Source organism: Hyphomicrobium sp. DY-1 (assembly GCF_047497105.1).
GTDB lineage: Bacteria > Pseudomonadota > Alphaproteobacteria > Rhizobiales > Hyphomicrobiaceae > Hyphomicrobium_B.
This window is the reverse complement of record NZ_CP134870.1, coordinates 1951180-2062156: the sequence shown is the minus strand read 5'-3', so window position 1 is coordinate 2062156 and position 110977 is coordinate 1951180. Positions and strand designations below refer to the sequence as shown.

Sequence of the window (110977 nt, the reverse complement as noted above, 5' to 3'; positions counted from 1 at the left end):
CGATGAAATGGGCCGACGCGTGCGTGCTTGTCTTGCCGTGCGGGCGGTCAGCCCACCTAGAGCTAGGGTGGATGGCGGGCGCCGGAAAGCGCACGGTTATACTAACCCGGAACGGCGAGGAACCCGAGCTTATGAACCTGCTCGCCGACGAGATTTGCATATCGTTCGCGGAAGTGCTCGACGCACTACCTGTCTAGCGTCACGGTCCCTTTCACCTCAACGGTGCAAGGGTTCAACCACGACCCGCAGCCGCCCTCGGGAAAAGCCTTCGCAGGCTCGACGAACCCGCGTAGCGCGATAGCCGACAGCGCCACCGCGATAACCGTAAGAACGGCCTTAGTGTAAGCGTCCACTTTCATTCTGTCCCCACCACACAGGAGCTACCACCATGCACCTTTATCGTACCCGGCCCGTGACGGTCGAGGCCAAACAATTCCGCGCTACCGTGGCGTCCGCGTCTGAAATTTGGGCTTGGCTCGCGGAGCACGGGCTCCGTGACGCCTTGGCGCCCTACGAATACCCCGGCGTTTCGTCAATTACTATCCCGACGCCCGAGGGGCCTGCGCTCGCCCGCCCCGGCGACTACATCGTGCGCGACGCGGCCGGCAACTTTTTCCCTATGTCGCAGCTCGCTTTCGAAGCCAAATACGAGAGCGTAAACGCCGAGCCGCAGCCGTTGACGAAATAGCTTGCAAATCGCAAATCGTTGACGTATGGTCCACAAGTATCGAGCTTGGTAGCCCAAGCGGACCGGGTGGCCACATCGACCCCAAGCGGTGTGCCGGTCCGATACCAAACTCCCTCCGTTGACACTACCTCATTCCCTGACGATCCCGACAAAACTAAAGCCCTAGCACCGACAAGGTTCTAGGGCTCTTTTCTTTTGAAGCTTTGCGGCCTGCTATGGCCGGAACCAGTACCACGCCTTCACCGCGCCGAACGCCACGACATGCAGCGCGACGACGAGCAGAACGAAATCTATAAGCGCCCCAACAGTTTCAAACATCAGTGCACCCATTTCCTAATCTGCTTTTGCTGCCGCTCCAAATGACGAGCGCGAGCAGCGATCAGCACGTCAAGCTTAGCCCATACTTTGTGCGAGGGCTTTGGGGCTTTGCGGCTCCACGCCCTAACGGTTCGATCGCTCACACCGAGCATGATGGACAAATCGCGTTTCCACCGCGAACCATACAGCGTTTCGCCGATATCCGCAAAAATGAGTTCTGGCGTCACGACAGCATGTCCTCTATCTGCGCAGGCGACATTTCTAGCATGGAAGCAATCAAGTCGTCCTCGTCGCTTCCAAGGTCTAGCAGCGCGTCGACGTCGATTGCTGCTTTCCATGCTTATCCGGTTGACACCCAAGGCCACCAGTGATAGTCTGTGAACATCGGATAACTGTGGAGGCTTCTAAGATGACGGCAAACCAAAGGAAAAAGACAAATCCCGACCACAAGGCAAGCTTTTCCATCGGCGTTACAGCTAGGTGTTCATGCGGCTGGACCGGCACTGGTTGGATGGGCCAAGGGGCCAAGCACAACGCTTCTGCGGAGTGGCGCAGCCACCGAGAGAAATGTGAACAAGGGGCGCCCAAATGAGTAAATGGGACATGCGGATTGAGCGCGATACTCAAGAGCGCGAGGCAATCAAAGCAAAGAACAAGCAGCCGCCGGATATTGTAATGGATTTTGAACAGGCGATGGTGGCCTGGACGCGCTTCCGGCGCTTTGAGGGCTTGGCAAGTAGCGCCTACGGCCAATACATGCGGTCCGGCATGGGAACGGAAACAGCGCGGCAACACCGCATTAGATTTGAAGCCTATAGCGATCTTGCCGATGGCTGGGAAGACGTTCTGTACCGTTGGATCAGAGACAATGCCCAAATTGCGAGAGACGGTAGAAAGCAGGAGGCGTTTCGTCATTTGAGAAAGCCGGAAAGGTTGTAAGCCGTGGTTCGCGATCTTCCTTTCCCGCGATCTCTCCCAGAGTTTCAGCGGCTTTTTCCCGACGACGGAGCTTGCGCCGCCTATCTTGAAAAGATCAGATGGCCGCGCGGCTTCATTTGCCCGAAGTGCGGCGATTCTCAAGAGCCTTACCGGTTCGCCAATCGGCCACACGTCCTTAGGTGCCGCGTCTGCAAAGAGGACACCGCACTGACGGCAGATACCGTCATGGCTAGGACACGCACGCCGCTCTCTACATGGTTCTGGGGCGCTTACCTTATTAGCTCTTTGACGCCCGGCATGTCGGCTGTTCAATTTCAGCGCCAGCTTGGCATTTCGCGCTACGAGACGGCTTTCCAACTCCTTCATAAGCTCCGCGCGGGCATGGTGCGGCCGGAGCGGGATCGCATCGGCAATGTCGGCGACCACGTTGAAATTGATGAGACGTGGGTGGGAGGTAAAACGCGCGGGAAGGGACGCGGCGTCCACAGCCAGACGCTTGTAATTGGTGCGGTCGAAGTTCGGCATAAGGAGCCCAAAGAAGGCGGCAAAGCCAAGGTCCGTAGGGGCGGCCGATACGCGGGCAGACTTCGCTTGGAAGTTGTTCCCTCCCGCACGGCGGAGGTTCTGTGCGGTTTTATCGAAAGCGCCGTTGTGCCTGGGACTTTCGTTGTTACGGACGACTGGGGAGCATACGGCAAGCTGGCCAGCAGCTTCGACCATCTGCCGGTTGTCGAGGGCGGAGACCCCCAAGTCGCGGAAGATTATTTGCCGATCATCCACCTTGTTTTCTCCAATCTTAAGGCTTGGCTCACTGGCGTCCACCACGGGGTCAGACCGCAGCACCTACAGGCGTACCTTAACGAGTTCACGTTCCGCTTTAACCGACGTTTCTACCCGTTCAATTCGTTCCGTTCGTTGCTCGGTATCGGAGGAGCAGTCGATGCTCCGACTTATGATCAACTCTATTCTGGCGAATGGGAGCATCCCACTATATCTAGTCGTCATGGGTAGGAACCGGATAAGCATGCTGCTTTCTTCTCGGGCCACGGCGTCACCTTATCCGGATCGACGTCTAGCCATTTCGTTTCGCCGCCCGGCCGGTGCTTACCGACTTGGCACCATCCACCATGCGGATAGCTTGCCCCGTGCGCAAACGAGACGCCGACACGCGTAGCGCATGCTTCACAGCACCACGCAAAATATAGCATGCCGAGGCGCTTGCATTCATGCCCGTGGTCGTAGCTCATGCCAAGCCTTTCTGCTCGGCGAGCCAATCGGGCACCATGAGCTGAATTTCTTCCCCAACTTTCCCGGTGCCGCCGACGCGCGAGCACGCCGATTTTGGCAGCCAAATGGTTGCGAGGTTGCGTCCTACGACGCCCCACGCTTTGGCCGTCTCGGCGCACAGCGTTAGCTCGTATTCCTGCCCGGCTTCGTCCGACGTGCTGTCATAGAAATCTGTGTAGTTCGAAAAAAAGCCCGCCATCAAACCCTCCACTCGCAATATAGCCCCTTGAACCATGCGAGAGCTTTTGCGCGCTCGTCGCCAAGTTCTTCGGTGACGTACTCGCCTTCGCCTTTCGGGCCGGGCATGTACTTTTTTGCGCTGTAGTCGCCCGTGGATTTCGAGAACGAAACGACGTAATAGCCGCCGTCCGGCCAATCGAGTATCCAATATGCGCCGAGGTTTGTTTCCTCGTGCGGGGCTTGCAATCGCGAGCCCGGCTGCGCGAGCACTTCGCTCAACTTTTTCTTGGGCGCGCTGTTCATTCGTCGCCCTCGCTGATTTCCTTCGTAGTGACGACGAGCCAACCCATAATCCCGCACGGAATGCCGAGGATCACGAGCACGTCGATCGCGCCACTGTTCAAAAACGCCTGCATAGTTTCGCCCTCTCCAACTCTGCACATATCTGCCCCCGCGGCTGATCGCAGGGGCAGAAAAGCGCAGAGTTTAGAATGCGAAGTCCGGGAAAAACTTCAGGCATTCCTGCACCTCACCGATGGGCACAAATTCGGTGCGGGCCTCGCGCCCTGTAAGCTTGGCGACCATCTTTCGAGCGGCGTTGAAATCGTCGATAGCGTCGTCAATCAAACGGCATTGCTCCGGCGTCGCGTAGTAGCGCGCGAGCCGCAAGCCGATAATGGATTGCGCTAGGTTGTCGCCTAGCGCAATCAGGTCTGCGTTGTCCTTAAAAACGTGCATCGTGGTAGCTCCGTTTGCGTCATTCCTGGCGGTGGTGCGCCGGTTATTCGATGTAGTCCCAAATGTGCGCTGCTACTTCGCTTTCGAACCGTTCGTGCTCATTGTCCGAAAGTGCAATACGGGGCGCTTGCGCGTTATCGCGATCTTTAAACAGCCACGCGTCTGTGACGTTGAGTTCGAAATCGGACCATGAGAAGTGCCGTATTTCAAAATCAACCTCGGCAATGGCGCCGTTGTCGAGAGTGAAGCGCCGGTTTCGTGTGACAGGCATGGCAGCCCTCAGATTAAAGGCGTTGCGTCTCGCCGACGCGGCTGCTGAATGGCAACGATGATCTTGCGATGCTCGTTAATTTCGCGCATCAGCTCTGCGACTTTCTTCTCTGCGGCCTCGCGCTGCGGCGACAAAATGCGCCCGTTGCCGGCGATTTCCGCCTGCTTAGAAATGCGCGTGTAGAGCGAGCGAATGTGCGCCTGCTCGGCGGTTATTTGCTCGTTAATCTGGAAACGTATTCCCATTGTGGTAGCTCCGTTTGGTTAGCCGGTGGTGCGGCTAGTTGCTTTAGCGGCAACTGCATTGGCCCCCGGCTGATCGAGGGCCAACACGGCTAACGCTACGCGGCTTTGGCTTCACAAGCTTGATACCCGCGGTATCTGACGTCGCTCTGTTCCGCGACGGCAGCGATTGACCATCCACGGCTGAGACGAACCGCGTAGCAGCACGGCGCTTTTAACTTCCGTGTTATCGAGACGGTTTTCGAACGGCCGTCGGGCAGTGTCACTTGGTAGGCGTATTGGCGTTTCATGTCTGGGCCATTCCTGCTTATGAATGGAGGATCGCGCGGCAGAGCGCGCTAGCCTCGTCACGGTCGATTGCGGTCTTTATTGCTTCGATCCATTCCGCGGCTTGCGGGCCGACAAGCTGCCGCCCTTGGCTGCCGTTGTTTTTGCGCTTGTGGCAAACGACAAGGTTGCCGCTGCGAAGCTCGCAAGCTTGGTAGTGCTGATTTTCGAAAATGACTTGGAGGGCCGGCTTTGCGGCTTTTCGGGCAGCGACGAATGCCGCGGCCTGATGCGCGTCATAGCGCGCGATAGCCTCGCCAGTGGCAAGGTCGAAAACTTCGTGCTTTCCGGTGTTGCGGGTGTTGGCATAGTGGCGGTGGCCGTATCCAACGGCGGCCAAGCTTTGCTCAATGTTCATGGTGGTAGCTCCTGTTTGGTTTTCACGGCGGTGGCGCGCCGTTGTGTATTGACCATTCCTGCTTAGCAAAATACGGCGCCGACTAGGCGCCCGATCCGCTTGCGGCTGCTCGCTGTTACGCTATCGGGCATATGCAGGGAGACGTTCGTAAAGTCGCCGTCTGCATGGTGCCTGCCGCCTAACCAAGTAAACCAGCGCGCGGAACCTACGTCGCTGTCCGACGGCTCGATTACTTCGGTGTCGCCGCGCAAGCTCTGCTCAACGAAGTGCACAGCGTCGCGGAGGGAACAACCCTCGGCGACAAAGCCGGAGCCCTCTACGTCGCCGATTTCGGCGCTTTCATCCGTTATGCGTTCAAAAGTGACGTTGAATTTTGGCACGGTGGTAGCTCCTGTTTGGTTTTCACGGCGGTGGCGCGCCGTTGTGCTGCGAAGGCTGCACACCATTGAGCCCGCTCGGGGAAGCGGGCTCAACAGAGTGAAGCCTAAGCGGCTAGGACTTCCCCGCGGATAGCGTCGCGGGCTCGCATGCAATTTTCGTAGTTGTCGCCGTCTTCAATGACCGATGCGGCCGGCCAAGGTGCGAAGACGCGGGTTTTGCGCGACACCCAACGCGCCCAAGCATCATAGGCGCCGGACTTCTTATAGTTGGCGGGCTTGCGCATCACGCCGCACATAAATTCGTAAATGGTCATTGTGGTAGCTCCTAAGTTAAATGCCCGGTGGCGCGGGCGGGTTAATGCGTAAGTAGGTAGTTCAATGCAGACAATATTCGGCTCGGGTCATCCCCGAACATGCCGAGACCCGTGTTGCAGTGGTAGCAAATCAGGCCCCGCACTACGCCGGTTCCGTGCTCGTGGTCGACGACGAGGCTGCGCTTTTCAGGCTTTCGGCCGCAAATTGCACAACACCCGTTTTGACGCTTATGCAAAGCCTCGTATTCAGGCTTGTAAACCGCGACACGCGAGTTGCCGCGACCGTGAGTGTGAACCAGAACTTTAGCCGCCTTGCCGCGCAAAAGGCCCGCGAGCATTTCAGCTTCTAATTCTTTGCCCGCAACGCGCTTGACCGGCTTGGCCGGTAGAGCCTTGCGCTTTGCGGACATCCACTCACGTTTCCGTTTGCGGGTGTCGGCAGCGTGTTCCTCGGGCGTGCGCAAATCGACTTTCCGGCTCGTAAATCGCTCGCCGCGTTTTTCTGCGGCGCGCTTCGCCCTAGTCCATTCGCGTTTTTTAGCCTTCCGGTCCATGTATGCCGAACTTCCGCTTTGTCGGATGTCCAACAAATCTCATAGTATGGACGTGACGTCAACACTTTTTATTTCAGGCTCGGAAAATCCATTTCGGCGCCGACGAAATATGCCCCGGCCCCGAGCCTATCCATGTCGACATCTAGCCTGCGCCGCGCCCGCTCTTTATCCGCGCAATTTCCAACCTTAAACGCCCGACGTGCAACGACGGTTAGCTGGCCGTCAGCGCCCAAGCGCTCGACCAACAGCCATTTAAATTCTGTATTTTCCATTGTGGTAGCTCCATTTAAATGCCCCGTGGCGTGGGCATTTAAACATCATAACCGAAATGTGTTGACAGATTATCAACGCGCAGTTAGGGCGCGCAACTAGCTCAAGTGGTAGTCGGAGCAAGTACCATGCCTAATATTATATATAGCAATAAGGTGCCGTCGCGCGGCGCTTCGCTGCGCTCCGCTTTGCGCGCCCCACTCGCTTACGCTCGGGGCAAGCGTCACTCATTGCTTTTTCCAACGAACTTTTAAAGGCTATTTCAGGCCATGACTGATGAACCTAAAAAGCCTCGGTATGCTCGAAGCAGGATGAAGCCGAATAGCCGTCGGAGCTTAGCGGCTTTGCGGACTTTGGAGCTTGAGATAACGCGCGCCGCGCGCCGGGCTGCCGTTGAGGGAAAGAAAAAAGCCATAGAGGCTAAGCGCCAAGCCGCTAAAGAGCGAAAAGGCGTTGCGGCTTTGCGGCGTAAGAATAGATTTATCGAGGCGCGGCGCGCGGCCGTCGATGCTTCCCCGACAGAAGAAATAAAACAGGCCAAATGGCGCCGATTTAAAAAAGCACGAGACTTTTATCGAGAGCGGCTAGCGTCGGGCCTGCCGCAGCCAATTTGGGGCTCGCATAAGGCGGCGCGCCAGCATAACGAGGCGTTGTATGAAAGCGACGGTTGGCGCAAGCGCATGGAAATAATAATCGTGCGATGCGCGGCAGGAGACAGCTTTGATAGCGCGGCGCGCAGGCCCGACGTCGCGTGCCACCCGCTAACCGCAGGGAAATGGTTTCACAAGCGACCAAAATTCAGCGCACTGCTCGCCTGCGCGCATCCGTATGAGCACGAGTTGCCCACGGAAAAGAAACAGCGGCCAAAGCGTGAGTGGCGCAAGCCCGAGCACACAACGAAAAAAGCCCGAGCAGCAGCACGTGGGCGCAAGCTGCATTTCAAGAGTGAAGCCCAAGCGAAAAAAGACCGTGCACGAGATAGACGCGACAAGCTCGCATTGATACGGGACGCTACAGCATGAGCGATATCGACGATTTGCTAGCCCTGCCATCGGATGGTCACACCGCTGATATGCTTGCGCTGCCCGAGCCGCCAACGGAAGCCGAGCAAATCGAGCGTATAAAGCGCCACGTGTGCGATATGCTGAATGATGGCCTGTTGACGCCTACCGAGATAAATAAGTCTCTGAAAATAACCAAGAAACGCTTGGATCAATTAGCGGCAGATGATGCTAAATTCAAGGATGAATTGACACGGGCGCGCGAAAATAACAACGCTATGCTCGAAGACTTGCTGTTAAATGTGCACAATGAGCATCTTAACCCCGCAATGGCAAAAGTCCGAAGCGAAAATATCAAGTGGGTTCTAGGTGTTAGGGATCGCAGCCGGTATGGCACAAAGATTGATGTGACCGACACGAACAGCGGCCAGCTTGTGGACGTGTTGCGCATGGCAATCGCCCGTATTCCTAGGTCTGATACGGCCAATGAGCGACCAATCGAATTGATTGAAGCGCAAGCCATTGAGCATAAAGAATAATCCGCATCACAATTTATAATTACTAATTAGAAAGCAGCGCGCTTCTGCACGCCCAGGCCATTCCTGGCGGAATTATTCTAGTTTCATCCACAACACGCCGTTTTGCCCGTGAGGCGGGGGCGGGGGCGAATGCGGCCGCGCGTCTTTTGCGCATGATGGCGGACAAAAATTTTTAGAATTTTCTATATAGACGATTATTTTTCGTGATTTGAGGGCCGAGTTCCTTGCCGAAGTAAAACGCCGCAACACCCCAACACCGCAAAGCTTTAATACCGGCAACCCAATGGCGACACGCCGAAAAGCGTATTAGCCGGCGCGCCTCTTATCCGCCCCGCCTATTCGCCCTCCGATATTTATTTCGCAGCACCTATTGACGGCCGAACCGACATGCTGTTAGGGCGCAAAAAGTAGCCGAGGCCGACCCTGCCGTCCCCGCGGTTACCCTCAAAGGTGACGTTCCCCTCTCCCCCGAAGCCGCTGCGGTTAGCCCCCGCAGCGGCTAAAGGTGTTGACGCGTCGTCCACATTCGGCTATAGCGTGGATTATCGAGGCCGAAGCCCCGCAAGCCGGATAGCCCCACCGCCCTCGTAAATCACCGAGCAGATGCAGAGCGAACACCTTTCGGGATGGTCCACCACCCTAACCGGAAGCCGCACACAAATTCGAGCCCGGAGCTACCACCATGTGGAACGAACAAACCGTTGAGGCACTAAAAACCAAATGGGGCGACGATAGCCTTTCGGCTGAAGCCATTGCCGCCCAACTGTCGACGATCGCAGAGCGCCCCGTGACTAAAAATATGGTCATCGGCAAAGCTAGGCGATTGAAGTTGCGGCCGAGGGCGCGGGGTATCCCGCACCTTTACGGTCGCTTGTCCGACGAGGACAGGCGCGCACGCCAGGCGCGTGGAATGGAAGCCTTTAAGCGCAAGCGGCATGCGGTGAGAAACCCGCATTATGCTTTCGGCAAAGGCCATGAAAACTACACGCCTGTCGACCCAACTCCGGAAGTGTATGACCCCCAAGACGTAGTGAGGGTGTCGTTTATCGACCGTGAGGACGGGCAGTGCGCTTGGCCAATTGGCGATCCTAGGTCGCCAGGGTTTGGCTGTTGTGGCGACGTGACTGTGCCGGGGGAAACGTACTGCCCTCGTCACAAGGGGCGGGCTTTCGAGCCCCGGAGCGATCGGCCCCGCCGCATCACGTATGAGCGCATGCTGTTCGATCGGCATATCACCGCAAGCAAGTCGGCTGATGAAACGCAGCCCGACTTGGTGCAGGTATTGTGCGACGAGGCGGTGCCGGCGTGAACCGCAACACCGTCCTTAGGGCGGTTGGCTACGGTCTAGGCGGGGTTTTTGCTTGCGCCTCGATCGTAGCCAATGCGCGTTATTCATCGGGGCAAGGCGCCGAGCTGATAGACCGCGCGCTTTACGTCGTGTCTTCGGTAGGGAGCGACGGTCTCAAGATCGTTCTTCCGCTGTTCGGCGTTATGCTGTGGCGGAACAACAAGGGCCTCGCAAGCGGGGCGTTTATCTTTTGGCTTTGCTGCGCGTTCTGGTCGGGCTTTTCGGCTTTGGGGTGGGCGTCTACCTCAACCGGCGTTGTCGTAAGCGAGAAGGACAACGCGCAGGCGCTTTATGACCGCGCCGTCAAGCGCGTGAGCGATGCCGAGGCCGCGGTTAAGCGTGTCGGAGCGCACCGACCTTTAGACGTGGTTGTTGAGCTGATGAATGCCGCGCAAGGCGCTGTGCCTGCCGTGCGTTGGCGGCTCTCTAAAGAATGCACCGACGTTACGACCGATGCATCGCGCGAGGCGTGCGCAGAATATCAGGCGTTGAAGATTGAGGAAGCGACGGCGCGCGAGGGCGAGCGCTTGACGTCGGAGCTGCGTGACGCTCGGGCACGGCTTGATGAAACCGCAATGCCCGTCGGCTCCGCGGACCCACAGGCTGAAACGCTTCAAAAGGTTTTAGGTTTTATCGGCATTGATGTGACGCGTAAGACGGCGCGCACCCTGCTCAATGTCGGAGTGGTGCTGCTGATCGACGTGGCGGCGTCGACCATGTTTACGCTGACGTTTGTGGCCACGGGTGGCAGCGACGACGGCGCGAAGGGTGGCGCGACGAGGCGTGGCGGCGAAAAATCCTTGCGTGACGAGGAATTAACGCCGGATAATTCCACATCACAAAAAATAACTGTCACCCGTCAGCGCATACCCCGAGCCGGCGAGGCGGTGGGGGTTGTGTCGCTTTGGGCTGCCGCGCGGCTTTCTGCTGTGCCGGGCGCATCGGTGACGTGTGGCGATACCTTTAAAGATTTCGAGGCGTGGGCCGAAGCGAATGGGCAGCCGCGCATTGACCCGGTGAAATTCGGAGTAGCCGCCGCGGCTATCGTAAGCGGGCTCGGCGGTGAGAAAGTCAAACGTCGCGACGCTCGATACTTCGACGGGATCGCGATTATTGAGGGAACGGTTCAATGAGACTGCCGCTCAAAGGTGAAACGCTGCGCGCTTGGAAGCGCAGAAACGAGCCCGACCTGACCATGCTCGGCTTCGTGCTGCTGTGGGTCGCGCTGGCGATCTACATTTGCGTCGAGGTGTCGAGGTGACGCCGGCACAGTTTGACAAAGAGCTAGCCGAGCACATCGGCTCATTCTACGCGGACCCCTACGGCTTCGTCATGTTCGCGTTTCCGTGGGGCGAAGCGGGCGGGCCTTTGGCCGACAAGACCGGCCCCGACAAGTGGCAGAAAGATTTGCTGCTCGAATTGGGCGAGCACATCAAAGCGAACATGCTTCGCCGCGATTGCAAGCTCGATTTGGAAGCGTGGCAGAACGCCGTCGCTTCTGGCCACGGCGTCGGCAAGTCTACACTGGTCGGATGGCTGATTATTTTTCTGATGGCAACGCGCATTGATTGCCGCGGCGTCGTCACAGCCAACACAGAAAACCAGCTCGAAACGAAGACATGGCCGGAGCTTGCGAAGTGGCACGGCATGTTCATTGCGCGCCACTGGTTTAAGTGGACGTCGACGCAGTACTATTATGCGCTGTACCCCGAAGAAAAGCGAAAGAACTATTGCATCAACGCTATCGCGTGGAGCGAAGAACGCACCGAGGGCTTTGCCGGTTTGCACAACGAGCACTCGGCAATTCTGTTTATCTTCGACGAAGCGTCCGCCATCCCCGCGAAGTTGTGGGAAGTCGCCGAGGGCGGCATGACCGACGGCGAGTGCTTCTGGTTTGCGTTCGGCAACCCGACCCGTAAAGATGGTCGTTTTTTCGATTGCTTCGGAAAGTTCCGCAAGTTCTGGAAAACGCGACACGTCGACAGCCGCGAAGTCAAGATCACAAACAAGATACGCATTGCGCGCCTTATCGAGCAGTACGGCGAGGACAGCGACCAAGTGCGCGTCCGTGTCAAAGGGCAATTTCCGCGCGGCGGCTCCAACGGCTACATCCCGATAGAGTATGTGCAGGACGCGCAGCAGCGCACGCTGCCGACCGAGAACCACGCCGGGCTTATCATGGCCTGTGACGTCGCCCGCTTCGGCGACGACGCATCTGTTATTCGGTTCCGGCAGGGTTGGGACGCCCGCAGCATTCCGCCGTTGAAATTCTACGGGCTCGACACGCAGCAATTCGCTGCAAAAATTGCTCAGGCGCAAGACGAATACGACCCCGACGTTACCGTGGTCGAAGGTTCGGGCGTCGGCGGTGGGGTCTGCGACGCGCTCAAAACAATGGGGCGCCGCGTCGTCGAAGTGAACCCCGGCACATCGGCGACGAACCGCACCGACTACTACAATATCCGCGCCGAAATGCACGGCGAGTGCCGAGAGTGGTTGCGAAAGGGTGGCTGCATCGACGCAAGCGAAGCGCTCGAAAGCGATCTCACAAACCCGACGTTTCGCTACAACGACAAAAATCAGCTTATCATCGAAAGCAAAAAGGACATGAAAGACCGGGGGCTGCCGTCTCCCGATGACGGCGACGCGTTGTGCCTTACGTTCACCGTCAAAGCACCTAAGCGAATGTCGCGCGTCGCGCGTTTGCGCAACAGCCAACGAAAATTACCGAAGGGGGTAGACTACGATATTTTCGAGTGATAGGGCGCAAAAATCATAAATTCGGAAGGACAGGCCACCACATGTCTTTTCTTGCGCCACGGCAGCCAAAAACCGTTACGCAGCCCGTGACGGCTGCGGCAGCCCCGGCAGCGGCCCCCGCAGCACAGATACCCGTTGCGCCATCATACAACAGCCCCGAGGGCGAGGCGAGCGTCGCCGAGACGCGAAGGCGCATCAACAAAACGCAGGGCGGCCGAGCGCTCACCCTGCTTACTGGCATCAACACTCGCGACAGCTTTTCAACCGGCAGCGCGCAATTGCTCGGCCAAACCTCGGCGGCTTAAATGTCAGATTATAACGATGGCGCATTTGATATTCGCCGTTTTGAAATGGCGAAGACGGCGCGAGCGCCCTACGAGGCGCGATGGCAAGAGATTGCAGAGCGCATTTTCCCTAGGCAATCCAATACTTTTTTTGGGAACACGCTCGGCGCAAACGGCGGCAATCGCAACCGTAAAATGGTCGACGTGACCGGCGCTAAGGCGATCGAAAAATTTGTCGCCATTTGCGAAAGTATTTCTACGCCGCGCATGCAGCGGTGGCACCGGCTGAAAGCCACGAACCGCGACGTGCAGAAAGATCGCAGCGCGCGGCTGTGGTTTGACGAAGCCACGGAGGTTTTGTTTCAGAAGCGGTATGATAACTATTCAGGTTTCACCGACGCGCAGTACCAAAGCAACGCATCCGTAGGCGCCTTTGGCACCGGGTATAAATTCGTCGAGCCATCGCGCGAAAAGCACCGTAAGGGCTTGCGCTATCGCTGCGTTCCGCTCGGGCAGGGGTATATCGCGCTCAACTACCACGGCAGGCCCGATACGTTCTTTTGGCCGCGCGAGTTGAATGCGCGCCAGTTTCAGCAGCAGTTTAACAAAGATAGCGATTTCACGCCGCAAGCTATCATCAACGAGCTGACGAAAGTAGGCGGCCCCGACGAGAACAAGACATTCACGATCGTGCACGTCGTTAGCCCGCGATCCGATTTCAATCCGGACCGTATCGACATGAAAGGGATGGAGTGGCGCGGGCGATATATCTTTCATCAGACGAAAGAAATAATCCGAGAGGAAGGCTTTCATACATGGCCGTTTCCGATCGGACGCTATTTCTCGGCGCCCGGCGAGCTTTACAGCCGCGGACCCGGCGATATGGCGCTCGGCTCCATCAAGCTGCTCAACGAAGAAAAGTACACCACCGTCAAGGCCGGGCAGCGCGCGGTCGACCCCATTTACATTGCGCACGATGACGGTGTTGCTGACGCGTTCAACGCGACGCCGGGGTTCGTAAATCCGGGCGGCGTTACGTCGGATGGAAAGCCACTTATTCAGGCTTTGCAGACGGGGCGCTATGACGTCGCTAAAGACATGATGGAAATGGAGCAAAAGAACATTGAGGATATTTTCCTTAACACCTTGTTCCAAATCCTCGTAGATAACCCCGAAATGACGGCCGAGCAGTTTATCGGCCTGATGCAAGAGAAGGGGCAACTGCTCGCGCCCGTTGCCGGCCGCATGTTCGATTACGACCTCGGGCCAATGATCGACCGCGAGTTAGATTGCTTAGGGCAACAAGGCTTGTTGCCCCCTATGCCCGGCATCCTGAAAGAAGCTCAGGGCGAGTATTCTATCGCGTATGACAGCCCGCTATCGCGGCTGCAAAAGGCCGAAGAAACATCGGGCTTTATGCGCGTGACGTCGTGGGCGCTCAACATCGCCGCGCAGACCAAAGACCCGAGCAAGCTAGACCGCTTCAACTTCGACGCCGCCATACCGGAAATCGCCGACCAGCAGGCGGTGCCGGAGCGGTGGATTAGAAGCGACGAAGAACTTGCCGACCTACGACAGCAGCAGCAGGACGCGAACGACACGCAAACCGCGATCCAAGCCGCGCCGGCCGCAGCTCAAGTGGTCAAAGCTGTGACTGCGGCACAAGGCGGCGCCCGTGGAGCTTGACGAAGGCGAGAACCCGCGCGACGCGGCGACTAAGCAATTTTTGCAGCAGCGCCGCGTCGCCTACGCACGGTTGTTCGGCATGGGCGAGCCGACCGACAAAGATATCGAAGTTGTCATGGATGACTTGGCTAAATTCTGCCGGGCATTCGAAACGACGTTCCACGCGGACCCGCGTATGCATGCTGTGCTTGAGGGCCGCCGCGAGGTGTTTTTGCGCATCTTAGAGCACAGCATGATCCCATTCGAAGAATTGTTTAACCGCTACCACAGGCGAGGCCGATAATGCTTTACGGAAATGAAAGATGGTTTGTCCGCTATTTTGAGGGCGAGGGCGGCGCGGGGGGCGCAGGCAGTGCGGGTGGCAGCGCCGAAGCCCTTGGCGGCGCGGGCGGCGCTGGCGGTAATGATACGCCCCCGCCGTTCTTCGAAACATTCACAGACCCCGCTGTAAAAGAGCTGATGAAGGCGAAGAACTACGCCGACGTCAACGCTCTCGGTATGGCGTACCACAACCTTAACAAGTTGCAGAATGGCGCTCGCGACGTCATCGGGTTGCCGAAAGACGCGAACGACGCCGAGGGGTGGAATAAAGTGCATATGGCGCTCGGCCGCCCGGAGAAATCCGACGAGTACACGTTCAAGTTCGGCGAGAACGCGGAAATTCACCCGAAGATGGAGGCTTTTGCAAAAGAACTTTTCTTTGGTGTTGGCGCGTCCCCCGCTGCTGCGCAAGCCGGCGTTGAGAAGTGGCAAGCGCTCGTCGGCGAAATCGCGCAAGAGCAGCAAGACGCAGCTAAGGCCGAGAACGACGCGGCTGTCGAAGCGCTCAAAACGAAATGGGGCTCCGGTTGGGAACAGAACATTGCGTCGGGCCAAGCTGCCGTCAAGGCAATGGGCATCGAAGACGCAACGCTGCAAGCGCTCGATAAGTCTGTCGGCATGGCGGCGGTGCTCCAACTGTTCGCGACGATCGGCAAAAAGTTAGGCGTTGAGACGCCGACGATCGACGCGCCGGGCGCAGCAGGCGGCAGCCTCGCGTCGATGACGAAAGAGCAAGCCGGCGCGGAAATCCAAAAGCTGTCTAACGACAAGAGTTTCCAAGACAGCATGCTCGATATGCGCAACCCGGAGCGAGCGGCGAACGTGCAGAAGTGGACGAAATTGCACGAAATCGCGTACCCGCCTCGCAAGTAAACACGCGTAGAAACCAGCATAAATAAAGGATTTTCGAATGACACCCGACGAGAACGGCGGAAACATCGACGACATGCTTTCGAACGACCCGGCAGCGCCGACGCCGGATGAAGTGAACGCGGAGGCCGGCACAAAGCCGACGTTACCTCCGGAAGCTCTGCCGCCCGCGCAGCAAGACCCGAAAGCGAAACCAAAGGCCCCGCTCGCGAGCATCGGCCGCATCGTGCATTTCTACAGCGACACGACTGTAGATGGTCACAAAGGCCCGTTTGCTGCGATCGTTACCGGCGTCGACGATACCGACAACGGGCTTATCTCGATCAAGGTTTTCGCAAAGCGCAACTCGTTTGACCAAGAGCGCGTGGCGCCCAATATCGGCAACGAAAATCAGTCGCGTTATTGGGAATTTCCGCCGCGCGTGTAATTTATTTTCTGCAAAGGTTTGCAGAGTTCCGCAAATCTTTGCAGACTTTTCTCACATTCGGTTTGCATCAGTGTTCCGCGTAGTCCGAACACCTCGCGCATAGCGAGCCGGTACAAACTGAGGGCTAGGCGACAAGCCTAAATACCCCTCCGACCGAAGCGACCACCACCGTTTCAACAGGGGGCCTCAATGGCTGATACTCTCGCAACCTATCAAGTTCCCGAGCACCACGTTAAGTCGTTCACGTCCAACGTGCTGCTCGCCGTGCAGCGTAAAGGCGGCGTGTTCCGCCCGTATGCGACGCAAGGTTCTTACGTCGGTGAAGACGCGCAGGCTGTCGACTTCGTTGGCCCGGCCGAGTTCAACGAGCGAACCGTGCGCCTTGCGGACACGCAGCTTTCAGAGTTCGAGCACAAACAGCGTTGGATCGCGCCGAAAGACTACGATTTCGCAACGATGGTCGATCGTCTCGACCGGCTGCGCATGCTTTACGATCCTATGTCGCCCTACGTCGAAAGTGCTCGCATGGGCGCCGCCCGCAAAGAGGACGACGCATTTATTGCGGCGTTCTTCGCGAACGCCCGCACGGGTAAGCTCGGTGCTACGAGCACGCCGTACCGCACGGCTAATACCGTCGCCGTTGGCTCTACGGGCCTCTCGGTCGCGAAGCTCCGCGCTATGCGCAAGATGATGAAACAGGCCAACATCGACCTTAAGGCCGAACAGCCGTACATCGCTTGCTCCGCGCAGCAGATCGACGATTTGCTAGGCGAAACGCAGGTTACGAACAGCGACTACGCGGCGATCAAAGCCCTAGTTGACGGCGAAGTCACGCGCTTTATGGGCTTTGAGTTCGTGCAGAATGAAGCGCTTTTATCGTCTGGCGTGTCTCCCGCCGCGACGATGAAGTGCCCGGTTTGGGTGAAGTCCGGCATGCATTGGGGCGACTGGCAATCGCTGGTTACGACCATCAGCCCTCGGCCGGATAAGAACAACCTGCCGCAGCTCCACATGAGCATGACATTCGGCGTCACGCGCATCGACGAAAGCAAAGTCTTCGAAATCGACTGCCTGTACTAACGGGCCACGCGTTGGCGCGCGGCGCGTAATAGCGCCCCGCACCTCCCCGCATTTCGACGAAACTCAACAAGGATTTTCTAACATGGCTGTTACAAACCAGCTTTCGACGCAAAAGGCGAACGCCGCTGCGTCTCCGAAAGTCATGAACCCCGCGGGCGATGAAGGCGGGAAGCTCCGCATTGCTCGTTTCAACTTCGTGCAGGCCGGCGCGGGCGACGCTACGTCGACCGTCGATCTGGTCGACTTGCCCCGCGGGCGCGTTAACATCGTCACGGCGTTGAGCAAGGTTGCGTGGTCTGCGTTCGGTTCCGCGCGAACGCTCGATATCGGTCTTCGTGCCTATACGAAAATCGACAACAGCGTGAACGCCGAAGCCCCGGCCGAGCTTGACGACGATATCGACGTTTCGAGCGCGGGCACTGCCGCCCCCGGCTCCGATCTGTCATCGAAGGACAAAATCCGCACGGTGACGTCGCAGCAGGGCGTGACGGTGTTTGCGTCTGTCGCGGGCGGCACGATCCCCGACGGCGCAACACTCGACGGATATATCGTCTACACGACCGACTAAGTAGCCGGCGAGCGACGAGCAGCCCGAAGCGAGAAGCGGAGCCCCCGAAATGGCATCGACAGAAACCCGAGAAAGCATTTGCAACATGGCTATGTTGATGCTCGGGGGCTCTTTTGTTTCGTCTCTCGCTGCGCCGAGCACGCCTCTACAGCGGCAGCTCGCGCTTGTTTATAACGCGACGCTGAAAGCCGAGCTACGAAAGCACCGGTGGGTGTTCGCAAAGGGCTGGCGGCAGCTATCGCAAGACCCGACTTGGAGCGGCACCGAGCCCCGCGCGTGCCGGTACGCGATACCGCCCGCCGTCGAGCGCACGATACTGCCCAAAGGCCGGGATTGGACGATAGAAGGCAACCATATCTATACCGACGAAGACGCCGCGCTGCTTACGGTCCAGTGCATAAGCAGCGACGTTCCAATCGCGAATTTCGACGCGCTTTTCGTGCCCGTGCTAGCCGCCGCCATCGCCCTAAAGATGGTCGAAGCTGTGACACAGTCCAACACGAAAAAAGCTGACGTCGGACAGATGTATAAAGACGCCATCGCCGAGGCTCGAAAGGCCAACGCCTTTGAAGCCGGTTCCGACGAAGTGCCCGCGGGTTCGTGGGCCGAACAGCTCGGGGGCTAGCCGTGGCGAAAGTTTCCCCCATCCAAAGCGTCTTTTCGGCCGGTGAGTGGTCGCAGCTTATGGCGGGCCGGGTCGATAATGACCATTACGGCGCGTCCGTTCGATCCGCGTTCAACTGCGCTCCGATCGCGCAGGGTCCGATTATGCGGCGCTCAGGCACCAAATATATTGCGCCTGTTCGTGACCATACGAAGAAATCCCGGCTTATACCGTTTGAAAATAGCGTCGACGACGCGTTCATGCTCGGATTTTCCGACGGAAAAATGCGCGTTCTCGACGAGACGGGCGCCGTTCTGCGCGCGTCGGTCGCTGTCACAGCCGTTTCATTTTCGGGCGCCGCAGTTGTTACGGCGCCGGGGCACGGCGCATCCGTTGGCGACTATGTGTTCTGCTCGGGCTTCGCTGCGACGTCCGCGTTAAATGGCGCCTTCGCCAAAGTCACGGGCATTGCAGGAGATAACCTGACGCTTGAAGCGATAGCCGGAGTAACGGGCGCCCCCACGCTCACCGGCAACGAAAGGGTCGCGCGTGTTTACGAGATCGACGCGCCATACAGCGACGTGGCCTTGCAGACCTTGCGCACGGTGCAGAGCGCCGACGTGCTTTTTACTTTCCAGGGTTCCGTGTCTATGCGGGCGCTAGCCCGGTATGGCGCGCTCGACTGGCGGTCGGCTGCGTTGGAGCTTCGCGACGGGCCGTATATGTCCCCGAACAACACGGGCACGCGCCTAACACCGAGCGCAACGGGCGACGCGATACCCGACACAGTTTCAGCGGGCAACGTGACGTCATCGGGCGACGATGGAACCAACCTAGACGAGTACGCTTTTGGCATCGACGCATCGACATTTTGGGACAACGGCACCGCGCAAACGGGGTGGGTGGCGTACCAATTCCCGACGGCTAAAATAATCACGGGGTACACGCTCTATCTTGCCAAAGCGCAACCGTCATCGACTATCGGGTATAAGGATTATGCCCCGCTGACGTGGACGTTCGAAGGGTGGGACGGGTCCGCGTGGGTCGTCCTCGATCGGCAAGCGGATTATATCCTCTACGATGGCGGGCGGTCGCAGTTTTTCCAAATCGACAACGACACCGCATACATAAAATACCGTATCAACGTCGAAATGGTCGCCCTCGCCGGCACAAACGGCGTGCGCCTCGCGCGTATCGCTATGGCTGAAAAAGTCGGCAACGCCCCGAGCGTCACGTTTACTGCATCTAGCACTGTCGGCATAAACCGCGATCAAGGTTTCTTGTCTACGGACGTCGGCCGCGTGCTCCGCTTCAAAGGCGTTGACGGGCCGTGGCGGTGGTATCGCATCGTCGAGCGCACATCTTCCACGGTCATAAAGTGCCAAGCGCAGAGCGACCCGCTTTACAATAAGCAAGGCAGTACGGAGTGGCGCCTCGGTCTTTGGTCCGACACGACGGGCTACCCGACGTGCGGGCATTTCTTCGGCGACCGGCTGTGGATGGGCGGGTCGTTCGGGGCGCCCGATACGCTTGTCGGAACTAAAGTCGGCGGATACTCGCCCGCATTCTTGGAGCTGTCGCCGAGCGATCCCGACGGCGTGGTCAATCCGGACAACAGCATCGTTGCCGTTCTTACCGCCCGAAAGGTGGGGGCTATTCGATGGATAACTTCCGATGATCGCGGGCTGTTGGTCGGAACACTCAACGGCAACTGGACCCTGCGCGCGGCGGATCAAAACAGCCCTATGAGCGCGACCAATGTGGAAGCTCGGCCGACGTCCGCGCGGGGCTCGCAAGACGTCGAGGCGGTGAGCATCGACGAGCAAGTGCTTTACGTGCAGCGCGGCGGCCGAGCGGTACGCGAACTTGCGTATAGCGCCGACGTCGACGGGTACAAAGCGCCGTCCATGTCGCTCTACTCGTCGCATATCGGCACGTCCCCGCTCATGCGGCTAGCGTTCGCTAGTGAGCCCCACAGTATTTTGTGGTGCCAGAAAGAAGACGGAACCTACGCGGGGTTCACATATAATCGCGAGGAAGGCGTTTTAGGCTGGCACCGGCACGGGCTCGGCGGCGACAGCGTGGTCGTCGAGGACGTGGCAGTTTTGCCGTCGATAGACGGCGTTACGGACGCTACTTGGTTCATAGTCAAGCGCACGATAAACGGCGAAACGCGCCGATATTACGAAGTGTTGCAGCCCTTCTACGATTTTGGCGACACATTCGAAGACGACGCCTTTTATTTTGATTGCGGGCAAGCATACGAGGGGGCGCCCGTCGATACGGTGTCGGGCGCGTGGCACCTTGAAGGGCAGCAAGTCGGCGTTCTCGCGGACGGATCGCCTGTCGCTCCCGTGACCATAGAAAACGGCTCATTCTCTATTCAGTTTCCCGCCAAGCGCATCGTTTTTGGTCTGATGTATGACGCGCTAATCGAAACTGTCCGACCTAACTCCGGCGCCGCCGACGGAACAGCGCAGGGAAAAACGAAGCGCGCGAACAACGTCACTGTGCGGCTTTGGGAAACGGGCGGCGGCCAGTACGGACGCGCGAACCCGAACATAGATGGCGGCATGGAATGGGTGGATTTTGTCTTTGCATCGCCAGACGACGTAACCGACGAGCGCGTGCCACCGTTCACAGGCGACTACGGCCCCTTCGAATGGCCTCTCGGCTACGACAGCGACGGTACTTTTTTCTTTCGTCAGCCCGGAAGTATCGGGCTCCCGTTCAACGTGGTCGCGATCATGCCGCAGCTCGTAACGCAGGATAGATAGATATGCGCATACTCCCTTTTACCCGCGCGCATTTAGAGAATTTCGAGCCGCTGATACCGGGCCTGTTTGATGTGCCCGAGTACCACATCTTGTCGCTCGAAAATGCATACTCGTTTTCGCTCTTTCATGACGACGGCCGAATAATCGCTATTGGCGGCCTCGCGGACAATTGGCCCGGCCGGCGCACCGCTTGGTTCGCCATGTCGAAGCACTCCGGCAGGCACATGACGGCGATAACGCGCGCTACGCGCAACGTCCTGGCGCGGGTGCCCTCGGGCGAGCGCGTCGAGGCGACGACGTGCAAGGGCTTCGCCGCAGGGTACAGATGGCTCGAAATGCTCGGCTTTGAAAAAGAGGCCGAGTGCATGAAAGCCTACACGCCGGGGCAGGACCACGCACTATTCGCGATGGTGGCGCCATGATCGACGCAAACACAGGGCTGCGCATACCGTCGTTTTTGCAGGGGGTGGCCTTCGACCCCGTAACCCTGACGGTGCTTGCTGTCGGCGGCGCGCTGCTCGGCGGCGCCGTGCAAGCTGTCGGCGCTATTCAGCAGGGGCAGGCGCAGGCGAAGGCTGACAATTACAACGCAGCGGTCGCCGACCAGAACGCCGAAATTGCACGCAGGAACGCAAGCGCGGTCCGCGATCAGACCAATTCCGACGTGGTCACACAGGCTCGTGAGCAGCGTAAGCAGCTCGGTCTTGTGCGCGCGACTTACGGCGCTAACGGCCTTGATTTCTCCGGCACCGCGCTTGACGTGTTCGAAGAACAATCGCTCTCGGCGAATTACGATCTGCACCTCACGCAGTACAAGGGCAACCTGCGCGCGATCGACTACGAGCAGCAGGCCGTCGGCTTCAATGACAGCGCGAACTTATCCCGCATGTCGGCGAGCGCCGCGACAAGCGCCGGGTATATCGGCGCAGCGTCGGCTGCGATAGGTGGCGTCACGTCTGCCGCAACAACTCGTCTTCGTTTATCGGGGCTATAAATGCCGAAGATCAGGGACTATTCGGTTAGTCAGTCTGCGCAGTCAAATCTGCCGGGGTATAATAACGCCCGCGCAAATGCTGACGATTTCGGAGCGCAGATCGGTGGCGCTTTGCAAGGGCTCGGCGGAAGCGTGCAAAAAGCAGCCTCGCTCGCCGCCGACCAAGCGGCGCGGGCTAACGGCGTAGACACCGACCTGCGACTAGCGAAGCTGCACCAAGCCGCGACGCTAGATTATTTCGATGCGCAGACAAAGGCCGCACCGGGCGCGGATGGATTTACGAGCACGGTAAGCCGGCGTTTCGACGACACCGCCGACAAGATTTTCGCCGATGCAGACCCCGCTGTCCGTGAAGCTGCGCGGGGCAAAATCGCTGCATTGAAAACGCAATTCTTCGATCAAGCGGCCGGGTTCGAAGCATCGTCGCGGGCGAAGAAAGTTCGCACCGATGCGCAGCAGACGCTTGACACGTTGCAGAACACCGTTGCGCTCGATCCGAAGACATACGAAAGCGCCGTGCAGAACGGGGTGTCGCTTATCGACAAGCTGGCGCCCGTCGGGTCTGCGCCGGGGTTGCCGTCCGACATTCGCGACGAATTCAAGCGCGAGTTCGTGCAGAAGACGACCAATGATTATTTTGAGGGGCGTATCCGCGCTTCAAAGACGGCGGCGGACGTCGACGGCGTACTAACCGAAATGGCCGGCGATAAGTTCAAATCTCGCATAGACCCTAAAGACCTCGACACGCTTATGAGCCGAGCGCGCACCACGAAAAGCGCGATAGGTGAGCAGGCCAACGCCGCCGCACGATCGACGGTAGACAGCTTAAAATCGCGCTTGGAAGCGGGCGACCGTATCGACCCCGCAGAGCTATCGAACGCCGACAAGGTGGTAGAAGGGGCTGCAAACCCGACTATTCAAAACGAATGGCGCTCGCTCCGCGCTAGGCAGAAGGCGCTTACGACAGCGCGTGCTCTGCCGAAAGGCGCCGTGGATGACGCGCTTGCGCAAGAGGCCGGTTTGCCCGGCCGTAGCGGTTCGCCGAATTATCCCGGTCTGCCCGCGGAGTTGAACCAATCCGTCAACCTCGTGACGCAGGCGACGGGCGGCGCTATCTCGCCCGACTATGCTGCGCGCACGATGATACGTGAGAGCGGCGGCGAAATCGCGAAGCTGCGCCGAGGTAAGCCTGAGTTTACGCCCGAGCTGCCCGACACGCGCCCGGCCGTGCGCGACGCGGCTGCGGTGGCAGGCGAGATATTCGGTGCGAAGCTCGCGGCCAAGTCGGCGGCCGGCGATGCGCTCGATATCGACGTTTCGAATATGAAGCCCGAGGACAAAGGCCGTCTCGCTGACGCGCTCGTGCAGGCGGGCTTTACCGGCTTCGCAGAGTATGACGACCATCTGCACGTCGATTTCCGCAAAGCGGTTCCGGGGTCGTTTAACTCCACGGATCAATTCGGCGGGTGGACGCGCCTAAGCCCCGAAGTCATGAATACGCTTTTGAAGCGCGGTTTCAAGGCGGGGCAGGCATCGGAACGCATCGACCGGAACGGCGCCGACGGAAAGCCCGCGAAGACTGGCGGCTTGAATTTCGATTTCGCCAACCCGACGTCGACGGCACGCGGACCGTACCAATTCACCGAGCAAACGTGGTTGGATACGCTAGCGGGCACGGCGAAAAAGTACGGCATCGACATAGCAGGACAGAACCGCCAAGCGCTGCTCGCCATGCGCTCCGACCCGAAAGTTGCAGCGCTCGTGTTCGCCGATTTCACGATGGCGAACAAAAAGTCTTTGACCGCAGCGCTTGGCCGCGAGCCTAACGACGCCGAGCTTTACATGGCGCACTTTCTCGGCTCGGGCGGCGCTATCGGTTTCATTCGAGCCTTTCAGCAGCAGCCGAACGCAGCCGCCGCGGACGTGGTCACGCCGCAAGCGCTGGCGTCCAATAAGTCCGTTTTCTTCAACAAAGACGGCTCGCCAAAAACCGTGTCCGACGTTTATTACGACATAACCGGCAGCTTCAACAATGGCGTCGATCAGCTCGCCCGCGAGCGCGTAAAGGCGCTCCATACCGTGTCTGACGAAATGGCGGGGCTCGCGAAAGAGCACGGCGACCCGATGACATACGCTGCGAACAATGGCGCGTTGCAGCCTGCGGCGCTCAATGACGCGCAGGGCTTCGCAGCGCGCGGGCAGCAAGCCCTCGGGCTCGAAGACTATTACAAACTGCCGTACCCGAAGCCGCTCACAAACGACGAAGTGGCGAGCTACAAAAAGCGCATTGAGGAAGGCTCGGTAGACGACGCTGTTGCTGCGCTCAAAGAGCTTGGGCAGTTTGGCGGCCGAGCAACCGAGGGCGCAGCGCGTCAGATTGGTGAGCAAAGCGAGCTTTCCGCGCACCTCGCCGGGCTGTTCTCGCAAGGCGGCGCCGAGGCGCAAGTTGCCGAGGACATTATCCGCGGGCAGCGGCGGATTACGCAGGATAGAGGCGCAAAGGATTGGCTCGGAAGCAACGAAAGCGGCGGCACGCAGCGCGTATTCGATAACGCGGTGGGCTCCGCTCTCGACGGCGCCGACCCGAAAACCCGCGCAGCAATGAAGGCCGCAGCCGACGCGTATTACGTGCAGAAGTTTTCGACGCGCGACGGCACCCGCGACGATACGAAATACGCCGAGGCCGTCAACGCCACACTCGGCGGGCGCTTAGGCGTGGTCAATAACGCCCCGACGGTTTTGCCGAAAGGCGTTACGTCTGCTCAGATGGATGACGCAATTGACGGCTTGACGCAAACCGACCTTGTCGGGCTGTCGGTGTCGGGCGACGCACCCGTTGACGCTTTCGACCGTCAAGTTTCCCCACATGCTATCTCGGTCGAGGGAAAATTCGTGCATGTCGGCGGCAACCAATACGAGGTGATGCTTTCCGACAATAAGTTCCTCGGCATCGAACGCGTGGACGGCAACGGCTTGCCGCTGCGCTACCGCATCAAGCTCGACGCGAAGGCCGTTGCCGAACTTGCTTCGCGCGGCGCAGCGTTGACACGAGCCCCGCAACGGTTCGCGCCGAGGGGGAACCCGACGCCATGAGCGGTTTTGTAGACGCGACACCGCAGAACGGCGACGGCGATCTGTCGGGCGGGGAAAGCCGGGGCTTCGCTGAAAGCTTTAGCGATGCGTATAACGCGACATATAAGGCCGCATCGCAGCTCGGCCTAGACGCAGAATACGACCGCGTGTCTGGCGACCAAGAGCGCCGCGTTTTCGAGCGCACGGGCAAGTATCTGCCGGAGTTGCCGCTAGAAAGTTTTGCGGGCAACAGCGGAACAAACATCGCGCGATTTTACTCCGATGGCGGCACGCAAGAGCAAGCCGACGCGCTGACGAAGTATGACGGCGAAATCGACAAGGTGCGCAAAGAGCACCCGGATTTAAACCTAAAAAACTCCCGCGAAATGTGGGATCAGATTAGGGATGAAGCGCGGGCCGCAGAAGAAAAAGACGCGCAACCGCGTTCCTTCGGCGGCGCCGTTGGCGGATTTCTTGGCGGTGCCGCCGCGCAGTTTAACCCCATAGTGAACCCCGTCAACGCCGTCACGGCAGGGCTCGGCGGCGTAGGCAAAACCATCGTCGGCCGGGTCGCGTCCGAGGCAGGTTTGCAAGGCGGCATTCAGGCCGTCGACGAATTGACAGGCGTAGCAGAAACACGTCGCCTGCTCGGTCTTGAGGATGGTCTATCGGGTTCGCTCGGCCGTATCGCGTCGGCGGCTGGCGGTGGCGCGTTGTTGCGTGGCGCCACCGAAGCATTGGGCGCAGGTTTCCGCCGTCTTCTCGGCTCGCCCGCCGACGATGTGCCAAGCGCGCCCGGAACGCCCGAGGCACCGACGCCAGACGCCGCAGCGCAGACCGCTGACGCACTCGGCACAAATGGCGCTTTATTTAAAGATTACGCCGATTTCGAAGCGCAGTTAAGCGCCTCCGTAAAAGAGGACGCGCAGCGGCTTAACGGCATCGTTTCGGATGCTGCGCCGTTCGGCCGTTCTCGTTTGGCGACGGCGCGGCACGCAAGCGATTTAGATAATATCGAGCGGCAGCTAAACGACTTCAACCACGATGGGCCGTGGACGCTCAACAACACCGCGGCGCATTTCGAAGACCCGGTAAATTCCGAGATAGTTCTGCCGCATTGGGCTCGGCCCGCCGAGGAAGCTATCCCGATGCTCGCCCGGCAGGTCGACCCGGAGCTTTACGCGCAGATCGACAAGCTCGACGCGATGGTGGCCGAAGAACGCGCGAAGCTGGGCGAGACGCAGAAGGCGCGGAGCGCGTTGCCAATCGCGGACGTCGACGCAGCATTGGCGAAAGCTGATGATTTAGAGGTGAAGATCGCGGACCAACAGGCGCGTCTCGCGACAATGACGAACCCGAAAGCACGTAAGCTCGCGCAGAAGACCATCGCCGACTTAGAGCGCCAGCAGCGGGAAATCATCAAGGGGCTCGGGCCGCATGCGGATACGGTCATTGACGTTGAAGCTCGGGCGAGCAGCGCGTCTAATAAGCTGTTGGAATTGGAGCACGACCGCCGAGCCCTTATCCCGCTACAGAAGCGCGCCGAAGATATCGCCGTTGAGAGATACCTTACAGAGCGGCCCGCCCGCGAAAATTTCAACGCGATGGTCAAGCTACTCCGCTCGGATTTGCGCTTGCCGGAGCGACAAGAAATCCCCGAACTTTCGCAAACGCGCCGCCCGAGCGAAAAGGCTACGAAAGCGGAAGGCGGGGGCGATGATACGCCGCCAGGAAAACCGCAGCGGCCGGCCACAACATCGGGGCCGAAAGGCAAAGAAACCGCAGGCGAGGCGAAGGACCAAGCCGACGAGTTTTTGCAAGACCTGACACGGCAGAACGCCACGAACGACAAAGAGGTGCAAGGCGCCTTTGACGCCGTGCGCGCAGTGCGCGAAGCCGAGACGCCACCAAAAGAAGGCGAGCAGCCGCCGAAGCCAATAACCGAAATATATCTCGGCGATAGGCGTTACGGCCTCGACGACGAAATACCCGTCGACGTCATACGCAACGAGGCCGGCGAAGTCACCGGCACGAAGACGATGACCGTTCGGCAAATCCTAGAAGAAATGGGCGACGATGCCGACATGCTCGCCGCGATGCGGAGTTGTTCGTTATGAGCTTTACCGCCTGCATAGACCGCGCGCTAAAGGCCAAGAAAATTACGGGCCAGAAGGCGAAGGAAGTCAAAGAGCGTTTCGACAATCTGTACGCCGAATACACCAAGGGAGGCATGTCCGGACCCGACGCCGAGGTGCGCGCCAGCCGACAAGCCATAATCATCGCCGACGCCGAAGTCACGTATCGCACGCGCGGCAAAATGAAAGATATGGAGTTGGCGTTAAACTATCAGGATGGTCTTAGATCATTCAACGGTGGCAAGGGCCAAAAGTTCGGCATCGCAGCGCAGTCGTTTATCGAGAAAGATGCGCGCGGCTCCACGGGCAACTACGTCGCGCGGCGGGATAAGTATCGCGGCATGTTCCATGCGATTATGGACGAAGCGATAGAGAAGTATTCGCCGAAAATCGCAGGCATCTATCGCCCGGTTAAGGGCCTCGAAAATATCATTCGCGAGTTGTTCGGCGAAGATACTAAGGACATGTCCGCGAAGGCAATTGCCGCCGCTTGGACTAAGGCAACAGATACCGGCGTCGAGCTATGGAACCATCACGGCGGCGCGCTTCTGCGCCGTCTCGATTGGCGAGTGCCGCAGCAGCAGTCACGCGTGAAGCTCGCCAAGATCGGCGAGGACGCGTGGGTTAAAGATCATATGTCTTGGATGGATTGGAGCAAGGTGCGCCGGTCCGACGCGTCTCTTGTGCCGGAAGCCGATCGCGAGAAAGTGCTACGTGACGTTTATAAAACCTTGAAGACCGACGGCAAATGGAAAGCGCCGGGTACGGTTGGCGCAACGGCCACCGGCAATCTGTTAGAGGCGAGCCGCTTTCTCGTTTTTAAAGACGCTGCGTCGTGGCTTGCGATGCATGAGAAGTACGGCGACGGCAATGTTTTTGAGGTAATGACGGGCCACCTCGACGAACGCGCGCACCAGCTCGCCTTGCTCGAAACCTTTGGACGTAGTCCGGAACGCATGGCGGAAATGTTGAAGGCACAGGCGAAGAACTACGCCGCCGTTGTCGATGCCAACCACACAGGCCCCGCGAAAAATAGCGTGCTCGACAAGACTGTCGAAGACCTAAAACACTTCGACGCTATGTTCGATATCATCACGCGTAAGAACACGGTAGGCGCAGAAAACAAAGTTGCGCACGTCATGTCGGGGCTGCGAAACGTCATCACCGCGAACGTGCTCGGTTCTGCCTCTCTCGCCGCGATCCCCGGCGATTTGATGACTTCGGCGTTGGCCCGGCACGCAGAAGGATTGCCATATATCCGCGCGCTCGGCACATACTTGAAACTTCTTAACCCGCTCGACCATTCTACGCAGCGGCTAGCCCGGCAAGCGGGTTTGGTCGACGACGCAGCGACGACTATGGCTTACGCGTCGCAGCGATTTTCAGCCATCAACACATATGGCCCGGCGTGGACGAAGCGATTGAGCGACGTAACGCTAAGGCTTTCGCTCCTGACGCCGCACACGCAGGCGGCCCGGTGGGCGCACGGCTTAGAGCTTATGGGTTTCCTCCACGAGCTGCGCGGCACGAAGTTTGATGATTTGCCTATACTCGGCACGTTCCGAAAGTATGGTATCGACGCGCAAGACTGGACGGAATTTTCGCAACTCGCCCCGTGGGAACCGCAGCCCGGGTGGTCGATGCTCCGGCCCGCAGATTTGCTTGATGGCAAGATAACGCCAGCAAAACTGCGGCTCCACGACAAGTTCATGAGCATGATTGTCGACGAGGGCAAAGTTGCCGTACCCGACGCCACGGTAGGCGCGGCGGCTACCCTGAAAGGCGGCGCGGTTCCCGGCACCTTGCGCGGTGAGCTTTTGGCGTCGGGTGCGATGTTCAAGAATTTCCCCGTTACGGTTTGCCGGATGTATTCCCGCGAAGCGATGATACGCGCGACGTGGCAAGGGCGAGCCGCGTTTGTCGCCGCGCTCGGAATTGGCTTCACAATGAGCGGCGCGCTTGCAATGCAACTCGGCGAGCTTGCGAACGGGCGCGAGCCTATCGCGATGACGCGGCCGGACTTTTGGGCACGAGCAGTGCTCAAAGGCGGGGCGCTCGGCGTCTACGGCGATTTTCTATTCTCCAACGTCAACACGTTTGGCCGCGGCCTCGGCGAGCAGCTTGCGGGGCCGCTGTGGACGATCATGGACGACGTCAAAAACCTGACTATTGGGAACGTGCAAGACGCGCTCAACGACAAGCAAACGCACATCGGCGCGGACGCTTTGAAGCTCGGAGCCGAGCTAGCCCCCGGCAAATCGCTTTGGTACGCGCGGCTCGCATTCGAAAGAATGGTTGTCGAGCAGATACAGCGTAGCGTCGACCCAAAGGCTGCTTCGAAATGGCAGCGGCGGCAGACGCAACAATTTCAAAATTCGGGCAACCGCTATTGGTGGCCGCCCGGTCATACCAGCCCATAAAGAGGGCCGTTGCTTTAAGCGAATGACGATGATAGGGCGCGAATTATGACGATATCCACCACAGAGAACACGATCCCATTCGTCTTGAGCGGAACAACTGCGCCGCTCGTTTTTCCGTATCGCATTTTCAGCCTCGATCATCTTTTTGTTGAAGTGCTGAATGAAGACGGGTCTTACACACCGGCCACCGTCAACGCCGACTATACGGCGGTGCTCGCCGAAGATTTTTCTTCCGCGACGGTGACGCCACAGACGGCGTGGGCAACAGCCAACGCAGGAAAAACGGTGAGGCTTCGGCGCACAGTTCCGTTGGAGCAAACGGTAAGTCTTGTCGTCAACCAAAAGCTCGACGCGAAGAACGTCGAGCGTGCACTCGACCTCAACGTCATGCAAATGCAGCAGATGGATGAGCGGGTGAACGAAGCCGAGGCCATTACGGAAGGTCTGCGAGACGACGTTGCCGACGCGCTGTCGGTGTCAACTTCGAATGCTGCCGCGGCTGCTGCGTCTGCGGCCACCGCGGTCAACGCTGCAAACTCGGCCGCCGAAGACGCAGCCACGGTCGAGGCTTCGTTAGATGCTGCGGCGGCATCCGCCACAGCAGCAGCGGATAGTGCCGCGAGCGCGGCGGAAAGCGCGGAGAATGCCGCTGCTGCGGCGGGCGGCGGCGTCATAACTTTTAACACACGCTACGGCCTCGTCACCGCGCAGTCGGGCGACTATGACGACAGCATGATACCGAACACGAGCAGCTTGTCGGGCGCCACGGTTAAAGACGTCTTCAACGGCATCGCCAATATCGTAAACACAGCCTTGCAATATAAAGGCGGTTGGGACGCGTCATCGGGGGCATTCCCCGGCACGGCGGACGTTAAGCCGGGGTGGCAATTTAAAGTCACGGTCGACGGTGTCGTAGACGGCGTATCCTTCTCTGTTGGGGACAGCATTTACGCCGAGATTGAAGACCCATCGACGACGACATACGCGGGGAATTGGAACCGCGTTGAAGGCGAGTTAACGACCGAGGAAGTCGCGGCGGTTGAGCCTGAGTTATCGGGAGCAATTCAAAAGCCGCAGGGCGCGCAGACGACCACGTCTATCGTAGACTTAGTTATGTATATCGGGGACGGCGTTCTCGTCATAGACCCGTCAGATAATGCGGGACGGTGGACCGAACCACTAGGCTTTGATTTCGATATACTCGGCTGGTCGGTCATCGGTAAGCAGACCGGCTCAATTCAAATGCAAATCATGAAATGCGCGTTCGCTGACTTTGACGGCGGCGTTACGCACCCGAAAGACCCGGCCGACACAATTACCGCCACCGGAATTGGCTTCACGTCTGACATTAAGGCAACTTCCGCGGACCCGGCGGACTGGACCGTAACGTCCGGAACGGCTGGCGACATGCTTGCCGTGTCCGTCGATAGCGTTACGTCGATCACGCAGTGCATAGTCTCTCTTAAATTGCGAAAGAAAAGCTGATGGCAGTTGTTGTTTTAAACGCTGCCGGTACGCACAATTGGACGGTCCCCGCCGACTTCAACCCGTCTGCAAACACAATTGAGCTTATAGGCGGCGGGGGCGGCGGTGCAGGTTCAAGCGCGAACGGCGTTGCGAAATATAATGGCGGCGGGGGCGGCGGCTCGTACCGAAAGCTCGTCAACGCGAACCTTACGCCCGGCAGCGTCGTCTCATACACGGTTGGTGCAGGCGGCGCTAGCAACGCGGGCGGCGTAGGCAACGCGGGGGGCACAACGTCATTTGCGGGCCTCGTGTCCGCAGCAGGCGGCGCTGGCGGCAATAAGTATATCAATGACAGCACCCCCGGAGGGGCCGGCGGCTCGGGTGGTTCCGGAGGTAGCGTCGCATACAATGGTGGGGCCGCATCGCCGAACGCCTTCAATTCGGGCGGCGGTGGCGCGGCGGGTCCGTATGGAAACGGGGGGCAAGGCACAACAACCTCCGCGGGGCCGGGCCTTCGTTCCGGGGGCCAAGGCGACGCTGGGCACGGCGGCTTAGGCGGTGTCACAAACGGAAGTCCGAACAACGGCGCCCCCGGTAATAACGGCACTGAAATGAACGGCGGTGTCGGCGCTGGCGGCGGCGGCGCGGGAAGCAATTTGCACGCATTCTCAGGTACGGGCGGGCTATATGGTGGCGGCGGCGCGGGCGGATACGCGGGGGCCACAAACCAAGTCGGCGGCGCGGGCGCTCGTGGCGTCATTGTCATCACATACACGCCTATTCCGCCGCCCACTATCACAAAGATAACTCCGGCAAACGGCGTCCTCGCGGGGAACACGCCGGTTACCATCACTGGTACAAATTTCAATATTCTGACGTCGGTGAAGTTTGACGGCGTCGCGGCCACTAATGTCGTAAAAGTTAGCTCCACGACCATTACTTGCAAGACGCCTGCGCACGTTGCGGGCGTCGTCAACTGCACAGTCGTTACTTCGGCCGGGTCCGCGTCGAAGTCTTTCACTTACGTCAATGCTATAGGGACGCCACCGACCGTCGCCCCGGCAAAAGGTACAACGGCAGGCGGAACTTGGGTGAAGCTAACGGGCGTTGGCTTTACAGGCGTTAGTGCGGTTTCTTTTGGCGGCGTTGCCGCGGTGATATTTAATTTTGTAAGCGACACCGTTATCTGGGCGCAGACGCCAGCCGGTTCCGTCGGCCCCGTTGACGTGGCAATAACAATCCCAAGTGGGACTATTATCGGCAGCGGCATCTTTACTTACGCGCCAACGCTTGCGCGCAAGACCATCCTTCTTACCAGCACCGCGCTTACTACATGGCAAGTCCCTGCCGATTGGAACCCCAACGATAACGCGGTGCACTGCATCGGCGCGGGCGCGAGCGGCGTTTCGCGGCACGGCAACGCATCTATAGCCGTGAACGCGGCGGGTGGGGGCGCGGGCGCCTACAGCCGAAAGGCCAATCTCGCTCTTACCCCCGGCGCCACGTTACCCGTTCGAATAGGGACAGGTGGTGCGTCCCCCGTTTTGACCGGCGCATCGAATACGGGTCTGTCCGGCAATCCGGGCGGCGCGACGTGGTTTAATGGTTCTGCGCTTTCCTCGGCAGCATGTTCGGCAGATGGGGGCCTTGGCAACGTGGCGACGGCGGGGGGCCTAGGCGGGAAGTTTGCAAACTCGATTGGTGACTTCGGCCGAGATGGCGGCGACGGCGGCTCATCAACTGCAGCAAGCGGAGTTGCGGCTTGTGGCGGCGGCGGTGCCGGTGGACCTAACGCGGCGGGCGCGGCAGCAGCGAGCACGGCGACCGCCAACTCTAGGACAGACGGCGGCACATCTGACGGGACCGTACCGGGCGGCGCAAGCATAAGCAACAGTACAACGCCTGCCGGTACTGGCGCGTCGGGCTCGCAGTGGACGTCTACCGTTGGCGGCAGCACGGCAGGGTCTGGCGCGGGCGGTGGTGCAGCCATCACTGGCGTCGACACTGCGTCTATTAAGGGCGGAGACGGCGGCGCGGGCGGCGGTGGCGGCGGTGGCGCGTGCTATTGGCCAGCATCGTCATCGACGGTCACGGGGGGCAAAGGCGGCGACGGCCTAATCGTCATCAGCTACGTTCCGATACCGATAACAACGCGATTTAGGAGCTACATCTTAGGCTAGACTGCAACCCCCTCACCACAGGGAGCTACCACACATGAGCTTACCGACCACCTTTGCCGGTGCTCGCCCGTCGTTGACCGATAAGTGGTCGGCGATGGTCGTAACCGGCTTGCAAGACGAAACCGATCGGCTTGCGCGCAAGATCGTCGCGAACAAAGCGCGCTACCTCGCGGTCCAGAAAGCTACCGGCGTGCCGTGGTTTTTTATTGGCGCGTTGCACGCTCGCGAAAGTAGCTGCAATTTCAAAACGCATCTGCACAACGGCGACCCGCTCACCGGCAAGACCTTTCATGTACCCGCAGGCCGGCCGCTCGGCCGCGTTCCGAAAGGCGGCTTTACTTGGGAAGCTAGCGCGATCGACGCGCTGAAAATGAAAAAACTACAAAACGTAGTTGTGTGGTCTGTGGAGCGCATGGCGTGGCAAGGCGAAAACTATAATGGCCCCGGCTACCGCAACAAGGGCTTGCCGAGCCCCTATGTGTGGGCGGGCACCAACGCTTACGTTTCTGGCAAGTTCGTCGCCGACCATGTTTACGACGCCGACCACGTCGACACGCAGCCCGGCATTATGGTCGTCATCAAGCGCGTGAGCGAGCTAGACGCTTCGTTCGTTCTCGCGTCGGAGGGCGAAAAGAAGACGGTCGTGCAGACATTCACCTCGACGCCCGAGGTACGCGCGCAGACGCACGGTGTTATCGCGTCGCTGCTCGCGATCTTCTACGCGATCTGGAACGCAATTCTTTACGCGTTCGGTTGGCTCGGCCACGCAGCCGGCGTCCTTCCTGACGCAACGAACAGTGCACAGCAAGCCGTGTCGCAAGCCGAAACGGTCGGCTCGCTGCTACGCGTTCCGGTACCCGTCTTCGTGCTTATGCTGCTCGGGACCGGCGCCCTGATCTTCGGCCTTATCCGACTAACCCGCAAAGCACAGGTGCACGGATGATTTGGACAGCTCTTTATACCGCGTGGTCGTGGTTGCCCTGGCTTGCTGGCGGGAGCACCACGCTTCTTATTATCCTCGGTATCGCTGCGGCTGCGGGGCTCGCCCCCGCCCTCAGCATCGTCAACAAGCTGCTCGATATGGTGCAGCCCCTTGGCGTTGGCGCGAGCAACCTAATCGTCTGGTTGTTTCAGACGCTAGGTAAAGCATGCAAGGTGGCTTTCGCGAACCCGTCGGTGTTTCTGCTCTTTCTCGTTTTCGGGTTCGGCGGCGCGGTGTTCCTGCCGGAAGCGAGCCCGAAGATGATAAAGGCGAAGGCGCAAAACGAGCAGTGCAAAAAGGAAAACGCAGCACTCCGGAAGTCGTCCCGAGCTTCGCCGAAAAAGGCCCCCGTTCAAACGCGTGACGACTGGTCTTTGCCGGGATGGTTACAATGGTAGACACTCTATCGCACGGGACGCCCCGCTATGTCGCAGACGCACACCTCCGCGAGTTCGCCCGGCGTCGGCGACCGGCTGACGACGTTGGAAGCCCACGACCGCTTTCGGGCGAGAGACATTGCGGCTTTGCGGAAGGGCGCCGACACACTGCACCGCCGCATGTCGAAGCTCGAAACCCGATGGAGGAAAATGCTGACGATCCTCGCGCTGCTAGCCATGTCGGTAGTGACACACGCGACACCGATGCAGCGCCACAACATTCTGCAATTGATCGGTGCCGCGCTCGAATAGCTGCGCGGCTCCAAACTGTCGACTTGCTCGATATCGTTATCGTGGCGCTCGCGGCGTTTTGTGTGTACCCGCTGCTCGGCCCCGCACTCGGGCTAGTGATAACGCCCGCGGTCGCTGCGGTAGCTGCCGCGGTTCTCCGTTAGGCGCCGGCAGCATCAGCATAGATATTACGTCGGCGGTGGCATTCACCGCCGATTTTGCTTTGTCCTCCAACAACCATGCGTAGCCGCGCGTCGTCTTCGTGTCCGTGTGGCCGAGCAATTGCCCAAGCTGGTCTAGCGTCGTGCCGTTCGAAAGCCCGTATGATGCGAACGTGCGGCGCGCGTCTCGCAATTGTAAGTCGTCGGCGCCAATTTCCCGGCGCAGCATACGCCAGAAATCGCCGACGTTCGCCTTGCCGAAGATGCGGCCCGACGGATCGCGGGGGAGCCCGCGCAGGATATCGAGCGCGCATGCCGGCAGGAACACGACCTTATCGTCGTCAAGATATTCGTCGGTCTTATGCTCCTGTAGAACCAGCTTGTCGCCGACGAGCGCGGAGCCTTTCGCGTTGGCTACCTCGTTGACGCGGGCGCCGCAGAAAAAGAGCGTCCACACGCACGCCGCCTGCCGCTTGTATCTGTCGTCGAGGCCGTAGCGCAGCAGCAGGCGCCCGATATCGCCAAGCTCCGCTGCGCTCGCGAGCCTGCGGCGCTTTCGACGCCGATAGCGCTTCGCGCCCTTTACGGGATGGTTGGCGGGGTCTATGAACTTCCATCGCTCCGCGGCGAGCGTAAACATTTTCGAGAGGCAAGCCCGCGTGACCATCGCCATAACGGGCGCCGTGGCTTGCCCCGAACGCGCGTCTTTGCGGCCGGCCTTGCGGAATGCGGGGTCGCGGTGGAACACGCGTTCGACCAAAGCCTCGACGTCGTCAAGCGTCACGTCGAGCACCGATTTTTTGCCCAAGGCGGGCTTAATGACATTTTCCACCACCCACCGGTACTGCTTTTGTGATGACGCCTTATTGCGGACGTCGACCCACTTACTTAAATACAGGTCCGCAAGCTCGGCGACTGACGGGGCTTCCCGGTCCGATCGCCACTTAGCCTTTGGGTCGCCGCCCTGCGCGACGGTTTCGGCTAGCGCCTTGGCAGCTCTGCGGGCGCCCTCGATCGTCAATGCGGGGAACTTTCCCAAAGCGGGGCGCCGCTCGCGCCCTGACTTGGTTCTGTAGTAGAAATACCACCCGGCGCTGCCGGGGAAGCCTCGGAGGTGAAGGCCTTTAACTACGTCGTCCCACAACGTCTGCCCCGGCTTAATGTCGCGGGCAGCGGCGAGCGTCAAAATAAGAGTAGCCATGTTGGTAGCTCCGGGCGTGGTCGCAACGTGGTCGAAAGAGCGGTGGTGGTCGCGCTTTGGACGTGGATGAAATGTCAACAGCAGTGATGCAAAGTGACGCGGTTATTGGGCAAGTGCAAGTTCTGATGACAAGTTATTAACTATCGTGGACGGTATGCCACTAACCGTCGGTCACACAATTGAAATCCTGGGGACCGGTGCCTCTGACCTCTCGTTGGGGAGCACGTTGGATGCCAATAGAGGGTCCACCCGGTCTGCCGCAACTGAGAAGGATTGATGCGAATGGCAAAAGTAATCGGTATTGACCTCGGCACGACCAACTCGTGCGTCGCCGTCATGGATGGCGGCAAACCGAAAGTCCTTGAGAACTCCGAAGGCGCCAATACCACCCCGTCCATTGTTGCATTTACTGCCGACGACGAACGTCTCGTCGGTCTGCCAGCCAAGCGCCAGGCAGTCACGAACCCCACCAACACCTTTTTCGCGATCAAGCGCCTGATCGGCCGCCGCTACGACGATCCCGAGGTCACGAAGGACCAAAAGCTCGTTCCGTACAAAATCGTGAAGGGCACCAACGGCGACGCCTGGGTCGAAAGCCACGGCAAGCAGTATTCCCCGCAGCAGATCTCGGCTTTCATCCTTCAGAAGATGAAAGAAACCGCCGAAGCCAAGCTCGGCGAGAAGGTCACGCAGGCGGTCATCACCGTTCCCGCTTACTTCAACGACGCCCAGCGCCAGGCAACGAAAGACGCCGGCAAGATCGCGGGCCTTGAAGTTCTGCGCATCATCAACGAGCCGACGGCAGCCGCGCTCGCCTACGGCCTCGACAAAAAGACGGACGCCAAGACGATCGCGGTCTACGACCTCGGCGGCGGCACCTTCGACGTGTCCATTCTCGAAATCGGCGACGGTGTCTTTGAAGTGAAGTCGACGAACGGCGACACGCACTTGGGCGGCGAAGACTTCGACATGGTGCTCGTCACCTATCTCGCCGACGAGTTCAAGAAAGAGCAGGGCATTGACCTGCGCTCCGATAAGCTCGCCCTTCAGCGTCTGAAGGAAGCCGCGGAAAAGGCCAAGATCGAGCTGTCGAGCGCACCTTCGACGGAAGTCAACCTGCCGTTCATCACGGCCGACGCGACCGGTCCGAAGCATCTCACGATGAAGCTGACGCGCGCCAAGCTCGAAAGCCTCGTCGATGGCCTCATCAACCGGACCAAGGGTCCGTGCGAAAAGGCTCTGAAGGATGCTGGCCTCAAGGCTGCCGAGATCGACGAAGTCGTTCTCGTCGGCGGCATGACGCGTATGCCGAAGGTCCAGGAAGTCGTGAAACAGCTCTTCGGCAAGGAGCCGCACAAGGGCGTCAACCCGGATGAAGTCGTCGCCGTCGGCGCCGCGATCCAGGGTGGCGTTCTGCAGGGCGAGGTCAAGGACGTCCTGCTGCTCGACGTCACGCCGCTGTCGCTCGGCATCGAAACGCTGGGTGGCGTCTTTACCCGTCTGATCGACCGCAACACGACGATCCCGACGAAGAAGAGCCAGACTTTCTCGACCGCCGAAGATAGCCAGAACGCTGTCACCATCCGCGTCTTCCAGGGCGAGCGTGAAATGGCGGCCGACAACAAGATGCTCGGCCAGTTCGACCTCGTCGGCATCCCGCCGGCGCCGCGCGGCGTCCCGCAGATCGAAGTCACTTTCGATATCGACGCCAACGGCATCGTCCACGTTTCGGCGAAGGACAAGGCGACCGGCAAGGAACAGTCGATCCGCATCCAGGCCTCCGGTGGCCTCTCGGACGCCGACATCGACAAGATGGTCAAGGACGCCGAAGTCCACGCGGCCGAAGACAAGAAGCGTCGCGAGGTCGTCGAGCTTCGCAACCAGACCGAAGCCCTCGTCCACGGCACCGAGAAATCGCTCGCCGAGAACGAGTCGATCCCGGCCGTCGCCGCGATCAAGGGCGAAGTCGAAGCTGCGATCACGGCCGCCAAGGAAGCCATCGCCGGCGAAGATGCCGATGCGATCCGCTCGGCTTCAACCGCGTTGACCCAGGTCGCCATGAAGATCGGCGAAGCTGTTTACACGGCCAAGGGCGGCGCTGAAGGCATGGAAGGCGGCGCCGAAGCGTCGGCTGAAAAATCTGCCAGCGGCGACGACGTCGTCGATGCGGATTTTGAAGAAGTCAAAGACGACAAGAAGAAATCGGCTTAAAAGTCGAACTTAGATTCGCCCTTGGGTTGTCGCGGCGTTCTCGATTTTGGAACGCCGCGCCCGGCCTGAGGGCGAAAAGTTGATATAACCGCTTGTTATTGCTGCGACTTCATCGACCAGCAACTTGCCAATCAATAGGTCATAGAACAGCGCACCATGGCTAAGCGCGATTATTACGAAGTTCTGACCGTCAAGCGGTCCGCTACCGAAATCGAGATCAAGTCCGCATATCGGTCTCTCGCCAAGGAATATCACCCCGATCGCAATGCGGGCGACAAAGAAGCTGAGCGCCGCTTCAAGGAAGTCAACGAAGCCTACGAAGTTCTGAAAGACCCGCAGAAGCGCGCCGCTTATGACCAGTTCGGCCACGCCGCTTTCGAGGGCGGCATGGGTGGCCGCGGCGGCCCCGGCTTCGGACCGGATTTCGCCTCTTCGATGTCCGACATCTTCGACGATCTGTTCGGCGAATTCATGGGTGGACGACGCGGCACTCAGGGCCGCTCGCGCACAGCTCGCGAGGCAGGCGCTGACCTCCGCTACAATCTCGAAATCACGCTGTCCGAAGCCTACACCGGTAAGACCGCGCAAATTCGGGTGCCGGCCAGCGTCAAATGCGAAACGTGCTCCGGCACCGGCGCCAAACCCGGCACCAAGGCGAAGACCTGCACCACCTGCGGCGGCATGGGCAAAGTCCGCGCCAGCCAGGGCTTCTTCACGATTGAGCGCACCTGCCCACATTGCCAAGGCCGCGGCGAGATGATCGACGATCCGTGCGTTGACTGCGCCGGTTCCGGCCGCGTCCAGAAGGAACGCACGCTCTCGGTCAACATCCCGGCCGGTGTCGAAGACGGCACGCGCATTCGGCTCGCGGGCGAAGGCGAAGCCGGCCTGCGCGGCGGCGCGCCCGGCGACCTTTACATCTTCCTCTCGATCAAGCCGCACGAATTCTTCCAGCGCGACGGCGCCGACATTTTCTGCAAGGTGCCGATCTCGATGACGACGGCGGCGCTCGGCGGCCAGATCGACGTTCCGACGCTTGAAGGCACCACGACGCGGGTGAAAATCCCCGAGGGCACCGAAAGCCGCAAGCAGTTCCGTCTGCGCGGCAAGGGCATGCCCGTACTCCGCGCCAAGGTCTCGGGCGATATGTACATCGAGGTCGATGTGGAAACGCCCAAGAACCTCACGCGCAAGCAGCGCGAGCTGCTTGAAGAATTTGAGCGCGCGAGCCACAAGGAAACGAGCCCGGAAAGCGCCGGCTTCTTCTCGCGCGTGAAAGAATTCTTCGAAGGCAAGAGCGGCTGATCCTCCCTCGCTCCTGCTCGCGTTCAAGCCTTCTGCGCAGCCTTGCCAACGGTCCGAAAGCCGCTAGGGTCCGGCTCACAAAGCGCTCTCATGATCCGGACCTTCGACCCAGATGACTGACGCCCCCGCGCCTGATCCGCGCCTTCTGTTCTTCGCAGGCAGCGCCCGCCAAGCTTCGTTCAACAAGCGCGTCGCCAGACTTGGCGCCGTGATCGCCGAAGCCAACAGCATCCCGGCGACGTTCGTCGATCTCTCCGACTACCCGATGCCGCTTTACGACGGCGATCTTGAAGCCGCATCCGGCCAGCCCGAGAACGCGCACAAGCTCAAGAATCTGATGATGGCCCACACCGGCGTTTTCATCATGAGCCCAGAATACAACGCGTCCTTCACGCCGCTCTTGAAAAATACGCTCGACTGGATCAGCCACGTCCGCGACGACGGCGAGAGCCCACTCGAAGTGTTCCGCACACGCGTTTTCGCGCTTGGAGCGGCCTCGAACGGCGGCACCGGCGGTTTGCGCGGCCTCTCACAACTCCGCCTGATGCTGGAATTGGGAACCGGCGCGCTCGTTCTACCGAACCAGTTTCTACTACCCCGCGCCGCCGATGCCTTCGACGAGCACGGCCACCTGAAAAACAAAGAGCAGACCGAGCAGTTCAAGACTGTCATTCAGCGGCTCGCACGCGCCGCCCGCGTGCTGCACGGCTAGAGGAACGATACCGCGATGATCGACGCCGCCACACGAGACAAGCTCATCGTCGCCCTTGACCTGTCGTCTTACGATCAAGCGCGCGCGCTTGTTGATCGCCTCGACGATACTGTCAGCTTCTACAAGATCGGCTTGGAACTTCTGTTCGCGGGCGGCCTTGATCTAGCTCAGGAACTGAAGCGCGAGGGAAAACGCGTTTTCCTCGATCTGAAATTCCTCGATATCGCTAACACCGTCGAGCGCGCGGTCGCGTCAGCGGCCGGGCTGGGCGTCGATTTCGTTACCGTCCACGGCCACGACACCAAGACGCTGACAGCCGCCGTCAAAGGCCGTGCCTCCTCGAACCTGAAGCTGCTCGCCGTCACGGTGCTGACGAGCCTCGATCAGTCCGACCTCGAAGAACAGGGCATTACCGACATAACGCCGGCGGGCCTCGTGGTCGGCCGCGCCCGCATGTCGGAGCTCGCGGGCTTCGACGGCGTCATCGCCTCTGGCCAGGAAGCCGCCGCCATTCGCGCCGAAACCGGGCCGGATTTCCTCATCATCACGCCAGGCATCCGGCTGCCCGGCGCCGAAGCCGGCGACCAGACCCGCGTCACGACGCCCGAAGAGGCTATCGGCTTCGGCGCCAACCACATCGTCGTCGGCCGCCCGATCAACGCCGCCAAGGACCCCAAAGCCGCCGCTGAAGCGTTCCTGCAGCACATCGCCCAGGCTTAGCGGCGAAGGCACTTACGCGCGATAAGTCGCTGGCCGATCATGGCCTTGCCACATCCGCGCCCAGCTCTCACCACGCCCTGCGCACACTCGCCGTTTACCTCCCCTTAACCGTCTTTGGCCATGAACTGGACGGTCCATGATGGTTAAGCGTTTGCGTAAGCGGGGTTCACGGACAGCATGCGTTGGCTTTGGCACTTGACCCAGCAGGTGCGTCTGCTGGCTGCGGCAATCGCCGTTGCCGTCCAGGTTTTTGCGCCCGTGGCGCTTGCGGACGAGCGGTCCGCCGAAAAGCCGCTTCCTTCCGCCGTGGAAGCCGCCCTGATCCTCAAGGACATCGACCAGAATTCCCCTGTCTATCTTCGTATCTTCAAGGAAGAATCCGAGCTTGAGGTCTGGAAGGCCCGCCCGAACGGCCGTTACGCGCTGATCAAGACGTTCCCTGTCTGCAATTGGGGCGGCACGCTCGGACCGAAGCGCACCCAGGGCGATCTGATGTCGCCCGAAGGCTTCTACCGGATCACGCCCGGTGCCATGAACCCGAACAGCAAATATCATCTGGCGCTCAACGTCGGCTATCCGAACGCTCTCGATCGTTCGCTCGGCCGCACCGGCAGCTACATCATGGTCCACGGCGACTGCAAAAGCGTCGGCTGCTTCGCCATGACCGACAATCAGATCGAAGAAATCTACGCTTTCGTGCGCGATGCGCTCGCTGGCGGCGAAACATCCGTGCCGATCCACATTTTCCCGTTCCGCATGACCGCCGCCAACATGAAGCGCCATGCCGACAATCTGGCACGAGATACGTGGGAGCCGTTGAAAGAAGCCTACGACGATTTCACCCGAACGCGCGAGCCGCCGCGGATCGGCATGTGCGGCAAGCGCTACATCGTCAATCCGCTGACCTCGGTCGGCGACGATCCGAATGCCGCCTGCCCGGTTCTTATCGGCAAGCGCTTGGCGCCGCTGTCGCCGCGCTTCCGGAAGCGATTGGTTAAGGCCGATCCTGACCTTGAAGGGAACGGCAAGAAGCTCAAGGGCGTGATGATCGCGAGCCAGAGTTGGGAAACCTATCTGCTGGGCACCTCCGTCGCGACGGCATCCAATCCGCCGCGCCCTGCGCCGCACCGGCAGTCGTACGCGACCAGCAGCGACACCGCTCTCGGCGCTCTTCAGTCGATCGTGAAATAACGCCTGCTCCGCCGCCATTGACGTCGCATGGGTTGCCGAAGCGCCGCCGCACCGGCTATGGCTCCTCGTCCAAAAATCCACGCTCTGCGTCGAAGGAAAGAACAAGCCAATGCCCAAGGGATACGTTATCGCCCGCTCCATCGTCACCGACCCCGACAAGTGGGCTCAGTACGCTGCCAAGACAAAGGCTGCGCTCGACAAGTTCGAAGGCAAGCCCATCGCACGCGGCGGCAAGAGCGAGACCCTGGAAGGCGAGGGCGTCGCCCGCAACGTCATCCTCGAATTTCCGAGCTACGAACACGCCATCGGATATGCCAAGTCGCCCGAATATGCCGAAGCCAAAGCGCTGCGCCAGGGCGCCGGCACGATGCACATGACCATTGTCGAAGGCGTGTAATCGGACGCTCAACGGTGTCATCCTCGGGCTTGTCCCGAGGACCCATCGGTCATCGTCCCGCTGCAAAATGGATCCTCGGCGTGCAGCCGAGGATGACAACATAAATGGCCCACTTCCCAACGAGCGACGGACGCGCCCCGTGGCGAGCGCAGGTCCTGACCCTCTTCCCCGAGATGTTTCCGGGACCGCTCGGCATCTCGCTGCTGGGACAGGCGCTCGACGCCGACCTCTGGTCGCTCGACGCTCTGCAGATCCGTGACTTCGGCTTGGGCCGTCACCGTCAGGTCGATGATACGCCCGCGGGCGGCGGCGCAGGCATGGTGCTGCGTGCCGACGTGCTCGGCCCAGCACTCGATCACGCCCAAAAACGTTCGCCCGATGCACCGCTGATCTATCTCTCGCCGCGCGGCACCCCCCTGACGCAGCAACTCGCCCGCGATCTCTCCGAAGGACCGGGCGTCACGCTGCTCGCGGGCCGCTTCGAAGGCATCGACCAGCGTGTCATCGAAGCCAGGGGGCTACGCGAAATTTCGATTGGCGATTATGTGCTGGCGGGCGGCGAGTTGGCCGCCATGGTTCTGATCGAGGCCTGCGTCCGCCTCATCCCGGGCGTCCTGGGCGCCGCCGACAGCCTAACCAGTGAAAGCTTCGAGACCGGCCTGCTCGAATACCCGCAGTACACCAAGCCCCGCGAGTGGGAAGGTCGCGCCATTCCCGAAATTCTGCTCTCCGGCGATCATAAGAAAATTGAAGACTGGCGCCGCCGCCAATCAGAAGAACTGACGGCCGCCCGCCGCCCGGATCTTATTCGTCCCACCCGCGCCCCAAAGTGAGGCGTCACAGCCGCTTCGCCTTTGCATGGCCAGGATTTCTTGAGCAAATGACGCGGGGGAAGATTCGCGAAACGGTTCTTTAGACCGCGCGCATGAAGCTCTCGGCACGGACGCGTGACCAATCGAGAGATGGCGATGGGACATTACAAAAATCTGCTTCTCGGCATAGCGGCTATGGTGCTGCTGACGTCTCCCGCAATCGCCGATCCGCTCCCCGCCGCGCCCGATCCGGTGCCCGTTCAAACCAATACGCCCAATCCAAAAGCCGCAGCCGAAACCCCGGCCGCTCCGGCAGCAACGCCGGCCGCGACCGCGCCCCCATCCTCTGAAGCGGCTTCTGCCGCTCCGCAACAAACGCAAGACGATCCGGTTCTGGCTGCCGCTCGCGCCAAGCTCGCCGCCGAACCAGCGGCAGACGACGAACACGACCGCGACGATCAAAAGGCGCTCGTCGAATTCTACAACAGTCGCCACGGCGACGGCTTGTGGGTGACGGCCTCGGGCCTCAAACCCGAAGCCAAGGCGCTTGCCGCCGAGATCGCCAACGCCGATCACTACGCGCTCGATGTCCGGCGTTTCAAGGTCCCCAAACTCGCCAACGGCGCGCTGACGGTAACGGACACAGATTCTCTGGCCGACGCCGAGATCATGTATTCGAAGGCCGCGCTGCTCTATGCCCGCGACGCCCGGGGCGGCCGGATCCCCGACCCGTCGGCGCAGCTGACGACCAACCTCGATCGCCGCCCGCAATGGATCGAGCCGAAAATCGTCATCGACGCGCTCGCCGCCACGCATGAGCCCGACGCCTATCTACGCAGCCTCGAACCGCAGCATCCGCAGTTCGAAAAGCTGCGCCAGATCTACATCACGATGCTGCCGAAGGACGGTAAAGGCAAACTGAGCCCGGCCGCCAAGCGCATTCGCGCCAACATGGAAGAGTGGCGCTGGATGTGGCTCGATATGGGCAATTTCTACGTCCTGAACAACGTCCCCGAGTTCATGCAGTACGTCTATAAGGACGGAAAGATCATCCGCTCCGAAAAGATCGTGGCTGGCCTCGTCGACAAGCAGACGACGATCTTCTCGCGCCCGCTCAAATACGTCGTGCTGCGCCCTGCCTGGCGCGTGCCCGAAAGCATCATGGTCAACGAGCTGTGGCCGAACCTGATCCGTGGCGGCGGCATGATGACCAAATACGGACTGCAAATCCGCTCGAAGGACGGCAGCCGTAATATCGACTATCGCAAGGTCGACTGGGCCTCGACGGACATCCGCAATTTCGAGGTCATCCAGCCGCCGGGACGCAGGAGCGTGCTGGGCCACGTCAAATTTTCGTTCCCGAGCCAACACACGATCTTCATGCACGACACGCCCGACAAGTGGATGTTCAAGCCCGCAGTCCGCACGTTGAGCCACGGTTGCCTACGCGTCTGGAAACCGATGGACCTCGCCAAGATGATCTTGAAGGAAGACAAGGGCTGGGACGCCGCCAAAGTCGATGAGCTTGACCGGACGGGACCGCTCAACAACGAAATCCCGATCACCAAGGAAATACCGATCCACATCGTCTACTTCACCGCCTGGGTGACGGACGATGGCAAGCTGAAGACTTTCCCCGACGTCTACGGCCACGAGCGCCGCATCACGCAAGCTCTCGATGGTCAGTGGAGCAAGATCAACAAGGGTCACGACCACCTCGCACCCGTCGAGCCCGACTTCAACCCGGAAGCGCTCGCCGCCCGCACCCGCGATAACGACGTGGATGACGAACAATATCCGGCCCGCCAAAACGCGACGCTCGGCAATATGATCGGCAACGCGCTCGGACTAAGTAATTGATTTTATAACAATATATATCAAAAATCGAACGCGCGTTCGGGTTCGCCGCACCGCCCATTAAATTAACAGCGTATACGAACTAATCGGTGGATAACTCGCCGCCGACTAAGGACTTTCGCACTGCAACGTGATCAGTTGCCTGCGCAAGTGAGTTGGTTCCTCAATTTTGAGAAAGTGAGTAAATCGTCATGGCTCAGAATGAGAAAACGTCTGCGCGCGTGAGTTCGATCGCCTCAAGGGCCCTATCGAACCCACAGTCCCTGAACTCTGAAGAGATCAAAGAGCTTGCAGCGTCCGTGTTGTCGCAATCTCAAGATCCTCAGAGATCGCAGCAAAATGCCCAGAACCAGCAATACCAGCAGAACCAGGGGCAGCAAAAGCGTTAGTACCGCGTTCTACCTCCGTCAGCCTTTCAACCGAAAGGACGCAGCGAGTGGGTATCGTCATGATCCCGCTCGCTTGTGCTTTATCGGGGGTCTCGAGATCGCCGACGTTCTGGCAGATGACCATCGCCTCCGCAGTATCCCGCAGCAGCCAACCGACGCTCGCCACTTCGACGGGCCGCGCCTCCGGCAAATCCGCAAGATAACGCCATTGCCCTGACGGTTGCCGGCTATCGAGCCACCGAATGATGACGAGCGGGCAATCGGCCATTCCGCACCTCCAATGTGATTCGAAGGAAATCATAACAGACTGAGGCGCCTGACGGCGTGGCCGCCGCTTTTGGCTGTGGTAACGTGGCTCACCGGAACCACGCCGGTTTTCGCTCGCCCTCTCGCGCGACGCCCTCGACAAAACCAGGCGCTTCGGTTATCAACCGCCCCAACAATATTCCCCCTCAAACGGGTTGCCCTTCGGGGTTGCATGAACGGCTCGGGCGCCAACGCTGCTTAGCCGATCCTCTGCGTCATCAAAAAACTATATGGAATCAACAAGATGAACCTTATCCAGCAGCTCGAACGCGAGCAGATGGACGCCATTCTTTCCAAGCGCGGCGTCCCCGAATTCGGCCCCGGCGATACCGTCAAAGTGATGGTAAAAGTCATTGAGGCGGCCGAAGCCGATCCTAAGGACAAGAAAAAGAAGGTCGAGAAAGAACCGACCGTTCGCTTCCAGGCCTATGAAGGCGTCGTGATTGCCCGTTCGGGTGCAGGTCTCAACGAGAACTTCACGGTCCGCAAGATTTCCTACGGTGAAGGCGTCGAGCGCGTTTTCCCGATCTACTCGCCCTTCATCGCCGAAATCGAAGTCCTGCGTCGCGGTAAAGTCCGCCGCGCGAAGCTTTACTATCTTCGTGGCCGCCGCGGTAAGGCCGCCCGCATCTTCGAACGTACGGACGCTCGCGCGCGCCGCCTGAACGCCGCCTGGAAGGGCTTCAAGAAGCCAAAGGGTGAGGCCGAAGATCTGACGCAGATCAAGGGCATCGACATCGACCTGCAGAACCGTCTGAAGCAAGTCAACGCCTACAAGATCGAGCAGATCGCGAACCTCTCGGATGAGGATATCGCCAACCTCGATGAGACGCTGAAGCTCAAGGGCGCCATTGAGAAGCAGGATTGGGTCGGCCAGGCTCAGCGTCTTCTCGCCGAGCTGACAGCTGCCGAAGTTCCGGCTGAAGAAGCCAAGGAATAAGCGCCTCGTGCAGGCCGCTTCTGAAATTTTAAAAAGCGCCGGGATCTCCTGGCGCTTTTTGCGTTAATGCCGCCGCGACGATGCCATGTATTTTGTTGGCCGCGGTTTCGCACTAAATATACTGACGAACGATTGCCCCGCCGTGGAGTCCCATGTCCAACATTGAAGTGAGCAAAACAGCAAGCCGCGACGGTAAGATCCCGTTGCACGGCCCCGACGCCTTCGCCGCCATGCGCAAGGCCGGCCAATTGGCAGCCGCCGCGCTCGACATGCTGGTTCCGGTCGTGCAACCGGGCGTCACGACGGCCGAAATTGACGAGCTTGTGCTCTCATTCGCCCTCGATCACGGCGCCATCCCGGCAACACTGAACTATCGCGGCTATCGCTACGCGACGTGCACCTCGATCAATCACGTCGTCTGCCATGGCATGCCGAACGACAAACCGCTGCGGCCGGGCGACATCGTCAACATCGACGTGACGTTGATCGTCGACGGCTGGCACGGCGACACCAGCCGCATGTATCCGGTGGGAGACGTGTCGCGACGCGCCGAACGGCTGATGGACGTCACCTATGAATCTCTGATGCGCGGCATCGCCGTTGTGAAGCCCGGCGCGACGACCGGCGACATCGGCGCCGCCATCCAGCGCTTTGCCGAAGCTGAGCGTTGCAGCGTCGTCCGCGATTTCTGCGGTCACGGCCTCGGCCGCGTCTTCCATGACCGCCCGAACATCCTGCACTATGGCGAACCGGGCGAAGGCACCGTGCTCGAACCGGGCATGCTCTTCACGATTGAGCCGATGATCAACCTCGGTAAGCCGCACGTAAAAATTCTCGCTGACGGCTGGACGGCGGTCACGCGCGACCGCGAGCTATCCGCGCAATTCGAGCATACCGTCGGCGTCACCGAGACCGGCTGCGAGATCTTCACGGAATCGCCCGCCGGTTATCATTACCCGCCCTACAACGTCCGCGCCGCGGCGTAATGGAGTAAGGCATGTCGCGCTCCGGGGGGTCTCGCGACAAGGCAAGCGCCGAAGAACAGGCGGCGTTTTTCGCCGCCGCGCCTGAGAAGCCGAAACCCGAGCCGGATGATCGACACGGCCACCGCAAGCGCCTTCGCGACCGCTTCCAGAACGGCGGCGCCGAAGCGATCCCCGACTACGAGCTTCTCGAAATGATCCTGTTCCGCGCCTTCCCGCGGATCGACACCAAGCCCATCGCCAAACGATTGCTCGCCAAGTTCGGCTCGTTCGCCGACGTCGTCTCCGCAGCACCCCAACGCTTGAAAGAAGTTGAAGGCGTCGGCGACCGTGCTGTCGAAGAGCTGAAGCTCATCAAGGCCGCTGCCGAGCGTTTGACGAAAGGCGAGATCAAGTCCCGCTCGGCGCTTACTTCGTGGAGCGGCGTCATTGATTATCTGCGCTTGGCGCAAGGCTTCGAGACGCGCGAGCAATTCCGCATTCTTTTCCTCGACAAGAAGAACCAGATCATCGCCGATGAAGTGCAAGGCCACGGCACTGTCGACCACACACCTGTCTATGTGCGCGAAGTGGTGAAGCGCGCGCTCGAGCTGTCAGCGACAGCGATCATTCTCGTCCACAATCATCCCTCCGGCGATCCGACGCCGTCGCGCGCCGACATCGACATGACGAAGCAGATCATCGAGGCCTCGCGGCCCTTCGGCGTCACCGTGCACGATCACGTCATCGTCGGCCGCAATGGCCACGCGAGCCTCAAAGGGCTGCGATTGATTTGAACCACATCCGTCAAACATGATGTCTCAATCAATCTCCGAGCGATCTCGCGTATCACGCATCGTCGCATAAACGATGAGAGAGAGCGCGATGCAGCCTGTGACGTACCAATAGAAATAGGTTTCATGTCCGGCTTGCTTGAGCCATAGCGCCACCCATTCCGCCGTGCCACCAAACAGCGCGACCGTCAGCGCATAGGGCAATCCCACGCCCAGCGCGCGCACCGACGTTGGAAACAATTCCGCCTTAACCACCGCATTGATCGCCGTGTAACACGACACGATCGCGAGCCCCGCGACGATCAAGAGAAAAGCCTCCCACGGATCGCGCACGTTTCCGATGGCACTTAAAAGCGGCACCGTACACAGCGTGCCGAGAACACCGAACGTGACGAGCACCGGCCGCCGCCCGACCTTGTCCGATATCGCGCCGACGATAGGCTGCAACAGCATGTAGACGAACAGCGCGGATGCCGACACGAGCGTTGCGGTGTCCTTCGAAAATCCCGCCGTGTTGGCGAGAAATTTCTGCATGTACGTGGTGTAAGTGTAGAACGCCAGCGTACCGCCCATCGTCAGCCCGATGACGATCGCAACCTCGCGCGGATGACGCATGAGTGCAGCAAGCGAACCCTCGCGCCGCGTCTCACGCGCAAACGAATCCGTCTCGACGAGATCGCGCCGCATCACAAACGCGATCAGCGCAAGCAGCGCCCCGATGACGAACGGAATGCGCCAACCCCAGGCTTCAAGCTGAGTAGCCGTCAGCACGAACGTCTGCAGCACGATCAACACCAGCATCGCCGTCAGTTGCCCGCCGATCAGCGTCACGTACTGAAAGCTCGAATAGAACCCGCGATGCTTCGACGTCGCCATCTCGGATAGGTACGTCGCGCTCGTGCCGTACTCGCCGCCGAGGCTCAACCCTTGGATCATGCGCGCGATGAGCAGAATAATCGGCGCCGCAACGCCGATCGTTGCATAGACGGGCGTCACCGCGATCATCGCCGAGCCGAAACACATCAGCAGCACCGACGCCGTTAGCGACACACGCCGCCCGTGCCTGTCCGCCATCCGCCCGAACAGCCACGCCCCGATCGGGCGCATCAGAAAACCGACGGCGAAAATCGCGGCCGTATTCAAGAGCTGCGCGGTCTGATTGCCTGCCGGGAAAAACGCTTTGGCGAAATACAGCGAAAACGCCGCGTAAACGTAGAAATCGTACCACTCGACCAGATTGCCCGAAGACCCGATGAGGATGGCTCTGATTCGCTGGCCGAAACTCATTTCCGGCGCGGACTTCGCGTCATTCACCCCTGGTCACCCCCCGGTTTTTGAGGAAGCCTAACACGGCCCGCGCCGCTGTGCCGCACGTATTCCCCGGAAACGACGGCGCTCGGGCCGACGAACATTGACGATGGGCAAACGGCACCCCTAATTAGCAAACCCTGACCCGCAGGCTGCGGTCGGAGAGTGAGAGCCATGACTAAAAAACCGCATCACGCCAAGGTTATCGTTCTGGGCTCCGGCCCCGCCGGCTACACCGCCGCGATCTACACCGCGCGCGCCATGCTTTCGCCGACGCTCATCCAGGGCACGCAGCCCGGCGGCCAGCTGACGATCACGACCGATGTGGAAAATTATCCCGGTTTCGCCGATCCGATCCAAGGCCCGTGGCTGATGGAGCAGATGCAGGCGCAGGCCGAGCACGTCGGCACGCACATCATCATGGACCACATCAACAAGGTCGATCTGCGCGTTCGCCCATTCCGCTTGGAAGGCGACAGCGGCGACACCTACACGTGCGATGCGCTCATCATCGCGACCGGTGCACAAGCGCGTTGGCTTGGCCTGCCGTCGGAAGAGCATTTCAAAGGTCACGGCGTCTCGGCTTGCGCGACATGCGACGGCTTTTTCTACAAGGGCAAGGACGTCGTCGTCATCGGCGGCGGCAACACCGCCGTTGAGGAAGCGCTGTTTCTTACGAACTTCGCCAACAAGGTGACGCTCGTTCATCGCCGCGACTTCCTGCGCGCAGAAAAGATCTTGCAGGAACGCCTGTTCAAGAACCCGAAGATCGACGTCATCTGGGATAGCGTCGTCGAGGAAGTCATCGGCGCACCGTCGCCGAAGTCGGTGACCGGCATCGTACTGAAGAACATCAAAACCGGCATGACGTCCGAACTCGCGACAGACGGCTTCTTCGTTGCGATCGGCCACGCGCCCGCAACCGAGCTGTTCAAGGGCCAGCTTGAGACGACACCCTCGGGCTATCTCATCACTGCGCCCGACTCGACCGCGACGGCCATCCCCGGCGTCTTTGCGGCGGGTGACGTCAAGGATGAAGTCTTCCGCCAGGCCGTGACGGCGGCCGGCATGGGCTGCATGGCGGCGCTCGAAGCCGAGCGCTATCTCGCGCAGATGGAAGACCAAGCCGACGCCGCTGAATAGAAACGGCGCATTCATCGCGACCAGAGATGCCTTTGATCTGTGGACGGAGCGCGACAAGACCGCGCTCGGCCCATTTGTCTATTGCTTATCTGGCATACCCCCGTTGCAATGCGTCCAGTGCATAGCTAATTATGTACCGTCCAGTAACCCCCCACTGGTGAGCCTCCGAAATGGATTGGGATAAGCTTCGAATCTTCCATGCCGCAGCCGAGGCAGGGAGCTTCACGCATGCCGGGGAGCAGCTTCATATGAGCCAGTCGGCCGTCAGCCGACAAATCTCCGCTCTTGAAGCCAACCTCCGCGTCACGCTCTTTCACCGGCACGCCCGCGGCTTGGTTCTGACCGAGCAAGGCGAGTTGCTGAACCGTACGGTCGCTGAGGTCTTCGCCAAGCTGCAGACCGCCGAAACGTTGCTCTCGGACTCGACGACGAAACCTTCGGGCGAACTTCGCGTCACCGCGCCGATTGGCTTCGGCACGATTTGGCTCACGCCGCGTTTGAAGGAATTTGGCGAGCTTTATCCCGAAATTCGCATCGAGCTGATCCTCAACGACGATCAGGTCGATATCGGCATGCGCGCCGCCGACGCCGCGATCTGGACGCGCGAACCGGAGCAGGCTGACCTCATCCGTCGCCCACTGTTCGAGAGCCGCGTCCGCGCCTTCGCATCTGCACACTACATTCGCAAATACGGCACGCCGAAGAGCCTTGAGGATCTCAGCCAGCACCGCATCATCGGCTATACCGGTCCGTCCGCCCAGCACCTCGACGCCATGTCCTGGATCGAAACCGCAGGCAGCCTGAACGGCGAGCCGCGCGAAGCCGCTCTGCGCGTCAACAGCGTCGTCGCCATCAAATACGCGATCAAGGCCGGCATCGGCGTCGGCATGATCCCGGATTATCTGACCGACGACATCACCGATCTCGTGCCCGTCCTGACCGACATCGACCAGCCGTCGCTCAATATGGTGTACGCCTACCCGGAAGAGCTGAAATCCTCAAAGAAGGTCCAGCTGCTGCGCGACTTCCTGATCTCGAAGATTGCCAAAAATAAAGGTAACTGAACGCTCTGCGGCCTTGCTGGCCGAGCGCGAGCACCCCATGTCCCTGACATGCGCGGAGCGGCGAACTGGTTTGTTTGCCACCACCGGTCGGCGCTCCGTTTGAAATGCCAACTCCCTGAACTGCCGGGCCCAAAAGGCCCGGCTTTTTGCTGATCGGGCCTGCGACCAGCACTGATTTGCGGAAATCGATCTCTGACGCTATCTAACGCGTTCGTTTTGATCCGCCGCACCCAAAAGGCTCTCGAAAAGTCATGGCAAAGACGCTGTACGATAAAATCTTCAACGATCACGTGGTTGAGCAATCGCCGGACGGAACGAGCCTCCTTTATATTGACCGCCACCTTGTCCACGAGGTCACGAGCCCGCAGGCATTCGAAGGCCTGCGCATGGCCGGCCGCAAGGTTCGCGCCCCTGAGAAGACGCTCGCCGTCGTCGACCACAACGTTCCGACGACTGACCGTTCCAAGGGCATCGCCGACGAGCAGAGCCGTGTCCAGGTTGAGACGCTGGCGACGAATGCCCGCGACTTCGGCATCGAGTATTTCAACGAGCGCGACAAACGCCAAGGCATCGTCCACGTCGTCGGACCGGAGCAAGGCTTCACGCTGCCGGGCACGACGATCGTTTGCGGTGACAGCCATACCTCGACGCATGGCGCATTCGGCGCACTCGCACACGGCATCGGCACCTCCGAGGTTGAGCACGTTCTGGCGACGCAGACGCTGATCCAGAAGAAAGCCAAGAACATGCGCGTGACGGTCGATGGCGTTGCCCCGAAGGGAGTCGGCGCCAAGGACATCACGCTCGCAATCATCGGCGAGATCGGCACCGCTGGTGGCACTGGCTCGGTCATCGAATATGCGGGCGAGGCCATTCGCGCGTTGTCGATGGAAGGCCGCATGACGGTCTGCAACATGTCGATCGAAGGCGGCGCCCGTGCCGGCATGATCGCACCGGATGAGAAAACGTTTGCGTTCCTCAAGGATCGTCCCAAGGCGCCGAAGGGCATGGCCTGGGACATGGCGATGAAGTACTGGGAAACGCTGCGCACGGACGACGGCGCGCACTTCGATCGCGAAGTTCGCCTCGACGCCGCAAAGCTGCCGCCCATCGTCTCGTGGGGCACGAGCCCCGAAGACGTGACGTCGATCGCGAGCGCCGTGCCCAATCCTGCCGATGTGCACGACGAGAACAAGCGCGCCTCCATGCAGCGTGCGCTCGAATACATGGGCCTGACGCCCGGCACCCGGATGACCGACATTCCGCTCGACGTCGTCTGGATCGGCTCATGCACCAACGGCCGCATCGAAGATCTTCGCGCTGTTGCCAAGATCGTCGATGGCAAGAAGATCTCGTCGCGCCTCGCTTACGCGATGATCGTTCCGGGCTCAGGCCTCGTGAAAGAGCAAGCGGAATCTGAAGGTCTCGACAAGATCTTCATCGACGCCGGCTTCGAATGGCGTGAGCCGGGCTGCTCAATGTGCCTCGGCATGAACCCGGACCAGTTGAAGCCGGGCCAGCGCTGCGCCTCGACCTCGAACCGCAATTTCGAAGGCCGCCAGGGCTACAAGGGCCGCACACATCTTGTGTCGCCGATCATGGCCGCCGCCGCCGCCCTCGAAGGCCACTTCGTCGATGTGAGAGAGTGGCAGGGCTAAGAAACTCGCGCCACGCCGTCTCCTGTCATCCCGGGCGAGCCGCTCTTTGCTGCGAAACCTGGGAACCAGAATGTTGCTACAGGTCTGCTGATTGATGGGTCCCGGCTGTCCGCTACGCTGCGGCCAGGATGACAAATGAGGATGTGCGCTATGGCTGACAACACGACAGCTTCCGTCCAATCGCAGTTCGGCCGCGCCGCCGCCGACTACGCAACGTCGGAAGTTCATGCCAAGGGCGAAAGCCTTGCACGCATCGTCGAACTGACGGCCCCGCAAAAAACCTGGGAAGCCCTCGACGTCGCGACCGGTGCCGGACATACCGCCGCGATCTTTGCGCCGCACGTCGCCAGCATGATCGCGAGCGACGTCACCGACGAGATGCTCCAGGAAGCAGCAAAGCTCGCCAATGCGCGGCGCATCTCAAACATGCTGACGGCGCGCGCTTCTGCTGACGCGCTGCCGTTTCCCGACGAAAGCTTCGATCTCGTCTGCTGCCGCTTGGCGGCGCATCACTTCCCGAACCTCGAAGCCTTCGTTCGCGAAGTGCGCCGCGTCCTGAAAAAAGGCGGACGGTTCGCGTTCGTCGATAACGTCGCGCCGGATCGTGCGCGTCTGCCGAACGCGAGCGACGCGGAAATCGAAACAGCCGCCGTTGACTACAACAGCTTCGAGAAACTGCGCGATCCGAGCCACGGCTTTGCGCCGCCGCCTGAAACCTGGATCGCTTTACTCAAAGCCAACGGCTTCTCGATTGCTGCGCATGAGCAAATGGAAAAGGAGCTCGACTTCGCATCGTGGGTCGCGCGTATGCGCTGCACACCCGATGTCGTCGCCGAGCTCAATCGCATCCTGACCGCCGGTCCGGCGCCGCTCAGAGCTTTCCTCAAGCCGCGCACCGACGACGCCGGCGCACTGCATTTCACGTTGCAGGAACTTCTCATCGTCGCCGACCGGACCTGATCGAAAACGGCCTTTCCATTTCGTCCAGCGAGGCCTATCTCCTGCGCTCAACCACAGGAGAGCGCCGAGATGCCGAACGATTGGAGCAATGCCATCGCCCCAAGCCTTGCCGACTTCGAGATGCTCGCGCAAACAGCATGGAATAAGCTACCCGCCGAATTTCGCACGATGGCGGGCGACGTCATCATTCGCATCGAAGATTTTGCGTCCGACGACATCCTCGACGAGTTGGACATCGAAGACCCTTTCGAACTGACGGGCCTTTACCAGGGCGTCAGCCTCGACCGCAAAAGCGTGACCGAGACCACGCGCGAACCCGACATGGTGTTCCTCTATCGGCGCGCCATTCTCGATGAGTGGGCCTCCGAAGGCGAAGAACTTGGCCACCTCGTCGCGCACGTCCTCGTCCATGAAATCGGCCATCACTTTGGCTTCTCGGACGATGACATGGAGGCCATAGAGACCCGCATAAGTGACTGAACCGTGGCCGGAAGTCACATCGGATTAACTGTGTTCATGCCACAAGACGGCTAAGCTTGAGCACTACGACATTTCGGTCCATGTTGTAGGGGCAGGCTGAAAGAACGCGGGGCACGTTTTTGAATGTTTGAACGGATGAGCGGCCGGCGATTCCTATTCAGGATCGTCTTGGCGGGATGTTTGGGCTTTGCGGTTGCGTTCGCGCCATCCGCTGACGCGCAAGACACGTCGGCAACGCTGCGCGACGGCATCCCGACGCCGGAGCAATACGTCTCGACCGTCGGCGGAGACAGCCACATCGTTGGCCCTGGAAAATTTAAACTCGACGGCCAGACGCAATATTGCGGCCAACGGCCGACGGTCATCGACAACAAGCTTGATGACTACGGCGCGGCCTATCCGGGCTTCCTGATCATGAATCCGCGCCTGCTCGACAAGGTATCGACGCCCGTCAAGCAGTGGATCTACGCGCACGAGTGCGGACATCAGTTCCGCGGCCCGGACGAGGAAACCGCCGACTGCTTCGCCGTCCAGCGCGGCCGCCGCCAGGGCTGGCTGAAGCCCGAAGGCCTGGAAGAGATCTGCACGTTCATTACGCCCGCCAAAGGCGATGCCATGCACTTCTCCGGATCGTACCGCTGCGAATACATGCGCAAGTGCTACGCCGACCCGAAGATCCGGTGACGATTTAGGTTTAGCCGCGGCGGCCGGCTCCGGGAACGGGAGTCGCCGCGGCCCGCCAGAAAAGCCAAAAAACTTATCCCCGCCCATTCCGGCGGCCGTAAAATCCCAGATCCGTTAGACCTGAGGATCTGCCATGCGGCTCGCCGACTACGCCCAGCGCCTTCTCGACCTCGCCCGCACGGTTAACCGCTGGCTGGCGCTCGCCGCCAAGCTGGACGGCCTCCGGCGCGAAAAGGTCGCCCTTTATGCCGAGGAAGTTGCAGCAACATTGGCCCGCGCCGCCACAAGCCTTGCGGTCCTCGAAGGCGATCCCCATAACCGCCTAGCGCTCCTGACCGCCACCCGCGAGCTCGGCCGCGTCAGTGGCTACGTCGAAACGATTGTCGCGACGCTCGAACACCATCTTGACGGGCGCAAGCAGGCTGGCGTTAAACGGCGGCTGGAACATCTGAAGCCCTTCGATCTCGAAGCCGCCATCCGGGAGTTCGGCGCTTTCCGGCACGCTCGGCGGCTTGCCTCGGCGGAAGGCTATTTCCGGGCGCTGGCAGACACACTGCGCGCCTGAAGAGGAGACGTAAGCATGGATAAATTCACGGTTCTGACCGGCGTAGCGGCGCCCCTGCCGATCCGCAATGTCGACACCGACATGATCATCCCGAAGCAGTTCCTGAAAACGATCAAGCGGACCGGCCTCGGCAAGTCGCTGTTCTATGAAATGCGCTACGACCCGGCGACGGGCAACGAGCTGCCGGACTTCGTCCTGAATAAGCCGCAGTACCGCAACGCGACGATCCTCGTTGCCGGCGACAACTTCGGCTGCGGCTCTTCGCGCGAGCATGCGCCCTGGGCGCTGTTGGACTTCGGCATTCGCTGCGTGATCGCCACCGACTTCGCCGACATCTTCTACAACAACTGCTTCCAGAACGGCATCCTGCCGATCAAGCTGCCGCAGTCCGACGTCGATAAGCTGATGGACGACGCCAACCGGGGCGCCAATGCGACGATCACCGTCGATCTCGAAAAACAGGAAATCAGCGGTCCCGATGGCGGCGTCATCAAGTTCGACATTGATCCATTCCGCAAGCACTGCCTGTTGAACGGCCTCGACAATATCGGTCTGACGCTGGAGAAGGGCAAAGCCATCTCGTCCTTCGAAGAGGGCACGGCATCCTCGCGCCCCTGGCTGTGACGCCTTTTTTCCTCTTGTCATGGCCGGACTCGATCTGGCCGTGACGTAAAAAGAACGAAAACGAAAAGGGAGAAACGGACAGAATGGCCAAAGCGATTCATATGATGATCCGCGTTCTCGACGAGGCGCGCTCGGTGAAGTTCTACGAGGCGTGCTTCGGCCTCAGAGTTTCCGAAAAGAAAGATTGGCCGGACTTTTCGCTTACCTATCTGAAGAACGCCGAGAACGATTTCGAGGTTGAGCTGACGGTCAACAAGGGCCGCACCGAGCCCTACAATCTTGGCGATGGCTATGGCCATATCGCGTTCGTCGTTGACGATCTCGAAGCGACGCGTGCGAAAATCGTCGCTGCCGGCTACCAGCCGAAGGACATCAAGAACATGACGCATGACGGCAAGCCGTTCGGCACGTTCTTTTTCATCGACGATCCGGACGGCTACAAGATCGAAGTCCTGCAGCGCGGCGGCCGGTTCCAGTAAGCGAGAGGCTCACATGGCCGACGATGATTTCAAATTCGACTCGGCCACGATGGGACGTCTCGCGGGCGCCCTGTCCTTTGTTGTCGGCGCCGATCACGCTGCAACGAAAGCGCTGAAAGCAGCCGCCGAAACCGGCACGGCGAAAGACATCAAAACCGCGCGCACGCAGTTCCTGCGCTTAAAGCCCGGCGACCGCCGCGCCGCGCTGACGATGCTGAACGACTAGCCCACGAGCAGCTTGTTGCGTCACGCCGACGAAGGCCGGGTTGACGATAGGGTCTAAAACTTCGACCCGCGCGCGGTGACGAGAGCACCGCTTAAAGCGTTGGCGAAATTACGCCGCTCGTCGTCCGTCAGAAACTTCCCGAACCGAACCGCCTTGCCCTGCGCCGACAGCCAGAGCGATGTCCGCCCGTCCGGGCGATCAACCGTGCAGCTCACCCGCGTCCAATACGGATTGAACTCGAAAACTTCGCGCTGCCCCGAGGGATGGACATGCGTGAGCGTCAACACGTCGGGAGTGACGTCGACCGTCTCGTATTCCAGGCCGTCGCGATAGTTGCGTTTAAAGGCCCAGTAAATCAGCGCGACGTCGAGCCCGAAAAACCCGAACACCGGCCAGGCGCCCATAAGATAAAATACAAGTCCGACGATGAAGCTCACCGAGCTAATCAAGCTCATCATGATCAAGAACCCGCTCGGCGGCAGCGAGCGGTGGGGATGAAGCACAAACTGCGTATCTTTCGCGGATTGCATTTCAGTTCGATTATCGCTCATGTCTCGTGGCTGGCGACCCGTCTCAACCCATCACTGCGGAGCGCCAACGGCGCCAACACAGCGGAGCTCTGATGGCCAAAGCGTCCTCGGATGTACACCATACAAGCATCGGAAGTTCCGAAAAAAAACGCAAGGCGGCAAAACCTGCGGCAATTGCGGCCAAGAAGGCGCGTAAATCCGCGCTGCTCGACAAAACCGAAATTCATGAGGTTTTCCGGAGGTTTCACGCCGCAAACCCCGAGCCCAAGGGCGAGCTGGAGCATACCAATCCGTTTACGCTATTGGTCGCCGTTGTGCTGTCCGCCCAGGCAACCGACGCCGGCGTCAACAAAGCAACCCGGGCTCTCTTCAAGATCGCCGATACGCCGGCAAAGATGCTGAAGCTCGGCGAAGACACGTTGCGCGATTACGTGAAAACGATCGGCCTTTATCGCGCCAAAGCGAAGAACGTCATCGGCTTATCGCAGCGCCTGGTCGACGACTACGACGGCGTCGTACCGTCGGATCGCGATGCGCTGGAATCGCTGCCCGGCGTCGGGCGCAAAACGGCGAACGTCGTCATGAACATCGCCTTTCACCAGCCGACGATGGCGGTTGACACGCACGTCTTTCGCGTCGCGAACCGCATCGGACTATCACGCGGAAAAACACCGCTGGCGGTGGAAGAAGACCTGATGCACGTCGTGCCGAAGGAATATGCGATGCACGCGCATCATTGGCTGATCCTGCACGGCCGCTACGTCTGCAAAGCCCGCAAACCCGAATGCTGGCGCTGCCTCATCAGCGACATCTGCCGCTTCCCCGACAAAACGCCCGCACCTTAGAAACCGGACGCCATAGCCCCAAGGCAGCGCCCTTTTGGTTTCTCATACCGTCATCCCGGCGCAGGCCGGAATCTAGTCAAACCTCGACAGGTGAAATGGTGATGCCTGTCTGGATGCCGACCTCCGTCGGCATGACGGAGGGCAGGGCGCCATTCCAAACTCAAGAAAATCTAGGAATCCATCCGCATCGCGAGTCCGGCTTTGGCCATGTAGTCTTTCGCTTGCGGGATCGAGTACGTCCCGAAGTGAAAGATCGACGCTGCCAGTACGGCGCTCGCGTGGCCGCCTTCGACGCCATCAACCAGATGCTGCAGCGTGCCCACGCCGCCCGAGGCAATGACGGGAATGGTTACGGCATCCGACACGGCCCGCGTCAATTCCACGTCGAACCCGGCTTTGGTGCCGTCGCGATCCATCGAGGTCAGCAGAATCTCCCCTGCCCCGAGTTCTGCAACTTCGCGTGCATATTCGACGGCATTGATACCGGTCGGGTTACGTCCGCCGTGCGTGAAGATCTCCCACCGCGCCGGCTCGCCTTCGGCTGAGACCCGCTTGGCGTCGATCGCGACGACGATGCACTGCGCCCCGAATTTCTCGCTCGCTTCTTTCACGAACGCCCGGTTGTTCACCGCCGCCGTGTTGATCGAAACCTTGTCGGCGCCAGCTTCCAGCAGCTTACGGATATCCTCGACCGTCCGGACCCCACCCCCGACCGTCAGCGGCATGAAGCAGCGGTTCGCCGTGCGTTCAACCACGTCGAAAATGGTGTCGCGGTTTTCATGGCTCGCCGTGATGTCAAGAAAGCAAAGCTCGTCGGCGCCGGCTGCGTCATAAGCGGCGGCCGCCTCGACCGGATCGCCCGCATCGATGAGATCGACGAAATTGACGCCCTTTACAACTCGTCCATCTTTGACATCAAGACATGGAATGATGCGGACTTTCAGCATATTTGTAAAAGCGACTTCCTTTGCACCTCGGAGCTCCGGTATCACGCCCCGTGGCTAGGCAACTATCACGCCGTATCCGTCAGCGTCGAGCATATTAACGGTCTCCCTGAGGGAACTCTCGCGCACTTCGGAAGTTATGCCCTCTCGCGGGACTACGCGCAAAAATTTGCAAGGGAACCTGAAAATCTATGGTCGACGAATTTGCCCCTAAGAACCTTCGCGCCCGGTTGGCCGCAATCCAGGACCGTATTACACAGGCCCGCACCCAGCTCGAAGCCCATGGCATCATTGGCGATCAAGCCGACGCCCTGACCAATTTCATTGATCAGCACGACACCATTCGCGGCTCGCTGGACGCGGAAGGCACCATAACGGAGCTGCAGCACAGCAAGGCGTCCGCCCAGACGGATGCCCTCGAAACCGCGCTGCATAAGTGGCTGGAAGGCGTGGAAGGCAAGTTCAACAACCCGCAGAGGCGGGAGCCAAATATATCGGTCTGAGGCCGCGCCTTATTCGTCTGTTTGCGGGAATTTGACGCGGATCAAACCTCCGACGGCGATCGCCGGAATATCAAATTGGCGGGAGTGGCCGCCGCAAGCGGCAATGTTCTCGCAGATACCCGTTTTTGGGCGCAGCAGCGGTCGCTCCCGCAGCCACGCCGCCTTTAGCTGCTCAGCATGCCTACAATCGAATTAGGATTCGCCGCGTTCCCGGAGTGCGGCGAATTTGATTTCGGGGAAGCGCTCGGTCTTGTATTTTAGCATCCAGGCGCTCTCCGCGAGGAACACGAGCGCCCCGTCACGATCGGTCGCGATCTCGCCCCGATGCGCATTGACGAACTTCTGCAACGCCGCCGGATCATCCGCCGAGATCCACCGCGCCACTTCGAACGGCGACTGTTCCAGCGACACCGGTACGCTGTATTCGTTGGCCACACGTGACTGCAAAACTTCGAACTGCAGCTGCCCGACGACGCCGAGAATTTGCCGCCCGCCCGCGATTGGGGTGAACACCTGCACGATGCCCTCTTCCGCCAGATCGTCCAAAGCGCGGTTGAGCTGCTTCGCCTTCATCGCATCCTGAATAACGACGCGGCGCAGAAGCTCCGGCGCGAAATTCGGAATGCCGGTGAATTTCAGGCTCTCTTTTTCTGTCAGCGTATCGCCGACGCGCAGCGTTCCATGGTTCGGTACGCCGATGATGTCGCCCGCCCAGGCTTCGTCCGCAGTCTCGCGGCCTTGGCCGAAGAAGAACGTCGGCGACGAGATCGTCATCGGCTTGTTATCTCGGACGTGCAGCATCTTCATGCCGCGCTTGAACTTGCCCGAGCAGATCCGCATGAACGCAATACGGTCGCGATGGTTCGGGTCCATGTTGGCCTGCACCTTGAAGATGAAGCCGGTAACCTGATCCTCGCCCGGCTGCACCGTCCGCTGCGTTGCATCGCGCGGCAGCGGCCCCGGCGCCCAGGCGCCAAGCGCGTCGAGAAGCTGCTCGACGCCGAAATTCTTCAAGGCGCTGCCAAAGAACACCGGCGACAGATGCCCTTCGCGGAAGGCCTGTAGATCGAACTGCGGCAGCGCACCCTGCGCCAGTTCCACAGCCTCGATCGTCTTCTCAGCGATACGCTCGTCGATTCCCTCGATGCGGCGCAGTCCCTCGAACGTTTCGAGCGGTTGCGAATGCCCGTACGAAGCGCCGCGCTCGGCGCTCTCGGGAAGCAAAATCTTATTGCCGACGAGATCGAGTACACCGCGAAAATCCGTGCCCATGCCAACGGGCCACGCCATCGGCACGAGATCGAGCGCCAGGTCCGCCGCAATCTGATCAAGCAGCGTCAGCGGATCTTCCGCCTCGCGGTCGATCTTGTTGATGAAGGTGATGATCGGAATATCGCGCAGGCGGCAAACCTCGAACAGTTTGCGCGTCTGGCTTTCGATGCCCTTCGCCGCGTCCATCACCATCACGGCGGCGTCGACCGCCGACAGCGTACGATAGGTGTCTTCGCTGAAGTCGGAGTGGCCCGGCGTATCGAGCAGGTTGTAGACGATGCCGTTACGCTCGAACGTCATCACCGACGACGTCACCGAGATGCCGCGCTGCTGCTCGATCTGCATCCAGTCGGAACGCGTGCGCCGCCGCTCGCCGCGCGCTTTCACTGCGCCCGCCATCTGGATCGCTCCGCCGAACAGCAACAGCTTTTCCGTCAGCGTCGTTTTACCGGCGTCAGGGTGCGAGATGATCGCGAACGTGCGCCGCCGCGCAATTTCAGGCGGCAGCATCGGCTCGGCCGACGCGCCTTGCGTCATGACGTTCAAAGTTCAGGCCTCAATCAATTGCACTTGGCTCGGATCGAGCCAGATTTGGTGATGCTCGGCGGACTTGCCGAAAACTTCGCCGACATGCAGCTCGACCAGTCCGTCGTCGAACTTGACGATCGGAAACGTCTTGCCGACGCAGCCGCGAAACAGCGTCATGAGCTGCTTGTTATCTTTGGGCACGCCATCCGGAACGCCCAGCACACGAACTTTGTCACCGATCTTCATGCCGTCTCCAGAAGTTCGAGCGCTTCTTTGGCGTCGAGGCGGCCATCGTAGAGCGCGCGGCCCGTGATGGCCCCTTCGAGCATGCGGTATTCAGGTTTCATCAGGTCGCGCACATCGGCGATGGACGCAAGACCTCCCGACGCGATGACCGGAATGCGCGTCGCCTGCGCGAGCGCAGCTGTGGCAGGCAGATTAAGCCCCTTCAACACGCCGTCGCGCTCGATGTCGGTATAGATGATAGCCGCAACACCCGCGTCTTCGAACCGCTTCGCCAGATCGACAGCCGTCAGCTCCGATGTCTCCGCCCAACCCGCGACGGCCACCTTGCCGCCCTTGGCGTCAATTCCGACCGCGACCTGGCCTGGAAAGCGTTTCGCCGCGTCCTTCACAAGCGCCGGATCGCGCACCGCGACCGTGCCGAGGATCACGCGGCGAATGCCTTTCTCCAGCCACGCCTCGATCGTCGCCAGATCGCGAATGCCGCCGCCGAGCTGCGCCGGCATGGAGATCGCCTTCAGAATGGCCTCGACGGCGGCGCCGTTCACGGGCTTGCCGGCAAACGCACCGTTGAGATCGACGATATGCAGATATTTGAAGCCCTGGCGCTCGAAGCTCACCGCCTGCGCCGCCGGATCGTCGTTGAACACGGTCGCGGCGTCCATTTCGCCGAGCTTCAGCCGGACGCACTGGCCGTCTTTAAGGTCTATGGCAGGGAATAGGATCAATGCTTTTGTCTCGCGGGTAAATTCCTGCTCCCGTCAGGGAGAGGACGAATTCGCGCCATATCCGGCGCGACAATCCGGCCATCAGATTGCTATCTTGGGTTCCTAAATGTTCCGTGCGATCAATCGCGGATCGCAGGCTACGTCAAGACCTACGCGCTGCGGCCGGCTCGCGGAACGCGTGTCGCAGCGCGCAATCGAAGAAACAGCCGACTCCACCGGAAGGAGTCGCAATGCGCAAAAGTAAGAGTGTTCCATGGCTACCGCGTTTCTTGTCGAGCCGCCGCCTGCCGTTGCCCGCCGTCCCCTAACCGAGGACGACGCGGTCGACATCTGGATCGCCCGCTGGATGCGCATCCGCCCGACGGACCTGCAGCGCCGCTACGCCTGCGACCCGCGCCGCCTCTATGAAATCTGGGAGGAAGTGCGCTTCCCCGGCGCCCGCGCCAGGGCGCTGGCTGAGTTCCAGCGGCGTTTTCCGGGCCTTGAGCCGCGCTTCGATCCCGGTCCCCACCGGCGCATTCCGACGTCCGCGCACCCTGATCCCAATCAGCTGAGCCTGTTTCCCGAGGCGTAACGGGCCGCCGGCACATGTTCCGCTTGGGCCCGGGGTGTAACGCCCCGCTTAAGGCCGAAATTCTTAATTATTTTAACCTGTTGTCCCTACCACGACGTTAAGACTCCGACAAGAACAATTTTAGAACAAATGCTGGACAACCGTTCTGAGTCGTGGCATGTTCTTCCTATGTTCACGACGCCGCAAGTCAGGCGCCACCCTGGGTCAGAGTAGCGTGTTCGACCCTCCCGAAACACTAGGAGAGCCCCCATGCGCACCTACCTCATCTCGTACGATCTCGCCCACCCGACCCGCAATCAGCACGTCGTCGCCCAGGCCATCATGGGCATTGGCGACAAGTGGGCCCGGCCACTGTCGAACACCTGGTACGTCATGTCCGAACGCGAAGAAGTGGAACTCGAGACCGATCTCCGCGCGCTCCTCGCCGAAGATGACGGCCTCCTGATCCAGGCGACGAAGCGCGACGCCGCAATGACGAACACGTCGCTCCGCTGGTTCCGCCAGCGCCGCCCCAGCGTCGATCTCGCACCCGATGGCAACGTCATCGCCTTCCCGCTTCCCGCAACAGCTGCCGCCGAGCCGATGGAGCCCGAGCTGCCGTTCGCGAAAGCCGGCTGACGCCCACGAATTCCGGTCTTTGGGCGGGGCGGGTCTTTCTCTCCCCCTAGCCTTCCCGACGGGCTCGTCTCGTCCAAAGGCCGATGCTGGAGACCCGGGGATCATGCCCCCCAACTGCCTCATGATCCCCGGCTCCTTTTTTCACTTTGCGTTTTTCACGTCGCGTACTGCGTACCTCATGCCTGCTCCCCCAAAGCTCCCCCCGCCCAGTACCGGATTAGCGCCATGAAGACCTTCCTTCTCCATCACACCCCCAAATCCGCCAACCAGGACACCTGGACGGTGACGTTCTCGCTCCCCTACATCGCGACCGAATACGCCCCCGCCGGCAACGGCGTCTGGTACGTCAGAACCTGGCTCGGCGCCGAACAGATCAAGCGACGCCTCGCGATCCTTTTCGATTCTCCTGATGAACTCGCCGTCCACGAACTTGGTCGCGCCGACGCGGCCGGCACGGCACGTCTCACCTGGCTCGAAGGCCGCCTCGAAGACGACGATACCGATGGCACATGGCACGTCCCGCGCGGCGTCTGGACGGTCATTCAATCGGCCGTCGGCACGCTCGCGCGGTGACTTCGGCTTCTGACTTCCTGCTCCCTATCGGGAAGGGGTTAGAGATCGGGTGATAGACACGCCCGCTGAACGTCATCCCGGCGCAGGCCGGGATCCAGCCAAGCCTCAGCTTGCCAGACATTTGCTCGCTGACTGGATGCCGACCTCCGTCGGCATGACGTCAATATCTACGGCTTCCACTTCAAGAAATTCGCAATCAGCTTGAGACCGAGCTTCTGGCTCTTCTCGGGATGAAACTGCGTGCCCGCGATATTGCCGTCGGCGACGAACGCCGTGATCGGCCCGCCGTAATCTGTCTCGGCAACGACGACGCGCCGCTCTGTCGGCACCATCGCGAACGAATGCACGAAATACGCGTGCCAGCCGTCCGGGCCGGTCGGAATGCCGTCGAGCAACGCATGCGGATGGACAACGTTGAGCGTGTTCCAGCCCATGTGCGGAATTTTCAATTCCGGATCGCTGGGTGCAATCGCACGCACTTCACCTTTGATCCACTCAAGCCCCGGCGTCTCGACGAATTCGAGCCCCCGCTCGGACAAAAGCTGCATGCCGACGCAAATGCCGAGAAACGGCCGACCCTTCTGCCGCACCGTCTCTTCCAGCGCCGGGATGAGCCCCGGCACGCGTTCGAGCCCATGCTTGCAGTCGCCGTATGCCCCGACACCCGGCAGCACGATCCGATCCGCCGCCAGCACATCTTCAGGCCGCGGACTGACGATGATCCGGGCATCGGCCTCGCTCTCGCGCGCCGCACTTTCAAACGCTTTCGCCGCCGAGTGCAGATTGCCCGACCCGTAATCGATGATAACGACGCTTTGCATGAGAAGACCGGGCCTCGGAGGAATCTTCAGTGAGATAAATTGTGCCAGCTTCCAATGCCGCAAGCCGCGCCAATTGTCATCCCGGGTGAGCCCTCTTGCGAGACCTGGGACCCAGTCTCAACGACGCGGACGATGCGACCCGGATTGCGATCGTCCCACGACGCGCAACCCGGAAGAACAATGCGCGCGCGTGATGCTCAAGCCCCAATGCCGAACGGCCAGAAGCGTGATCCGCGCGCCCTCGACGACGCACCAGCGGCGTCATCGCGCGCGATCACCGGCTGCTCCGGCAGCCAGCCTTCGAAGAACCGCCGCTCGCTCTCAGCAATCGACTTGCCGTTGACGACGCCAATCATCTGCCAGCCGCGTTGGTCCAACATCCACCGCTTCAGGCTCGACACCTCGAAGCCAAGGTAGACGTTGATCATCAGAAAGATGATGCCGATGCTGTCCGGGCTGACTTTCAGCGCATTCAGCACGTAGCCGAGCAGCGCCGAACCCGCGAGATAGGCAATCGCCATCAGCCAGACGCCGTTCGCCACAAACCCGAGCGGCGGACAGATCGCGGTCAACCACGAAAACCCGTCTTTGACGAACTCAAGCTCGACGCCGCGATCGATGCGATCAGCATCGGCATCCGGCGGCTCATGCACGGTGTAGGTCGACACAGAACTCAAAGCTCCTTGCTCCATTCGAACGGCGCGCCGCCCAGATCCGTCAGCCAGATCCGTCAGGTCGACCGGCTCGAACGTTAAAGCGCGCCTTTCGTTGACGGAATGCGACCCGCCTGCCGCGGATCGATCGCAACCGCCGCCTTCAGCGCCCGCGCGAGGCCCTTATAGCAGGTCTCCGCGATATGGTGATTGTTCTCGCCGTAAAGGTTTTCGACGTGCAACGTAATGCCGGCATTCTGGGCAAATGCCTGGAACCACTCGCGGAACAGCTCGGTGTCCATCTCGCCAAGCTTCGGCCGCGTGAAATCCACCTTCCAGACCAGAAACGGCCGCCCCGAAACGTCGACCGCCACGCGCGTCAGCGTCTCGTCCATCGGCAGATGCACGTCGGCATACCGCACGATCCCGGCTTTATCGTCGAGCGCCTTGGCGATCGCCTGCCCCAGCACGATGCCCGTATCCTCGGCCGTGTGGTGGAAATCGATGTGCAGGTCGCCTTTGGCCCTGAGCGTAATGTTGATGAGAGAATGCCGGGCGAGTTGCTCCAGCATGTGATCGAGAAAACCGATCCCCGTCGAAACGTCGTAGGCGCCCGTCCCATCGAGGTCGACGGTCGCGGAGATCTCGGTCTCCTTGGTCTTGCGCGTTATCGTCGCCTGCCGCTTCACGTGAATCCCTCTCCAACTTTAGCCTTGGCGGCCGGCTCCCGGAACGGGAGTCGCCAAGGCCCGTAAAAAAGTCCTTACCCGCAGCTCCCCGAGCCTTTATCAGCTTGTCACCCGACAGGCCAAGGCCCACCCACCTTGCATCTTCCCGCCAAAAGCTTAACTGACGCGATACATATGACGCACCAGAGCCAAAATGCCGGCCTTCCGAGCTGGCACGCCACGACGATCCTGACGGTCCGGAAGGGCGGCAAAGTTGTAGTTGCCGGTGATGGCCAGGTCAGCCTGGGCCAAACGGTCATCAAGTCGAATGCCAAAAAAGTCCGCCGCCTGGGCAAAGGCGACGTGATTGGCGGCTTCGCAGGCGCGACGGCCGACGCCTTCACCTTGTTCGAGCGGCTCGAGGCCAAGCTTGAGCAATACCCCGGCCAGTTGACCCGTGCCGCCGTCGAACTGGCGAAAGACTGGCGCACTGACCGCTTCCTGCGCCGCCTGGAAGCTATGATGATCGTCGCCGACGCCACAACGACCCTCGTCCTGACAGGCACCGGCGACGTGCTGGAACCCGAAAACGCCATCGCCGGCATCGGCTCCGGCGGCAACTATGCGCTTGCCGCCGCGCGCGCCTTGATCGACCAACCGCTCGACGCCGAAGCCATCGCCCGCAAGGCCATGTCCATTGCCGCCGAGATTTGCGTCTATACGAATTCGAACATCGTCGTCGAAAGCCTCGACGCGAAGACATCGTAACGGCGCGAGCCCGCTCATGGCCAACGGACCATCCTCTGACGATCTTCAGGCAGCCGTCGACGCGGGCGTCATCGACGCCGCGCAAGCCGAGAAGCTGCGTGCCATGCGCCATGGTCCCGACGCCGCGCCGCTCGGACCCGACGGCGAACCGTCCGTGCTGGCCGATGAGGAACGCTTCCGCTTCCTCAACGGCTTCAACGACGTTTTCCTGACCATTGGCGTGCTGCTGATCGCGGCTGCGTTTCTCACCGTTACGTCCACCGGACTTTTCGGCATCAGCTGGGTCGCGACACTGGCTGTCGCCGCCGCCACGTTCTGGATCTTGAGCGAAATTCTCGTCGGACGGCTGCGCGCCGTGCTGCCTGGAATGGTGCTCTCTCTGCTGTTCGTTGCGTTCGCAGCCTCCGCCGTCGTCGTCCAGCTTCACTGGGACAACTTCAAATCCTCCAACTGGGATACCGCTTCCGAACTCGCATTCTGGCGCAATCCGACACTTGTGTTCGGCTTGCCAGCCCTCATCGCGGCGTTCGTCTATTACTTGCGCTTCCGCCTGCCGTTCGCGCTCGGCCTGATGGCGTTCTTCGGCTACGCCGTCGTCAGCAAAGGTCTTTACTCGATAGGGCTCGGCTTATCGTTTGCGGCATTCGGTTACGGCATCTTCGTGTTGCTTGTCGCGCTGTTCTACGATGCGAAGGACCCCAAGCGCGTCATGCGCTTTTCCGATTGCGCCTTCTGGCTGCATCTCGTCGCCGCCGCACTGATCGTCTCGCCGATGATCATGCTGATCAAAAGTTCAACCAACGGCTTGATGACTTCTGGCGTCGTGCTTCTGACCGTTCTGGCACTTGGCCTCTTTGCGCTGGCCATAGATCGGCGCGCACTGCTCGTCTCGTCGCTCGCCTACTTCTGCGGCGCGGTCTACGATCTCTTGAGCGGTGGCGTGGAGCTGCCTCATAGCGGCAACGCTCCCTCGTCCTTCACCTTGACGCTTGCCCTCGTTGGCGGCTTCGTCTTGATCCTCGGCGTCTTCTGGCACCCGCTGCGCAACCGCCTGCTGCCGGTGCTGAACGCCACACCCATCGGTCCCTACCTTCCGCAAGCGAGACAATGACCAACTTTTCCCCGCGTGAAATCGTATCCGAACTCGACCGCTACATCGTCGGCCAAGCGGACGCCAAGCGCGCCGTCGCCATCGCGTTGCGCAATCGCTGGCGCCGCCAGCAATTGACCGGCGAGTTGCGCGACGAAGTCCTGCCGAAGAACATCTTGATGATCGGCCCGACTGGCGTCGGCAAGACCGAAATCTCCCGCCGCTTGGCGAAACTCGCGGGCGCGCCGTTCCTCAAAGTCGAAGCCACGAAATTCACCGAGGTCGGCTACGTCGGCCGCGACGTCGAAAGCATTATCCGCGATCTCGTCGAAGTCGGCTTGGGCCTCGTCAAAGAATCGAAACGCCAAGGCGTCCGCGCCAAAGCCGAGAAAGCCGCGGAGGAACGCGTACTCGATGCGCTCGTCGGCTCGAACGCCTCACCATCCACGCGCGATAGCTTCCGCAAGAAGCTGCGCAACAATGAATTGAACGACAAGGAAATCGACATCCTTGTCGCCGATACGGCGTCGCCCATCCCGACGTTCGACATGCCCGGCGGTTCGATGGCAACCATCAACATCAGCGAGATGCTAGGCAAGGCGCTCGGCCAGCGGACGAAGTCGCGCCGCGTGACCGTTAAAGACAGCTTTGACATTCTCATTGCCGAGGAAAGCGACAAACTGATCGACAGCGATCAGATCTCCGGCGAAGCGATCGCTGCGGTCGAAAACAACGGCATCGTCTTCCTCGATGAGATCGACAAAATCTCCTCGCGTAGCGACGGCGCGCGTGGTGGCGCCGATGTCTCGCGCGAAGGCGTCCAGCGCGATCTTCTGCCGTTGATCGAAGGCACCACGGTCGCGACAAAGTACGGCCCGGTGAAAACCGACCACATTCTCTTTATCGCATCCGGCGCCTTCCACGTCTCCAAGCCGTCGGACCTGCTGCCTGAGTTGCAAGGCCGCCTGCCGATCCGCGTCGAGCTCAATGCGCTTACGCGCGATGACATGAAACGCATTTTGACGGAACCCCAGGCGAGCCTCATCAAGCAGTACGTCGCCCTGATGCAGACGGAAGGCCTGACGCTCGAATTCAAGCCCGACGCCATCGACGCGCTGGCCGACGCCGCCGTCGAAGTGAATTCGACCGTTGAGAACATCGGCGCGCGCCGTCTGCAGACGGTGCTGGAACGCGTGCTCGATGAGGTTTCGTTCGAAGCCTCCGACAAGAGCGGCGCCACCGTCGTCATCGACGGCCCCTACGTGACAGAGCGCGTCGGCCCACTCTCGAAAAACGCCGACCTCAGCCGGTTTATCCTTTAACGTCGGCGCTTGGCGGCCGGCGCGCGGAACGCATGTCGCTAAGCGCCATCAAATAAGGAGCGCGACGTCCTGCGACTACCAATCCGCCGCAAACGCCTGTAAAAGGGCCACTTCCGCAACTCGAAGCTGATTTTTTAAGTTATGACCGCCGCTCCCTTGGTTAAGATTGATACCGATACGTCCGCCGCGAAGCCTTCGCTCGCAGGTCTGACGCGCGACCGCTTGAAGCTCGCGCTCGCCGCTGCAGGCGTGCCGGAAAAACAGCTCCGCATGCGCGTCGGTCAGCTCTGGAGCTGGATCTACGTGCGTGGCGTCACGAGCTTCGAGGACATGACGGACGTCTCCAAAGACCTCCGCCGTCAACTCGCCGACCTTTACACACTGGACCGGCCCGAGATCGTCTCCGAGCAAATTTCGGTCGACGGCACGCGCAAGTGGCTTCTTCGCCTGGCAAAACGCGGCCACGAGGCCCGGCCGCCGGAAATCGAAACCGTCTACATTCCGGAAAGCGACCGGGGCACGCTCTGCATTTCGAGCCAGGTCGGCTGCACGCTGAATTGCTCATTCTGCCATACCGGCACCCAGCGCCTCGTGCGCAATCTCGAAGCCGAAGAAATTGTCGGCCAGATCATGCTGGCGCGCGACCGCATCGGCGATTGGCCCGGCGCGAAAGGCCCCGACGACGGCCGTCTGCTTCCGAACGCGGAACGCAAGATCACCAACGTCGTGCTGATGGGCATGGGCGAACCGCTTTATAATTTCGACAACGTCAAAGCCGCGATGGACGTCGCCTCCGACGGCGAAGGCCTGTCGCTATCGAAGCGGCGCATCACGCTCTCGACGTCGGGCGTTGTTCCCGAGATCCCACGGTGGGGCGAAGAAGCCGACACCATGCTCGCGATCTCGCTGCACGCGACGAACGACGCGCTGCGCGATGAACTCGTGCCGATCAACAAGAAATACCCCATCGCCGAGCTGATGGAGGCCTGCCGCAATTATCCGGGCCTTTCGAATGCGCGCCGCATCACCTTCGAATATGTGATGCTGAAGGGCGTCAACGACAGCCTTGCCGAAGCCCGCGCGCTGGTACGGCTGCTGTCGGGAATTCCGGCGAAAATCAACCTGATCCCGTTCAATCCGTGGCCGGGCTCGCGCTACGAATGCTCGGATTGGGAAACCATCGAACGCTTCGCCGACGTCGTGAACCGCGCAGGCTACGCAAGCCCCGTCCGCACGCCGCGTGGACGCGATATTCTCGCCGCCTGCGGACAACTTCGGTCCGAAAGTCAGCGCGTGGCCGCCAAGGATCGCGCGGCTCCTACGGCAAATCCCTAATCGGCGGCTCAGCCCGAATACCTATTGAGCCCCGAGCTGCTGGCTATATACACTCCGCGCCAGGGCGACTTGGGGCGGAGTTCTCGTGCTCAGACTAATCGGCACATTGGCGCGGATCGTATTCGGCTTGACGCTTGCGAGCTTGGCCGCAGGCCTCGTGACCGTCCTCTTTGTCGATGTCGGCGTTCTGCCCGGCTCATCCAGCCGCTGGCCCAAGACGCTTGGTGAAATCATCGACCTGTCGCTGCTCGCCGCAACCCACATCGCAATTTTCTCAGCCTTCTTCGTTTTGATCGTGGCCGCGATCGGAGAATGGTTTTCGATCCGTGCACTGTCGTTTTATCTTCTCGCCGGCATCGTCATCGCGTTGCTCGGTTTCAGTGCCCAGTACGCCAGCGAAGTGGCCGGCCAGCCGACGATCTTCAATGATTACGCGATCAAGACATTCCTGACGGTTGGCTTCTTTGGCGGCTTCGTCTACTGGCTCGCCGCCGGACAATTTGCGGGCCGTGCTCCCGCACCGACACCCGCACTGGTAACCGCGCCCACGCCGGAAACCGCCCCGCCACGTCCCGATAAAGAAGACGACGTCAGTGTCGTCATCACCCATCCCCCCGTTACCGAAACGATCGAAGACCGGCGGCTTTGGCGTATGCCGACCCTCGAACGGCTGAAGTTTGCCAAACGTGACGCCTCGGCGGTCCCCGGCGTCACGGCTACGCCCACGCAGGACGACGAGGCTCCGCCATCCTCGCGCAGTTGACCGCGCTCATCCCTCGACGCGCTCCCCTCGCGCAGACGTGATTAACCAAAGCCGTTGCCCTGCTGCTTCGCTGTTGCTGCATCGCAGCAACCATGATATATTGTCGCAGAGCTAGAGGGATGACGCCTGTGTTCGATTGCGCCCTGCACTTCCGCTTTCTCCAGAAAGCGACGGAAGCCATGTTCGAGATGGGTCAAGCCTCCGTTGCGGCCTCCCTCGCGTGCCAAAAGCGCCTCTATGACGAAATGACGCCGGAAAATCTCCGTCCTGCGGAGCCCGTCGCGCCATGGGCGGCTTGGTTCGAAGCCTGGGCTCCGGTCGCAAAACCGCAACCGCCCGCCCAGCCCGATCTCATGCAGTCGTGGTTGGCAATGGCCAATGCTTGTTCGGCCTATTGGTCCGCCGGGCAATCAGCCCCGGCTTCACGCCCAATGATGCCGAACCCGGTCTTTCCTCCTGCCGTCCAAGCCTTCTGGGGCGCGACCCCCTGGACGCTTTATCAGGCGCCGATGATGGCGATGATGCTCTCCTACGGCGTTCCCTACGCCGTCGCAGCCCCGACCGCCCGCGCCAGCACGTCCGCCATGGATGCCGCCGACGCTGCTTGCGCCCAATGGCGTCTGGTTTTTGGCAGCGACGAAGGCCGGAAAAGCCTGGAGCGCAACGTCCCCGTCACGCCACGTTGGTCCGGCTACCTACACTGACGGATACCGAGCCGGCCCCGAAGTAAACCAGCCCGCACCTTGGAAATCACGGCTTAGTCAGCGCCGCCCGCATCCGACGGGGGCGCAACCGAGTCACCGCTACTGGCAGCCGGGGCCTCGGCAGGAGCCGCATCAGCCGGAGGCGTCGCCGCAGCGGGTTTCGCCTTGGCTTTCTTGTGATGAACGGTCTTCTTCTTTTCCGGCTTTGTCTCGGCCGTCGCCGTCGTAGCGGTCGAGCCCGTGGTCGCATTCTTGGCCCACGGCAGGACTTCCGGCTCTTTCGTCTTGGCAGCTTTCGCGGCCTTGTCGATTTCCCGTTTCAGGATCGCCATTGACCGGCACCGCGCCTTGGTGGCCTTACCGGCATCGTTAGTGCCGGCCGCCACCCAGATGCAGGCCGTGTTGGCCCCGCACTGATCTTCGGTCAGATTGAGACACGACGCCTTAGCCGACTTCGTCTTCTTCGCCGTATTCTTAGGCGTGGCTTCCGCTGTGCCTTCGCTCGCGGGAGCCGCGGCTTTAGCCGCTTTCTTTGTTTTCTTATGCGTTTTCTTCACAACAGGGGTGGCAGGCGCCGCCGCCGGAGCCGCTTCCGCAGCGGCGGGAGGAGCAGCCTCGGCGGGCGATTCCGCGGCGGGAGCCGGCGTTGGCTCGGGTTGGGCAACGGGTGCTGCCGCTGCAGGCCCGGAAGGAGCAGGTTCAGAAGCCGCAGGTTCGGCCTGGGCTGAATTTTGCGGCGCTGTCTCGTCGGTCGGGTGCGCGGTCGGATCCGTGGCGGACTGCGTCTGGGCGGGCGTATCGTCCGGCGGGATTGTTACGGTGATTTCTTCGGCGCCCAGCGGCAACGCCATTGCGCCGCTCAACAGCCCGATCCAAACGAGCCTTCCGACGATTCGAATCGATCTGGCCACGCCCCATCTCCCCCACTGAGATTAGTTCCCGCGCTTCTAACAGCTTCCGCGGGTCATAAATACCCGCAAACACCCGCCGAAAGCCTTTTTTATGTTCACGAATCGAGTGCAATGCAAAAGCGCGAATGCGCAGCAATACAATCTCGTAAGGTCTTCATCGCGCTGCTGTAACACCGCGTAAAAAGCCTCACGATTTTGCCGGCGTTTTCGCGCATGCCCACGCCAGCGCCTGATCCAGCCGATCGTCACCCCAGAACAGTTCGCCATCGCCGGTCGTGAAACTCGGCGCTCCGAAAATTCCCAGCGCCTGCGCCTCGTCCGTGTTGGCGCGCAAGGCGGCTTTGACAGCCGGGTCCGAAGCCAGCGTGCGCGTCGCTTCCGGATTAAGACCGGCGGACAGCAGGCAGTCCGTCAAGACAGCGTCATCGAAGATGTCCAAACCCTTCCCGAACGCCGCCGCATAGACGGCACGGGTGAAACCGCCGATCTCTCCCTGCGCCTTGGCAGCAAGGGCGAGGCGGGCAGCCTTCAGGCCGTTGCCGGGGAACGTCGCTGGCATCTGGAAGGCGAGTCCGCGCGCCGCTGCCGTGCGCGCGATATCGCGTATCATGTAGCGGCCTTTGGCCGGATAAAGATTGAACGGAGACGTGTCCCAGCCTTGCGATTTGAAGACCGGGCCGAGCAGAAACGGCCGCCATTCGACCTCGACCTCTGCCCGCTGGGCTGCATCCGCGATGCGCATCGCGCTGAGATAGGAGTAGGTCGACGCGAATTCGTACCAAAAGATAATCGTCGGTCCCATTCTGCTCCCCATCTTCGCCAAACGCCGACTTTCGTTGCGACAAGTCGGTTTCCCCCGTCTACTCCACTTGCGGGTAGCGCCGCCGACCCTATAGTGCCGCGCGTTTCCCGCCCAATCTCATCTCAAGAGCCAGAAGAGCCATATCGTCCATGAGCGCCGCGCCCAAATCCGTGAAGAAAGTTGTCCTCGCCTATTCGGGCGGCCTCGACACCTCCATCATCCTGAAATGGCTGCAAGAGACGTATGGCGCCGAAGTCGTGACGTTCACGGCCGATCTCGGCCAGGGCGAAGAGCTTGAGCCCGCCCGCCAGAAGGCGCTGATGCTCGGCATCAAGCCGGAGAACATTTTCGTCGAAGACCTGCGCGAGGAGTTCGTCCGCGACTACGTGTTCCCGATGTTCCGCGCCAACACGCTTTACGAAGGTATCTATCTGCTCGGCACCTCGATCGCCCGGCCGCTGATCGCCAAGAAGCAGATCGAGATCGCGCGCAAGGTCGGCGCCGACGCCGTTTGCCACGGCGCGACCGGCAAGGGCAACGATCAGGTCCGCTTCGAGCTTGGCTATTATGCGCTTGAACCCGGCATTAAGATCATCGCCCCGTGGCGCGAATGGACGTTCAAGGGCCGCGAAGAGCTTCTGAAGTTCGCGCGCGAACATCAGATTCCAGTCGCCAAGGACAAGGAAGGGGAATCGCCGTTCTCGGTCGACGCCAACCTTCTGCATTCTTCGTCCGAAGGCAAAGTGCTGGAAGACCCGGCGAAGAAGCCGCCGGAAGTCGTCTATCAGCGCACGATCTCGCCGATGGATGCGCCCGACAAAGTCACGATCATCAAGATCGGCTTCAAGAACGGCGACGCCGTTTCTCTGAATGGTCAGGCACTCTCGCCCGCGACGCTGCTGAAAGCCCTGAACGATCTCGGCCGCGATAACGGCATCGGCCGCATCGATCTCGTCGAAAACCGTTTCGTCGGCATGAAATCGCGCGGTGTCTACGAAACGCCCGGCGGCACAATATTGCTCGCTGCCCACCGCGCCATCGAAAGCTTGACGCTCGACCGCGGCGCCGCGCATCTGAAAGATGAGATCATGCCGCGCTACGCCGAGCTGATCTATAACGGCTTCTGGTTCTCGCCCGAGCGCGAGATGCTCCAGGCCTTGATCGACAAGAGCCAGGAGAATGTCGAAGGCGAAGTGACGCTCGAACTCTACAAGGGCAACGTCATCACCGTCGGCCGCGAAAGCACGAAATCGCTCTATTCGCCGACCCTCGTCACCTTCGAAGACGATAAGGGCGCCTACGACCAGAAAGACGCCGCAGGCTTCATCAAGCTCAACGCGTTGCGTCTGCGCACGCTCGGCAAAAGAAACGGCTAAATCTGTGTGCCGGCGGCGGGTTCGCGGCAATGAACCCGCCGGCGCTCCAATCATGTCCTCACACGTGCGAGCGACATCCCGCCAATAGACAGTCGTTGCCGCCTCGACTAGGTTTTCCGCGGTCTTCTTTCGCCCCAGACTCGACGTAGGAGGCGCTCTTTTCCCGGCGCGCACCACATCGGAAGGATATCCGCCATGATCGTCATCACGAGAAACGGCGAAACGACCGTCCTCACCGGCTGGCGGGAATGGCTTTTCAAGCTCGTTGTTTTCCTAGCCGCCATCCTGCTGTTCGGCGTCATCGCCTTCGTGATGTTTGGGCTAGCAGTGACCATCGGCGCAATCGCGATGGTCGTCATTCCGGCAGCCATCATCGTCGGGCTGCTCGGGACGATCTTCAGCCGGGGCGTCTGACGCGCCCGAACCCGGCCATTGGTAAACAATTCGCTGCCCCGGCCGCGATTTTCGGCTCCGTCGCATCTCTACTCTTGACGCGGCGGACCCCATCCCCGACATGGCCTGCTTCTAAAGAGCATGTCGCTCTCCATATGATTGACGAGGACCGAAATATGACAGTCGCGGCCGACGGCCTGCCGGTGGTGACACCTGCCGAATGGGCGCCCCAGAAAGCGATCTGGACCGCGTGGCCCGCCGATCCCGATGAGTGGAACGGCGATCTTGAAACCCCGCGCCGCGACGTGGCTGCCCTCGTTCGCGCCCTGAGCCTCGCCGGCAACAAGGTCCGGCTGCTCGTCAACGGCGAGGAAGCCAAGGCGTCGGCGGAAGCCGCGCTTCGTGATGCCGCCGAACTGATCCCGGCGAAGTACGGCGATATCTGGCTACGCGACACCGGCCCGATCTTCGCTCAACTCGGCAACGACCGCGTGGCGCTGCGCTTCAAGACGAACAGCTGGGGCGGCAAATACGATCTGCCCGACGATGCGACCGTCGGCGATGACGTGGCGCGCTTGTCAGACGTTCCCGTGCGACGCTTCGATTTTGTGCTCGAAGGCGGCGCTGTCGATCACGACGGCGAAGGCACGATCCTCGCCACACAGCAGACCTTGCTCAACCCCAATCGCAACGGCTGGACCAAGGAGGCCGCCGAAGCCGAACTTGCTCGCGCGTTCGGCGCGAAGAAAGTCATCTGGATCGACGAAGGCCTGAAGAACGACCACACCGACGGCCACGTCGACAACATCGCTCGCTTCGTGGCACCGGGCCGCGTCGTCTGTCAGGCGCCCGCCGGGCCTGACGATCCGAACGCTGAAATCCTGAACGCCATCGCCGCATCGCTTGAAAAGGCGACGGACGCGATGGGCCGCAAGCTCGACGTCGTCCGCATCCCCGGTGTCGGACTCTATCGCAATGCTCTTGGCGAAATCTCGCCTGCGTCCCATATGAATTTCCTCATCGCCAACGACGTTGTCGTCGTTCCGATTTATGGGACTGCTACGGAAGCCGACGCGCTTTCAGCGCTCCAAGCCGTCTTCCCAACGCGTGCAGTCGTCGGCGTATCGTCCCGAGGTCTGCTCGGCTGCGGCGAAGCCGGCGGCGGATCTTTTCACTGCATCACTCAACAGGAGCCTCTGTAGATGGCGCGACGCTCGATCACCGTCGGGAGCATTCAAACGTCCTACGGTCCGGACCTCGAAACCAACATCGCCAAGACGGAAGCGTTCGTCCGTGAGGCTGCTGGCCGCGGTGCCGAAGTGATTTTGCCGTCGGAGCTGTTCGAAGGCATCTACTTCTGCACGCGCCAGGACCCGAAGTGGTTCGAGACGGCACGGCCGCTGATGGAGCATCCGGCGGTGTTGCGGCTCCGCGAGCTTGCAAAATCGCTGAACGTCGTCATTCCGATCTCGTTCTTCGAGAAGGACGGCCCGCGCTATTACAACAGCATCGCCATTGCCGATGCCGACGGCGAGATCCTCGGCGTCTATCGCAAGAGTCACATTCCGGATGGTCCAGGCTATCAGGAAAAATATTATTTCCGCCCCGGCGATACCGGCTTCAAAGCCTGGAACACGAAGGCCGGCAAAATCGGCGTCGGCATCTGCTGGGACCAGTGGTATCCCGAAACCGCCCGCGCAATGGTGCTTCAAGGCGCGGAAATTCTGTTCTACCCGACCGCCATCGGCTCGGAACCCTATGATTCGAGCCTCGACACTCATCTCCAGTGGCAGCGCGCCATGCAGGGCCATGCCGTGTCGAATGCCGTCCCGATCGTTGCCGCCAATCGCACCGGTCTCGAAGACAATGACGGGGTGAAGCAGAAATTCTACGGCCACTCATTCATCAGCGACCACCGCGGCGAGCTGGTTCAAAAGTTCGATGCCGACGATGAAGGCGTGCTCGTCCACACATTCGATCTAGATCTGATCGAGAGCTATCGCGCCGACTGGGGATTCTTTCGCGACCGGCGCACCGATCTCTATGCTAAGAGTATCATCTGATTACCCAGCGACATCAGGAGTGCCGCATGAAGATCAGTGCCAGAAACGTGCTTAAGGGAAAGATCGTCGAGGTCACCAAGGGAGTAACAACGGCGCACGTCCGCATCGACATCGGTGGCACAATCGTGACGGCGTCGATTACCAATGAGTCCGTCGACGATCTCGGTCTGGTCAAGGGCATGTCTGCATCAGCCGTCATCAAATCATCCGACGTGATGATCGCGGTCGAATGATATGAAAAAGATCCATCTTCTTTCGGCAATGGTTGGCGTCGTTGTGGTGGCGACCTCTGCTTCAGCGTTCGCAGCAGAGACAGGCGGCTGCAACAGCTTCACGTGGCCCATCACGACCGAACTCAAATGGATGAAGTCGGAAAGCCAGGATGTCGCTTCAGGCGGCAAGCTGCCTTCGCCTCCGGAAAAGGCTGTGAAGCTGGCGCTCGAACCGATGAGCGCCGTCTCGTTTCCCGTCGCGCCGACGGGCCGCCTGAAACCACACGGCGAGGCTTATGGCGGCATCATCGCGTTCGACAGTCCGAGCAGCGCGCCCGGCGCCTATCAGTTTTCTTTGGACGCTCCCGCCTGGATCGACGTCATTCAGGACGGTAAGGCCCTGAAGCCGACGGCGCATAGCGGCAAGACCGACTGTGACGGCGTTCGCAAAAGCGTGCGCTTCAATCTCGATCCCGGTCCGTTCACCGTCGAGATCAGCAACGTCAAGAAAGATGCGATCAAATTCACGATCCGTCAGGCCGAATAGCGTGAAGCCGCTTGTCGGCTTCAACACCCAATTCTGCATTCCGGCGGACCATTATGAATTTTCTTAGCGACACCCCGAGACTGGAACTGTTCCGGCTCGGCGGCATCCCAATCAAGATCGACATCACCTTCATTCTGGTGCCGATCTTTTTATGGAATGTCCTTCTGAGTTCGCCCAACACCTTCGTGATCCTGACGATCGGCGTCTTTCTGTCCGTGCTGCTGCACGAGCTTGGCCACGCAACGATCGCGCGCCTCTTCCGCGTACCCGTCGGCGAAATTCTGGTTGGCGGCTTCTACGGCTACGCGCGGATGCTGCAAGCTGCACCCTCCACGCTCGCCAACATTCTGATCCTGTTCGCCGGGCCGCTGACCAATGGGCTGCTTTTCCTGCTGTGCTGGCACGTGCTCGGCCAGCCTCAAATCGGCATCACCGGTCAATTTGGTCCGATTGATCCGATGCCCTGGCTTGCGAACAATCCATGGGCCATTTATGCCGCTTTCATGCTGGCGCGCATCAATCTCGCAATGCTGGTGTTCAACCTGCTGCCTGCATTCCCGCTCGACGGCGGACGGATTTATCGCGACATCCTAGGCGCCGTCTTGTCCCGCACGTTCGCGATCCGCGCGATAGCGCTCCTTGGTATCGCCGTCGGACTATGGAGCGCCTACACCGCTTACGCCAGCTTCAATCACAATCTGGTCCTGCTTTTGATCGGCGCACAGATCGCCATCATGAACTGGGCTATTCTGAAACGCCCCGCCGACGCCGAAGACCGCTAGCACCACGATTGCAAAAGCGTCTTATCTCCGTGCATATCTGGCGGCCACTTTAACCCCTTCGCCGGGAGCCAGTGATGACCCGCGTCTCCGTCAACCGCACACTCGCGCGGCTCTATTGGCTGCTGGGGCTCGTATTGCTTCTTTTGCTCGCCTCGAAATTCGCCAACGACATTCCCGGTATCCCACCGTTCGTCATATCCGCCGCCAACAACTTCTATGACTTCATGCGCGATATGTCGTTGCTGATCGCGACGGGCGGCGTCGCCTATATTTCGAACATCTACCAGAAGCGCTCAAACTTCGTCGAAAGCCTGGAAGAGGAATGGCGCAACATCGTGCGCACCAAATCCGTCCTACTGTCGACCTGCGAAAAGCCCTATCTCGCGACCGACGATTACCTCGCCGCCTATTACAAAGTCAGCGAGACCATCGACACCATGCGCATCGTCTATCGTAATGCCGGTGAAACGGAGGGGCTCGTTGGCCTTTATCCGTATGCGCCGCTGCACGACATGCGCCGCGCCCTGCAGACCTTGGATCCGCGCGTCGCAAACGACATCACGAAAGATAAAAAAGCTCTCGTTCGCGATGCCATCCTGCAGGCGTTCTATGCCCTGCGCGAAACCTTCCTCGAAGAACTCGACCTGGAAGAGCCACAGCATCCGCTGCTGGTCGCCGGAAGTCGCCGCCTTAAGACGCCCGGCGCCGCAGTCTCGGCCCGCGTCATGGAAGAGTATCAACGCAAAAAGCTCGGCCGCGAGCCCTCGCCCCGGCCCGACATTGACACCTTTTTGGCGAAGCTCCGCGACCAGGAAGAAACGGGCGGCGAAGGCCGCACCACGCCGAGCCGATGACCGGCCTGCACCCTTTCCCGTCTCGCCAAAACAAATTCCATGCCAAATCCCGCACCGGATCCCTTGTTTGACTGTTAAGCCGCACCCAACTTATTGCGTGCCGCCCTAGCCCTGCCCTGCCCCGTCATGCTAGGTGCGAGGCCAATATTGCGCCGCAGTGGCACGGCCCGCGGCGCTTCCCATAACCTCAGGTTCCAAATGGCCCTTCGCAATATCGCGATCATCGCGCACGTCGACCATGGCAAAACGACCCTCGTCGACGAGCTTCTGAAGCAGTCCGGCTCCTTCCGCGACAACCAGAAAGTCGCCGAACGCGCGATGGATTCCAACGACATCGAGCGCGAACGCGGCATCACCATTCTCGCCAAGTGCACAAGCGTCGAATGGAAAGGTACGCGCATCAATATCGTCGATACGCCAGGCCACGCCGACTTCGGCGGTGAGGTCGAGCGCATTCTGAACATGGTCGACGGCGTCGTCGTTCTGGTCGACGCCTCTGAAGGTCCGCTCCCGCAGACCAAGTTCGTCGTTTCCAAAGCCCTGAAGCGTGGCATCCGCCCGATCGTCGCGATCAACAAGATCGACCGCCCGGACGAACGCCACGTCGAGGTCTTGAATGACGTCTTCGATCTCTTTGCCAATCTCGACGCGACCGATGAGCAGCTCGATTTTCCGGTTCTCTATGGGTCCGGCCGCAACGGCTGGATGGCCCGTGATCCGTCAGGCCCGGCAGAAAATCTGGCGCCGATGTTCGACCTGATCCTGCAACACGTGCCGCCGCCGGAGGTCAATGACGGCCCCTTCTCCATGCTCGCGACGACGCTGGACGCCGATCCGTTCCTCGGCCGTATTTTGACCGGCCGCATCACGTCAGGAACCGTCAAGCCGAACCAGCAGCTCAAAGCGATGGACCGCGACGGCAAAGTCCTCGAGACGTTCCGCGTGCAAAAGGTCCTCGCCTTCCACGGCCTCGAGCGCGTGCCGGTTGAGCAGGCGAGCGCCGGTGACATCATCGCCCTCGCCGGTATGAGCGAAGCCAACGTTGCCGATACGCTTGCCGATCCTTCGGTTGAAAATCCGTTGCCGGCTCAGCCGGTCGATCCGCCGACGCTGTCAATGAACTTCCGCATCAACGACGGCCCGTTCGCAGGTCAGGAAGGCGACAAGGTCCAAAGCCGCGTTATTCGCGATCGTCTGCTGAAGGAAGCTGAGCGCAACATCGCCATCCGCGTTGTCGAAAACGAAGATCGCGATAGCTTCTCGGTCTCGGGCCGCGGCGAACTTCAGCTCGCGATCCTGATCGAGAATATGCGCCGCGAAGGCTTCGAGTTGACCGTGTCACGTCCGAAGGTCGTGTTCGAGACCGACGCCGAGACCGGCCAGCGCTTGGAGCCGATCGAAGAAGTCATCATCGACGTCGACGATGACTACACCGGCGTCGTCGTGCAGAAGCTGTCCGAACGCAAAGGCGACCTCTTGGAAATGCGCCCCTCGGGTGGCGGACGCACGCGCATGGTGTTCCACGTTCCGACGCGTGGCCTCCTTGGCTATCAGGCGGAGCTGCTCTCCGACACGCGCGGCACCGGTATCATGAACAAGTTGTTCCACTCCTATAAACCGTTCAAGGGTGAGATCGCGGGACGCCGCACGGGCGTTCTGATCTCGAACAGTCCGGGCGAAGCGGTGGCTTACGCGATCTTCAATCTTCAGGATCGCGGCCCCTTCATGATCAATCCGCAGGACCGCGTTTACGAAGGCATGATCGTCGGCGAGCATTCGCGCGACAACGATCTCGAAGTGAACGTCATCAAGGGCAAGAAGCTGACCAACGTCCGTGCGTCCGGCAAGGACGACGCCGTGCTGCTGACGCCGCCGATGCGCCTGACCCTCGAAAAGGCGATGAGCTACATCACCGACGAAGAGTTGGTTGAGGTGACGCCGAAGAACATCCGCCTGCGCAAGCGCTGGCTCGATCCCAACGAGCGCAAGCGTCAGAGCCGCAAGAGCGAAGCGGAACGCGCGGGCTGACGATAACGCGGTTCATTTGCATAATTTGAGGCTCGGGGAAAAATTCCCGGGTTGAAGGGGTCAATTTCCGCCCACAAATGATCATGGTTGAGACCATGTCATAGGAGAGAGACCTGATGAAACGTTTCGCCATCGTTGCTGGTGCGGTGTTCGCGATGTCCATGCCGGCCATCGCAGACACGCCCCTCACCGAGGAGGAAATGAAGAGCGCGACGGCCGCGGCTTCTGCTGTGGGCTGCGAAGGCGGCAAGTGGGAAAAGGAAACGGAAGGCACCGGCGTCTTCGAGCTTGATGACGCCAAGTGCAAGAACGGTGCTTACGACCTGAAGTTCGACAAGGACTTCAAGCTCCTCAATATGACCGCTGACTGATTTTCAAGGTCAAGATTTCGGCGCGGACGGCCGGTGGGGGCCGTCTGCGTTCTATGGCCAACCGATTTCCAACAGCACCCACAATTTGACTTGAGTGACCGCCTTTGATTTCTCTTCCTTTGGGTCTCAAATCTTCGTGCGCTAGGCCCGTGGCGGAACACGCTCAGAATGCTCCAATCTTCAATAACCGATAACAAGACCCCGTCGCTGCGAGGGCGGTCGTGATTGCTTGGCCTGACGGTATCACGCCGACGCCGGCGTTCGAACGCGCCGCGGCCTTCATCGCCGAAGAAAATAGCGGCAACCTCTTCGTCACCGGCCGTGCCGGAACCGGCAAGTCGACGCTGCTGAAAGCCCTGCGCGATGCCTACGAGGATCGCATGGTCGTCTTAGCGCCGACCGGCCTCGCAGCCATCAACATCGGCGGCCAGACGATCCATTCTTTTTTCGGTTTTCCGCCGAGACTCATCCAGGACAACGACATCAAGCGCAGCCGTAACGGCCGCGTCATGCGCAAGCTCGATTTCGTCGTCATCGACGAAGCCTCGATGGTGCGCTCGGACATGATGTGGGCGATCGACAAAGCGCTGCGCGTCAACCGCGGGCGCCCGCGCGAACCGTTTGGTGGCGCACGCCTGTTGTTATTTGCTGACCTGCATCAGCTGCCACCCGTCGTCCAGGAACGCGAAGTCCTCGCCCATTTGACTGAAGAACATGGCAGCCCATTCTTCTTCTCAATCCCGGCCCTTCGCGAAGGCGCGGGCACTGCGCTCCTCGAACTGGAGCAGATCTTCCGCCAGACAGATGACGCCTTGATCCACGTCCTGAATGCCGTCCGCGAGGGCAACGTCAGCGACGACGATCTCGCTTTCATCAATAAGCGCGTGAGCCCTATTCGCACCCTGTCGGAAGGCGAACCTTTCGTCATACTGACGACGACGAACGCCGCCGCAAAACGCATCAACACCGCCTATCTCGAGGCCCTTCCCGGCCGCGCCAACCGTTTCGACGCCAACATCACCGGCGAGTTCGCAGCAAACGTCCAGCCCGCCGAAACCGCCCTTGAGCTAAAGGCCGGCGCAAAGGTCATGATGTTGCGCAACGATCCGGACCGCCGCTGGGTCAACGGCACCATCGCCCGCGTCTCGCGCCTGACGGAGAAGCAGATCTTCATCGAAGTGTCCGGCAAAGAATACGAGGTCGAGCAGGTCGCCTGGGAACACCGCCGATACGCTTTCGATCAGTCGCAGGAAAAGATCGTCGAAACCATCGCCGGAACGTTTAAGCAGTTCCCGCTCCGCCTCGCCTGGGCGTTGACGATCCATAAGGCCCAAGGCCTGACCCTCGATAAGGTGTATATCGATCTGGGTTCGGGGACGTTTGCCCACGGCCAAACCTACGTCGCGCTGTCCCGCTGCCGGACGCTCGAGGGCCTCGTACTCGCCCGCCCGCTCACCCGCCGCGACATAATGTTCGATCCGAGCGCGGTCGGTTACCGCGATGTTTTTTCAAAACTTTGATCAGCCCGGGGTGCGGCGAAAAAACATCATTTCGCAAGTGCGAACAAAAGGATAGGGCTCCCCCTGCCCGGCCGGGTCAGTGTACGGACATATTTGAGGCATAAGGACGCGATTTGCGAGTCTCAAAACCCCATTTCACAGGTGCGCGGCAAAAACTTGTTGCAACGCACAATGCATTTGCATATATATTCACCACTGGTTTTGCCGTCGGGCGCCAGACAGCAGATTTCAAATTCACGCTCAGCCGATATTGCTCTTTTTAGGAGTGACCCCATGACCGACGCTTTTACTCGTCAAGTCCAGGACTTTACCAAACAAGCCCAAGAGATGTTTACCGCCGGCAAGGACGCTAAGGTCCCCGAGAACATCTCTGCGTTCGCTGAAGACGCCATCGCGAAATCGCGTGACGCCTATCACAAGTTCACCGCCATGGCGAAAGACAACGCCAAGGTCGCTGAAGAAGTGATGCTGACGACTCAGGCCGGCGCCAAGTCGATCGGCGAAAAGATCGTCGCCAACACGCTCGCCAATACTGAAGCAGCTTTCGAAGCGGCTCAGGCGATGGCGCGCGCGCGCACCTTCCCGGAGATCGCTCGCCTGCAGGCCAACTACTGGCAGCAGCAGTTTGCTGTCGCGGGCTCGCAGTCGAAAGAACTCTTCGAGCTCTCGAGCAAGGTCACGAAGCAGGCGCTCGAAACAGTCGGCGCTGCAACGACGAAGTCGTTCGAGCAGTTCAAGACCGTCGGCTAACGGTCACGCCGATGCGAATACGATGCATTGCTTAAAGCAAGCGTCGAGTGGGGCACGTAATTCAAACATCAGACGCGGAGATTGCTCTCCGCGTCTTTTTTATTTTCACGATATGCATCGAGACGTGATGCCTTTTCTCCAACTTGGAGTTAGAGTGTCCGTATGCTGAACCAGAGGCTTGAGGTTTCTGTCCGCAACGCCCGGCCCGCCGATGCCGCCGCGCTCGCCACGATATTTCGTGACTCCTGGCGCCTCGCCTACACCGGCATTCTCCCTGCCCTTTATCTCGAACGTGAGATCTTGCGCCGTGACGCCATATGGTGGCGGCGCGCCATTTCGTCTGAACGCAATCTGCTCGTCATCCTGCACGGCGAAACGGTTGCTGGCTATGCCACATGCGGACGGGCCCGCGGCGGCGGCCGCGACGTCGGCGAAATCTATGAGCTTTATCTCGCGCCGGTCTACCAGGGCCTGGGGCTGGGCGAGCATTTGTTTGAAGTCTGCCGCTCCACGCTCGACTCCCTCGACCTCGAACGGCTGATCGTCTGGGCGCTGGAAGGCAACGAAAGAGCCTGCACTTTCTATCGCCGCTGCGGCGGCCGGGCGACGCGCCGTTCCTGCGTCCGGTTTGGTAAAGGATTGAGCACCCGGATCGCCTTCGAGTGGTAGCCGGCTAAATTTCGATTTCGCTCCGACAGCGCCGCATTTTTTACTTTTTCTGCGCCGATGTGCGACCTATGAGCGGTTGTGTGGCCCATGCTTTCCCGGCAAGTGTGACCCCCGAACCGAATGATTTGATTTGAGGTTATCTCCCATGCGTCTCGACGCTATCAAGCCCGGTAAAAACCCGCCCGACGATATCAACGTCGTGATTGAAGTCCCCGTCGGCGGCGAGCCGATCAAATACGAAATGGATAAAGCCTCAGGCGCTCTCGTTGTCGATCGCTTCCTCTATACGGCGATGCGCTATCCCGGGAACTATGGCTTCGTTCCCCATACGCTTTCCTCGGATGGCGACCCGATCGACGTCCTGGTTTGCAATACGCGCGCGATCGTTCCCGGCGCCGTCATCAACTGCCGCCCGGTTGGCGTACTTGTGATGGAAGACGACGGTGGTCCGGACGAGAAGATCATCGCCGTACCGTCCACCAAGCTCACGAAACGCTACGACTCGGTCAAAACCTATACTGATCTGCCGAAAATCTCGGTCGAGCAGATCGAGCACTTTTTCGCTCACTACAAAGATCTAGAACCCGGCAAATGGGTTAAGATCGACCATTGGGGCCATGTTGATGAGGCACATGACCTTATCCTCAAAGCGCTTGAGCGAGCCAAGACCCCGGCCTGACTTTTGACCGAAGTCAACCAAACAGGCGTTTTAAACGGCGTGGCGGCGATTTTCGGAGCTGTCCTCTTTACGCTCGCGTAACGGCATTGCTATATCGGCCCGCCGAATGGCAATCGCCGAGCGAACCGGAGATGATATGAAGATCGCCGTCATGGGCGCGGCCGGCCGTATGGGCCGCGAACTGATACGCGCGATTGCAGCTGAACCCAGCTGTACGATTAGCGGCGCGACCGAAACGGTAGGCTCTGCAGTTCTGGGCAAGGATATCGGCACGCTCGCCGGCCTTGAGCCCATCGGCCTTACTGTCAGCGACGATGCTGCCGCTGTTATCGCCGCTTCCGACGCCATCGTTGATTTTACGGTTCCCAAGGCAAGCGTTGAGTTTGCGCGTCTCGCTGCCAAATCAAAAACGGCCGCCATTATCGGCACCACAGGTTTCGATGCCGCCGCCGAAGCCGCGATTGCGGCCGCAGCCAAGGAAACGGCCATCGTCAAGGCTGGCAATATGAGCCTTGGCGTCAATCTGCTTATGGCCTTGACGCGTCAGGCCGCAGCCGCGCTCGGGAACGACTTCGACATCGAAATTGTTGAAATGCATCATCGCATGAAGGTCGATGCCCCTTCGGGAACGGCCTTGATGCTGGGAGAAGCCGCAGCCGCCGGCCGAGGCCTCGACCTCGGCGCGCATTCCGTTCGCGTCCGTGATGGCGTGACGGGTCCGCGCCGGAAAGACGATATCGGTTTCGCCACGTTACGCGGCGGCACCGTCGTCGGTGAGCATACGGTGATATTCGCAGGCGAGGGTGAACGCATCGAGCTAACCCACAGCGCAACCGACCGAGGAATTTTTGCCCGCGGTGCGGTCAAGGCCGCGCTTTGGACAAAAGGCCGTGCACCAGGTCTTTATGGTATGACCGACGTATTAGGAATTGCGCTTTAAGCTATTGCCGTAAGCGCGGCTGGAGGCCCCTAGACCGAAGACATGACAGACGCTCTGACGGACAACATTCTGGTACTCGTACGGCACGGCGAGAGCGAGTGGAACAAACTCAATCTCTTCACCGGCTGGCGCAATCCCGACTTGACCGAAAAGGGCGTGATCGAAGCCCGCGTCGCGGGACGTATGATCCGCGATCATCGCGTCAAGTTCGACATCGCCTTCACGAGCGCGTTGAAGCGCGCCCAGCGCACGCTCGATATCATTCTGTCCGAACTCGGCCAGCCTGACGTCCCGATCATCAAGGACGCCGCCCTCAACGAGCGCGACTATGGCGAGCTCTCAGGTCTCAACAAGGACGAGGCCCGCAAGAAATGGGGCGAAGCGCAGGTGCAGCTCTGGCGGCGCTCCTACGATATCGCTCCTCCCGGTGGCGAAAGCCTGAAGGACACGCTGGCCCGCGTGCGTCCTTATTATGACAAAGCCATTTGGCCCCAGATCACCGCCAGCAAGAACGTCATTATTGCAGCGCACGGTAATTCCCTGCGCTCTCTGGTGATGATCCTCGAAAACCTCGACAAGGATGAAATCCTTGAGCGGGAGCTTGCGACCGGCGCGCCCATTCTGTATCGGCTTGGCGCGGACGGCCGCGCCATCGATCGCAAAGACCTGTTGCCCGCACGATCCCTTGCCGCGCCACCCGAAGACCGTATCGTCTGACGACGTACTGTTTCAGTTGGGGGACTTCACATGGCGTTGGAAGAACTTGCGGTTGAGCGCGAGAACATGAAGTCGCGCGACAAGCTCATTGGCGTCTACGTCGGCATCCTCGCCGTCGTCCTCGCGATTTGCAGCCTCGGAGGCAGCAACGCCGAGCAGGACGCACTTCAGGAAAATATCGCAGCCTCCAACACCTGGGCCTTTTTCCAGGCGAAAAACGCGCGACGGCAGGCGCTCCGCCTTCACGCCGAAGAATATGAGGCGATGCTGAAAATGTCGCCGACCATGCCGGACGACGCGAAGAAATTCATCGAAATGAAAATCGCCGACTACAAGGCGCAGGACAAGCTGCTGACCACCGATCCCAAGAGCGGCGAAGGCCTCGACGAACTCTTCACAACGGGTAAGGGCCTCGAAGCGATCCGCGACGAAGCGCTGAAGAAAGATCCCTATTTCGATTTTGCCCAGGCGCTTCTGCAGATCGCGATCGTGCTGGCGTCCGTCGCTCTGATCTCGGGCGGCAACATGCTGCTCTTCGTCAGCTTCGCGATGGGCATTGTCGGTGCCGTGCTGACGTTCGGTGGCTTTACGCTCGCCTTCACGCTACCCGCGTTCATGTCCTAAGCGGCCGTGGCCCCGCCTGCCGGGGGCGCCCTATCGGTTGCATAGCACTCTCTGCGCCAAAGTGGCGTTTTTCGCCGCCGGGTGCTTGCCCGGCGACGGTGCAAACGCTAGCACTCCCCCCACCGAATTCCCTCATCCCTTGGCTAAGGACTGTTAACCGATGACGACGCACACCCTCCTGCTCCTTCCCGGCGACGGCATTGGCGTCGAAACGATTGCAGAGGTCGAGCGGCTCATCGCGTTCTTCAATGCCCGGAGCAACGCCGTCCATTTCGATATCGAACGCGATCTCGTCGGCGGCGCGGCCTACGATGCTCACGGTGTCGCCATCACCGAGGACGCGATGGCGAAGGCCAAGAAGGCCGACGCAGTGATCTTCGGCGCCGTCGGCGGCCCGAAGTGGGCGAACGTTCCCTACCAGCACCGCCCGGAAGCTGGCCTGCTCCGCCTGCGCAAGGATCTCGACCTCTTCGCCAACTTGCGTCCTGCGATCTGCTACCCCGCACTGGCCGATGCCTCGAGCCTGAAGCGCGAGCTGGTCGAAGGCCTCGACATCATGATCGTGCGTGAGCTGACGGGCGGCGTCTACTTCGGCGAGCCGAAGGAAATCGTCACGCTTGAGAACGGCGAGAAGCGTGCCGTCGATACGCAGGTTTACACGACACACGAAATCGAACGCATCACCAAGGTCGCTTTCGACCTCGCCAAGAGGCGCCGCAACCTCGTCCACTCGGCCGAGAAGCACAACGTCATGCGCACGGGCGTGCTCTGGAAAGAGGTCACGACTGAGGTCCACAAGTCCTATGCACCAGACGTGAAGCTTGAGCACATCCTCGCCGACAACTGCGCGATGCAGCTGATCCGCAATCCGAAGCAATTCGACGTCATCGTCACCGACAACCTGTTCGGCGACGTCCTATCGGACGAAGCTTCGATGGCAGCAGGTTCGCTCGGCATGCTGCCGTCAGCATCGCTCGGCGCCCCCGACGCAACGACCGGACGCCGCAAGGCGCTTTACGAGCCGGTGCACGGTTCGGCTCCTGACATCGCCGGCAAAGGCCTCGCCAATCCGATCGCAACGATCGCGTCGTTTGCCATGGCGCTTCGCTATTCCTTCGATCTCGGCGCCGAAGCCGACCTCGTCGAGAAAGCGATCTCGAAGGTTCTCGACAAGGGACTGCGCACCGGCGACATCATGCAGCCCGCCATGACCAAAGTCGGCACGACGGAGATGGGCCAGGCCATCGAAACCGAACTCAAAGCGTTGGCGGCGTAAACAAACTTACGTCCGCGCTTGGCGGCCGGCTCGACGAAGGAGAGTCGCCAAGCGCCAGGAATACTACGGCCGGCTTCGCGGAGCGAAGTCGCAATGCGCAATCAAACAGCAGGCTCGTCGCGGCAAGCGCTGGCTTGCCCTTGGATCGCCCCGCGTGCCGTCCAGCGCGGCTTGCCGTCTTCCGACCGCGGAACCGTCGCTTCCGTCCGTGAGATGAAATAGAACTCGTAGCAGTTCGTATCGACGCGCATCACGCGATAGCACCCGCCTGTCTCGTCATAATCGTAGATCGTGCAGAGCGAGCCTTGCGTGATCGACCAATGGCCGCCGAGCGTCATCCCGTGCTCGACGTAATGCAGCCGCCCGTCGCTGCCGTAATGCTCGGTGAACGGCTTGCCGTTGGCATAGCGGCCATCGATCGTCGCGTTGGAAAAGCGTTGCAGCTCGGCATCAGAAAGCCACGCGCTGATAGCGAACGCCGACGTCATGGTCATCGGCGCGCAGACGCCAAATAGTCCAAAAACCAAGGCTGCCAACGGCTTTAACGTCTTCACCGCGCTCTTCTCCGCCCCGAGAATTCAACAGAAAACAAGTTGGTCATGGAATTATGACATTCACATGCTCCGACAAATTCCCTCAGATGAATACGACGTGGGCTGATTCTCTGGGGACGGCGCATGCGAATATTCAAGAAATTTCCATTTATTCTTTTGTCTTTGTTTGGTTACGCAGTTCTTAATCCGGCCCTGGTGAACATCTTCGACGCGGCAATCGCTCAGCCCGCAAGCGCGAACGAGTCGAACACGCATCGCCACTCATTGCTGATCTTCGCTCCAGACATGCTCAGCAAGGCCTTGGCCAAGCAGCTTGCTGCTTTCGACAACAAACAAGACGACCTCGAAGTTCGCGAGATCTCTCTTGTTTATGTTGTGGGCAAAACGGCGTCGGCCCAGCTTGGGTCTTACGTCGTGGCACCTGCCGTGAGACTGCGGGCCCGCTACCAAGTCGGCGCCGATGAATTTCGAACCATCCTTGCGGACGAGCACGGCGGGATCGAATTGGTTTCCGATGTCCCGATCACCGCGGCGCAGCTCTTCGAGACGACCGACGCGGTGCCCGCCACGCACGAGGCGCAACGCTGATTTGAGGCCGCGACGCCGACGGCCTTGACAGTCCTTGAAACTCCGGCGCGGGCCGCGTATGTGAACGGCCAGCAAACGGGCGTTGCGTCGTCGCTGACGCTCAACGCAAAACACATAGATTTCAAGGACATAACCGTCATGGGCTATAAGGTCGCCATTGTCGGCGCAACCGGCAACGTAGGCCGCGAGATGCTGAATGTGCTCGCCGAGCGGAAGTTTCCGATCAGCGAGCTTTACGCCTTGGCCTCCCGCCGTTCGATCGGCACGGAGGTTTCCTTCGGCGATTCCGTCATCAAATGCCGCGACCTTGAAACGTTCGACTTCTCCGGCGTCGACTTCTGCCTGATGTCCGCGGGTTCGACCGTCTCGAAGGAATGGTCGCCGCGTATCGGCGCGCAGGGCGCGATCGTCATCGATAACTCATCGTGCTGGCGCTATGACCAGGACGTGCCGCTGATCGTGCCGGAAGTGAACGCTGACGCCATCCGTGGCTTCACGAAGAAGAACATCATCGCCAATCCAAACTGCTCTACGGCTCAGCTTGTCGTCGCGCTGAAGCCGCTGCATGACGCGGCAACGATTAAGCGCGTCATCGTCTCGACCTATCAGTCGGTCTCGGGCGCAGGCAAGGACGCCATGGACGAGCTCTGGCAGCAGACCAAGGGCAAGTACGTTCCGGGCCAGGAAGTCGACCCGAAGAAGTTTCCGAAGCAGATCGCGTTCAACTGCATTCCTCACATCGACGTCTTCATGGAAGACGGCTACACGAAAGAGGAATGGAAGATGTTGGCCGAGACCAAGAAGATCTTGGATCCCAAGATCAAGCTGACGGCGACATGCGTGCGCGTGCCGGTGTTCGTCGGCCACTCCGAAGCCGTCAACATCGAGTTCGAAAAGCCGATCAGCCCCGAAGAAGCCCGCGATATCCTACGCGCGTCACCCGGCATCATGGTCATCGATAAGCGCGAGCCGGGCGGCTACATCACGCCCGTCGAAGCCGCCGGCGAATACGCGACCTTCGTCTCGCGCATCCGCGAGGACGCGACCGTCGAGAACGGCCTGACGATGTGGATTGTCTCGGACAACCTGCTGAAGGGCGCGGCTCTCAATGCGGTGCAGATCGCCGAGGCGATCATCAACCAGCGCCTGCTGCCGAAAAAGGCAGCATAAAACGCAACGCTTTCAGCTGATGAAATGGCAACGCCGGCAAATCACTTGCCGGCGTTTTCCTTTTCTTTGAGCTTATTGAGCGTTTGCACGATGGCGTTGAGATCCTGCAGAAAGCGGTCGCGCTGCTGCGCCGGAAGGCTCGACAGAATGCGCTCATCGACCCGGCGCGCCATCGGATCATGCGTCTTCAAGATCCGCGCGCCTTCTTCCGTCAGCTTGACGGCATAGGCCCTGGCGTCATCCCGCGTCCGGCGCCGCTGCAGTAGGCCCTTCTTGAGCATGCGCCGAACGACATCCGCGAGCGTCGACCGGTCGATGCCCGTCAACTCCACGAGATGCGTCTGGCTCAGGCCCTCGTTCTGCGCAACGGTCAGCAGAATCGCATACTGCCGAGGGGTGAGCTCGTCATTGCCCAGTTCGGTTTGAAAGATTTCGGACGCACATTGTCCGGCTCGGTGTAGCAGATGCAAAGGCGATCGCTCGAGGCGACTGCTTGCGGAGTCTCGTCCCATTCCATGCCCCACACGTTTCACCCCACCGGTCCACGCATCAGCCCCCGACCGGCAAGCAAAACTAACTCAACTTAGTTCATAGTTCCTGACAAGAAACACAAGCCAGGGCATTCCGTCTAGCGAAAATACAATCGTCGTTCGAGAAATCGAAAAGTTTTCTGGATGGCGAAACAGCGCGCACGATGCGCGGGCAATTAAATGTCGTCGGACGAAAGTGCGCCGGTGTTTGGCGTCGTATCTTCGTATCTTTTTAGGACACCGATTTGCGCCAACGCGAACACGAACGTTAGCGGCATGATACCGAACACTTTGAACGTCACCCACGTGTCGGTCGAGAAGAGCCGCCACATCACTTCATTTAGAACCGCCAGTACTACGAAGAAAAGCGCCCAGCGGATTGTCAAAATGCGCCAGCCTTCACGCGTGAGACGCATGACGTCGCCGAATACGATTTTCAGGAACAGCCGGTCGAACAGCAACCCGCCGGCCAGAATAGCGGCGAACAAACCATTCACGATCGTCGGCTTCATTTTGATAAAATGATCATCTTGCAGATAAAGCGTCAGGCCGCCGAACACGAGCACGAAGACGCCCGTCACGAGCGGCATCGTTGCGATCCGGCCGAGAAACACCCGCGACGCCACGAGCGCAACGACGGTGGCGACCATGAAAGCCGCCGTGCCTGCGAAAATGCCATAGTGGCTGTTGACGAAGAAAAACACGAGCAGCGGACCAAGCTCGACGATGAACTTGATGAGCTGCTTGCGGTCGAGCTGCGGACCGTCGCTCGTCTCTGAAACTTTGTTCTGTTCCGACATCGTCTCAGGCCTCACTCGTGCGCAGGATCGGGCAAGCGGTACTTCTGCATCAGCCGCGTTAGGATCCATGCGTAAACGCCAGAGACCGGCAACACAATCGCGACTTTGAACAAAATCCAGACGTTCACGCCGCTCATTTCGTGACCCAGGATCTTGTAAAAGTGGTCCTCCACGTAGACCCGGCGGACATATTCGTTCGCAATTGCCGTCAAAAAGAAGAAGAGAGCGAAGCTCCACGTGAACTTGTTCCAGCCTTCGTCCGTGTAGCGGAACGTCTTCTCGAAGACGTACTGAAAGAAATTGTGCTTAACGAACAAGCCGCCGATCAGAAATACGGCGAACAACGCGTTGAAGATCGTAACTTTGATCTGAACCCACATCGGATCGCCCGTCACCAGCGTCAGCATCCCGAACGCCACCGTCACGCTCGACGCGATCAACGGAAAGATCGGCGGCCGGTGAAACATGTAGAACATCACGCCGATCGCCATCAGGGTCGTGATGATCAACGCCCAGGTGCCTGCTTCGATGCCGAGCGCCGCGTTGACAATGAACATCGTCACGAGCGGGCCGAATTCGCTCATGATGTTGATGGTCTGCTCGGCATTGAACGGAAACCAACTTTTACGCGCTGGCGGAACAGAAGCATTCCGAATGTTTACGTCTTGCGTCATCTCGTGATCCGTTCCCCCGAGGCTTCAAGTTCCGGCAATGGCGTTAGCGAAATCTTGCGCAGAAAACGGCTGCAGGTCATCGGCGCTTTCGCCAACACCGATGGCGTGGACGGGCAGGCCGAACTTCGCCGCGATTGCAACCAGGATGCCGCCGCGCGCCGTGCCGTCGAGTTTCGTCATGACCAATCCTGTCACTCCGGCGCGATCTCGAAAGACCTCGACTTGTTGCAGGGCATTCTGACCGGTCGTCGCATCGAGCACGAGCACGACGTCATGTGGCGCGCTTGGGTCGATCTTTTTCAGAACGCGTGTAACTTTTTCGAGCTCTTCCATCAACACTTGCTTGTTTTGCAGGCGACCGGCGGTATCGAGCAAAAGCACATCCGCACCTGATGCTTGCGCCTGTTTTAAGGCGTCGAACGCCAAGCCTGAGGAATCCCCGCCAACTTCGCGCGCGACAACGGGACACCCCGTACGTTCGCCCCAGACCTTCAGCTGGTCGATCGCCGCAGCGCGAAACGTATCGCCCGCTGCGAGCAGAACCGTTTTTCCCTCAGCCCTGAATTTGGTCGCGAGCTTGCCGATCGTGGTCGTCTTGCCGGTGCCGTTGACGCCCACCATCATGATCACGTGCGGCTTTCGCGACGGATCGATGACAAGCGGCTTCGCAACCGGCGCCAGAACGCGCTCGACCTCGGCCGACAGCACGCTGCGAACCTCTTCGGCTGAAATGCCTTTTTCAAACCGGCCCTTCCCGATGGCCGCCGTAATGCGGCTCGTCGTCTCCAGACCGAGATCGGATTGGATCAAAAGGTCTTCAAGATCATCCAGCGTCTCGGCATCGAGTTTGCGCTTGGAAAAGAGATCGGTGATCCCGGTCGTCAGCTTCGACGACGTCTTGCCGAGCCCCGATTTGAGCCGTTGAAACCAGCTCTGCTTGACGGGCTCTGCTTTGGGCGCAGGAGCCACGGGTACGGGAACCGTCGTAGGGACTTCGGCAATCGGCGGTTTATCGTCCGAGACGGCGATGCTCGCTTCGTCTGTCGCTTCCTTTTCCTGTGCAACAGGCGCAGCAGCGCCGCCCTTGAACAATCGCCCAAACAGACCTTTGCCTTTTTCCTTTGGCTCGCTCACGCGCACGCCTCGCCGATCAGATGTTGCGCATCGGCGCCCTTGATTTCCGTCCGAACGACCGCCCCAGCGCCAAACGGCGCTTCTCCGTGAAGCAGCACTTCGGCGAATTGCGGCGTGCGTCCCTTGCCGTCACTTTCGACGAGCACATCGACGACACGGCCGCGTTGAGATTGAAGATACGAAGCGAGCACGTTTGTTCCTTTTTCACGCAGCCTTGCCGCGCGCTCCTTGATGATGGTGCCGTTGACTTGCGGCATGCGGGCGGCCGGCGTGCCGCGCCGCGCCGAGAACGGAAAGACGTGCAGATACGTCAGGCCGCACTCATCGACGATACGATAGGAATTCTCGAACATCTGATCGGTTTCCGTCGGAAAGCCCGCAATCAGATCGGCCCCGAACACGATATCAGGACGCAGCGCGCGCGCCTTTTCGCAAAACGCAATTGCATCAGACCGCAAATGCCGCCGCTTCATGCGCTTCAACGTCAGATCATCGCCTGCCTGCAAAGACAAATGCAGATGCGGCATCAGACGTTCCTCGTCGCGCAGCGCAATCATCAGATCGTCGTCGGCTTCGACCTGATCGATCGACGACAGCCGCAAGCGCGCCAACTCCGGCACATGCTTCAGCACTTGCCGAACGAGTTTGCCGAGCGTCGCAGAACCCGGCAGATCGCGACCGTATGACGTGATGTCGACGCCGGTCAGCACGATCTCGGCATAGCCCTTTTCGACAAGTCTGCGCACCTGCGTCACGACTTCGCCCGCCGCAACCGATCGCGACGGCCCGCGGCCGAAAGGGATGATGCAGAACGTGCAGCGGTGATCGCAGCCGTTCTGAATTTGCACATAGGCCCGCGTCCGCGAACCGAACCCATCGATCATGTGCAGCGCCGTATCACGCACGCTCATGATGTCGTTGACCTGCACGCGTTCGCCGTCCGCAATCGATAGCCCGGCGAACGTCTCCGCCTGCATCTTCTCGGCATTGCCGACGACATGATCGACTTCCGGCATGTCGGCGAAACGTTCCGGCTCGATCTGCGCCGCGCATCCCGTCACGATGATCCGCGCATTGGGCTTCTCACGCCGCAGCCTGCGAACCGTTTGCGCGGCCTGACGCACCGCTTCGCCTGTCACTGCGCACGTATTGACGATAATCGCGTTGTCGAGACCGGCCTCGCGCGCGTGACGGCGCATCACTTCGGACTCATACGTATTGAGCCGGCAGCCGAGCGTGATCACCTGAGGTTCGGACATGAGCGCAGTGACTTCTTTCTTAAAATCGCTCGTTAAGCGGTCTCCGGCCAGCGCGATCAGACAGACACTTTGGTCAGCTTGGAAAAGTCGATGACGCCCTCGTACTCGAATTCGACCGGGCCCGTCATGAAGATATGATTATTCTCGGCCCATTCGATTTCGAGTGTGCCGCCCGGCAGCGTGACCGCTACCTTGCGCCCCGTGAGCTTCTTGCGCGCCGCGCAGACCGCCGACGCACACGCGGCCGACCCGCACGCGAGAGTCAGGCCCGCGCCGCGTTCCCACGTCCTGAGAAGAAGCGATGCGTCTGACGTCACCTGCGCAATCGAGATGTTCGCGCGCTCTGGAAAGATCGGATGGTTTTCGAGCAGCGGACCGAACCGGCCGAGGTCGTAGGCCTCGACATCGTCGACCCAGAAGATCGCATGCGGATTGCCGACATTGACGACGGATGGCGAATGCAGGACCGGATGGTCGATCGGCCCGACCTGAAGTTCGATGGCGCGCGTATCGCGAAACTCTTCCGCCAGTGGAATGTCCTGCCAGCCGAACTTGGGTTCCCCCATATCGACCGTGATCGACGCCTGATTTCTGACGACGGTGCCGAGCACGCCGGCGCGCGTCTCGACCAGGAACCGCTCCCGCGCACCGCCTTCCGACAGGAACCAGCCGACACAGCGCATGCCGTTCCCGCAGGCTCCCGCCTCCGATCCGTCCGCGTTGTAGATCCGCACGAAGGATTCCGTGCCGGTCGTCCGCGGCGCGTGCAAAACCATCATCTGGTCGAACCGGGACTTCCGATCGGCCGCGACCGCCGCCACTTCCTCCGCCGTGAACGTCTTGGCGCTATTGCGCAAATCGACGACGACGATCTCGTTGCCGAGGCCGTTCATCTTGAGAAAAGGGATTGTCGTTGCCGTGTTCATCGCGCCTATATGGCGAGAAGCGCGAAAAATGACAATTCCGAACGCGCCGAGGGCTGTCCGCCGCCGCCCGCGAGGAGCCAGGAATTTCCCGCATTATCCTCTGGACGGAACAATATTTCTTGAGCAACCGTTTAGGTCGCCGAAAACGCCTGACCGCACGCCGGTGGGCGGCGATTTATCCTCTCAGAGACCTTGATGTCGCATTCCGCCTACAGTTCGCTGCTTTTCCGGGTCGCTTTTGCCCGCGCCCGACCCTGCTATTGCTATGGCTGCATCTGCCTGGCCCCGGACGAGCGAGCCTATCAGCGCCGCGTCTTCCGATTGGCTCGCAACTGGACAAAGGTGCTGAAGCGCTCCAGCCGCCCCCCAAACTAGGCCGATCGGCCGATGTGACGGTCCCGCCAGCCCGGCGGGATTTCCTTGGCATTGCCTTGCCGGAGGGGGAAAATCGGCGCACACGTTGCTGTCTTGAGGAGCCAATTCGAAGGCCGGGGGCAGCTTTCCGAATGAAGAGTTTCGTGCGCACCGTGGCAGCGTCCGGCATCGCGGCTCTGCTCGGGCTTATCGCCGTCAGCACCGGTGCCGCTGCCGACGACATGCTCTATGCCCTGAAGATCGGCGCGCTGGCCCACGACGTGCCAGACCTCTGGAGTGGCTTCCAGGTCGAAAAGAACGCGGTCGACATCAACATCGAAGCCCAGTTCAATGCCGCCTGGGCGCTGCCGTGGGGCGCCATTCGCCCGGTGATCGGCGGCTCGATCAACACCCGCGGCCAGACCAGCGACGGCTATATCGACGCCCGCTGGCAGGGTGACTGCCCATCAGGATTGTTCTTTGGTCTCGGCCTTGGCGCTGCGTTTCACGACGGCGAAATCGGCGGCGCAGGCTCCGATCCGGATCGCAAATGGCTGGGCTCCCGTGTGCTGTTCCACATCCCGATGGAAGTCGGCTACCACCTCGACGAGCACAACGACATCTCGGTTTATTTCGAGCACATGTCGAACGCTTACACCGAGAAATACAACGAAGGCATGGACCGTATCGGCGTGCGCTACGGCTATCGGTTCTAGCAGCGCAGAGATGCTCGCTCCCCCCTAGGCCGCTTCTGACTCGTCGTCGCCCTTCCCATCTTCCAGCATCGGAAGTTCGAAACCTTCGATCTCTTTCAGCGCCTTGCCCGCGATGCCTTGAAGGTCGCCGTACATGCCAGCGGTCGCATCTAGGACAGCCGTGATCTGCGCCTCGCGCTTGGCCCACGACTTCATTATCGCCTTCCGCTCTTTATCGAGATCGGACTGCATCTCATCGAACTTCTCGACGATCGCCTCAATGCGATGACGAAAACGCGGCCCCGTCAGGTAGTCGTAGACAAGTGCCATCTTGCTCTGCTGGCCTTCACCCACCACGCGGGCAGTTGCAACATCGGAAAGAAGTTGACGAAGCGCGAGCGCAATCGGCACAGCGCACCTGAAGTCAGTAACCCAAATTCCATCGACATTATCGAACGTCTGAATGTCTTTGGGCAACGCACTCGAAACGATGATCGCGAGATCGGCTTTAGCGCGCCGCTGATCGTCTTTTAACTTCCCGATCCAGGCTGGCCGCCAATCTTTTGTCCGCTTCATCTCCCAAATAATCGAACCGCACGACGCACCCGAAACATTTACGACGCGCTGAATGAGATCAGCTCCAAACTCGCCCTTCGGAACGGCCTCGAAAGTATCGAATGGGAACTTCGCCTTAAGAATGTTCTCAAGCTCAAGTTCCAGCACTTCGCCCTGCAATTGCTGCGAGCCCTGTTCAGCCTTGCGCTTCAGCTCTTCGATCTTGTTCTGCATCGACGCGATGATCTGATCTTTTTCCGAGACGCGGAGCTTCAGCGCCTCTTCGGCTTCGAGCTTTGCTTTCGCCCGCTCGCTCTCAAGACCGGCGCTGATGCCTTTCTGGACGTTCAAGTCCATCTCGCGCTTGGCGTCGTCCAATTCGCGCACTTTCTTCTGGAACTCGGCCTGCGCCTTCTGCGCCTCCGCAAGCTTCTGATCGCGCTCCTTCAGCACGTTTTGAAGTTCGGCCAGTGCATTTGCCTTTTCCTCAAGATCGGCAGCGGCGCGCTGCTTCGCCTTCTGCGCTTCTTCGCTGACGATGCGTTGGCGCTCGACCACGAGCTTTTCAGCGACCATCGCATCGAGCGACGCGCGCGCCTTTTCGAGTTCGCCGGCCTTCTCTTCCATGGCCGCTTCGCGGGCGGCGATCTCGCGATCCTTTTTTGCCGCCGCCGCCTCGAATTGGCGGCGGGTATCGGCGATCAGCGGCGCGGCAAGCGATTCCGTCAGCGCAATCTCATGATCGCAGTTCGGGCAGGTAATGGTCAGATCGGTCAACGCGAGCTTCCTTCCAAACGAGGCGATAGCCGAGCCCAACAATAGGCCGCCGTTCTTGTCTTGTATACGTTACTTTCTGATATTGTTCTTTTAACGCCAGGATTTAGCGTTACTCGACCGCTATCACCGCCATCCAACCTGACTCGCGCTTCAAAAATGAGGGGATTGGCGCGAGGAGGGCGACTTCGCTGGGGATGAGCGCCACGTTGACTTCCGCGCCCGTTTCCCGCATACCCTCGCCCATTCCGACGGCCCTGACTTCAGAGCCGCCGCCCTGCACATGGCATTTTCTCAGGAAAAGGTCCGGGAGGCAGGGGGGTTAACATCCGGCAGCGCGTTGCGCCCCCGGGTGCGTTTGTGCTTTGCGCTGCCGATCCTATCTCTTCGTCATACCGGCGAAGACCGGGATCCAGACAAATCCAACCCGACGCAAGTTCGAATGGGTCCCGGCCCGTGCCGGGGTCACGTAACGATTAGGGCAATTTCCGGCGGCTCGGAAACGAAGGCTGAATGTTTCAATCGCTCACAGAACGCCTCTCGGGCGTCCTCGATAAGCTCACCCGCCGCGGCGCTCTGACCGAGAACGACGTTGTCGAAGCGATGCGCGAAGTTCGCCGGGCGCTGCTCGAAGCCGACGTCGCGCTCGATGTCGTCAAGGATTTCACCGAGAAGGTCAAAGCCAAGGCCATCGGCGCAGAAGTGCTGCGCTCGGTCACGCCCGGCCAGATGGTCGTCAAGATCGTCAACGATGAGCTGGTTGCTACGCTCGGCTCGAACGCCGAACCGATTGACCTGCACGCCGCCCCGCCGATCGGCATCCTGATGGTCGGCCTCCAGGGCTCGGGCAAGACGACGACGACCGCCAAGATCGCCTATCGCCTGACCAACCGCGACCGCAAGAAAGTGCTGATGGCGTCGCTCGACACGCGCCGCCCGGCAGCCCAGGAGCAGCTTCGCGTGTTGGGCGAGCAGACGGGCGTCGCGACGCTGCCGATCATCGCCGGACAAACGCCGCTGCAGATCGCGCGCCGCGCCGAAGATGCCGCCAAGCTCGGCGGCTATGACGTCATCATCTACGATACCGCCGGCCGCGTGACGGTCGACGAAGAGCTGATGGACGAAGCCCGCGACGTCAAAGCCGCGATCCATCCGCATGAAGTCCTGCTCGTTGCCGACGCGCTGACCGGCCAGGACGCCGTCAACACAGCGAAGGCATTCGACGGTCACATCGGCATCACCGGCATCGTCCTGACGCGCGCCGACGGCGACGGCCGCGGCGGCGCTGCACTCTCCATGCGTGCCGTCACCGGCAAGCCGATCAAGCTCATCGGCGTCGGCGAAAAGTGGGACGCGCTCGAAGACTTCCACCCCGGCCGTATTGCCTCGCGCATTCTCGGCATGGGCGACGTCGTCTCGCTGGTCGAGAAGGCCGCGCAGACGATCGACGTCGAAAAGGCGACGAAGATCGCCGAAAAGATGAAGAAGGGGTCGTTCGACCTCGAAGACCTGTCCGATCAGCTCGCCCAGATGCAGAAGCTCGGCGGCATGGGCGGTGTGCTCGGCATGCTTCCCGGCGTCGCCAAGATCAAAGGCCAGATCAACGAAGCTGGCCTCGACAAAAGCCTCGTGCACCAGCGCGCCATCATCTCGTCGATGACGCCGAAGGAACGGCGCAACCCCAAAATTCTCGACGCCAAGCGCAAGCGCCGCATCGCGGCGGGTTCAGGCACAAAGCCTGAAGACATCAACAAGCTCATCAAAATGCACCGCCAGATGGCGGACATGATGAAGACCATGGGCCGCAACGGCGGCCTAATGAACAAGTTCCTCGGCCGCACCGGCGCCGGACCTTCTGAAGCCGAATTGCAGTCGATGCAGGCCGAGCTCGCAAAGCTCGATCCCAAGGCGCTGGAACAGTTGCCCGCGGAATTGAAAGAACAGATCGCCAAGGGCACGGCTCCTGCGTCGGGCTCCGGCGGTGGAATGCCGGGTCTGCCACCGGGACTTGGCCGCGGCATTCCCAGCCTCGGCGGCGGACTTCCCAAAGGTCTTCCGGGTCTCGGCGGTGGAATGCCGAAATTCCCTGGGATCCCCGGAAAGAAAAGATAACCCCCATCCAAGAACACATTTTGATTTGATCAGGAGAAGAAGAAAATGTCGGTGAAAATTCGTTTGTCGCGCGGTGGCGCGAAGAAGCGTCCTTACTACTACGTCGTCGTCGCCCACGGCACGAGCCCGCGCGACGGCCGCTATATCGAGCAGATCGGCACGTTCGATCCGATGCTCAAGAAGGACGACCCGAACCGCGTGAAGCTCGTCGAAGAGCGCGTGAAGCATTGGCTCGGCGTCGGCGCTCAGCCGACCGACCGCGTCCTCCGCCTGCTCGACGCCAACGGCTTCGCCAAGCGTGATGCGCGCAACAACCCTGAAAAGGCCAAGCCGAAGAAGAAGGCCCAGGAGCGCGCCGCTGCTGCTGCCGAGAAAGCAGCTCAGGCCGCCGAGGCTGCTGCTCAGGGCGAGCAGGCTTAAGAGACTGCGCCCGAACAAACAAACAGGCCTCCCGAATAGGCTACGGGGGGCCTTTTTGTTGCAGATCTGACTGGCCCGACTTTTGGACCGCCTCCGACTTTCGATCGTTAATTCGTGGGGAGGTCCGAAATTGAACCAGATAACGCGCGTCAATGGTCTGTTTGAGGTGGTCCGGACCAAACCGAGCCCGCTCTCGGCCCCGGCCAGCCGACTCATTTTGGTATGTCGCGGCGGCCGGCTGTTCGGCGCCGATTCTGAGGGTCGCGTCTGTATGGGACGTCTCCTGCCCCAGCGCGTCCATCACATGCGCCTGTCGGCCATTCGCGGCACCTACGAAATCCCCCTGCGGCGCGTCCGAACCCGCAACCCGAGCATTCGGATCCCGATCTTTGGCGATGTCGACCCGTTCGCCCGCTCCCAGAACACGACGATCAGCATCGGCGGCAAAACGATCGACATTGAGATTACCTATCTCGGCCCCTTGCCCCCGTGATCGTTGCACGCCATCAAGAGTCCCATGACAGCATCAGAGACAGCATCAGAAAAACCATCGCCCGACCGCCGCATCCTCGTTGGCGAGATTACCGGCGCCCACGGCATCCGCGGCGACGTTCTAGTCCGCAGCTATACCGAGACTCCGGACGCCATCGCCGCCTACGGCCCATTGACCGACGCAAGCGGCAAGAAAAGCTATTCGCTCCGCGTCGTCCGCGTCACGAGCAAGGGCATCGTCGCGCGTGTTGCGGGCGTTGAGGATCGCAACGGCGCCGAACCGCTGCGCGGCACAAAGCTCTACATCGAGCGCAGCAAGCTTCCGGAAACGGGCGAAACCGAGTTCTATCATGCCGACCTCATCGGCCTGCGCGCAGTCGCAGCCGACGGCAGCGCGCTTGGAAAGATCGTCTCCGTGCAGAACTTCGGCGCCGGCGACCTTCTCGAATTGAAGCCGCTCGAAGGCGAGACGGAATTCATTCCCTTCGAAGATCGCTGGGTACCGAGCGTCGATCTCGACGCTGGCATGCTCATCATCAATCGCCCCGCCGTCACAGTCGACGACGACAGCGATGAAGACGACGGATCGTCCGCAGAGGATGAGGCCGACGCCTAGACGGCAACGCCGCGCGCGAGTTTCGGCAAGTCGCCGGTGACGCCTGCCGCCTCGGCGATGATCAACTCTTTCAGGCTGGGAATGCGGTCGAGCACGCCGAGCGCAGCACCACGGCCCGCACGCAGAACCATGCTGTCGATCGCAAATGCCCGATTGATCCCGTCATAGAGCGTCGCCGACATCGCCGAATCGAACCGGCGCCAGCGCTGATAGCGCTCAAGATGCGTACCGCTGCCGAAGTCGAGCCCGATGCGTCCGGCATCGACAAGAATTTCAATCATCGCCGCAGCATCGCGAAGCGCGAGGTTGACGCCTTGCCCAGCAACCGGATGCACACCGTGCGCAGCGTCCCCGACCAAAGCGAAGCGTGGCGCAATCAAGCGGTGCGGCAAACGCAAATCGAGCGGCCACGATTGCCGCGGCCCGTCGAGCGAAATCGTGCCGAACCGGCCACCGATCCGACGATCGAGCTCAGCCAGAAAGCTGGCATCGTCGAGCGCGACCATGCGCGCTGCTTCGTCTTTGTCGGCGCTCCACGTGATGCACGCGCGATTTCCCAGAAGCGGCAAAATCGCAAACGGACCGCCGGGTAGAAAATGCTGGATGGCGACGCCGCCATGCGGCTCGCTGAACTTCACCCGCGCGACGATGCCCGTCTGCGCGTAAGGCCATCCGACGGTCTTGATGCCGACAGCCTCGCGAAGCTTCGACTGCCGCCCGTCGGCTGCAATCGTCAGCGCGGCGCTGACGACAGTGCCATCGCGCAAAGTGAGTTCGCTGGCCGTCTCGCCCCACTGCGCGCTTTCGATCTCGGCTGGCGCGAACCACGTTACCGCCGGATCGCCCGCAACGGATCGATAGAGCGCGGTGGCGAGCACCGATGCCGGAACGATATAGGCAGCAGGCGATCCGTCGTCCGTCCGCGCGTCATACGTAACGAGCGCAGGCCGGAAAGCATCGTCAAGCCGCGAATCCGAAATTTCGATCGCCGTCACGGTCTCCGCGGCATCGCGAATGCCGTCCCAGACCCCGAGGCTTTCCAGGACCTTCTGTGCGCCGGCCCAGATCGCAAAGCCGCGGCTATCGTCGGCGTGCTCGGTCGCCGGAACAACCCTGTCGATGATCGCCAGCCGAATATCGGGTCCAAACGCCTGCGCCAATCCGCGCGCAACCGCCAGTCCCGCAAAACTGCCGCCGACAATCGCGACATCGAAGTTCAATTTTGGCATCTATCGACCGTCATCCGTAGCTGAAGTGATTTGCTTTGCCCGGACGCGAGGGCAGCCTAAAAGGTCCCCGTCGCCGCGCGCGCAACCCTGCCATTATAAACCCGAAAGTCCGCCATGACAGCTTCGCCCCAGGCGCATCAGGCCCTCCAAAAGCTCCTTCGAACTCTGACCCTGGAGCCATTGGAGGACAACCTGTTCCGCGGCCATCGCGCCAGCGAAGGCTGGCAACGCGTGTATGGCGGCCTTGTCCTTGGCCAGGCAGTGGTTGCTGCGGCGTTAACCGTCGACGAGAGCCGGGCGATCCATTCGCTTCACGGTTACTTTCTGTTGGCGGGCGATCCGGAACGGGAAATCGTTTACGACGTTGAGCGCGTCCGCGATGGCGGCAGCTTCACGACGCGGCGCGTCCGCGCCATTCAGCACGGACGCACCATCTTCGTGATGAGCGCTTCGTTCCACAAGCCGGAGCCGGGCTACGAGCACCAGTCCGAAATGCCGGACGTCCCGCCGCCCGAAGCGCTGCCAAGCGTCCGTGAGCTTTTTGACGCCGCCACCGACATCCCTGACGGCATGCGGGCCTACTGGCAGCGCGAACGCCCCATCGACGTCCGTATTGTTGATGCATCCCGCTACATGAGCCGCGAACCACGGGCGCCCCGGCAGTCCATCTGGCTTAAGTCCAATGGCCCGTTGGGCGACAACCCTTACATTCACCAAGCGATTCTGGCCTACGCTTCGGACTTCACGCTGCTCGATACCGCCCTCGTGGCACACGGCAAGCTGTTGTTCGATGCCGACATCCAGTTAGCGAGCCTCGACCACGCCATGTGGTTCCACAGGCCTTTCCGGGCCGACGACTGGCTACTCTATACCCAGGACAGCCCCAGCGCCTCCTCCGCCCGCGCCTATTGCCGGGGCGCCGTCTTCGATCGGAACGGCCGGTTGGTCGCATCGACCGTTCAGGAAGGCCTGATGCGCCCCAGAGAAACCGCATTTGTGCCCAAATAGCGGGCAAAAACCTCAAATTGCCCAATTTTCATGCTTATTTTGCAGGCTAGTGCCGCATAAATTTCGTTCATTCGTAAACTTTCCGTTGTCTAATCAATGCGTTGAGCACGCGTCCGTCAATTGGCACGCGTCTTGACTCCCATCACGCGAAGTCTTCGTCCCGGCGTGGGGGCGGAGGCTATTTTGTCGAGCACCGGTTCAATTAAAAAAGGGGGCCTTATGAAGCTCATAACTGCGGTCATCAAGCCTTTCAAACTCGAGGAGGTTCGCTCTGCGCTGACCGATCTCGGTCTTCAGGGCATGACTGTCACGGAAGTCAAAGGCTACGGCCGTCAGAAGGGCCATACGGAAATCTACCGCGGCGCCGAATACGCCGTGAGCTTTTTGCCCAAGATCAAGATCGAAGTCGTCGTTCCGGGAGCACAGGTCGATAAGGCGCTTGCCGCCATCCAGCGCGCGGCAAAGACGGGACAGATCGGCGACGGCAAAATCTTCGTGTCTCCGATCGAGCACACGGTTCGCATCCGCACCGGCGAATCGGACGACGACGCGCTCTAAAGCTCACAAAATTTCCGCTTTTCATAAGTCAATCAGGGAGCACTCAACATGGAGTTTAGAAAGTTAGCGCGATACGCAGGGGTCGTGGGGGCCCTCGGCGCGGTTGCGCTTATGGCCGGACCGGCCATGGCACAAACGCCGCCCGCGCCGGTGCCGAATAAGGGCGACTCCGCCTTTATGTACATTGCCGCGGTCCTCGTTCTCCTCATGACCGTGCCGGGCCTCGCACTGTTCTACGGCGGTCTTGTCCGCACGAAAAACATGCTGTCGATGTTCATGCAGGTGTTCGCAACGCTTTGCCTCGTCGGCATCCTCTGGGTGCTCTACGGCTACTCGATGGCCTTCACCAACGGCGGCGCGCTAAACGACTTCGTCGGCGGCTTCTCGAAAGTCTTCCTGAAGGGCGTCGACTCGAACTCACTCGCCGCGACCTTCTCGAACGGCGTCTACATTCCTGAATACACCTACATAATCTTCCAGATGACATTCGCTTGCATCACGCCGGCCCTTATTCTGGGTGCTGTTGCCGAGCGTCTGAAATTCTCGGCGATGTTGGTGTTCATGACGCTCTGGGCCACGTTCATCTACTTCCCCATCGCGCACATGGTTTGGTACTGGGGTGGTCCCGATGCCTTCGCCAGCGCTGCTAAGGCTCTCGCCGCGGCAACGGGCGACGGCAAGGCTGCCGCTCAGGCCGCCTATGACGCTGTCATGGCCGACGCCGGCATCTCCTTCAAGTGGGGCGCTCTCGACTTTGCCGGCGGCACGGTCGTTCACATCAACGCCGGTATCGCTGGCCTTGTTGGCGCGCTCATCCTCGGACCGCGCATCGGTTACGGCAAAGAGGCAATGCCTCCGCACTCACTCGTCAACTGCATGATCGGCGCTGCTCTTCTTTGGGTCGGCTGGTTCGGGTTCAACGTCGGTTCGAACCTCGAAATCAACCAGTTCGCTGGCGTTCCCTTCATCAACACATTCATCGCGACCTGCGCTGCGGCCCTGTCGTGGATGATCGTTGAATGGATCGTCAAAGGTAAGCCGTCTGCTCTCGGCCTTGCGTCGGGTGTTGTCGCTGGTCTCGTCGCCATTACCCCGGCCTGCGGCTTTGCCGGTGTTATGGGTTCGATCGTGCTTGGCCTCGTCGTCAGCCCGATCTGCTTCTTCTTCTGCTCGGCGATCAAGAGCGCTCTCGGCTACGACGACAGCCTTGACGTTTTCGGTGTCCACTGCGTTGGCGGCATCGTCGGCGCGCTTGGCACCGGCCTGCTGGTCAACCCCGATTGGGGTGGCGCCGGCATCGCCGACTACACGTCGAAGCCGGGCGAACTGGTTGCGGGCACCTACGACATGGCAGCCCAGATGCTCGCCCAGGCGAAGGCCGTCGGCATGACGCTTCTCTGGAGCGGCATCGGTTCGGCAATTCTCTTCAAGTTGGTGGACATCGTCATCGGTCTCCGTCCGTCGGAAGAGAAAGAACGCGAAGGCCTCGACATCACCGACCACGGCGAAAGCGCCTACCACTACTAAGACGAATTTCTCCTGGCCTGCGATCGGCGGGCCAGGAGATCTCCTTTCATCTCCCGAGCACGCGTCTCCACCTAGACGTGCTCTACTTAAGCCCGACGCCTCGTGCTGTCGGGCTTTTTTTATCGCAATCCGATGACGATCACGCTCCGCCGCGGCAGCACAGCCAGAAGTCGCCGCAGATCGCGCGCACGTAGCGCGATGCAGCCTTCGGTCGGCTCGAAATTCCCGCGCGCGACGTGCATGAAAATGGCGCTGCCTCGATTGCGCACGCGCGGCACATCGTTATAACCGAGCACGACAACGACCTCGTACAGCCCGTCCGCGCGCCACAGATGTTCAGCGCTTGCGCGATAGGGCAGCCGCACCGGACGATTATAGTTGCGATCCTGCGGACTGTCGCACCAGCCGTCATTGCAGCGAATTCTGCGCAACCGGAAAGTCGACCTTGGCCGTGCAGCATCGGACCGATAAAGAACGCAGCGCACGGGTAACCGCCCTCGCGGCGTTGCACCATCTCCCTCGCGTTTGATGGCGGTGATGCCCGATTGGCCGAGCGCGCAAGCAAAACGCAATGCGCCAAACGCGACATGGCCGCGCTGCGCCGCCTGAGATAGAACCCTGACGTAGACCTGCGCCACGGGCGTCCGGGCCGGGTTCATCGACCACTTATTCAAGGAACCGCCATTCCGCTTGCCTGTTTGCCCCGAGACCCTATGTTGCCGACGCGCACGATGCTAGAGTTCCACGCCAAAAGAAGGCAAGAAACCGGAGCCCCCGTCCATGAGCACGGCCCGAAAGGTCCTCCTCGTCGACGACGATGAAGATTTGCGTACGTCGTTGAAAGATCAGCTCGTCCTCCATGATGAATTCGAAGTCTCCGAAGCAGGCACTGCTGCCAAGGGCATGGAAGCCGCAAAAACCGGCCGCTTCGACTTGGTGGTGTTCGATGTCGGCCTGCCCGATATGGACGGCCGCGAAGCGGTGAAGCTTCTGCGCAAATCGGGTTTCAAGACACCGATCGTCATGCTGACCGGCAATACGTCCGACGCCGATCAGATCCTTGGTCTCGATGCCGGGGCGAATGATTATGTTTTAAAGCCGTTCAAGTTTGCCGTTCTTCTTGCGCGCATCCGCGCGCAACTGCGGCAGCACGAGCAAAGCGAAGATGCTGTCTTCGCGATCGGCAACTACACCTTCAAGCCCGCATCGAAGCTGTTGGTCGACGAAGCCGGAAGCAAGATCCGTCTCACCGAGAAAGAGACATCGATTCTCAAGTATCTGTATCGCTCCGGCGACAAGGTCGTCTCTCGCGACGTTCTGCTGCACGAGGTCTGGGGCTACAACGCCGGTGTCACCACCCACACGCTCGAAACGCACATTTATCGTCTGCGGCAGAAAATCGAAAAAGACCCATCGAACGCCGAACTTCTCATCACGGAGAGCGGCGGCTACAAACTCGCGCCCTGAGTTGCCGGAACAATCGATTGCTGGGTCACAGCCGCTAGGCCAATCGCCAAGTTTTCACGTGAATCTTCTGACAGTGAAAGTTGTTCAACTGCGTCCACAGCAGCTTTCACGCGCGCGGGTTGGATAAGTTCCGCGACGGACATCGAGTCGGATAGTTAATCTGCGTTCGCTTCTGTTGTGATGAGATCGCAAGCGAATAAGTGCATTCGTGCGTATCGCATCAATGGAGTTCGCAACGATGGCAATCAATGCCCTCGTCCAACCTCTTCTTGCCCAGCCGCTTTTCCGCGGACTGTCGCCGTCCCAATTGACGGAAATCGTTCGTTGCGCTGAGCGCATCA

The 110977-nt window shown here is 60.3% G+C and carries 124 protein-coding genes (2 of these 124 running past the window's edge); 90 read left to right on the top strand and 34 right to left on the bottom strand.

All coding sequences use genetic code 11. The features are described 5' to 3' along the window. Window positions 1-197 carry the final stretch of a hypothetical protein gene (locus tag RLW41_RS09825; protein ID WP_414464387.1) on the top strand. 229 nt of this gene lie to the left of the window's left edge, so 197 of the gene's 426 nt are visible here — the last part of the coding sequence; its start codon lies off the left edge, out of view; it ends in the stop codon at window positions 195-197. Here the strand turns inward: RLW41_RS09825 and RLW41_RS09820 are convergent. After that, window positions 186-359 carry a hypothetical protein gene (locus tag RLW41_RS09820; RefSeq protein ID WP_414464386.1) on the bottom strand — a complete coding sequence of 58 codons (174 nt, stop codon included), beginning with the start codon at window positions 357-359 and terminating at the stop codon, window positions 186-188. The two genes, RLW41_RS09825 and RLW41_RS09820, sit on opposite strands and share 12 nt — an antisense overlap. A gap of 29 nt (window positions 360-388) precedes the next feature. Between RLW41_RS09820 and RLW41_RS09815 the strand changes: the two genes are divergently transcribed. The 3 genes from RLW41_RS09815 (at window position 389) to RLW41_RS09805 (ending at window position 2956) form a co-directional block, all read left to right on the top strand. Next, on the top strand, window positions 389-688 hold the full coding sequence (locus RLW41_RS09815) for a hypothetical protein (RefSeq protein ID WP_414464385.1): 300 nt from the start codon (window positions 389-391) through the stop codon (window positions 686-688). Between the two features lie 906 nt (window positions 689-1594). Beyond that, complete coding sequence (locus RLW41_RS09810) at window positions 1595-1945, top strand: hypothetical protein (RefSeq protein WP_414464384.1); 351 nt, start codon at window positions 1595-1597, stop codon at window positions 1943-1945. Between the two features lie 3 nt (window positions 1946-1948). Continuing rightward, window positions 1949-2956 (top strand): IS1595 family transposase, encoded by a 1008-nt coding sequence (locus RLW41_RS09805; RefSeq protein WP_414464383.1) that lies wholly within the window; start codon window positions 1949-1951, stop codon window positions 2954-2956. Here RLW41_RS09805 and RLW41_RS09800 read toward each other — a convergent pair. From RLW41_RS09800 to RLW41_RS09755, 10 genes are all read right to left on the bottom strand, one after another. Then, the gene (locus tag RLW41_RS09800) at window positions 2947-3192 is read right to left on the bottom strand and encodes a hypothetical protein (protein WP_414464382.1); all 246 of its coding nucleotides are present in this window, start codon (window positions 3190-3192) and stop codon (window positions 2947-2949) included. The two genes, RLW41_RS09805 and RLW41_RS09800, sit on opposite strands and share 10 nt — an antisense overlap. Further along, window positions 3189-3431, bottom strand: coding sequence for a hypothetical protein (locus RLW41_RS09795; RefSeq protein ID WP_414464381.1), 243 nt, complete (start codon window positions 3429-3431; stop codon window positions 3189-3191). The genes RLW41_RS09800 and RLW41_RS09795 overlap by 4 nt, the downstream gene beginning before the upstream one ends. Beyond that, window positions 3431-3715, bottom strand: a complete 285-nt coding sequence (locus RLW41_RS09790) for a hypothetical protein (RefSeq protein ID WP_414464380.1) — start codon at window positions 3713-3715, stop codon at window positions 3431-3433. Before RLW41_RS09790 ends, RLW41_RS09795 begins: the two co-directional genes overlap by 1 nt. Window positions 3716-3898: 183 nt before the next feature. Continuing rightward, window positions 3899-4150 (bottom strand): hypothetical protein, encoded by a 252-nt coding sequence (locus RLW41_RS09785; protein ID WP_414464379.1) that lies wholly within the window; start codon window positions 4148-4150, stop codon window positions 3899-3901. A gap of 43 nt (window positions 4151-4193) precedes the next feature. Next, the gene (locus RLW41_RS09780) at window positions 4194-4421 is read right to left on the bottom strand and encodes a hypothetical protein (protein ID WP_414464378.1); all 228 of its coding nucleotides are present in this window, start codon (window positions 4419-4421) and stop codon (window positions 4194-4196) included. A gap of 8 nt (window positions 4422-4429) precedes the next feature. Then, entirely contained in the window at window positions 4430-4666 is a 237-nt protein-coding gene (locus RLW41_RS09775; protein ID WP_414464377.1) for a hypothetical protein, read from the bottom strand. Between the two features lie 304 nt (window positions 4667-4970). Then, on the bottom strand, window positions 4971-5348 hold the full coding sequence (locus RLW41_RS09770) for a hypothetical protein (RefSeq protein ID WP_414464376.1): 378 nt from the start codon (window positions 5346-5348) through the stop codon (window positions 4971-4973). 62 nt (window positions 5349-5410) lie between these two features. Then, window positions 5411-5794, bottom strand: a complete 384-nt coding sequence (locus RLW41_RS09765) for a hypothetical protein (protein WP_414464375.1) — start codon at window positions 5792-5794, stop codon at window positions 5411-5413. A gap of 38 nt (window positions 5795-5832) precedes the next feature. Next, window positions 5833-6042, bottom strand: coding sequence for a hypothetical protein (locus tag RLW41_RS09760; RefSeq protein ID WP_414464374.1), 210 nt, complete (start codon window positions 6040-6042; stop codon window positions 5833-5835). Window positions 6043-6083: 41 nt separating this feature from the next. Continuing rightward, entirely contained in the window at window positions 6084-6596 is a 513-nt protein-coding gene (locus RLW41_RS09755) for an endonuclease VII domain-containing protein (protein ID WP_414464373.1), read from the bottom strand. Between the two features lie 1288 nt (window positions 6597-7884). On the opposite strand from RLW41_RS09755, the gene RLW41_RS09750 reads away from it, so the two are divergent. The 24 genes from RLW41_RS09750 to RLW41_RS09635 all read left to right on the top strand — a co-directional run bounded on the left by RLW41_RS09750 (window position 7885) and on the right by RLW41_RS09635 (window position 35070). Next, the gene (locus RLW41_RS09750) at window positions 7885-8406 is read left to right on the top strand and encodes a hypothetical protein (RefSeq protein ID WP_414464372.1); all 522 of its coding nucleotides are present in this window, start codon (window positions 7885-7887) and stop codon (window positions 8404-8406) included. Window positions 8407-9088: 682 nt separating this feature from the next. Further along, window positions 9089-9715, top strand: coding sequence for a GcrA family cell cycle regulator (locus RLW41_RS09745; protein ID WP_414464371.1), 627 nt, complete (start codon window positions 9089-9091; stop codon window positions 9713-9715). Window positions 9716-10065: 350 nt separating this feature from the next. Further along, window positions 10066-10887, top strand: a complete 822-nt coding sequence (locus RLW41_RS09740; protein ID WP_414464370.1) for a hypothetical protein — start codon at window positions 10066-10068, stop codon at window positions 10885-10887. Beyond that, window positions 10884-11015 carry a hypothetical protein gene (locus tag RLW41_RS09735; RefSeq protein WP_414464369.1) on the top strand — a complete coding sequence of 44 codons (132 nt, stop codon included), beginning with the start codon at window positions 10884-10886 and terminating at the stop codon, window positions 11013-11015. Before RLW41_RS09740 ends, RLW41_RS09735 begins: the two co-directional genes overlap by 4 nt. After that, the gene (locus tag RLW41_RS09730; protein ID WP_414464368.1) at window positions 11012-12514 is read left to right on the top strand and encodes a hypothetical protein; all 1503 of its coding nucleotides are present in this window, start codon (window positions 11012-11014) and stop codon (window positions 12512-12514) included. Before RLW41_RS09735 ends, RLW41_RS09730 begins: the two co-directional genes overlap by 4 nt. A gap of 41 nt (window positions 12515-12555) precedes the next feature. Continuing rightward, window positions 12556-12819 (top strand): hypothetical protein, encoded by a 264-nt coding sequence (locus RLW41_RS09725; RefSeq protein ID WP_414464367.1) that lies wholly within the window; start codon window positions 12556-12558, stop codon window positions 12817-12819. Then, the gene (locus tag RLW41_RS09720; protein WP_414464366.1) at window positions 12820-14484 is read left to right on the top strand and encodes a portal protein; all 1665 of its coding nucleotides are present in this window, start codon (window positions 12820-12822) and stop codon (window positions 14482-14484) included. Next, window positions 14474-14767: a hypothetical protein gene (locus tag RLW41_RS09715; RefSeq protein WP_414464365.1), complete on the top strand. Its 294-nt coding sequence runs from the start codon at window positions 14474-14476 to the stop codon at window positions 14765-14767. The genes RLW41_RS09720 and RLW41_RS09715 overlap by 11 nt, the downstream gene beginning before the upstream one ends. After that, window positions 14767-15678 carry a hypothetical protein gene (locus RLW41_RS09710; RefSeq protein WP_414464364.1) on the top strand — a complete coding sequence of 304 codons (912 nt, stop codon included), beginning with the start codon at window positions 14767-14769 and terminating at the stop codon, window positions 15676-15678. Before RLW41_RS09715 ends, RLW41_RS09710 begins: the two co-directional genes overlap by 1 nt. Window positions 15679-15715: 37 nt before the next feature. Further along, a complete protein-coding gene (locus RLW41_RS09705; RefSeq protein WP_414464363.1) occupies window positions 15716-16102 on the top strand; it encodes a hypothetical protein in 387 nt (128 codons plus the stop codon). A gap of 189 nt (window positions 16103-16291) precedes the next feature. Next, the gene (locus RLW41_RS09700) at window positions 16292-17182 is read left to right on the top strand and encodes a phage capsid protein (RefSeq protein WP_414464362.1); all 891 of its coding nucleotides are present in this window, start codon (window positions 16292-16294) and stop codon (window positions 17180-17182) included. A gap of 82 nt (window positions 17183-17264) precedes the next feature. Next, on the top strand, window positions 17265-17750 hold the full coding sequence (locus RLW41_RS09695) for a hypothetical protein (protein WP_414464361.1): 486 nt from the start codon (window positions 17265-17267) through the stop codon (window positions 17748-17750). A 49-nt stretch (window positions 17751-17799) separates the two neighbouring features. Further along, window positions 17800-18375, top strand: coding sequence for a hypothetical protein (locus RLW41_RS09690; protein WP_414464360.1), 576 nt, complete (start codon window positions 17800-17802; stop codon window positions 18373-18375). A 2-nt stretch (window positions 18376-18377) separates the two neighbouring features. Further along, window positions 18378-21131 (top strand): hypothetical protein, encoded by a 2754-nt coding sequence (locus tag RLW41_RS09685; RefSeq protein WP_414464359.1) that lies wholly within the window; start codon window positions 18378-18380, stop codon window positions 21129-21131. Window positions 21132-21133: 2 nt separating this feature from the next. Continuing rightward, window positions 21134-21553: a hypothetical protein gene (locus RLW41_RS09680; RefSeq protein WP_414464358.1), complete on the top strand. Its 420-nt coding sequence runs from the start codon at window positions 21134-21136 to the stop codon at window positions 21551-21553. Then, the gene (locus RLW41_RS09675) at window positions 21550-22125 is read left to right on the top strand and encodes a hypothetical protein (RefSeq protein WP_414464357.1); all 576 of its coding nucleotides are present in this window, start codon (window positions 21550-21552) and stop codon (window positions 22123-22125) included. The genes RLW41_RS09680 and RLW41_RS09675 overlap by 4 nt, the downstream gene beginning before the upstream one ends. Further along, on the top strand, window positions 22126-25218 hold the full coding sequence (locus tag RLW41_RS09670; protein WP_414464356.1) for a hypothetical protein: 3093 nt from the start codon (window positions 22126-22128) through the stop codon (window positions 25216-25218). It abuts the gene before it with no gap. Beyond that, entirely contained in the window at window positions 25215-27314 is a 2100-nt protein-coding gene (locus RLW41_RS09665; RefSeq protein ID WP_414464355.1) for a hypothetical protein, read from the top strand. Before RLW41_RS09670 ends, RLW41_RS09665 begins: the two co-directional genes overlap by 4 nt. Beyond that, window positions 27311-29752 (top strand): hypothetical protein, encoded by a 2442-nt coding sequence (locus tag RLW41_RS09660; protein ID WP_414464354.1) that lies wholly within the window; start codon window positions 27311-27313, stop codon window positions 29750-29752. Before RLW41_RS09665 ends, RLW41_RS09660 begins: the two co-directional genes overlap by 4 nt. 45 nt (window positions 29753-29797) lie before the next feature. Further along, on the top strand, window positions 29798-31237 hold the full coding sequence (locus RLW41_RS09655; protein ID WP_414464353.1) for a hypothetical protein: 1440 nt from the start codon (window positions 29798-29800) through the stop codon (window positions 31235-31237). Continuing rightward, a complete protein-coding gene (locus RLW41_RS09650) occupies window positions 31237-33399 on the top strand; it encodes an IPT/TIG domain-containing protein (protein WP_414464352.1) in 2163 nt (720 codons plus the stop codon). The genes RLW41_RS09655 and RLW41_RS09650 overlap by 1 nt, the downstream gene beginning before the upstream one ends. A gap of 34 nt (window positions 33400-33433) precedes the next feature. Further along, window positions 33434-34342 carry a hypothetical protein gene (locus tag RLW41_RS09645; protein ID WP_414464351.1) on the top strand — a complete coding sequence of 303 codons (909 nt, stop codon included), beginning with the start codon at window positions 33434-33436 and terminating at the stop codon, window positions 34340-34342. Beyond that, window positions 34339-34779 (top strand): hypothetical protein, encoded by a 441-nt coding sequence (locus tag RLW41_RS09640; RefSeq protein ID WP_414464350.1) that lies wholly within the window; start codon window positions 34339-34341, stop codon window positions 34777-34779. Before RLW41_RS09645 ends, RLW41_RS09640 begins: the two co-directional genes overlap by 4 nt. 27 nt (window positions 34780-34806) lie before the next feature. Beyond that, on the top strand, window positions 34807-35070 hold the full coding sequence (locus RLW41_RS09635; RefSeq protein WP_414464349.1) for a hypothetical protein: 264 nt from the start codon (window positions 34807-34809) through the stop codon (window positions 35068-35070). Between the two features lie 36 nt (window positions 35071-35106). Here RLW41_RS09635 and RLW41_RS09630 read toward each other — a convergent pair whose 3' ends face one another. Continuing rightward, window positions 35107-36411: a tyrosine-type recombinase/integrase gene (locus tag RLW41_RS09630; protein WP_414464348.1), complete on the bottom strand. Its 1305-nt coding sequence runs from the start codon at window positions 36409-36411 to the stop codon at window positions 35107-35109. Between the two features lie 282 nt (window positions 36412-36693). Between RLW41_RS09630 and dnaK the strand changes: the two genes are divergently transcribed. The 8 genes from dnaK (at window position 36694) to RLW41_RS09590 (ending at window position 45619) form a co-directional block, all read left to right on the top strand. Beyond that, a complete protein-coding gene (gene dnaK, locus RLW41_RS09625; protein ID WP_414464347.1) occupies window positions 36694-38622 on the top strand; it encodes a molecular chaperone DnaK in 1929 nt (642 codons plus the stop codon). A 156-nt stretch (window positions 38623-38778) separates the two neighbouring features. Next, window positions 38779-39927, top strand: a complete 1149-nt coding sequence (dnaJ, locus tag RLW41_RS09620) for a molecular chaperone DnaJ (protein WP_414464346.1) — start codon at window positions 38779-38781, stop codon at window positions 39925-39927. 112 nt (window positions 39928-40039) lie between these two features. Further along, window positions 40040-40639, top strand: coding sequence for an NADPH-dependent FMN reductase (locus tag RLW41_RS09615; RefSeq protein WP_414464345.1), 600 nt, complete (start codon window positions 40040-40042; stop codon window positions 40637-40639). A gap of 15 nt (window positions 40640-40654) precedes the next feature. After that, on the top strand, window positions 40655-41359 hold the full coding sequence (gene pyrF, locus RLW41_RS09610) for an orotidine-5'-phosphate decarboxylase (RefSeq protein WP_414464344.1): 705 nt from the start codon (window positions 40655-40657) through the stop codon (window positions 41357-41359). Between the two features lie 177 nt (window positions 41360-41536). After that, on the top strand, window positions 41537-42550 hold the full coding sequence (locus RLW41_RS09605; protein WP_414464343.1) for a L,D-transpeptidase family protein: 1014 nt from the start codon (window positions 41537-41539) through the stop codon (window positions 42548-42550). A gap of 109 nt (window positions 42551-42659) precedes the next feature. Next, window positions 42660-42947 (top strand): DUF1330 domain-containing protein, encoded by a 288-nt coding sequence (locus RLW41_RS09600; protein ID WP_013950291.1) that lies wholly within the window; start codon window positions 42660-42662, stop codon window positions 42945-42947. A 104-nt stretch (window positions 42948-43051) separates the two neighbouring features. Beyond that, window positions 43052-43780 carry a tRNA (guanosine(37)-N1)-methyltransferase TrmD gene (gene trmD / locus RLW41_RS09595; protein WP_414464342.1) on the top strand — a complete coding sequence of 243 codons (729 nt, stop codon included), beginning with the start codon at window positions 43052-43054 and terminating at the stop codon, window positions 43778-43780. A gap of 135 nt (window positions 43781-43915) precedes the next feature. Beyond that, the gene (locus RLW41_RS09590) at window positions 43916-45619 is read left to right on the top strand and encodes a L,D-transpeptidase family protein (protein WP_414464341.1); all 1704 of its coding nucleotides are present in this window, start codon (window positions 43916-43918) and stop codon (window positions 45617-45619) included. A 276-nt stretch (window positions 45620-45895) separates the two neighbouring features. Here RLW41_RS09590 and RLW41_RS09585 read toward each other — a convergent pair whose 3' ends face one another. Further along, window positions 45896-46273 carry a hypothetical protein gene (locus RLW41_RS09585; RefSeq protein ID WP_414464340.1) on the bottom strand — a complete coding sequence of 126 codons (378 nt, stop codon included), beginning with the start codon at window positions 46271-46273 and terminating at the stop codon, window positions 45896-45898. 282 nt (window positions 46274-46555) lie between these two features. Between RLW41_RS09585 and rplS the strand changes: the two genes are divergently transcribed. The 3 genes from rplS (at window position 46556) to radC (ending at window position 49010) form a co-directional block, all read left to right on the top strand. Next, a complete protein-coding gene (rplS, locus tag RLW41_RS09580; RefSeq protein WP_013950287.1) occupies window positions 46556-47251 on the top strand; it encodes a 50S ribosomal protein L19 in 696 nt (231 codons plus the stop codon). 152 nt (window positions 47252-47403) lie between these two features. After that, on the top strand, window positions 47404-48237 hold the full coding sequence (map, locus tag RLW41_RS09575; RefSeq protein ID WP_013950286.1) for a type I methionyl aminopeptidase: 834 nt from the start codon (window positions 47404-47406) through the stop codon (window positions 48235-48237). Between the two features lie 11 nt (window positions 48238-48248). Further along, window positions 48249-49010 (top strand): RadC family protein, encoded by a 762-nt coding sequence (gene radC, locus RLW41_RS09570; protein WP_013950285.1) that lies wholly within the window; start codon window positions 48249-48251, stop codon window positions 49008-49010. 24 nt (window positions 49011-49034) lie between these two features. On the opposite strand, the gene RLW41_RS09565 is transcribed toward radC, so the two are convergent. After that, window positions 49035-50294, bottom strand: coding sequence for an MFS transporter (locus RLW41_RS09565; RefSeq protein ID WP_414464584.1), 1260 nt, complete (start codon window positions 50292-50294; stop codon window positions 49035-49037). Between the two features lie 195 nt (window positions 50295-50489). Here RLW41_RS09565 and trxB point away from each other — a divergent pair, with 195 nt between their 5' ends. The 10 genes from trxB (at window position 50490) to RLW41_RS09515 (ending at window position 58198) form a co-directional block, all read left to right on the top strand. After that, window positions 50490-51458 (top strand): thioredoxin-disulfide reductase, encoded by a 969-nt coding sequence (gene trxB / locus RLW41_RS09560; RefSeq protein ID WP_013950283.1) that lies wholly within the window; start codon window positions 50490-50492, stop codon window positions 51456-51458. Between the two features lie 170 nt (window positions 51459-51628). After that, entirely contained in the window at window positions 51629-52522 is an 894-nt protein-coding gene (locus tag RLW41_RS09555; RefSeq protein ID WP_414464339.1) for a LysR family transcriptional regulator, read from the top strand. Between the two features lie 251 nt (window positions 52523-52773). After that, complete coding sequence (leuC, locus tag RLW41_RS09550; RefSeq protein WP_414464338.1) at window positions 52774-54180, top strand: 3-isopropylmalate dehydratase large subunit; 1407 nt, start codon at window positions 52774-52776, stop codon at window positions 54178-54180. 150 nt (window positions 54181-54330) lie between these two features. Continuing rightward, a complete protein-coding gene (locus tag RLW41_RS09545; protein ID WP_414464337.1) occupies window positions 54331-55140 on the top strand; it encodes a class I SAM-dependent methyltransferase in 810 nt (269 codons plus the stop codon). A 69-nt stretch (window positions 55141-55209) separates the two neighbouring features. After that, a complete protein-coding gene (locus tag RLW41_RS09540) occupies window positions 55210-55620 on the top strand; it encodes a metallopeptidase family protein (RefSeq protein ID WP_414464336.1) in 411 nt (136 codons plus the stop codon). Between the two features lie 135 nt (window positions 55621-55755). Further along, window positions 55756-56304 (top strand): hypothetical protein, encoded by a 549-nt coding sequence (locus RLW41_RS09535; protein WP_024275014.1) that lies wholly within the window; start codon window positions 55756-55758, stop codon window positions 56302-56304. A 133-nt stretch (window positions 56305-56437) separates the two neighbouring features. Then, window positions 56438-56869 (top strand): hypothetical protein, encoded by a 432-nt coding sequence (locus tag RLW41_RS09530; protein ID WP_414464335.1) that lies wholly within the window; start codon window positions 56438-56440, stop codon window positions 56867-56869. Between the two features lie 15 nt (window positions 56870-56884). Beyond that, window positions 56885-57493: a 3-isopropylmalate dehydratase small subunit gene (leuD, locus tag RLW41_RS09525; RefSeq protein ID WP_414464334.1), complete on the top strand. Its 609-nt coding sequence runs from the start codon at window positions 56885-56887 to the stop codon at window positions 57491-57493. Between the two features lie 83 nt (window positions 57494-57576). Further along, entirely contained in the window at window positions 57577-57972 is a 396-nt protein-coding gene (locus RLW41_RS09520; protein ID WP_414464333.1) for a VOC family protein, read from the top strand. A 13-nt stretch (window positions 57973-57985) separates the two neighbouring features. Then, entirely contained in the window at window positions 57986-58198 is a 213-nt protein-coding gene (locus RLW41_RS09515; RefSeq protein ID WP_414464332.1) for a hypothetical protein, read from the top strand. A gap of 53 nt (window positions 58199-58251) precedes the next feature. Here the strand turns inward: RLW41_RS09515 and RLW41_RS09510 are convergent, their stop codons facing one another. Then, entirely contained in the window at window positions 58252-58749 is a 498-nt protein-coding gene (locus RLW41_RS09510) for a DUF2244 domain-containing protein (RefSeq protein WP_414464331.1), read from the bottom strand. Between the two features lie 71 nt (window positions 58750-58820). Here RLW41_RS09510 and nth point away from each other — a divergent pair, with 71 nt between their 5' ends. Next, window positions 58821-59573 (top strand): endonuclease III, encoded by a 753-nt coding sequence (nth, locus tag RLW41_RS09505; protein ID WP_414464330.1) that lies wholly within the window; start codon window positions 58821-58823, stop codon window positions 59571-59573. A 170-nt stretch (window positions 59574-59743) separates the two neighbouring features. Here nth and hisF read toward each other — a convergent pair whose 3' ends face one another. Continuing rightward, a complete protein-coding gene (hisF, locus tag RLW41_RS09500; RefSeq protein WP_409561592.1) occupies window positions 59744-60520 on the bottom strand; it encodes an imidazole glycerol phosphate synthase subunit HisF in 777 nt (258 codons plus the stop codon). Window positions 60521-60708: 188 nt separating this feature from the next. Between hisF and RLW41_RS09495 the strand changes: the two genes are divergently transcribed. Continuing rightward, window positions 60709-61020 carry a hypothetical protein gene (locus tag RLW41_RS09495; RefSeq protein ID WP_409561591.1) on the top strand — a complete coding sequence of 104 codons (312 nt, stop codon included), beginning with the start codon at window positions 60709-60711 and terminating at the stop codon, window positions 61018-61020. 192 nt (window positions 61021-61212) lie between these two features. On the opposite strand, the gene RLW41_RS09490 is transcribed toward RLW41_RS09495, so the two are convergent. The 3 genes from RLW41_RS09490 to hisA are packed head-to-tail and all read right to left on the bottom strand — an operon-like array spanning window position 61213 to window position 63791. Next, window positions 61213-62829, bottom strand: a complete 1617-nt coding sequence (locus RLW41_RS09490; RefSeq protein WP_414464583.1) for a peptide chain release factor 3 — start codon at window positions 62827-62829, stop codon at window positions 61213-61215. Between the two features lie 12 nt (window positions 62830-62841). After that, window positions 62842-63066: a hypothetical protein gene (locus RLW41_RS09485; protein ID WP_409561590.1), complete on the bottom strand. Its 225-nt coding sequence runs from the start codon at window positions 63064-63066 to the stop codon at window positions 62842-62844. Further along, window positions 63063-63791, bottom strand: coding sequence for a 1-(5-phosphoribosyl)-5-[(5-phosphoribosylamino)methylideneamino]imidazole-4-carboxamide isomerase (gene hisA, locus RLW41_RS09480; protein ID WP_414464329.1), 729 nt, complete (start codon window positions 63789-63791; stop codon window positions 63063-63065). Before hisA ends, RLW41_RS09485 begins: the two co-directional genes overlap by 4 nt. A 253-nt stretch (window positions 63792-64044) precedes the next feature. Between hisA and RLW41_RS09475 the strand changes: the two genes are divergently transcribed. The 3 genes from RLW41_RS09475 (at window position 64045) to RLW41_RS09465 (ending at window position 65556) form a co-directional block, all read left to right on the top strand. Beyond that, on the top strand, window positions 64045-64365 hold the full coding sequence (locus RLW41_RS09475; RefSeq protein ID WP_409561588.1) for a hypothetical protein: 321 nt from the start codon (window positions 64045-64047) through the stop codon (window positions 64363-64365). A 249-nt stretch (window positions 64366-64614) separates the two neighbouring features. Further along, the gene (locus tag RLW41_RS09470; RefSeq protein ID WP_013950265.1) at window positions 64615-64983 is read left to right on the top strand and encodes a hypothetical protein; all 369 of its coding nucleotides are present in this window, start codon (window positions 64615-64617) and stop codon (window positions 64981-64983) included. 225 nt (window positions 64984-65208) lie between these two features. Next, window positions 65209-65556 carry a hypothetical protein gene (locus tag RLW41_RS09465; RefSeq protein WP_013950263.1) on the top strand — a complete coding sequence of 116 codons (348 nt, stop codon included), beginning with the start codon at window positions 65209-65211 and terminating at the stop codon, window positions 65554-65556. Between the two features lie 167 nt (window positions 65557-65723). Here RLW41_RS09465 and hisH read toward each other — a convergent pair whose 3' ends face one another. The 3 genes from hisH to hisB form a co-directional block, all read right to left on the bottom strand. Next, window positions 65724-66377, bottom strand: a complete 654-nt coding sequence (hisH, locus tag RLW41_RS09460) for an imidazole glycerol phosphate synthase subunit HisH (RefSeq protein ID WP_414464328.1) — start codon at window positions 66375-66377, stop codon at window positions 65724-65726. 197 nt (window positions 66378-66574) lie between these two features. Continuing rightward, a complete protein-coding gene (locus RLW41_RS09455; RefSeq protein WP_414464327.1) occupies window positions 66575-67045 on the bottom strand; it encodes a DUF2628 domain-containing protein in 471 nt (156 codons plus the stop codon). Between the two features lie 83 nt (window positions 67046-67128). After that, the gene (gene hisB, locus RLW41_RS09450) at window positions 67129-67719 is read right to left on the bottom strand and encodes an imidazoleglycerol-phosphate dehydratase HisB (protein WP_409561584.1); all 591 of its coding nucleotides are present in this window, start codon (window positions 67717-67719) and stop codon (window positions 67129-67131) included. 174 nt (window positions 67720-67893) lie between these two features. Here hisB and hslV point away from each other — a divergent pair, with 174 nt between their 5' ends. The 6 genes from hslV (at window position 67894) to RLW41_RS09420 (ending at window position 73680) form a co-directional block, all read left to right on the top strand. Next, complete coding sequence (gene hslV, locus RLW41_RS09445) at window positions 67894-68466, top strand: ATP-dependent protease subunit HslV (protein WP_409561583.1); 573 nt, start codon at window positions 67894-67896, stop codon at window positions 68464-68466. 16 nt (window positions 68467-68482) lie between these two features. Then, window positions 68483-69577 carry a hypothetical protein gene (locus tag RLW41_RS09440; protein WP_414464326.1) on the top strand — a complete coding sequence of 365 codons (1095 nt, stop codon included), beginning with the start codon at window positions 68483-68485 and terminating at the stop codon, window positions 69575-69577. Continuing rightward, window positions 69574-70878 carry an ATP-dependent protease ATPase subunit HslU gene (gene hslU, locus RLW41_RS09435; RefSeq protein WP_409561581.1) on the top strand — a complete coding sequence of 435 codons (1305 nt, stop codon included), beginning with the start codon at window positions 69574-69576 and terminating at the stop codon, window positions 70876-70878. Before RLW41_RS09440 ends, hslU begins: the two co-directional genes overlap by 4 nt. A gap of 141 nt (window positions 70879-71019) precedes the next feature. After that, window positions 71020-72213, top strand: a complete 1194-nt coding sequence (gene rlmN, locus RLW41_RS09430) for a 23S rRNA (adenine(2503)-C(2))-methyltransferase RlmN (RefSeq protein WP_414464325.1) — start codon at window positions 71020-71022, stop codon at window positions 72211-72213. Between the two features lie 85 nt (window positions 72214-72298). Then, window positions 72299-72976, top strand: a complete 678-nt coding sequence (locus tag RLW41_RS09425) for a hypothetical protein (RefSeq protein ID WP_414464324.1) — start codon at window positions 72299-72301, stop codon at window positions 72974-72976. Window positions 72977-73095: 119 nt separating this feature from the next. Further along, window positions 73096-73680 (top strand): hypothetical protein, encoded by a 585-nt coding sequence (locus tag RLW41_RS09420; RefSeq protein ID WP_414464323.1) that lies wholly within the window; start codon window positions 73096-73098, stop codon window positions 73678-73680. Between the two features lie 53 nt (window positions 73681-73733). On the opposite strand, the gene RLW41_RS09415 is transcribed toward RLW41_RS09420, so the two are convergent. Then, window positions 73734-74591 (bottom strand): hypothetical protein, encoded by an 858-nt coding sequence (locus RLW41_RS09415; protein ID WP_414464322.1) that lies wholly within the window; start codon window positions 74589-74591, stop codon window positions 73734-73736. Window positions 74592-74778: 187 nt separating this feature from the next. Further along, window positions 74779-75393, bottom strand: a complete 615-nt coding sequence (locus RLW41_RS09410; RefSeq protein WP_414464321.1) for a 2-hydroxychromene-2-carboxylate isomerase — start codon at window positions 75391-75393, stop codon at window positions 74779-74781. Window positions 75394-75542: 149 nt separating this feature from the next. On the opposite strand from RLW41_RS09410, the gene RLW41_RS09405 reads away from it, so the two are divergent. The 18 genes from RLW41_RS09405 to leuB all read left to right on the top strand — a co-directional run bounded on the left by RLW41_RS09405 (window position 75543) and on the right by leuB (window position 91194). Continuing rightward, window positions 75543-76769 (top strand): argininosuccinate synthase, encoded by a 1227-nt coding sequence (locus RLW41_RS09405; RefSeq protein ID WP_414464320.1) that lies wholly within the window; start codon window positions 75543-75545, stop codon window positions 76767-76769. 195 nt (window positions 76770-76964) lie between these two features. Further along, window positions 76965-77183, top strand: a complete 219-nt coding sequence (locus RLW41_RS09400) for a hypothetical protein (RefSeq protein WP_013950247.1) — start codon at window positions 76965-76967, stop codon at window positions 77181-77183. 155 nt (window positions 77184-77338) lie between these two features. After that, window positions 77339-78364 carry an agmatine deiminase family protein gene (locus tag RLW41_RS09395; RefSeq protein ID WP_409561573.1) on the top strand — a complete coding sequence of 342 codons (1026 nt, stop codon included), beginning with the start codon at window positions 77339-77341 and terminating at the stop codon, window positions 78362-78364. Continuing rightward, on the top strand, window positions 78365-79225 hold the full coding sequence (aguB, locus tag RLW41_RS09390; RefSeq protein WP_013950245.1) for an N-carbamoylputrescine amidase: 861 nt from the start codon (window positions 78365-78367) through the stop codon (window positions 79223-79225). It abuts the gene before it with no gap. Between the two features lie 26 nt (window positions 79226-79251). Further along, the gene (locus tag RLW41_RS09385; RefSeq protein ID WP_409561571.1) at window positions 79252-79458 is read left to right on the top strand and encodes a molybdopterin-binding protein; all 207 of its coding nucleotides are present in this window, start codon (window positions 79252-79254) and stop codon (window positions 79456-79458) included. A 1-nt stretch (window position 79459) separates the two neighbouring features. Then, window positions 79460-79984, top strand: a complete 525-nt coding sequence (locus RLW41_RS09380) for a hypothetical protein (protein WP_414464319.1) — start codon at window positions 79460-79462, stop codon at window positions 79982-79984. Window positions 79985-80037: 53 nt separating this feature from the next. Further along, window positions 80038-80766 carry a site-2 protease family protein gene (locus RLW41_RS09375; RefSeq protein WP_414464318.1) on the top strand — a complete coding sequence of 243 codons (729 nt, stop codon included), beginning with the start codon at window positions 80038-80040 and terminating at the stop codon, window positions 80764-80766. Window positions 80767-80840: 74 nt separating this feature from the next. Continuing rightward, a complete protein-coding gene (locus RLW41_RS09370) occupies window positions 80841-81620 on the top strand; it encodes a hypothetical protein (RefSeq protein WP_409561568.1) in 780 nt (259 codons plus the stop codon). Between the two features lie 198 nt (window positions 81621-81818). Next, window positions 81819-83648: a translational GTPase TypA gene (gene typA / locus RLW41_RS09365; protein ID WP_414464317.1), complete on the top strand. Its 1830-nt coding sequence runs from the start codon at window positions 81819-81821 to the stop codon at window positions 83646-83648. A gap of 116 nt (window positions 83649-83764) precedes the next feature. Further along, window positions 83765-84019 carry a hypothetical protein gene (locus RLW41_RS09360; protein WP_414464316.1) on the top strand — a complete coding sequence of 85 codons (255 nt, stop codon included), beginning with the start codon at window positions 83765-83767 and terminating at the stop codon, window positions 84017-84019. 221 nt (window positions 84020-84240) lie between these two features. Next, complete coding sequence (locus RLW41_RS09355; protein WP_013950238.1) at window positions 84241-85539, top strand: ATP-dependent DNA helicase; 1299 nt, start codon at window positions 84241-84243, stop codon at window positions 85537-85539. 273 nt (window positions 85540-85812) lie between these two features. Continuing rightward, window positions 85813-86289: a phasin family protein gene (locus RLW41_RS09350; RefSeq protein ID WP_013950237.1), complete on the top strand. Its 477-nt coding sequence runs from the start codon at window positions 85813-85815 to the stop codon at window positions 86287-86289. Window positions 86290-86451: 162 nt separating this feature from the next. Then, window positions 86452-86958 carry an N-acetyltransferase family protein gene (locus RLW41_RS09345; protein ID WP_414464315.1) on the top strand — a complete coding sequence of 169 codons (507 nt, stop codon included), beginning with the start codon at window positions 86452-86454 and terminating at the stop codon, window positions 86956-86958. Between the two features lie 145 nt (window positions 86959-87103). Then, entirely contained in the window at window positions 87104-87637 is a 534-nt protein-coding gene (gene ppa, locus RLW41_RS09340) for an inorganic diphosphatase (RefSeq protein WP_414464314.1), read from the top strand. Between the two features lie 136 nt (window positions 87638-87773). Then, window positions 87774-88577: a 4-hydroxy-tetrahydrodipicolinate reductase gene (gene dapB, locus RLW41_RS09335; RefSeq protein ID WP_414464313.1), complete on the top strand. Its 804-nt coding sequence runs from the start codon at window positions 87774-87776 to the stop codon at window positions 88575-88577. 42 nt (window positions 88578-88619) lie between these two features. Beyond that, complete coding sequence (locus RLW41_RS09330; RefSeq protein WP_013950233.1) at window positions 88620-89294, top strand: 2,3-bisphosphoglycerate-dependent phosphoglycerate mutase; 675 nt, start codon at window positions 88620-88622, stop codon at window positions 89292-89294. A 30-nt stretch (window positions 89295-89324) separates the two neighbouring features. Continuing rightward, window positions 89325-89918 carry a DUF4337 domain-containing protein gene (locus RLW41_RS09325; protein ID WP_409561562.1) on the top strand — a complete coding sequence of 198 codons (594 nt, stop codon included), beginning with the start codon at window positions 89325-89327 and terminating at the stop codon, window positions 89916-89918. A 160-nt stretch (window positions 89919-90078) separates the two neighbouring features. Then, entirely contained in the window at window positions 90079-91194 is a 1116-nt protein-coding gene (leuB, locus tag RLW41_RS09320) for a 3-isopropylmalate dehydrogenase (RefSeq protein ID WP_414464312.1), read from the top strand. A gap of 101 nt (window positions 91195-91295) precedes the next feature. On the opposite strand, the gene RLW41_RS09315 is transcribed toward leuB, so the two are convergent. Continuing rightward, the gene (locus RLW41_RS09315) at window positions 91296-91748 is read right to left on the bottom strand and encodes a hypothetical protein (protein WP_409561560.1); all 453 of its coding nucleotides are present in this window, start codon (window positions 91746-91748) and stop codon (window positions 91296-91298) included. Window positions 91749-91871: 123 nt separating this feature from the next. On the opposite strand from RLW41_RS09315, the gene RLW41_RS09310 reads away from it, so the two are divergent. Together RLW41_RS09310 and RLW41_RS09305 are read left to right on the top strand one after the other, a co-directional pair. Then, window positions 91872-92336: a DUF4174 domain-containing protein gene (locus RLW41_RS09310; protein ID WP_414464311.1), complete on the top strand. Its 465-nt coding sequence runs from the start codon at window positions 91872-91874 to the stop codon at window positions 92334-92336. Window positions 92337-92474: 138 nt separating this feature from the next. Next, entirely contained in the window at window positions 92475-93506 is a 1032-nt protein-coding gene (locus RLW41_RS09305; RefSeq protein WP_409563320.1) for an aspartate-semialdehyde dehydrogenase, read from the top strand. 41 nt (window positions 93507-93547) lie between these two features. On the opposite strand, the gene RLW41_RS09300 is transcribed toward RLW41_RS09305, so the two are convergent. The 6 genes from RLW41_RS09300 to dapF form a co-directional block, all read right to left on the bottom strand. Continuing rightward, window positions 93548-94018, bottom strand: a complete 471-nt coding sequence (locus RLW41_RS09300; RefSeq protein ID WP_024275004.1) for a MarR family winged helix-turn-helix transcriptional regulator — start codon at window positions 94016-94018, stop codon at window positions 93548-93550. Window positions 94019-94212: 194 nt separating this feature from the next. After that, window positions 94213-94836: a septation protein A gene (locus RLW41_RS09295; RefSeq protein WP_414464310.1), complete on the bottom strand. Its 624-nt coding sequence runs from the start codon at window positions 94834-94836 to the stop codon at window positions 94213-94215. A gap of 11 nt (window positions 94837-94847) precedes the next feature. Next, window positions 94848-95510, bottom strand: a complete 663-nt coding sequence (locus tag RLW41_RS09290; protein ID WP_024275002.1) for an inner membrane-spanning protein YciB — start codon at window positions 95508-95510, stop codon at window positions 94848-94850. A gap of 24 nt (window positions 95511-95534) precedes the next feature. Further along, entirely contained in the window at window positions 95535-96644 is a 1110-nt protein-coding gene (ftsY, locus tag RLW41_RS09285) for a signal recognition particle-docking protein FtsY (protein WP_414464309.1), read from the bottom strand. Beyond that, complete coding sequence (gene mtaB / locus RLW41_RS09280; protein ID WP_414464308.1) at window positions 96641-97903, bottom strand: tRNA (N(6)-L-threonylcarbamoyladenosine(37)-C(2))-methylthiotransferase MtaB; 1263 nt, start codon at window positions 97901-97903, stop codon at window positions 96641-96643. Before mtaB ends, ftsY begins: the two co-directional genes overlap by 4 nt. Before the next feature lie 56 nt (window positions 97904-97959). After that, a complete protein-coding gene (gene dapF, locus RLW41_RS09275; RefSeq protein WP_414464307.1) occupies window positions 97960-98829 on the bottom strand; it encodes a diaminopimelate epimerase in 870 nt (289 codons plus the stop codon). A 506-nt stretch (window positions 98830-99335) separates the two neighbouring features. Here dapF and RLW41_RS09270 point away from each other — a divergent pair. Then, complete coding sequence (locus RLW41_RS09270) at window positions 99336-99899, top strand: acyloxyacyl hydrolase (protein ID WP_414464306.1); 564 nt, start codon at window positions 99336-99338, stop codon at window positions 99897-99899. A gap of 24 nt (window positions 99900-99923) precedes the next feature. Here the strand turns inward: RLW41_RS09270 and RLW41_RS09265 are convergent, their stop codons facing one another. Beyond that, window positions 99924-101210 (bottom strand): DUF2130 domain-containing protein, encoded by a 1287-nt coding sequence (locus RLW41_RS09265; protein WP_414464305.1) that lies wholly within the window; start codon window positions 101208-101210, stop codon window positions 99924-99926. 510 nt (window positions 101211-101720) lie between these two features. On the opposite strand from RLW41_RS09265, the gene ffh reads away from it, so the two are divergent. The 4 genes from ffh to rimM all read left to right on the top strand — a co-directional run bounded on the left by ffh (window position 101721) and on the right by rimM (window position 104847). Beyond that, window positions 101721-103319 (top strand): signal recognition particle protein, encoded by a 1599-nt coding sequence (gene ffh / locus RLW41_RS09260; protein WP_414464304.1) that lies wholly within the window; start codon window positions 101721-101723, stop codon window positions 103317-103319. Window positions 103320-103364: 45 nt separating this feature from the next. After that, entirely contained in the window at window positions 103365-103739 is a 375-nt protein-coding gene (gene rpsP, locus RLW41_RS09255) for a 30S ribosomal protein S16 (protein ID WP_013950217.1), read from the top strand. Window positions 103740-103869: 130 nt separating this feature from the next. After that, entirely contained in the window at window positions 103870-104232 is a 363-nt protein-coding gene (locus RLW41_RS09250) for a hypothetical protein (protein ID WP_013950216.1), read from the top strand. A 24-nt stretch (window positions 104233-104256) separates the two neighbouring features. Then, window positions 104257-104847, top strand: coding sequence for a ribosome maturation factor RimM (gene rimM, locus RLW41_RS09245; RefSeq protein ID WP_414464303.1), 591 nt, complete (start codon window positions 104257-104259; stop codon window positions 104845-104847). Here rimM and RLW41_RS09240 read toward each other — a convergent pair. Beyond that, window positions 104844-106076, bottom strand: a complete 1233-nt coding sequence (locus RLW41_RS09240) for an FAD-dependent monooxygenase (RefSeq protein WP_409561552.1) — start codon at window positions 106074-106076, stop codon at window positions 104844-104846. The two genes, rimM and RLW41_RS09240, sit on opposite strands and share 4 nt — an antisense overlap. 114 nt (window positions 106077-106190) lie before the next feature. On the opposite strand from RLW41_RS09240, the gene tesB reads away from it, so the two are divergent. The 3 genes from tesB (at window position 106191) to RLW41_RS09225 (ending at window position 109169) form a co-directional block, all read left to right on the top strand. Further along, complete coding sequence (tesB, locus tag RLW41_RS09235) at window positions 106191-107084, top strand: acyl-CoA thioesterase II (protein WP_414464302.1); 894 nt, start codon at window positions 106191-106193, stop codon at window positions 107082-107084. 219 nt (window positions 107085-107303) lie between these two features. Further along, the gene (locus tag RLW41_RS09230; RefSeq protein ID WP_013950212.1) at window positions 107304-107642 is read left to right on the top strand and encodes a P-II family nitrogen regulator; all 339 of its coding nucleotides are present in this window, start codon (window positions 107304-107306) and stop codon (window positions 107640-107642) included. 48 nt (window positions 107643-107690) lie between these two features. Further along, window positions 107691-109169: an ammonium transporter gene (locus RLW41_RS09225; RefSeq protein WP_414464301.1), complete on the top strand. Its 1479-nt coding sequence runs from the start codon at window positions 107691-107693 to the stop codon at window positions 109167-109169. 119 nt (window positions 109170-109288) lie between these two features. On the opposite strand, the gene RLW41_RS09220 is transcribed toward RLW41_RS09225, so the two are convergent. Then, window positions 109289-109828, bottom strand: coding sequence for a L,D-transpeptidase (locus tag RLW41_RS09220; RefSeq protein WP_409561549.1), 540 nt, complete (start codon window positions 109826-109828; stop codon window positions 109289-109291). 121 nt (window positions 109829-109949) lie between these two features. Here RLW41_RS09220 and RLW41_RS09215 point away from each other — a divergent pair, with 121 nt between their 5' ends. Together RLW41_RS09215 and RLW41_RS09210 are read left to right on the top strand one after the other, a co-directional pair. Further along, window positions 109950-110636: a response regulator transcription factor gene (locus tag RLW41_RS09215; protein WP_013950209.1), complete on the top strand. Its 687-nt coding sequence runs from the start codon at window positions 109950-109952 to the stop codon at window positions 110634-110636. A 238-nt stretch (window positions 110637-110874) separates the two neighbouring features. After that, window positions 110875-110977: the beginning of a cyclic nucleotide-binding domain-containing protein gene (locus tag RLW41_RS09210; protein WP_414464300.1), read on the top strand. The gene runs 422 nt beyond the window's last position; 103 of the gene's 525 nt are visible here — the first part of the coding sequence; its start codon is at window positions 110875-110877; the stop codon falls past the right edge of the window.

What these genes read in the sequence shown, in the direction of transcription:
- RLW41_RS09820 (WP_414464386.1), bottom strand. Translation starts at nt 359, where the DNA reads ATGAAAGTGGACGCTTACACTAAGGCCGTTCTTACGGTTATCGCGGTG.
- RLW41_RS09815 (WP_414464385.1), top strand. Translation starts at nt 389, where the DNA reads ATGCACCTTTATCGTACCCGGCCCGTGACGGTCGAGGCCAAACAATTC.
- RLW41_RS09810 (WP_414464384.1), top strand. Translation starts at nt 1,595, where the DNA reads ATGAGTAAATGGGACATGCGGATTGAGCGCGATACTCAAGAGCGCGAG.
- RLW41_RS09800 (WP_414464382.1), bottom strand. Translation starts at nt 3,192, where the DNA reads ATGAGCTACGACCACGGGCATGAATGCAAGCGCCTCGGCATGCTATAT.
- RLW41_RS09795 (WP_414464381.1), bottom strand. Translation starts at nt 3,431, where the DNA reads ATGGCGGGCTTTTTTTCGAACTACACAGATTTCTATGACAGCACGTCG.
- RLW41_RS09790 (WP_414464380.1), bottom strand. Translation starts at nt 3,715, where the DNA reads ATGAACAGCGCGCCCAAGAAAAAGTTGAGCGAAGTGCTCGCGCAGCCG.
- RLW41_RS09785 (WP_414464379.1), bottom strand. Translation starts at nt 4,150, where the DNA reads ATGCACGTTTTTAAGGACAACGCAGACCTGATTGCGCTAGGCGACAAC.
- RLW41_RS09780 (WP_414464378.1), bottom strand. Translation starts at nt 4,421, where the DNA reads ATGCCTGTCACACGAAACCGGCGCTTCACTCTCGACAACGGCGCCATT.
- RLW41_RS09775 (WP_414464377.1), bottom strand. Translation starts at nt 4,666, where the DNA reads ATGGGAATACGTTTCCAGATTAACGAGCAAATAACCGCCGAGCAGGCG.
- RLW41_RS09770 (WP_414464376.1), bottom strand. Translation starts at nt 5,348, where the DNA reads ATGAACATTGAGCAAAGCTTGGCCGCCGTTGGATACGGCCACCGCCAC.
- RLW41_RS09765 (WP_414464375.1), bottom strand. Translation starts at nt 5,794, where the DNA reads ATGGTGTGCAGCCTTCGCAGCACAACGGCGCGCCACCGCCGTGAAAAC.
- RLW41_RS09760 (WP_414464374.1), bottom strand. Translation starts at nt 6,042, where the DNA reads ATGACCATTTACGAATTTATGTGCGGCGTGATGCGCAAGCCCGCCAAC.
- RLW41_RS09755 (WP_414464373.1), bottom strand. Translation starts at nt 6,596, where the DNA reads ATGGACCGGAAGGCTAAAAAACGCGAATGGACTAGGGCGAAGCGCGCC.
- RLW41_RS09750 (WP_414464372.1), top strand. Translation starts at nt 7,885, where the DNA reads ATGAGCGATATCGACGATTTGCTAGCCCTGCCATCGGATGGTCACACC.
- RLW41_RS09745 (WP_414464371.1), top strand. Translation starts at nt 9,089, where the DNA reads ATGTGGAACGAACAAACCGTTGAGGCACTAAAAACCAAATGGGGCGAC.
- RLW41_RS09735 (WP_414464369.1), top strand. Translation starts at nt 10,884, where the DNA reads ATGAGACTGCCGCTCAAAGGTGAAACGCTGCGCGCTTGGAAGCGCAGA.
- RLW41_RS09725 (WP_414464367.1), top strand. Translation starts at nt 12,556, where the DNA reads ATGTCTTTTCTTGCGCCACGGCAGCCAAAAACCGTTACGCAGCCCGTG.
- RLW41_RS09720 (WP_414464366.1), top strand. Translation starts at nt 12,820, where the DNA reads ATGTCAGATTATAACGATGGCGCATTTGATATTCGCCGTTTTGAAATG.
- RLW41_RS09710 (WP_414464364.1), top strand. Translation starts at nt 14,767, where the DNA reads ATGCTTTACGGAAATGAAAGATGGTTTGTCCGCTATTTTGAGGGCGAG.
- RLW41_RS09705 (WP_414464363.1), top strand. Translation starts at nt 15,716, where the DNA reads ATGACACCCGACGAGAACGGCGGAAACATCGACGACATGCTTTCGAAC.
- RLW41_RS09700 (WP_414464362.1), top strand. Translation starts at nt 16,292, where the DNA reads ATGGCTGATACTCTCGCAACCTATCAAGTTCCCGAGCACCACGTTAAG.
- RLW41_RS09695 (WP_414464361.1), top strand. Translation starts at nt 17,265, where the DNA reads ATGGCTGTTACAAACCAGCTTTCGACGCAAAAGGCGAACGCCGCTGCG.
- RLW41_RS09690 (WP_414464360.1), top strand. Translation starts at nt 17,800, where the DNA reads ATGGCATCGACAGAAACCCGAGAAAGCATTTGCAACATGGCTATGTTG.
- RLW41_RS09680 (WP_414464358.1), top strand. Translation starts at nt 21,134, where the DNA reads ATGCGCATACTCCCTTTTACCCGCGCGCATTTAGAGAATTTCGAGCCG.
- RLW41_RS09675 (WP_414464357.1), top strand. Translation starts at nt 21,550, where the DNA reads ATGATCGACGCAAACACAGGGCTGCGCATACCGTCGTTTTTGCAGGGG.
- RLW41_RS09670 (WP_414464356.1), top strand. Translation starts at nt 22,126, where the DNA reads ATGCCGAAGATCAGGGACTATTCGGTTAGTCAGTCTGCGCAGTCAAAT.
- RLW41_RS09665 (WP_414464355.1), top strand. Translation starts at nt 25,215, where the DNA reads ATGAGCGGTTTTGTAGACGCGACACCGCAGAACGGCGACGGCGATCTG.
- RLW41_RS09660 (WP_414464354.1), top strand. Translation starts at nt 27,311, where the DNA reads ATGAGCTTTACCGCCTGCATAGACCGCGCGCTAAAGGCCAAGAAAATT.
- RLW41_RS09655 (WP_414464353.1), top strand. Translation starts at nt 29,798, where the DNA reads ATGACGATATCCACCACAGAGAACACGATCCCATTCGTCTTGAGCGGA.
- RLW41_RS09650 (WP_414464352.1), top strand. Translation starts at nt 31,237, where the DNA reads ATGGCAGTTGTTGTTTTAAACGCTGCCGGTACGCACAATTGGACGGTC.
- RLW41_RS09645 (WP_414464351.1), top strand. Translation starts at nt 33,434, where the DNA reads ATGAGCTTACCGACCACCTTTGCCGGTGCTCGCCCGTCGTTGACCGAT.
- RLW41_RS09640 (WP_414464350.1), top strand. Translation starts at nt 34,339, where the DNA reads ATGATTTGGACAGCTCTTTATACCGCGTGGTCGTGGTTGCCCTGGCTT.
- RLW41_RS09635 (WP_414464349.1), top strand. Translation starts at nt 34,807, where the DNA reads ATGTCGCAGACGCACACCTCCGCGAGTTCGCCCGGCGTCGGCGACCGG.
- RLW41_RS09630 (WP_414464348.1), bottom strand. Translation starts at nt 36,411, where the DNA reads ATGGCTACTCTTATTTTGACGCTCGCCGCTGCCCGCGACATTAAGCCG.
- dnaK (WP_414464347.1), top strand. Translation starts at nt 36,694, where the DNA reads ATGGCAAAAGTAATCGGTATTGACCTCGGCACGACCAACTCGTGCGTC.
- dnaJ (WP_414464346.1), top strand. Translation starts at nt 38,779, where the DNA reads ATGGCTAAGCGCGATTATTACGAAGTTCTGACCGTCAAGCGGTCCGCT.
- RLW41_RS09615 (WP_414464345.1), top strand. Translation starts at nt 40,040, where the DNA reads ATGACTGACGCCCCCGCGCCTGATCCGCGCCTTCTGTTCTTCGCAGGC.
- pyrF (WP_414464344.1), top strand. Translation starts at nt 40,655, where the DNA reads ATGATCGACGCCGCCACACGAGACAAGCTCATCGTCGCCCTTGACCTG.
- RLW41_RS09605 (WP_414464343.1), top strand. Translation starts at nt 41,537, where the DNA reads ATGCGTTGGCTTTGGCACTTGACCCAGCAGGTGCGTCTGCTGGCTGCG.
- RLW41_RS09600 (WP_013950291.1), top strand. Translation starts at nt 42,660, where the DNA reads ATGCCCAAGGGATACGTTATCGCCCGCTCCATCGTCACCGACCCCGAC.
- trmD (WP_414464342.1), top strand. Translation starts at nt 43,052, where the DNA reads ATGGCCCACTTCCCAACGAGCGACGGACGCGCCCCGTGGCGAGCGCAG.
- RLW41_RS09590 (WP_414464341.1), top strand. Translation starts at nt 43,916, where the DNA reads ATGGGACATTACAAAAATCTGCTTCTCGGCATAGCGGCTATGGTGCTG.
- RLW41_RS09585 (WP_414464340.1), bottom strand. Translation starts at nt 46,273, where the DNA reads ATGGCCGATTGCCCGCTCGTCATCATTCGGTGGCTCGATAGCCGGCAA.
- rplS (WP_013950287.1), top strand. Translation starts at nt 46,556, where the DNA reads ATGAACCTTATCCAGCAGCTCGAACGCGAGCAGATGGACGCCATTCTT.
- map (WP_013950286.1), top strand. Translation starts at nt 47,404, where the DNA reads ATGTCCAACATTGAAGTGAGCAAAACAGCAAGCCGCGACGGTAAGATC.
- radC (WP_013950285.1), top strand. Translation starts at nt 48,249, where the DNA reads ATGTCGCGCTCCGGGGGGTCTCGCGACAAGGCAAGCGCCGAAGAACAG.
- RLW41_RS09565 (WP_414464584.1), bottom strand. Translation starts at nt 50,294, where the DNA reads ATGAGTTTCGGCCAGCGAATCAGAGCCATCCTCATCGGGTCTTCGGGC.
- trxB (WP_013950283.1), top strand. Translation starts at nt 50,490, where the DNA reads ATGACTAAAAAACCGCATCACGCCAAGGTTATCGTTCTGGGCTCCGGC.
- RLW41_RS09555 (WP_414464339.1), top strand. Translation starts at nt 51,629, where the DNA reads ATGGATTGGGATAAGCTTCGAATCTTCCATGCCGCAGCCGAGGCAGGG.
- leuC (WP_414464338.1), top strand. Translation starts at nt 52,774, where the DNA reads ATGGCAAAGACGCTGTACGATAAAATCTTCAACGATCACGTGGTTGAG.
- RLW41_RS09545 (WP_414464337.1), top strand. Translation starts at nt 54,331, where the DNA reads ATGGCTGACAACACGACAGCTTCCGTCCAATCGCAGTTCGGCCGCGCC.
- RLW41_RS09540 (WP_414464336.1), top strand. Translation starts at nt 55,210, where the DNA reads ATGCCGAACGATTGGAGCAATGCCATCGCCCCAAGCCTTGCCGACTTC.
- RLW41_RS09535 (WP_024275014.1), top strand. Translation starts at nt 55,756, where the DNA reads ATGAGCGGCCGGCGATTCCTATTCAGGATCGTCTTGGCGGGATGTTTG.
- RLW41_RS09530 (WP_414464335.1), top strand. Translation starts at nt 56,438, where the DNA reads ATGCGGCTCGCCGACTACGCCCAGCGCCTTCTCGACCTCGCCCGCACG.
- leuD (WP_414464334.1), top strand. Translation starts at nt 56,885, where the DNA reads ATGGATAAATTCACGGTTCTGACCGGCGTAGCGGCGCCCCTGCCGATC.
- RLW41_RS09520 (WP_414464333.1), top strand. Translation starts at nt 57,577, where the DNA reads ATGGCCAAAGCGATTCATATGATGATCCGCGTTCTCGACGAGGCGCGC.
- RLW41_RS09515 (WP_414464332.1), top strand. Translation starts at nt 57,986, where the DNA reads ATGGCCGACGATGATTTCAAATTCGACTCGGCCACGATGGGACGTCTC.
- RLW41_RS09510 (WP_414464331.1), bottom strand. Translation starts at nt 58,749, where the DNA reads ATGAGCGATAATCGAACTGAAATGCAATCCGCGAAAGATACGCAGTTT.
- nth (WP_414464330.1), top strand. Translation starts at nt 58,821, where the DNA reads ATGGCCAAAGCGTCCTCGGATGTACACCATACAAGCATCGGAAGTTCC.
- hisF (WP_409561592.1), bottom strand. Translation starts at nt 60,520, where the DNA reads ATGCTGAAAGTCCGCATCATTCCATGTCTTGATGTCAAAGATGGACGA.
- RLW41_RS09495 (WP_409561591.1), top strand. Translation starts at nt 60,709, where the DNA reads ATGGTCGACGAATTTGCCCCTAAGAACCTTCGCGCCCGGTTGGCCGCA.
- RLW41_RS09490 (WP_414464583.1), bottom strand. Translation starts at nt 62,829, where the DNA reads ATGACGCAAGGCGCGTCGGCCGAGCCGATGCTGCCGCCTGAAATTGCG.
- RLW41_RS09485 (WP_409561590.1), bottom strand. Translation starts at nt 63,066, where the DNA reads ATGAAGATCGGTGACAAAGTTCGTGTGCTGGGCGTTCCGGATGGCGTG.
- RLW41_RS09475 (WP_409561588.1), top strand. Translation starts at nt 64,045, where the DNA reads ATGGCTACCGCGTTTCTTGTCGAGCCGCCGCCTGCCGTTGCCCGCCGT.
- RLW41_RS09470 (WP_013950265.1), top strand. Translation starts at nt 64,615, where the DNA reads ATGCGCACCTACCTCATCTCGTACGATCTCGCCCACCCGACCCGCAAT.
- RLW41_RS09465 (WP_013950263.1), top strand. Translation starts at nt 65,209, where the DNA reads ATGAAGACCTTCCTTCTCCATCACACCCCCAAATCCGCCAACCAGGAC.
- hisH (WP_414464328.1), bottom strand. Translation starts at nt 66,377, where the DNA reads ATGCAAAGCGTCGTTATCATCGATTACGGGTCGGGCAATCTGCACTCG.
- hslV (WP_409561583.1), top strand. Translation starts at nt 67,894, where the DNA reads ATGACGCACCAGAGCCAAAATGCCGGCCTTCCGAGCTGGCACGCCACG.
- RLW41_RS09440 (WP_414464326.1), top strand. Translation starts at nt 68,483, where the DNA reads ATGGCCAACGGACCATCCTCTGACGATCTTCAGGCAGCCGTCGACGCG.
- hslU (WP_409561581.1), top strand. Translation starts at nt 69,574, where the DNA reads ATGACCAACTTTTCCCCGCGTGAAATCGTATCCGAACTCGACCGCTAC.
- rlmN (WP_414464325.1), top strand. Translation starts at nt 71,020, where the DNA reads ATGACCGCCGCTCCCTTGGTTAAGATTGATACCGATACGTCCGCCGCG.
- RLW41_RS09420 (WP_414464323.1), top strand. Translation starts at nt 73,096, where the DNA reads ATGACGCCTGTGTTCGATTGCGCCCTGCACTTCCGCTTTCTCCAGAAA.
- RLW41_RS09410 (WP_414464321.1), bottom strand. Translation starts at nt 75,393, where the DNA reads ATGGGACCGACGATTATCTTTTGGTACGAATTCGCGTCGACCTACTCC.
- RLW41_RS09405 (WP_414464320.1), top strand. Translation starts at nt 75,543, where the DNA reads ATGAGCGCCGCGCCCAAATCCGTGAAGAAAGTTGTCCTCGCCTATTCG.
- RLW41_RS09400 (WP_013950247.1), top strand. Translation starts at nt 76,965, where the DNA reads ATGATCGTCATCACGAGAAACGGCGAAACGACCGTCCTCACCGGCTGG.
- RLW41_RS09395 (WP_409561573.1), top strand. Translation starts at nt 77,339, where the DNA reads ATGACAGTCGCGGCCGACGGCCTGCCGGTGGTGACACCTGCCGAATGG.
- aguB (WP_013950245.1), top strand. Translation starts at nt 78,365, where the DNA reads ATGGCGCGACGCTCGATCACCGTCGGGAGCATTCAAACGTCCTACGGT.
- RLW41_RS09385 (WP_409561571.1), top strand. Translation starts at nt 79,252, where the DNA reads ATGAAGATCAGTGCCAGAAACGTGCTTAAGGGAAAGATCGTCGAGGTC.
- RLW41_RS09380 (WP_414464319.1), top strand. Translation starts at nt 79,460, where the DNA reads ATGAAAAAGATCCATCTTCTTTCGGCAATGGTTGGCGTCGTTGTGGTG.
- RLW41_RS09375 (WP_414464318.1), top strand. Translation starts at nt 80,038, where the DNA reads ATGAATTTTCTTAGCGACACCCCGAGACTGGAACTGTTCCGGCTCGGC.
- RLW41_RS09370 (WP_409561568.1), top strand. Translation starts at nt 80,841, where the DNA reads ATGACCCGCGTCTCCGTCAACCGCACACTCGCGCGGCTCTATTGGCTG.
- typA (WP_414464317.1), top strand. Translation starts at nt 81,819, where the DNA reads ATGGCCCTTCGCAATATCGCGATCATCGCGCACGTCGACCATGGCAAA.
- RLW41_RS09360 (WP_414464316.1), top strand. Translation starts at nt 83,765, where the DNA reads ATGAAACGTTTCGCCATCGTTGCTGGTGCGGTGTTCGCGATGTCCATG.
- RLW41_RS09350 (WP_013950237.1), top strand. Translation starts at nt 85,813, where the DNA reads ATGACCGACGCTTTTACTCGTCAAGTCCAGGACTTTACCAAACAAGCC.
- RLW41_RS09345 (WP_414464315.1), top strand. Translation starts at nt 86,452, where the DNA reads ATGCTGAACCAGAGGCTTGAGGTTTCTGTCCGCAACGCCCGGCCCGCC.
- ppa (WP_414464314.1), top strand. Translation starts at nt 87,104, where the DNA reads ATGCGTCTCGACGCTATCAAGCCCGGTAAAAACCCGCCCGACGATATC.
- dapB (WP_414464313.1), top strand. Translation starts at nt 87,774, where the DNA reads ATGAAGATCGCCGTCATGGGCGCGGCCGGCCGTATGGGCCGCGAACTG.
- RLW41_RS09330 (WP_013950233.1), top strand. Translation starts at nt 88,620, where the DNA reads ATGACAGACGCTCTGACGGACAACATTCTGGTACTCGTACGGCACGGC.
- RLW41_RS09325 (WP_409561562.1), top strand. Translation starts at nt 89,325, where the DNA reads ATGGCGTTGGAAGAACTTGCGGTTGAGCGCGAGAACATGAAGTCGCGC.
- leuB (WP_414464312.1), top strand. Translation starts at nt 90,079, where the DNA reads ATGACGACGCACACCCTCCTGCTCCTTCCCGGCGACGGCATTGGCGTC.
- RLW41_RS09310 (WP_414464311.1), top strand. Translation starts at nt 91,872, where the DNA reads ATGCGAATATTCAAGAAATTTCCATTTATTCTTTTGTCTTTGTTTGGT.
- RLW41_RS09305 (WP_409563320.1), top strand. Translation starts at nt 92,475, where the DNA reads ATGGGCTATAAGGTCGCCATTGTCGGCGCAACCGGCAACGTAGGCCGC.
- RLW41_RS09300 (WP_024275004.1), bottom strand. Translation starts at nt 94,018, where the DNA reads ATGGGACGAGACTCCGCAAGCAGTCGCCTCGAGCGATCGCCTTTGCAT.
- RLW41_RS09295 (WP_414464310.1), bottom strand. Translation starts at nt 94,836, where the DNA reads ATGTCGGAACAGAACAAAGTTTCAGAGACGAGCGACGGTCCGCAGCTC.
- RLW41_RS09290 (WP_024275002.1), bottom strand. Translation starts at nt 95,510, where the DNA reads ATGACGCAAGACGTAAACATTCGGAATGCTTCTGTTCCGCCAGCGCGT.
- mtaB (WP_414464308.1), bottom strand. Translation starts at nt 97,903, where the DNA reads ATGTCCGAACCTCAGGTGATCACGCTCGGCTGCCGGCTCAATACGTAT.
- dapF (WP_414464307.1), bottom strand. Translation starts at nt 98,829, where the DNA reads ATGAACACGGCAACGACAATCCCTTTTCTCAAGATGAACGGCCTCGGC.
- RLW41_RS09270 (WP_414464306.1), top strand. Translation starts at nt 99,336, where the DNA reads ATGAAGAGTTTCGTGCGCACCGTGGCAGCGTCCGGCATCGCGGCTCTG.
- ffh (WP_414464304.1), top strand. Translation starts at nt 101,721, where the DNA reads ATGTTTCAATCGCTCACAGAACGCCTCTCGGGCGTCCTCGATAAGCTC.
- rpsP (WP_013950217.1), top strand. Translation starts at nt 103,365, where the DNA reads ATGTCGGTGAAAATTCGTTTGTCGCGCGGTGGCGCGAAGAAGCGTCCT.
- rimM (WP_414464303.1), top strand. Translation starts at nt 104,257, where the DNA reads ATGACAGCATCAGAGACAGCATCAGAAAAACCATCGCCCGACCGCCGC.
- RLW41_RS09240 (WP_409561552.1), bottom strand. Translation starts at nt 106,076, where the DNA reads ATGCCAAAATTGAACTTCGATGTCGCGATTGTCGGCGGCAGTTTTGCG.
- tesB (WP_414464302.1), top strand. Translation starts at nt 106,191, where the DNA reads ATGACAGCTTCGCCCCAGGCGCATCAGGCCCTCCAAAAGCTCCTTCGA.
- RLW41_RS09230 (WP_013950212.1), top strand. Translation starts at nt 107,304, where the DNA reads ATGAAGCTCATAACTGCGGTCATCAAGCCTTTCAAACTCGAGGAGGTT.
- RLW41_RS09225 (WP_414464301.1), top strand. Translation starts at nt 107,691, where the DNA reads ATGGAGTTTAGAAAGTTAGCGCGATACGCAGGGGTCGTGGGGGCCCTC.
- RLW41_RS09220 (WP_409561549.1), bottom strand. Translation starts at nt 109,828, where the DNA reads ATGAACCCGGCCCGGACGCCCGTGGCGCAGGTCTACGTCAGGGTTCTA.
- RLW41_RS09215 (WP_013950209.1), top strand. Translation starts at nt 109,950, where the DNA reads ATGAGCACGGCCCGAAAGGTCCTCCTCGTCGACGACGATGAAGATTTG.